The organism is Sphingomonas sp., from assembly GCF_965200105.1.
Lineage (GTDB): Bacteria > Pseudomonadota > Alphaproteobacteria > Sphingomonadales > Sphingomonadaceae > Solisphingomonas.
The window spans coordinates 494,826-603,406 of record NZ_CBDATN010000003.1 but is presented as its reverse complement, the minus strand read 5'-3'; the positions used below and the strand labels follow the sequence as shown (position 1 = coordinate 603,406).

Below are 108,581 nucleotides of genomic sequence, written 5' to 3'. Positions count from 1 at the left end.
CTCCTCGCCGCTGAAGGCGATCCGCGCGCTGGTGCCTGGTGCGGACGTGACCTTCGTCGACGGGCATGATCCCGCCGCCGCGGCACGCGCCGCGAAGGCCGCCGACGTCGCGATCGTCTTCGCCTGGCAGTGGCAGACCGAATCCAGAGACGTCGCGACGCTGGCGCTGCCCGATCGGCAGGACGCCACCATCGCTGCCGTCGCCGCCGTCAACCGCCGCACCGTCGTCGTGCTGGAGACGGGCGGGCCGGTGCTGATGCCTTGGCTTGCCGCCGTCCCCGCGGTGATCGAGGCCTGGTACCCCGGCCAGCGTGGCGGTGAGGCGATCGCCGACGCGTTGTTCGGACGCACCAATCCCGCTGGCCGCCTGCCGATGACGTTCCCCGCTGCGGCGAGCCAAGCGCCGCGCCCGAGCCCGCCCGGCTTGGCGGCGCAGCAGGCGCACGACGACGCGCCGGCTTCGGTGCCGGCGCCCGAGAGCTTCACGGTCGAGTACCCGGAAGGCGCCAACGTTGGCTACCGCTGGTACGAGCACAGGCGCGAGACGCCACTCTTCCCGTTCGGCCATGGGCTCTCCTACACCCGTTTCCGCTACGCCGACCTCAGGGTCGACGGCGCCGTCGTCAGCTTCGCCGTCACCAACGTCGGCAAGGCGGCGGGCACCGACGTGCCGCAGGTCTACGTTCGCGCACCCGACGGCGCCGGGGTCGAGACTTATCGACTGGCCGGATGGAGCCGACTGACGCTGGCATCCGGCGCGACGCGGCGGGTGTCGGTGATCCTCGACGCGCGCGCTGCGGCGACGTGGCGGGACGGCGGATGGCGCATGCCTGCCCGTCCGCTCCCGCTCGCGGTCGGGCACGATGCGATGGATCGTGCGCTGACCGGCTCCGTCTCGCTGCCCGCCCCGTCAGTGGAGTAGCCGAGTGAAGCGCCTGCTTCCGATCGCCGCCCTTGCGATCGTCGCCGCCGCGCCGGCGACACAGCCGCCCGCGTCGATCGCACACCCCAAGCTCTGGCCGAAACTCGCCAGGCTCCCGCGGAATCCGAAGGTCGAGGCGCGGATCGCCAAGCTGCTGGCGGCGATGAGCGTGGAGGACAAGGTCGGCCAGCTCATCCAGGTGGATATCGCCAGCATCACGCCCGAGGACGTCGAGACGTACAAGATCGGCTCGGTGCTCAACGGCGGCAACTCCGGCCCGTACGGAGACGACTTCGCGCCACCCGCCAAATGGCTGCAGCTCGCAGACGAATATTATGACGCGTCGGTAAAGCGTGCGGACGGACGTCCGATCATCCCGCTGATCTGGGGAACGGACGCGGTTCACGGCAACAACAACATCATCGGCGCCACCCTCTTCCCGCACAATATCGGGCTCGGCGCCGCGCGCGATCCCGAACTCGTCCGTGAGATCGGGGCTGTGACGGTGCGCGAGACCGCGGCGGCCGGCCTCGACTGGACGTTCGCGCCGACGCTGGCAGTGGTGCAGGACGATCGCTGGGGTCGAACCTACGAGAGCTACTCCGAGAATCCGAAGGTGCAGCGCAGCTATGCCGGCGCGATGGTGGACGGCGTGCAGGGGAAGCCGGGTAGCGCCACCTTCCTCGGTCCCGATCACCTTATCGCCACCACCAAGCACTTCCTCGGCGACGGCGGCACCGGCGGCCGCGATCAAGGCGACACGCGCGTATCCGAGACGGTGCTGCGCGACGTCCATCTCGGCGGCTATCCGGCGGCGCTGGCGGCAGGCACGCAGTCGGTGATGGCGAGCTTCTCGAGCTGGAACGGCTGGAAGATGAGCGGCAACCGAAGCCTGCTCACCGACGTGCTGAAGAAACGAATGGGCTTCGACGGCTTCGTCGTCGGAGACTGGAACAGCCACGGCCAAGTGCCTGGCTGCACCAACGAGGATTGCCCGGCCGCGATCAACGCGGGACTGGATATGTTCATGTACTCGGGGCCGGACTTCAAGGCGCTTTACCGCAACACGCTTGCTGAAGTGCGATCGGGCACGATCCCCATGCGCCGGTTGGACGATGCGGTGACGCGCGTCCTCCGCGTCAAGGTTCGCGCGGGCACGCTCGACAAGGGCCGCCCGTCGTCGCGCCCGCTCGCCGGCCGCTTTGCGCTGCTCGGCTCGCCGGAGAACCGCGCGGTTGCACGCCGCGCGGTGCGCGAGACGCTGGTGCTGCTCAAGAACGAGGGCCTACTGCCGCTGAAGCCGCAGTCTAACATTCTCGTCGCCGGCCGCGCCGCCGATCTCGTCAGCGACCAAGCCGGTGGCTGGTCGATCACCTGGCAGGGCATAGGCCTTCCCAACAGTGCCTTCCCCCACGCGGAGACGATCTGGTCAGGCATCGAGCAGGCGGTGGAGGTCGGAGGAGGCCACGCGACCTACGCGCCCGACGGCCGGTTCACGGCCAAGCCCGATGTCGCGATCGTCGTCTTCGGCGAGGAGCCGTACGCTGAGTTCAAGGGCGACCGACCAAATCTGGAGTACAGCCCCGATGACAAGAGCGATCTTCAGGTCCTGCGCCGGTTGAAGGCGGCAGGCGTGCCAGTCGTCGCCATCTTCCTCTCCGGGCGGCCCCTGTGGGTCAATGCCGAGCTCAACGCCGCCGACGCGTTCGTTGCGGCTTTCTTGCCCGGCAGCGAGGGCGGCGGCGTCGCCGACCTGCTGTTTCGCAAGCCGGACGGGTCGATACCTTACGACTTCCGCGGTCGGCTGAGCTTCTCCTGGCCGAAACGACCAGATCAATATGTGCTGAACCGTCGCGATCCCGGCTACGATCCGCTGTTCGCTTACGGCTACGGGCTGAGCTACGCGCATCCCGGTCACGTCGGGCAACTGGACGAGCGGCGGCCTGCGGGCGTGCAGGCCGGCGTGATCACTCGCTTCTTCTCCCGCGGCGCGGTACCGCAGGGCTGGACGAGCACTCTCGACGGCGCCGTGATCGCACGGGCCGTCGATCGCCGCGCTCAGGAAGATAGCCGGAGGTTGACGTGGACGGGAGCCGGCGCATGGCGGATCGAGGCGCCCGAGCCGCTCGATTTCCAACGCGAAACCAACGGTGAAATCAGCCTCGTGGTCGGCTATCGCGCCACGACAAAGCCCGGAAGCGATGTCACGATCGGCGTGGCGGACGCCAAAGGCAGGACCGCGCGAGTACGCATTGGCGACCAGATCGGCGAACAGGATATGGGACAATGGACCTCACTTGCCGTTCCGCTCAAATGCTTCGCGGCGCGAGGCGTCGATATGGCGTCGGTCTCGCGTCCGTTTGAACTAGCGGCAACCGGGGGCGCGGACCTCGCTGTATCCGACGTACGGCTCGATTATGCGAGTGTACCGATGAACCGGTGCGGCGACTGAAGGAGGTTGGAAGGACGGTATGACGGTTTCGGTCAGCGGCGCAACGCCGAAGATGTCGGTTGAGGCCGCTGAACATGGCGTGGACGCGCCGGATCTGCGCTGGTTCGTGTTCGCTCTGTTCTTCATCTTCGGCGGGATCACCAGCCTCAACGACGTCATCATCCCGAAGCTCAAGGACCTGTTCACGCTCGGCTACGGCCGCGCGCTGCTCGTCCAGTCGGCGTTCTTCTTCGCCTACGCCGTGTTCTCCCTGCCCGGCGCGGCGATCGTGCGTCGCTTCGGCTACATGCGCTCGGCCTCGATCGGTCTGCTGATGATGATGGCCGGGTGCCTGCTGTTCGTGCCGGCGTCATCGTCCGCCAAGTTCGAGCTGTTCCTGGGCGCGCTGTTCGTGCTTGCGGCCGGCATCACCGTGGTACAGGTGGTCGCCAACCCGCTGATCTCGCTGCTCGGGCCGCCGGCCACCGCGCCGAGCCGGCTCACCTTCGCTCAGGCGTTCAACTCGCTCGGCACGACGATCTTCCCCTATGTCGGCTCGATCCTGATCCTCGGTTCGCTGGCGAAGGTCGACGGCTCCAAGCTCACCGGGGCGGCACTCGACGCGTACCGCGCGGCCGAGACGCGCGCGGTGGTGCATACCTATCTCGGGCTGGCGGCGGCGCTGCTCGTCGTCGCAGGCGTTGTATGGACGCGGCGCAACCGGCTGCACGTCGCGCGCGACCGGACGGGGTCGGTGCTCCACGCGCTCACGCTGCTCGCCCGACCGCGCTTCGCCTTAGGCACGCTGTGCATCTTTCTTTACGTCGGTGCCGAGGTTTCGATAGGCTCGCTGATCGTCGGCTACCTCGAACAGCCGGACGTCATGGCGCTGACACCCGAGGCGGCGGGCAAGCACGTGCCCTTCTACTGGGGCGGAGCACTTGTCGGGCGCTTCGTCGGCTCGGCGATCCTGCGCACGGCGCGGCCGGGAGCCGTGCTCGCGTTGTTCGCCGCCGCCGCCGCCGCACTGATCCTGATCTCGGCGAACGCGACAGGCACCCTCGCCGGCTGGACGCTGCTCGCGATCGGGCTCGCCAACTCCATCATGTTCCCCACGATCTTCAGCCTCGCGTCCGAGGGCCTGGGCACGCGCAGCGCGGAGGGCTCGGGCGTGCTCGCCACCGCGATCGTCGGCGGCGCGATCGTGCCGCCGCTCACCGGGATGCTCGCGGACGCCGTCGGCCTGCAGGCCGCGCTCGCGCTGCCCGCCGCCTGCTACGTCGCGATCGCACTCTACGGCCTGCTCGTCGCCGCGCACCGACTGCCCACGGGCTTGGGAGGCCGAGCGACGGCATGAGCGCCGCATCCGACCTGCTGCCGGCCCTGCTCGTCATCTACGCATTGCCCTATATCGGCTGGCGCATGCTGCGGATCGGGCGATCTGTTCCGCTCGTCGTGGTACAGATATTGACGGGCCTGCTGCTCGGCCCCGGCCTGCTGGGTGGTGTCGTACCCGATTGGTACCATGCGATCCTAACACCCGACGTGCTGGGCGCGATCGGCGCGATTGCCACGTTGGCGGTGGCGCTGTTCGTGTGGGCAGCGGGAGTCGAGCTGGATCTCCGCGGCGTGCGCGAGGCGGCGCGAGAGACGGCTGTCGCCGCAGCGCTGGCGATCGTCGCGCCGCTCGCTGCCGGCACTGCGGCAGCGCTGCTCCTCATCAGCCACGGCGGCTGGGTCGGTACGAGCGGCTCGACTTGGCAGGCCGCGCTCGGCATCGGCATGGCCTGCGCCGTCACCGCTTTGCCGATCCTGGTGCTGCTCCTGGACGAACTCGGGATGCTGCGCTCGCCGCTCGGCAGACGCGTGCTGCGGATCGCGAGCGTGGACGACGTGCTGATCTGGGCTGTGCTCGGCATCATCCTGCTCGATGCGGCTCGCCTAGAACGCCAATTTTCCTTCCTCATCCTGTTCGCGGGTGCAGCGCTGGCAATCCGCCGTCTGATGCCGCGGCTGGCGGAGAGGGAACGCTGGCCGATCGCGCTGATCTGGCTGCTCGCGAGCGCGTCCGCGGCGGACTGGGCAGGCCTGCACTTCATGGTCGGCGCCTTCCTCGCCGGCGTGGTGACCGATCGCGAGTGGCTCGTGGAAGCAAAGGTGGACGCGTTCAGGGAGGTGGTGCTTCTAACGCTTATGCCGGTCTTCTTCCTCAACACCGGGCTTCGAACCGACTGGGCGCTCGGGGGCGTCGCTATCGCCGGCGCTGCCGCGCTGCTGCTGCTCGCAACGGTCGGCGGCAAGCTCGCCGGAATGGCGATCGCAGGACGGCTGCTGCACTGGCCGCGCGGAACGGCGGCGATCGTCGGCCTGCTGCTTCAGACCAAAGCGCTGGTGATGATCATCTTCTCACGCATTCTCCTCGATCGGCATATCATTTCCGGCGCGAGCTTCACCGCCCTACTACTCATGGCCGTGGCCAGCACGGCGCTGACGATCCCGGCGGTCAAGTGTCTTATGCGCCTGAGCCGAGCTCCTCTGTAATTCCGTTTCACTTGGACGCGCAACTGGCAGAAACTAGCTTGGTGTACCTGTTCAAGGGTCAATGAAAGCGCGGTATTTGCGTATCTTTGCCGGCTTTACTGTAACGATTTCGGCTGACACGACGTCCTGGCTCGACTCATACGAGCCGCATTCACACACCGCAGATCTTCCCGGTTTGCCCGCGGATGCGGTAGATCAGGCAGTTCCGGTCGCGCCGGCGGCCGAGTGTCTCCTGCTCGACGCGACCCCGAATGGCGTTGAAACGACACCACGCACGTGCAGGTCCGGGGTGGTGGTACCGAGCCGGTAGCAGCTCCAGGCCGGCGGCGGCTTGCCGGATCGGCTCGACGTACCGGCGCTCGAGCCGCCCCGCCGCCGCTTGCACCTCGGCATCGGCATAGCCCTGCGCGTTGGCATTCGCGAGCGTCAGCCACGCGAATAGGTCGCGACGGTGCTCGCTCCGATCCAGCGTGGCGACGTAGCTCGCCGTCAAGTCGAACCCGCTGGCGAGATAGGCGAGCGTCACGATGGCAGTGGCCGGCGACGGGCTCCGCGTCGTGACGCTGAGCACCGGCTCGGCGGACAGGTCCGCGGGCACGCCGTCATAGCGGAGTTCTTTGCCGAGCCCTGAACAGCTCAGCCTCTCGATGCCGTTCGCGGTGCGCAGCACGACGCCGTTCGCCGGGCCCGCGACGATCGTCGCCTCCTCCTCACTCGTCCGGCCGCTGGCGCGATCGGTGCGCCGCAACGTCACGCGACAGCCGAGCGTGCCGTCGACTAGCGCCGCAGGCGACACTAGACTAGCCGCACATCACGGTTCTTCTCTATCGTGCCGCCGGCAGGCCAGTGACGATCGCGCTCACCGGCACGATGTAGTCCAAAACGCCTTCGAATGGCAGCACCGCGTCGCTAGCGGGCAGCGTCGCCGTCCGCGTCTCCGTCACCAGCGCGAAGTCGGACAGCCGGCGCAACGCCATGGCATTGCCCGGCGGTCGGTTGGGATCGCAGTAAACCGTCAGCGAGACGTGATCGGGTGCGGCCGAGACGATCGTCGGAGGCGGGGCCGGGATCGTCGCCGCCGCCATCAACGCGGCGAGCGCCAACATCAATCGCGCGTCTCGAACGTCGCGGTGACGACCGCATTGCCGTTGGCGGACAGCGGCATCGACCAGGCCACCGTGTCGGCATACCGCGCACGCTCTGCGGGCTCTGCTCGACGATGCGCGTGTCGGCGAACCACCAGACGACGCCGCTCTGCACGAGGTCGCCCGTCACCGGCTGCGCGCTCGCATTGCTGAGTTCGTAGCGCATCGCCGTCCGCCAGCGATCACCGGGCAAACGATCGCGCGAGACGACGATCGGCTTCACTTTTACGTCGGACGTATCGCCCGTCTCGATCGATAGCGACGAGCCCTGCGGCGTGTGGTCGATCCGGTTCTCGCCGATGAACTGCGGCTGGCCACGCGCGTCGCGCATGTAGACGCGCATCATGCTCGCCGGCAGCGCATCGCGAGCCCTCCCTTGGCGCGTTCGAGAAGAGCACCACGCTCGACGCGCTCTGCGGCTAACCGGCGCTCGCCAGCCAGTTGGTGCGATACCCGTAGCCGCTCGACGCTGGCGTACCCCTTATTATTAGACCGCCGTCACGCGGACGTGGCGTTAGGGCGGCAACGCTTCATCCGAGCGCAGTCGAGACAGCGATCGTCAAGCGCATGATCGAGAAACGGCGAGCGGCAGGCTCCGATCCGACCTCGGGTTATCATTGAAAAACAATCCCGCAGGGAGCGGCAACGGTGGTGTGGACGGCGATCGTCGCCGACCAACCGCGCAGATCTCTCGCTACCCCGTCGCCGCTCGTTCCGGAAAGCCTCACAAGGGCTTCATGGCCGCGATCGCCGACGTATCGACTGACGCGTCACCGGGCGGTGCGGCGGCGATCATGGCATCGACCAGCGCCGCGCATTCGGCTTTGCCTGTTGCCAACAGCTCCCGGAACGATCGGACGCGCGACATGGACCAGAGCACGACCGCGAGAACCGATGCCGGCGAGCGGTCGATCATCCGCTTGCTTCGAGGATAGATCGGTCGCCCTAGGCTCCTGATGAGCCCGAAGCCTGCGTGGACGCCGCGCGCGAGGGTGAGCGCCTCCCGCCATGACGCGCCGCCGCCGCGCCTGACGCCCGCTACTGCCACGCTCTCAAATGCGACGCACAACGGGACGTGGCAGCGGAGCCACGAAGTCATGTCGGGTTCAACCGCCGCCGGCAGCTTGGCGGCGTTGAACAGGTCCGCCCACCGCCGCTGATCCATCAAGGTCTTCTGCCCGCCCGCGCCGACGGCGGCTTTTAGCCGGCCGGCCGTGTCCAACGTCGCCTGGACGAAGTTCATGCCAAAGGCGCAGCGGTCGGGGCCGACCGCCTCACGCAGCCGTTCCGGATCAAAGGTGTTGAACATGAACTGAATGCATCGCGCCGCGCTTCGCTGCAGCATCGGCAGCACGGAATCCACCTGATGCGCCAGGAGCGTGACAATCACCAGGTCGAACGGTACGTGCTCATTGAGTTCATCAGCTACGTGAACATTCGCCCGTTCACCGTTGACGTCGACGATCGCCCCGTCCCGCCGCAGCTGCTCCAGCCGTACCGAGCCCGACCGCGCGATGACGGTTACGTCGTGGCCGCCGGCACGGGCCAGCTGAAACGCAAAGGTGCTGCCTATGTTGCCAACGCCGAGCACGGCGACACGAAGCTTCAGCGGGGCTACGAGAGTGGACAAGGGCAATCCTCAGATACGCTACCTACGAGTGGAATGTTGTGTCGCAAACGCCAAGTTGCAAACCGCGGTGCACAAGCTCGCGTCCCACCCCGGCGTCAGTGCTGGTCTCGCCTAATCGTACCGGGACCTCCCCGTTCGGCTTCGTCTTCGCAAAGGCTCGGTCGTGTAGAAGCGGCTTCCCATGCTACGGTCAAGCCGACGAACGGGTGATGAGCGAGGATAAGCGGTGCGACCTCGCTTATGTAGAAGGAGCGTTCTTCCGAGTCATGTGCGCGCGCGATGCGGGCCGGGTGCTGGGGGGAGCAGCCGCACCCCAGGGTCGTTACCAATACGACGGACAACCCGCGCCTATGTGTCGTCGAAGCCGGAGTGGGCATGGAAGGCTGTCGAAAGCTACATCAAATCCGGCGATCCATTCCGTGTCGTTCACAAGCTTCAGATCGGCATGGCGCGGGTCTTGGATATCAGGAACGAAAGCCATCGCGTTCGCTGGGGATTACCCGATCAGGTTCCGATACCCAGTGGCAACCGCAGCTAGCCGATGGTGTTCGTCCCTCACCTGGAACGTGTCGGATCGCGCTCGTAAGAGCGGCGCCGAAGGATTGATCTATACGGCGCAAACGGCACCGCAACGCTGGCACCCGGTCCTTTTCAGATGGACTGACCTTGGCGGCCCAGCCAGGCGTCGGGATTCGAGCCGGGAAGATGATCTAGCGACGGATCGGGGCTGCCAATGTTGTCGCCTGAATGACGCAGGCCCGTACGATCCGGATAGCCGCTGCCCTGATGGATGATGTGCAGGCCGATCGCTGCTGCAGCGAGGGAGAGGCCCCTTTCTCGCGCCCTTTGATCCGTTTTCCCGATAAACCATTCGTTCTTAGAGGCCGTATCAGAATACTGGCGTAACGGTGGGCGATCGGGTTCCGCTGTGGTTCCGGTCGGTTGCGAGACCAAACCTGGAAGACATCATGTGGGACCTGGCCGCCGGCGCCCGGCATAGCCGGGCGGGGCTACGCTATGGAAGCGATCTGACCGACGCGGAGTGGGCGGTCGTGGCGCCGCTCCTGCCCAAGCCTCGCGACCGGGGACGGCATCGTCGATGGCGATGGCGCGAAGTGCTGGACGCGATCTTCTACGTCCTGCGGGCGGGCTGCCCCTGGCGGCTGCCATCCGACAGCTTCCCGCCCTGGCGCACCGTCTACCGCTGGTTCGGGGCGCTGCGCGACGGCGGTGGATTGGAGGGGCTCAACCACCACCTCGTGCAGATGGATCGGGCCAGAACCGGACGCGAGCCGATGCCGTCGGCGGCCGTGATCGACAGCTAGAGCATCAGGACCATCGAGGCGGGCGGCCCACGCGGCTATGACGCCGGCAAGAAGGTGAAAGGCCGCATGCGGCGTGCCGACCGCCTCTTCCAGATCATCCAGATCCTGCGTCGTGCGACGCGGCCGGTCACGGCCGCGTCTCTGGGACGCGAGCTGGAGATCTCTCTTCGCACCGTTTACCGCGACATCGCCGACCTGATCGGGCGACGCGTTCCGATCGCGGGCGAGGCGGGCCTCGGCTCTGTTTTAGCCGAAGAGTACGACATGCCGCCGCTGATGCTGACCCCGGCCGAGCTGGAGGCGATCGTCTTGGGCGCGCAACGGGTCGCGCTGCGCGGCGACCGGCAGCTATCGCCCGCCGCCCGGGACGTGCTGGTGAAAATAGATGCCGTCGTGTCCAATCACCTACCTCCTGCGGCGTTGGGAGACATGGCGAGCGACGGAATTAGCGGAACGAGCCGCCGGGTAAGCGACGGGGATGACTAGCTTCGCGCTGCCGTTCGCGATGTCGGAGATAGCGGTGTCGATGCTCTGGCACCCTCGCCGCGACGCCGACCCGGCGCATCGCTGGCTACGCGAATGCTTGAAGGAGGTGTGCGCCGCACGGCGTGCAAGCTCAGCCGCCGCCAACTCTAGATGCGGACAGAATGAGTGAACAGATGCCCGCTTTCAGGCTTGTCTCCGAGCACGACCGGCCGAGCGTGGATCGCGCCCACCAGAAGGCGGTCTGAGGACCGTGAGATATACTCGATCAGGCGGAGAAACCGCCGTCGATCGTCTGCGTCGAACCCGTCACCATCGCCGCCTCGGCGCTGGCGAGCCAGGCGACCAGCGCCGCGACCTCGTCGGCGCGGACATGGCGCGGGATGGCCATGAAGCCGTGAAGCTTGGCCGCGAACGGGCCTTCCGCCGGGTTCGCGTCGGTGTCGACGGGGCCGGGCTGAACGACGTTGACGGTGATGCCGCGGCCGCCCAGGTCGCGGGCGAGCCCGCGGACCAGCCCCGCCAGCGCCGCCTTGGTCATGGCGTAGGCACCGCCTCCCAGCGTCGGCACCCGGTCCGCGTTGGCCGACCCGATCGCGATCAGTCGGCCGCCTTCCGCCATGTGCCGCGCCGCCTCGACGAAGGCGTGCCAGACCGCGCGGATGTTGATGTCGATCATCGCGTCCACCGCGTCCGGGTCCACCGCGAGCGGGTCGCCGAACACCGCCGTCGCGGCGTTCGCCACCAGGATGTCGAGAGGCCCCGCTTCGCTCACCGCCCGCACCAGCGCCGCCCGATCCGCGCTGTCGACCCGAAGCGCCTGGGCGCCTGTGCTCGACGCCAGCGCAACGGCGCGGTCCTCGGCCTGGACGTAGGTGAAGGTCACTGCCGCGCCCTCGGCGGCGAACCGCTGGACGATCGCCGCGCCGATCCCGCGGCTTCCACCCAGCACCATGGCTCTCTTGCCGGTCAGTCGGTTCATGGTTCGGGTGATCCTTGGTATAGGAGTGTAGGCGCTGTTCCAATACGCTACGGTAGCGTTGTGAAGATCATAGTCAAGCGGAGTGTGGGTGAGTGGTACATCCCAGTCGGTCGCCGGACAGGCGGGTGGAGCGATCCAGGGCAGCGGTTCTGGCCGAGACTCACCGGCAGATGACGCGCAGCGGCTTGGGCGGGGTCAGCATCGACGAGGTCGCGCGCGCCTCCGGCGTGGCGAAGACCACCATCTACCGCCATTGGCCGACGCGGGCGGCGCTGCTGATCGACGCCTGTTCCCAGCTAGGCGGCCCGCACGAGGCGCCCGACACGGGCAGCCTGCGCGGCGACCTGCACGCACTGGCGTCCGGTCTCGTCCATCAGCTGCGCACCGCAAACTGGAGCGCGGTGTACCCCTCGATCGTCGACACGGCGGAGCGCGATACTGATGTCGCCGCGATGCAGCGGGAATGGCACGGGCGGTTGATGGCGCCGTTCGCCGCCGTCATCAGCCGCGCGCGGGCAGGACGCGAGAACCAGGCCGCGGTCGCCACCGCCGACGTAGTCGCCGCGCTGGTGGGGCCGCTCTTTTACCGGCGCTGGATGTCTAAGGAGCCGCTGGACGAGGCGTTCGTTAGCACGATGGTCGATCAAGCGGTAGCGATGGCGGCGCGATAGCGTCGCGCCCATGCCGCTCGACGTCCGGCGAACCGCCCGATGTCGGCGCAAGTAGGCGCTCAGCATGACCTTCACTGTGGTTTTCATCCACTTGGCGTAGGGGCTGCTCGACACGGAGGCTATTTTGGCCGGATCGCAACTGATCACACGGCATGCCGTGCCCCTGCCCATGCTTGCCGAAAGCGTAATCGAACGAGCTGGGCTTGTTCAGCACGAGCCGTGCAAGGTCATAGCTTCAGACCACCATCGTCGTTCTAAGACGCGCGATACCCGCTAATGGTCATGGGCCAGCCGGGAAGACCGCAGCGGGCAGCTCAGGCGCCTAGTGTGAACCAACCGAGGTCCGAACGATTAATCCAGGTGCAGACGCGACATGGGTGACGAGAAAGTGCCGAGCGCGACCAGAAACGTTTCGTATAAAAGCGGCACCATCGAGATTTCTGCCGCGCTGCATCTGCCGGACGGATTTGACGAGATGCGGACCTACGCCGCCATCGTCATCGTCACGCCCGGCAGCAGTGTGAAGGAACAGATCGGCGCGGTCTGGGGAGGGAAGCTGGCCGACCGAGGCTTCATCGCGCTCGCCTATGACCCGTCCTACCAGGGGCAGAGCGGCGGAGAGCCCAGAGACTTAGAGGACCCGGCCGCCCGCGTCGAGGAGGTCCGCTACGCCGTCGACTACCTGATGACTCTCTCCTTTGTCGACGAGGAACGGGTTGGCCTGCTCGGCATCTGCGCAGGCGGCGGCTATGCCGTGAACGCCGCGCTGACCGAGCACCGCTTCAAGGCCGTCGGAACCGTGGTGGCGGTCAACATTGGCAGGGCGCGGCGACAAGAGTCGCTCTCGGCGGCCGCTGTCGCTGATACGTTGAAGGCAGTGGGGAAGCAGCGCACGGGCGAGGCGCGTGGCGGCGCGGCACGGCTTGATCCCTGGATTCCCGACAGCATGGAAGAGGCCGAGGCGGTCGGCATCATGGACCCGGATGTGCTCGACGCCGTCGCTTTTTACAGCGAGCGCCGCCCGGCGAAGACCCGGACGAACCGGCGCAACTTCCGCAGCCTCGGGCCGCTCATGAGCTTCGACGCCTTCCACCTCGTCGGGGAACTACTCACCCAACCTCTGCAGGTCATCGTAGGCGGCAGACTTGGGACGACCCTGCAGTTCGAGGATGGTAAGCTGCTGTTCGAGCGGGCGACGAACAAGAAGGACATGCTCGTCATAAAAGGCGCCGGCCATTACGAACTGTACGACAAGGACGAGTATGTCGATCAAGCCGTCGAATGCCTCGACGGATTTTACAGGGAGTATCTCGATCCTTGACGCGCGAAGGCTGGCACTCCCTTAAATAGCCAGCCTCTCACACTTGAACTCGGATGTCTGGGACGCAAGCGATCGATGACCACCCGCATCGCGGCCGAGAGCGTCCGGCGACTCGGATAATAGAGGAAGTCGCCGGCGAACGGCACCGACCAGTCCCTCAGAACCTCGACCAATGCGCCGGTTTTCAGTTGATCCGCAACCGACTCACGAAACAAGTAGCACCGACCTACCGCTTGCCTCGCCGCGCGCGCGGCAATGTTGGGGTCATCGACGATCAGGCACGGATCGATCGCCAATTCCAGCGCCTGATCACCTTGAGCGAACAACTACCGCTGGATGATCCTCGACGTGACGTGACGTGACGTGACGTGACGTGACGTGACGTGACGTGACGTGACGTGACGTGGCGGTAGGCGATGCAGCGATGAAGATGTAGGTTTTCGGGCACCTCGGGTGGTGACCGTTCCTCTAGGTATGACGGGACCGCGATCCCGGCGCTGTGATGCTCGCCGCTGAGCCGGACCGCGATCATGTCCTTGGCCAGTCTTTCGCTGTTGCGGATGCCTGGCGTCGTACCCTGCGGCCACGGTGTCGGCGATGCCATCGTCGAGCAACAGCTCGACCCCTGATCTCGGGATAGTCCCGTTGCAGATCGCGGAACTTCGGCAGGATCGGCAGACCCGCGGCGTCACGATGGACGTTGATCCGCACGTGGCCGGCAACGCGGCCGCTCCGTCCGGCAAGCTGCAGGAAGCCGCGATCGATCTCGTCGAACGCGGGCTTCAGTCGCTGCAGACGCTCCAATCCGGGATCGGTCGGTGCGATGCTTCGCGTGGTCCGCAGCAACAGCGCAGTCCCGTATTTGGCTTCCAGCCGGCTCATCGAATGGCTCAGCGCCGAGGGCGACACGCCGAGCTTCGTCGCTGCGCGCCGGAAGCTCCCTTCCTCGGCGAGGACCGAGAACGCCATCAGATCAATAAGGTCGACGCGATCCATTGCTGATCATCATTCATGTGACTGTGCCATTCAGCGGCTCTTATCATAAGACGGTCGCGCGCCACATCAGCTCTCATCGAGGCTGGAAGGTATGCAGTCATGAAATGTTGGCTAGTCAGAGCGGGCGCAACGTCGCTGGATGAATCTGGTGCAGCAAGACGTGCCGATGCCCAAGCCGGGTGCGGGCGAGCTGTGCGTCAAGGTTCACGCGGTGCCGTTGAACGCACGCGACCAGTTGCTGGTCGCCGGCACCTTGGGCGCGGCCGGGGCGGACTTCATCCCGATCTCCGGCGGCCCGGACGAGGTCGACGCGCTCGGCCCTGATGTCGATGGCTGGTAGGTCGGCGACAAGGTCACCGCCCTCTACTTTCGCGGCTGGGCCGATGCGCCGCCGGCGCCGGACCGAGGCTGGGGCGTGACGCCGTGCCTAGGACCTTGTCGTTCCGCGAAGCCGCAAGCTTTCCGCGCGCGGCTCTCGCCGCGTGGACCGCGCTGAACGACGACCGGCCGTACAGGAACCCGATCGGCAAAGGCGACAAGGTGCTCGTCACCGGCACTGGCTCGGTCGCGCTGTTCGCCTTGCCCGAGCGACGGACGTCGAGGTCGTTGCCACCACCAGCGATGCCGGCAGGGGCCGAGAGGGTTCGCGCCCTCGGCGCGTCCGACACGATCAACTACCGGGCGCAAGCGGATAGGGGTAAAATTGGCGCTCAGCGGACCGGCGGCTTCGATCGGGTGATGAATGCGGCTGGCGGCTCGGCGCTCGACCAGTCGATCATGGCGCTCGCGCCCGGTGGAGAGATCGCCTTCATGGGTCTGTTGACCACGCCGAGACGCCGCCTAATTTCGTCTTCCTGATGATGAAGGGTGGAGCGATCCGCGGCACGGCGGTGGGCAGCGCGTTCGCCTACAAGGACGTGGTCGAGTTCATCGACGCACACGGGATCAAGCCGGTCATCGCCAGGACCTTCGCACTCGCGGACACCAAGGCTGCGCACCAGGCCGCCGCATCGGGCGAGCTGTTGGGCAAGGTTTGTCATCGCCGTCGCGGGCTGAGGCGGCGCGTCGTTGCTCGAGCGAGCCGCAGCAAGCACGCTATTCGCCAAACGTGCGCAGGATGTGCGCGGCCACGGCTCCTGCATCCTCCTCGAGCGCGAAATGCCCGGTGTCCAGCATGTGGACCTCCGCTTTCGGCACGTCGTCCCTGTAGGCCTGGGCGCCAGCGGGCAGGAAGATCGGGTCGTTCTTGCCCCAGAGGATGAGGGTCTTGGGCTGACGTGCCTTGAGGTACGCGTGCCATGCCGGATACTGCCGAACGTTGTCGTAGTAGTCGACGATCAGGGCGCGCTGAACGCGGTGCTGCTGGGGAAGGGCCTGCACGAAGCTGTCGAGGCGGTAGCTCGTCGGATCGACGTTCGCCGGATCGCGGGCGCCGGTCAGGTACTGGAACTTCGTGCCGTCCGGCGAGAGCATCCCTTCCAGCGCAGCGGACGCCTTGGCGTCTAGCGGACCCGCGGCGCGCGTGCGCATGTCCTTTAGGACGTCGGGGGCGATGCCAGTTTCATAAGCGTTGGCGTTTTGGATGATGAGCCCGTCGATCATGTCCGGATGCGCGACCGCCAGGCGGAAACCGACCGGGCCGCCGAAATCCTGCATGTAGATGGTGAACCTGGTCAGCCCGACCGCCCGGACGAAGTGACCCATCACCGTCGCGAGGTTGGCGAAGGTCGGTGCGAAGCGGATTTCGCCCGGCGCGTCGCTGAAGCCGAAGCCGGGATAGTCGGGCGCGACGAGGTGGAAGCGGGCGCTGAGCAGCGGGATCAGCGTCCGGAATTCGTGCGATGACGCGGGGAAGCCGTGGAGCAGCAGGATGGTCGGCTTGGCGGGGTCGCCCGCCTCGCGGTAGAAGATGTTGATGCCGTCGACTGACACCGCTTTGTAGCGGATGCTGTCGGCTGGCGGGGAGCGTTCCTGCGCGATGGCGACGGACGGGCCGGTGGCTGCTGCAATCCCCAGACCGGTCGCGACGATCGCGCCCGTCAGGCGACGTGTCGGTCGTGTAAGGCGGTCAGGGGAGGTGACGTCGATAATGTTCATGGCGTGATGTCCTTTCAGAACATGCTGTTGCGATTGGCGGCGTGGTCCGGGATGGGCTGCTTCACGTCCCAGTGTTCGACGATCCTGCCGCGCTCCGGGCGGAAAATGTCGATGATGGCATTGCCGCGATCGCTCGGACACCGAGCAGGCCGTTCAGATACTCGTCGCCAAACCACTGGCCCGTGAGCGCGCCGATACGCGCGTCGCTCTGGCGGATGTAGGCCAGCTTGTCGCGAGCAAGCCTGGTCGGGGCATCCCACAGCCCGCCGCCGTGAAGCGACAGGACGATGCCGGCCGCCGCGGCCGCGTCCACCATCGGCGTCGCCGCGTAGCACCAGCCGCAGAGCGGGTCGTAGATGTAGTGCAACAAGGGGCCGGGCATCGCTGCCTCCTTATTCCTGGACAGGATCGGAGATAGGGGCTTCACGCTCGGCGGATTAGCGGGCCATTCCAGCTAACTCCCTGAAGCGGAGCTTATCGATGGAGGATCTTCGCCACTATGCGGTCTTCGCCGAGACCGTCTCGGCCGGCTCGATGAGCGCCGCCGCCCGGCGGCTCCGGATGACGCCGTCCGCGGTCAGCCAGACCATCCGCGCGCTGGAGGCGCGGACCGGCGTCGTGCTGTTGCATCGCTCGACGCGCAAGCTGACGCTGACGGAGGCGGGTGAACGTTGCCTGCCCTATTGCAAGCGCCTGCTTGAGGCGCGCAACGGGGCGGCCGCCTCGCTGGAGCAGGCGCGCGATGCCCCGACCGGCGAACTCCGGGTCGCGGCGCCGATCGGGTTCGCGGCGCACATCTCCCCCGCGCTCGCGCCGGTGCTCGCCGACTGGCCTTGCCTGCGGCTGAAGCTGATCCTTGACGACAAGCTGGTCGACCTGATCGACGCCCGGGTCGATCTGGCGGTGCGGGTCGGCGGGCTTCCGGACACGAATTGGATCGGTCGCAAGCTCTGCGATTTCGAGGGCATTCTCTGCGCATCGCCCGCCTATCTTGGCCGGCGCGGCGCTCCAGCGACGCCGGCTGACCTGCCGGAGCATGACTGGCTGGCGATGGAGGGGGAGGACGACGAGGCGGTCAGTGAGGACGGCGAGCGCGGCCCCGGAACAATGCTCGACCTCACAGATGGCAAGGGACGGCAGGAGCGCGTGCCGTTGGCGATCCGCATCGGCACCACGAGCCAGGTCGCCCTCCACCAGCTCTGCGAGGAAGGAATGGGGTTGGCGTCGCTTTTCTACCCCGATGCCCGCCCGGCGCTTGAACAGGGCAGGCTCGTCCGCCTGTTGCCCGACTGGCGACCTCCCTCGGTGCCCGTGACGATGGTCATGCCCAGAAGCGGGGGCGGGGTGGCCAAGGCCCGCGTCGCCGCCGATGCACTGCTGCGCTATTTCGCGGCGCTGACCGCCACCGGTTGAGTCAACAAGAAGTCGCTCGGCAGTTGTGAGAAGGCCAATCGCGACTCAGCGCAGCGTGAGGGCGTCGACGTGCAGTGCCTCCACCGCCGCGCCGATGGACCGGCTTCGTCACCCGCCGCCCGGCGGCACGCGATCAAGGTGGTAAGGTCCGCCGGCATCGCTTCCCAGCCCGCCATCTGCACCACCTGCACACCGGCGCGCTTCGCCGGCTCGTCGAACCGGTCGATCACACGGCGCAGCAGTGGGATTTCCCCGCTCAGGTCGACGTAAGACGTGCCCGCCTCGATACAGGCGGCGATCAGGTTCGGCGCCTTCTGCGTGTAAGGACCCGCTAGGTTCAGCACCACCGCCGTTCGCAGCGCCAGCGCCTGCAACGATGCCGCATCGTCGAGATCGATGGGAAAGATCAAGATCGCCGACCCGGTCCTTAAGGATCGCAAGCCGACGCCGGCCACCTCGCCGGTGCACTTCGCGCTGCTGAAACGGCAGCAGACGGGAGTGGGCGACGGATGGCTGGTTGGTTCGGCCGCGATCACCGGTATCGACGCCGCGGCCGCGATGTCGCCGATCCTCGCAGTGCAGTTCTATCGGCGCGTCTGCGACAAGCTGTGCCAGCCGGATATTGGCCGAACGTCCAAGTTTGCTGCGCAGATCGCGGAGATCGTTGACCTCGACGACTGCACGATCACAGGATGACGAGGACGCCGTCCTTGGTCGCGACGAGATCGGGCTGATGATCTCTGCGCCGTCTTCCACCCCCTTGGCGTAGAGGTGAGCTTGTGTTCGGGCCTGAGCGTGGAGACGCCGCGGTGGCCGAGCACGAGCGGGCGCTCCCCTGCAGCAGGGAAAGCACCTCGTGTCGCGGCCGCGCCTCTTACGGCGAGAGCCATTCCCATTGCCTTCTGTCGAAATGCCGCAACGGCATCAGGGAGCCGGGATCGGCGCGTCAAAGCCCGACGCGGTGCTGCGCGAAGCGCGGCGTAGCTCCGATGGGTAGAATCGGCCTATCAATGACTTCCCCCGCTTGCCGCAGCCGATGATGGGGAATTCTCGTGGTCCTTGAACCGCTAGTCGGAAGAACGGCGATCGTCGGCGGCTACGCCTTACTACCGCCGAGGCCGGGATAGCGCCGGACGACCTGGCGTGGCAGTCGTTGATGCGCTGCTGGTACAAATAGGCCTTTGAGAGGCTCCGGCCGAGCCGTGAAAAAGGGGAACTCTCCGGTCAGCTTCTCGCCCGTTCGACCGAGATGCGGGAAAGCCGGTTGCCGCGAATCATTTCCGCTCGAAGCCTAGCCCGGCTCCTGCGCGGGTTCCGCGTCGGCGAACGTCGGCGTGTCGGCCTGCCCGGCGGCGGGCGCCATGCCGATATGGACGTGGACGCCGGCGACGCCAACCTCCAACGCGTCCGGGTTGCCATGGTGCACGACCACGCCGGCGACCGTCGTCGCGCCGCGGTGGACCGACACGGTGAGTCCCTCGGCCATGATGAAGCGCGCGACCTTCGCGGTAAGCGCCGCGTCGCTCTGGACCTCGAGCGCACGAGGCTCGGCACCGGCATAGGCTTGGCGGAAATCGAGCTTGCGATTGGCGCCGTGACCGAGCTGGTAGAAGATATGCGCGCCGATCGTGGCGATCCGCGTCATCCGCGTGGCCCACCAGGGTGCAACGGCGGTGGTATGATAGAAGAGGGCGCTGCCGGCGGGTGCGTAGACCGCGCCCCCGAGGGCTTCCGTCGCGATCCGGCGGGCGCGCTCCCACGCGGCCTCCTCGCGTCGCATCAGCATCGCGCCGTCGCAGAAGAAGGTGAACTGGCAGCCGCCGCTCTCGGCCGAGCGCTGGTGGACGACGCCGCAGACGCTGGCGGGGAAGGCGGGATTGCGGACGCGGTTCAGCACCACCTGCGCCACGGCACGCTGCCCGTCCGCAGGTTCGGAGCGGGCCTCGTAGTAGATCGCCTCGGTCAGGCACTCCGCGGCTCGCGCGGTGTCGGCGGGATCGGCGTCGTTCATGGCGAACGCCGGTGCGACGCTCGCCGCCGCCGGCTCGCCGGATATATCGTCGCCGGATACGGCGAGGAGCGCCGGCAGCGGGTCCGCGACCGTCGCCGTGCGCGCTGGCGCATTCGAGACGGGAGTGCTGGCGGAGTTCACGGCACGTGCGGCGCCGTGCCTGCCCGCCTCGGGCATGCAGGATGCGCTCGCGAGCAGGATCGCGACGCATGCGCCGGCACGGCGGCTGTTCAATGTGCCCATCATCGGATTCGGGCTAGCATCCGCCGCTTGCGTCGAGGTTAAGGCCAGACATCCGGTGGCGACTGCGGCCTACCGGTCGGCGGACGTCAGCATCTCGCGAACGCGGTCGAGCAGCGGCCGTTGGCTCGTCAGCATCATCGGCTCCGCTTCCTCAAGGCGCCACCAGCGGGCACGATCGACCTCCGGGAAGCGCGCAACGCGTCCGCTGCGCGGCGGCCACTCCATCTCGAACTCTACGCTGCGGATCGCGTCGGCGTCGATCTCCGCCTCCACGGCGAAGGCGTGGACGATCTTGCCCGCCTTCTGCCGGATCGTGCCCAGCGGGATCAGCGTGCCCGCGATGGGCTGGCCAAGCTCCTCCGCCGCCTCGCGCAGGGCGGCTGCGGCCGGGTCCTCTCCGGGCTCGATCAGCCCCTTGACGATCTGCCAAGCACCGGCGTCCTTTCGGGCCCAGAACGGCCCGCCGGGATGGACCAGCAGCACCTCGATCGCCCCCGCCCGATAGCGGAAGGGCAGGAGGCCCGCGCTTGTCGCCGCCACGCTCAGGCTCCGCGCAGCGCCTGCGCCGGCCGCAGGCGGAGCAGCGGGAGCGTTGCCAGCGTGCCGATCGCCACCACCGTCGCGATCGCCGCGCCGAGCACCAGCGCGATGCCGCCGCCGTCGATCACGAGCGGCAGGTGGAAGGCCCGGGCGACCACCATCCACCCCGCCACGCCCCCGACGACGAGCGCCACCGCCGCCAGAGTCAGGCTGAGCAGCGCGAATTCGATCAGCTGCGCCGTGAGCACCTGTCGCCGCGTCGCGCCGAGCAGCTTCAGCAGGACGGCATCCCTGCCACGTTCGCGCATCGAGGCGGCGATCGCGCCCGCCAGCACGACGATGCCTGCCGCTATCGTCACCGCCGCGCTGGCACGGATCGCAACGCCGATCTGGCCGACCAGGTCGCCGATCTGCGCGATGACGTCCCCGACGCGCACGAGCGTCACCGAGGGCAGCCGGTCGGCGACGGCGTGCGCGATGGCACCGTCGCGGCCGGGTGCCGCGTAGACGGCGGCGAGGAGCGCGTGCGGCGCCTCCTCGACATAGCCGGGCGAGAAGACGATGGCGAAGTTGAGTCCGAGCCCACCCCAGTCGATCGAGCGCAGCGCCGCGATGCGGGCGGGTACCTCCACGCCGAGCACCGCCACGGTAATCGTGTCGCCGACGCGCAGTCCGAGCAACCGCGCCGCCTCGTCGCCCAGCGAGACGAGCGGCGGCCCGCGATAGCCCGCAGGCCACCAGCGGCCCGCGACGACGCGGTTGCGCGGCGGCACCGTCGCGGACCAGGTGACGGTGCGATCGCCGCGCAGGATCCAGGCGTCGGCGGGAAGGCGCTTCATGTCGGCAACACGTCGGCCGTTCAGCGCCACCACCGTGCCGCGCAGCGATGGCACCGCCTCGATCCGCGCGGCCGGTGCGGCGCGGGACACGGCGGCGCGAAAGGCGGTCTCGTCGGAGGGCTGGAGATCGATCGCGAAGAAGCGCGGCGCCTTGGCGGGCGCGGCGCCGCTCAGCTCGGCCGTGAGCGCGCCGTTCACGACCGCCAGCGCGACGAACAGCGAGAAGCCGAGGCCGAGAGCCACCACCAGTCGATCGGTCTGCGCGCCGGGGCGATGCAGGTTGGCGATCGCCAGCCGGACCAGCGGGCGGCGTGGGCGCGGCAGCCGCGCGGCACTGGCGCGCAATCCGGCGCCGAGCAGCGCGAGCAGCCCGGCAAGGATCGCCACGGCAAGCACGAAGCTTGCCGCCAGCCGCCGGTCCCCCGCCGTCAGCACGGCGAGCGCCGCGCCGCCTCCGCCAAGCAGCGCCATCGCGAGCAGGGTAAGCGGCGTGAGGCCGCCGCGCGCCAACGGCCCGCGCAGCAGCGTCGCGGCCGGCACGACGCGTGCCCGCGCCATCGCCGGCAGCGCCGCCACCAGCCCCGCGACCGCCGCGAGGATGGCGGCCACCGCAAGCGGCGCAGGGTAGAGCGCGACCTCGGGCGTGACCGGAAGCGCGTCGCGCGCGATCGCCGCCACCGCGGCCGGCAGCGCCGACCCGGCGATCAGCCCCGCGCCGATCCCCGCGAGCGCCACCACGCCGAGCTCGATCGCGAGCATCGCCGCGATGGTGCCCGACCGCGCGCCCAGTACCTTGAGCGTCGCGATCGCGCCCGTCCGCGCCGCGAGCCGCGCCTGCACGCCGCTCGCGACGCCGACGCAGGCGATGCCTAGCGCCGACAGCGCGACGAGCGCGAGGAACTGGCCGAGCTCCGCGATGCCGCGCCGCAGCGACCGGGTCGCGTCGGCGGCGGTGCGTGCCGTCCAGCCGGCGGACGGGAAGCGCCGCCGGAACGCCGCGCCGGCGGCCGCCGCGTCGCGGCCGGGTGGCAGCAGGATGTGATAGCGCGCCTCGTAGAGACTGCCGGGCTGGACGAGGCCGCTCGTGTCGAGCGTCTCCAGCGGGACGATCGCCGGTGGCCCGAGCCGGAAGCCCTGGCCCAGCCGGTCGGGCTCGTCGGCGATCAGCCCGGCGACGCGCAGCCTCATCGCGCCGAGCCGCACCATGGCGCCGACGCGGGTGCCGAGCCGCTCGGCCAGCGCCTGTGCGAGCAGGATGCCGCGTGAGTTCGGGCGCAAGGCGATTGCGCCCGGGCTCACGGCCAGTTGTCCTACGAGCGGCCACCGCGCGTCGACGGCGCGCAGGTCGACGAGGGCAGGCCCGTCGCCGCCATCCACCATCGTGCGCATCGACACCGTCGAGGAGACGCGGCCGAGCGCGGCCATCCAGGCCTCCTCCTCGACGCTCGCGCGGCGCTGCGAGACGGCGAGTTCCAGATCACCGCCGAGTGCTTGGCGGCCCTGGTGCGCGAGCGCCGCCTCGATGCTCGCCGACAGGCTGCCGATGCCCGATAGCGCCGCGGTGCCGAGGAACAGGCAGGCGAACAGCAGCCACAGGCCGCGCGGCCGTCCCCGCAGCTCGCGGAGCGCGAGGCGAAACACGATCACGCGCGCCGATCGCGTACGATGCGTCCGTCGGCGAGTTCGATGACGCGGCCGCAGCGCGCCGCGAGCCGCGCGTCGTGGGTAACGATGAACAGCGTCGCGCCGTCATCGGCCGCGCGCGCGAACAGCAGGTCCATGATCGTGTCGCCGGTCGCCGCATCGAGGTTGCCGGTGGGCTCGTCGGCGAAGACGAGCGCGGGGCGCGGCGCGAGTGCGCGGGCGATCGCGACGCGCTGCTGCTCCCCGCCCGAGAGTTCGGCGGGATAGTGGCCGGTACGGTGACCGAGCCCGACGGCGGCGAGCTCCGCCTCGGCGCGCGCGAAGGCTCGGACCTCGCCGGCGAGCTCCAGCGGCACCGCGACATTCTCCAGCGCAGTCATTGTCGCCAGCAGGTGGAAGGCCTGGAGGACGATGCCGATCCGCCCGCGCCGTGCCACCGCCAGCGCATCCTCGTCGAGCGCGTCGAACGCCAGCCCGGAGACGCGAACCGTGCCACCCGTCGGTCGCTCCAGCCCGGACAGCACCGCCATCAGCGAGGACTTGCCCGAGCCCGAGGGACCGAGCAGCGCCACCGTCTCGCCCGCTGCCACGTGGAGGTCGATGCCGCGCAGGATCGCGACGGCGGCGTCGCCCCGGCCCAACGTCAGCACGACATTGCGCGCGGCGATCAGAGCACTACCATCAGGCGATGGAACGTAAGACGATGTGGGGGACGACACGAGGACGCCGATACGGCGGCGGGAGGTGGCTTGTCCACGTCGCCTGCGCGCTGATGGTCGGGCTGTTGGCCGCGCCGGCCGCCGCCGGGCCGCTGATCTGGGCGCTGGGCGACAGCCTGACCGCGGGCTATGGCCTGCCGCCCGCGCAGGGCTTCACCGCCCGCTTGCAGGAGGCGCTGCGCGCCGGCGGGATCGACGCGACGGTGGCGAACGGCGGGGTGTCGGGCGACACCACCGCGCAGGGGCGGGCGCGGCTGCTGTGGGGGCTCCGCGGGCTCGGCCGCGTGCCTGACCTCGCGATCGTCGAGCTCGGGGCCAACGACATGCTGCGCGGGCTGCCCGTCGCGCAGGCGCGCGCCAATATTGACGCGATCCTGACGGAGTTCGACCGCCGCCGCGTGCCCGTGCTGATCGCGGGAATGCGGGCGGCGCCCAATCTCGGCTCGGCCTACGCCACCGCCTTCGATGCGATGTATCCGGCGCTGGCGCGCGCGCACCGGGCGCGTCTGTATTCCTTCTTCCTGGCGGGCGTCGCTGGTCGCCGAGAGTTGATCCAGGCTGACGGGCTGCACCCTAACGCGCGCGGCGTGGCGATCATCGTCGCCGGGATCGCGCCGGCCGTCCGAGGCGCCCTGCCAAGGCCGGCGACGGCTCGCGCGCGCCGCTGAGCTTCAGCCGAGCAGGCCCGCGAGCGTAACGGGCGCGAAGCCGCGCGCGTCCACGCCGACGTCGAACTGACGCGGCAGCGGCTTCAGCTTGCCATGGCTGTGTCCGTGCAGGTTCAGCGCGCCCTTGTGCTGCCCGTTCCACGAGCGGAAGGGATAGTGGCACAGCACGAGCGCGCGCCCGTCGACCTCGATCTCGGCATAGGCGGAGACGCTTTCCCATCCCGCGGCCGCTAGGGTCGCGTCGGCGTCGTTGTTGCCTCGGATCAGGTGCTTGCGGCCGTTGAGGCGCGCGAGCAGCGCCGGCACGTCGGCGGTGCGGCGCGCCACGTCGCCCAGGTGCCAAATCGTGTCGTCGAGGCCGACGGCCGCGTTCCAGGCGGCGATCAGCGCGGCGTCCATCGCGGCCACATCGGCAAACGGGCGGCGATGGATGTTGATCGTGCGGTGGTCGCCGAAATGCGTATCCGCGGTAAATTGAATGTCCGGCATCAAAAGATCCCGAGGAACTTCTTGCGCGGCTTTGCGGCGGTGGACGGCGTGCCCGTGCCGACGTCGCTCCGCGCGTCGCCGCCCTTCGTCGTCTGCGCGGCGGCGTGAGCCCCGGCCAGCACCGGCCCGCACGCCGCCGACTTCGCGAGCCCCGGATCGACGAAGGCGAGCAGTGCCGCCGGCGGCGCCAAGATGCCGAGCGCCAGCCCCGCGCCCGCGCGAAGCGCGAGCGGGCGGCTGACGAGCACCATACGCGGCGCGCCGAGATAGCCCTTGAGGCCGATCGGCGACTGGCCGGAGAACAGGCTGAACTTCTTGCCCTCGCCCCGGAACAGCAGGTCGAGCGATTCGTCGCGAAAGCGGAAGCCGCCGCGTCCGACGATCACGTTCTTGGTGGTATCGATCAGGATCGGATCGGCCGCCGCCACGCCGTCGCGGACGGTGAACGCCACCAGTCCGCAATTGACGCGCACCGGCTCCTTCAGCTTGCCCTGGAGCAGGCGCTGGAGGAACACGCCGACGTCGAGCTCGGCGAGCTGGACGTTACGCATCCAGAAGGTGCCCTGCGGCACGATCAGCGCCATGCGTCCGTCCGCCGCCGCCAGCCAGCGGTGCAGGCTGTCGCCGTCGCCTTCGAGGTGGAGGCGGCCGTGGACGGTGCCCGTCGTCCCCGCCTCGATCACGCCGAAGCCGGAGAGGAGCCTACCGACCGGCGTGGGTGCCAGTCGCACGTCGGCGACGGCGTGCACGGGGTGCCGCCGCGCGTCGATCGTCACGTCCGACGCGACGCGCCCGCGCGACATGGAGAAGGTGAGCGGCGACAGCCGGAGCCGGCTGTCCTTCAGCGCGAGCGTAAGCGCGATGTCCGACAGCGGGACGTTGCGCGATCGCACCACGCCGACGCGCCAGCGCACGTCCGCGTCGAACGCGCGCAGCGCCTCGATTCGCAGCGGCGTGTCGGGCAGCAGGCGCGGCACGCCGCCCACCTTCGGCACCGCGCCCGCCGCCACGACGTCGGGATTGTAGCCGATAAAGGGCGCGGCGTCCTCGATCGCCAGGCGGCGCGTCGCAAGATCGGCGGCGATGTGCGTGCGCTCGGCGGCGCGGACGGTGAAGGCGCCGGCCAGATCGCTGTCGCCGAAGGTCCCGCGAAGGCGCGTAAAGCGATAGTCGATGCCGTCGACGACGAGTTGGGCGGTCAGCGCGTAGCGGCGCGTGTCCGGCACGACGACGCCGATCACGTCGAGCAGTTCTGCCAGGTTGCGCCCCCGCGCCGCGACCGCCAGCGGCACGTGCTCGATCTCGGCGAGCGAGGGCAGCGTGGCGCGCAGGTCGACGACGTCGTGGCGGGTTCGCGCGCGCAGCTCCAGCCGGTTTCGGCCGCGCGCGACGGTGGCGTCGGGCGAGAGCAGCGCGCCTTGAAGCGTGAAACCGGTATCGCGGATGCGGCCGCCGCCCGTCAGCCGAATGGCGCGCCCGATCCGCGCGTCGCGCGAGCGGATCGTCTCGAACCGCGCGTCCACGGCCAGCCGCATTCGCGGATCGCGATAGTGGAGGATCGTGCCCGACACCGTCGCCTGGTCGATCACGGGGAAGCGGAACGGCTTGCCGCTCTTCTTCGTGCTGAACGTCCAACTGTTGGCGGAGTGATCGGGCGTCCATTCCAGATCGCCCACGCCGTCGACGAGTTCGAGCGTCCGCATCCGCCGGTTGCCGAACAGCAGCGGCAGCGTGGCGATGCGTGTGTCGATCCGGCGTGCGGTGAACAGCGCCCGTCCGCCCGCCCAGGCCGGGTTCGAGATGGCCAGCCGCTCGGCGACGAGACGGATGTCGAGCGGCGCGAAGTAGAGCTGGAAGTCGCCGCCCACCGTCACGCTGCGGTGGAGCGCGGCGCCCGCCAGCCGCTCGAACGGGTGGCGCAGGAAGCGACCCCTGGTGAGGAAGAGGATGAGCCAGGCGAGCACGACGATGCCGAGCAGCGCCGCCAAGATGCGCAGCAGCGGGCGCAGCGGCCGGGCGCGCTGCCGCCGCGTTTCGACCGCTCCGGGCTCGGCGCTCATCGCAGCGCCCGCCCGATCTCCGCCGGGCAGTTCACCGGCGCGGCGGCGTGCGCGTCGCCCTGTCCGCGCACGCGCAGCTTGCCCAGGAAAAAGCCGACGCGAGAGAGGATGTCGTCACGCTTCTCGTCCTTCGCGCGCGGCGGGCGAATGTCGATACGCGGGTGCGACAGCGTGCCGAACAGCCGTACCGGCGCGGTGGAAAGCAGCGGGCCGGGTCGCGTCGGCCGGCCCGTGATACGGATGCCGATCGTCTCCGGACCCAGCACGATCGCGCCCGCGCCGTCGCCGCGCGCGATCGGCGTGGAGAGGAGCAGCGGCTGCGGCGTCATGCGCCCGCGCGACACCGCGAAGCTCGCGACGAGGCAGTCGAGCGGCGCGCGGGGCTGCTTGCCCTCCGCCGCCGCGCCGATGCTCTTGAGGACGTCGCCGCCGAGGAAGGTCGCATAGTCGCGCCGCACGCTGCCGCCCGCCACCGCGAAGCCGATCCTGCCGTCGCCGTCGGCCAGCGCATCGCGGACGGTGGCGCCGGAGCCCGCCATCCGCAGCCGCGCGCGAAGCGGGCCCGTCACCACCTGCTGGTCGGGGAAGAAGCCCCGAACGGTCGCGCCCTCGACGCGAAGATCGGCGGTGAGGCGCGGCGTGGCGCCGCGATCGTCGACCGTCGCGCGGCCGGTCACACGCCCTTGCGGCAGGCCGACCGTCAGCGGCGCGGCCGTGAGCCGCCGGTGATCGAGCGTCGCCGTGCCGTCGAGGCTGCGGAAGGGCGACGCCCCCGATGCGAGAAGACGCGCGGCATGGATCTTGAGCGTGCCGTCGAGCTTCACCTTGTCGAGCACGATTCGCGTGTCCGGCACCACCCGCGGCCCGATCCGGGCCTGCTTCGCCGCCGCGCGCGCGCGCTGCTCGTCCGAGGCGAAATCGTCGAAGTCGAGCGTGCGCGCGTCGATCCGGCCGTTCAGGCGCGTGCGCCCGTTGGGTTTGGTGAAGTCCAGGCTCGCCGTGAAAACCGAGCGGCCGATCGTCGCCTCCACGCGGGGCAGGCGCCAGTCCTGCCCGTCGTGCCGCACCTCGCCGCGCAGGTGGAAGGCCCGGGTGCGGAACAGCCCCGCCTGGATGATGTCGTCGAGGTAGACGAGATCACGGCCGGATGTGTCGATCCGCGCGGCAAAGTGGCTGGTGTCGAGCGGATGATCCATGCGCAGACGGGCCGTGAGCGAGACGAGCGGTGATCGCAGCGACAGGGTGGCGGGATAGGCGCGCGCCGGGTCCGCCGCCGCGATCGCAGGCGATGCCAGCGACACGCGAAGCGGCGCGCCGCGCAAGGTGCCCGATCCGTCTACGCGCAGCCCGTGCCGGTCCGACGCGAGCGTGGCGTCTAGCGCGACGTGCCGCCCGGCATCGTCGAGACGGACGCGGCCTCCTGCGATCGTCAGGTCGGCGAGGCGCAGGCCCTCGCCCTGTCGGCGATCCTTGCGGTCGCTCGACCAGTTCTCGCGCCCGTTCGCGTCGCGCACGAGGTGCAGCATCACGCCCTCGGCCTGGATCGCGCGCGGCCGGACATGGCCGAGCAGCAGCGGTAGAGTAGGCAGGCGCAGCCTCAGCGAGCGGACATGCGCCATGTCGCCCGGCCCGGCCCAGCCAGGCTGGGCGACGCGTAGGTCGCGAAGCTCGATGGCGGGAACGAAGGAGAACCAGTCGGTGCGCCGTGCGGCGCCGATCGTCACCGGCCGCTCCAGTGCCTTGGACAGGGGGCCGGCGGCGTGGCGCGCCACCAGGCCCCACGGGAATGCCGCGAGCAGGACGAGCAGCAGGACGACGATAGAGGCGAACCACGCCGCGACGTGCACGCTCCGTCGCTCGCCCACGCTTATCGCCATGCCACGCCCCTGCTCCTGCGCGCACAACCCGCGTGAGCGCTATCGGTTACCACCGGCGCGGGAAGAGAGATCGGGGCTCAACCCGCCTGGGGTGTCGCGCTACGCGTCCGTCTGGCTTAGCGCTTCGTGGCCGAGGCGTCAGGCGGATGTCGGCCGCCCGGGCACCGCCGCGTCGGCGTGGAGGATGTTCCCGGCGCGCAGGTCCGCCCAAAACTCCCCCGGGATCCTAGCGCGAAGCGCGGCGTGGTCCGCGAGGATGTGGTCGGGGTTGGCGGTGCCGACGATCAACGACGCGGCTACGTCGGGCGCCAGGCTGAACTGCAGCGCTGCCGCGACGAGGTCGACGCCGTGCCGATCGGCGGTGGCGCGCAGCGTCGCGAGCTTTTCGCGCTTGTCGGCCGGGATCAGCATGTTCTCCTCGCCGTAATTGTAGCGCGGTTCGCCGCCGAGGAAGCCAGCGTTGAGCGCGGAGCCGACGACGAAGCTCACGCCGGCCTCGCGCGCCCGGGGGAAGAGGGCCTCCACCGCGTTGGCGTGATCGATCAGCGAATATTGGCTGGCGAGCAGGTGGACGTCGCTGTCCGCCTCGTCGAGGCAGCGCAGGATCGGCTCGGGCCGGTTCACGCCCATTCCCCAGCCGTCGATGATGCCCTCCTCGCGCATCCGGGAGAGGGTGGGGAAGGCGCCCTCGCGCGCGATCGGCCACAACGCCTCCCAATCCGTGGGCAGGTAGGGATTGTCGGGCGAGAGATCGTGAACGAACACGATGTCCAGCCGATCGAGCCCCAAGCGCTGCAGGCTGTCCTCGATCGAGCGGCGGACGCCGTCGGCCGAATAGTCGAAGTGCGGCGTGTTGGGCGAGGTGGTGAACGGGAAATAGCGCTTCGCCTCGTTGTCGCGGCCGGCGCGGAGGAGCTTGCCCACCTTAGACGAGATCACGAACTCGGCTCGCGGCTTGCGTGCCAGGAAGCGGCCGAAGCGGCGCTCTGCGAGCCCGAGGCCATACCAGGGCGATACGTCGAAATAGCGTATGCCCGCGTCCCAGGCGGCGGCGAGCGTCGCCTCCGCCTGCTCGTCGGTGGCAAAGCGAAACTCATTGCCGATCGCCACGCCACCCAGGCCGAAATTTACGGGCGGACGATATCGTTGCGGTGCCATGACGCTGCCTTCGAGGGTGAGTGACGGCAGGCAAACGCGGCGAGCGATGCGACGTTGCCGACGTCTCCGCGTTCTGCTCTGCGAGGTCGAGGCAAGGCGATCTCGTTTTCGTCGGCCGGCACCGGCGCAAGGAGGCAGCGATGATCTACAACCTGGACGAGCGTGCGACGCTGTCGAGCGACGGCGCCGAGGCGGCGCAGGGCACGCTTGGCGACATGGTGGCGCTGGCGCTGACCTGGGACGCGGGCCGCCTCGCCGGCGCGCGTATCGAGACCGTGACGCAGGAGGTCTACGCGCCCGACATGATCGAGACGATCGCGCGCGAGGCAGGCATCGAGGCGGGCGGCGACGAAGGCCATCCGAGCTGAGGGGAGGACGCCGATGTCGCTCGACGACACCATCATCGACACGCCCGACGGCCCGATGCGCTGGGCGGATTGGAAGAAGCGCAACCCCGTCCAGGTGCCGTCGCGCCGCACCAGGGGCAAGGATCTGCCGAACCGGGTGAAGGCGCGGACGGACGAGAGCTAGGGGAGCGCCGGACGAGGCGACGTCGATGAGGCGGGGATCGAGAGCGACACGCGGGAGCCTTCCTGCTCGTCGCAGCCGACCTCCATCCTGGCGTCGCGTTCGAACGCCAGGAACAACCGCTCGCGCCGACCTGATCCGCGTTCACCGCGCCGACCTCGTGCGGCCCTTCAAGGTCGCCGAAGTCGTCAGCAGCGCATGACGACGTTGGTGGTGGCGGACGGGACGGTCGTGCAGGTCGGCCCGAGCTACGTCGACGCGGTGGAGGCGGCGCTCGGGATCGGAGCGTGACGGCTCACCCCGGCTCGCGCGCCATGAGGTCGTCGATCCGAAGATCCAGCCGTTCGATCGTCGCGCGGACGCGCGGCCAAGTCTCGCGCAGAAATGTGTCCCGCTCGACGGCGCGCAGGCGCGCGCGTGCGCCATTGGCGACGAACATGCCGACGCCGCGCCTGACGGTCACCAGCCGCTCGTCCTGGAAGCTCTGATATGCCTTCGCGACGGTCAGCGGGTTGGCGCCCTGCTCGGCGGCGAAGGCGCGGACCGAGGGCAGCGGATCGCCGTCGCGGTAGCGCCCGTCGAGTATGGCTTCGGCGATGATGTCGCGCAGCCTGAGGTAGACCGGCCGGTCGTCGCTCGTCATGCCGTCCTACTGTACTAATACGGCGGCACGCGCAAGGATCAGGCGATCGCGTCGCCGTCCCACTCGGTGACGATCGCGTCATAGTCGGGACGCGGCCGCTCCTCGGGCTCTCTCGGTGTGGTGCCGAGGAAGACGAAGCCGGCGATCCTCGCCTCCGGGTGGCCGAGCGCCGCCGCGACGCGGGGCGAGTAGGCGGCCCAGCCGGTCAGCCAGCCGCCGACCAGCCCCTCGGCATGCGCGGCGACGAGCAGCGCCATGCAGGCGGCGCCCGCCGACAGCTCCTGCTCCCAGTCCGGAATATGGCTGTCGCGCGGCGTCGACAGCACGACGACGAGGCCCACTGCCTGGCGGGCGAACTGGTCGACCGCATCGAGCTCCAGCCGACCCGCTTCGGACTTCTCGGCGAGGTAGGCGTCGCGCAGCATGGCCGCGAAGGCGTCGCGTCGCGCCTCGGGCACCACCACGAAGCGCCAGGGCGCGAGCTTGCCGTGATCGGGCACGCGCATCGCCGCCGTGAGGATGCGGCGCCACTGCTCGGGCGTGGGGCCCGGCGCCGTCATGTCGCGCGGCTTGCCCGAGCGGCGGGTCGCGATCAGCGTGGCGGGAGAGGAGAGGTCGTTGAGCATGGCGAGGGGGTAGGGAGCGAGCGGCGCTTTCTCAAGTCGCAGGGAGCGCGATCCCGCCGGCTTCCCCGTCCGCATCGCCGCCGCTATCGTCGCGTCGCCGCGCAGCCTCGCGACGGCCCGGGAGCGTACATGGTCCTACCGCAAGCCGACGCCACCACCGCACCGCTCGCCCGCGACGTCAGTCGCAGCGACGGCGACACCTGGCTCGGCCACCCGCGCCAACTCGCGCGGCTGTTCACCGTGGAGATGTGGGAGCGGTTCGGCTTCTACGGGCTGCGCGCGCTGCTCGTGCTCTATCTCACCCAGCATTTCCTGCTCTCGGATCACGAGGCGAACGGCGTCGTCGGCGGCTATCTCAGCCTCGCCTACCTGACGCCGGTGGTCGGCGGCTGGGTGGCGGATCGTTATCTCGGCTCCAAACGGTCGGTGAAGCTCGGCGCGATCCTGATGTCCCTGGGATATCTCGTGCTCTGCTTCGGCGGCCCGGCGGCCACGCCCTATGCCGAGTATGACGGGCAGCGCCACGTCGTGACGATGGCGTCTGCGGGCAACAACTTCGATCCCGGCACGCGGCAATATGTCGACGCCGGCGGCGGGCGCCGGCTGATAATCTCGGGCAATGCGGACGGATCGGTAGACCTCAAGGCGATCGACGGCAGCGTCGTCCGCCATTTCGGCAAGGGCGGCTTCTCGGCGGGTGGCGAGCGATCGCGGGGCTTCGTGCTGGTGATGCTGCTGGCGCTGTCGATCGTCGCGGTCGGCATGGGGCTGTTCAAGCCCAACATCTCGACGGTCGTCGGCGCGCTGTACCCGGCGGGCGACCAGCGCCGCGACGCGGGCTTCACCATTTTCTACTGGGGCATCAACCTGGGCTCGGTGGGGAGCCAGACGCTGTGCCCGCTGTTCGTCGGCTGGTTCGGATGGTGGGCGGGCTTCCTGATCGTCGCGGTGGGGATGATGATCGCCTACCTGCTGATGCGCTTCGACGGCGGACGGCTGGCGGGCTATGGCGAGCCGCCGCCGCAGGAGAAGGATCGCTTCGGCTACGTGCTGCTCGGCGCGGCGGTGGCGGTACCGATCATCATGGCGGTGCTGTGGAACGTGATGCAGACGCCGGAGGCCGCGCCCGGCGCCGGCTTCGTCGGCTATCTCGCGGCGCTGCCGGTGCTGGGCAAGGTGTTGATGGCGGTGTTCCTGGCCGCCGTGATCGGCATACCCGTTTGGTCGTTCCGCGCCGGCGGGCGCGACGAGGCGCAGATGATGCTGGCGGCGATCATCCTCGTCGTCTTCAACGTCACCTTCTGGACGCTGTTCGAGCAGGCGGCCTCCTCGCTCACCCTGTTCGCCGACCGTTCGACCGACCTGACGCTGTTCGGCGTGATCCACATGTCGGCGCCGCAGACGCAGAACTTCAATCCGATCACGATCGTCGTGTTCGCGCCGATCATGAGCTGGCTGTGGACGGTGCTGGCGCGGTTCGGGCGGGAGCCGTCGATCCCCGTCAAGTTCGGGCTGGCGCTGGTGATCGTGGGGCTGGGCTTCGTCGTTCTCGCGGCGAGCGGGCATTTCGCGGGCGCGGATTTCAAGGTGGGGCTGTGGTGGCTGGCGCTCACCTATTTCCTGCACTCGATCGCCGAGCTGCTGATCTCGCCGGTTGGCCTGTCGATGATCACCAAGCTGGCGATGGCGCGCGTCGTCGGCATGATGATGGGCGTGTGGTTCCTGTCGATATCGGTCGCCGAGTATCTGGCGGGCGCGATCGCGCAGGGCGCGTCGGTGCAGACGGTGGGCGGGCAGGTGACCAACGCCGAGCTTGCGCTTCATACCTATCTTGCGAGCTTCCAGACGGGTGGCATGTGGACGATCGGCGCGGGCGTGCTGCTGCTGGTGCTGACGCCGCTGCTCAAGCGCCTGATGCACGGGGTGCAGTAGCGGGCGCGCAGGGCGCTCCTCCTCCTGCTGCTCGCGCTGCTCGGCGCGACGGACGCATTGCTCCGCGCGCTCGCCGCCGTCTATCTGCGCGTGGCGACGATCGCTTACCGGCTTTAGACGGCGGCCGCATTCCGGTGCCGCAACGGCGCACGGCTCTCCGACATGGTCGTGCAGGACGCCTCCCGATATCGTGCCGACCTGCGCCCGGCGGTGGCGCGCCTGTTCGGGCTCGGGCGGATGGCGGGCCTGATCGGCGTGGTGCCCGGCTCTCCTGCCGATCGCGCCGGGCTGCGGCCGGGCGACGCGATCGCCGCGATCGATCGCGTGCCCGTCGTGACCGGAGCGAGGTCTGGTCCGCGGGCGGCGAACGGCGGTCGTCACCGTCGTCAGCGCCCGCCTCTCCGCCGCTCTGGCGCGCGGGCCGGTGCGGCTCGCGATCGACCGCAGCGGCCGACGCCGCGTCCTTGTCCTGGAGGGAGTGCCGGCGTGCGCGGCGCTGGTCCAGCTCGGCTTCGGCGCGAAGCGTAACGCGGGCGCGGACAGTCGCACCGTCACCGTCTCGCAGGGGCTGGTCGAGTTCGTCGTCTCGGACGACGAACCCGCCTTCGTGATCGCGCACGAGCTCGCGCACAACATACTGGGCCAGCCGCGCGAGCGGGTCGCCGCCGGCCTGGCGACGATCGCGGCATGGGAGGGGCAGGCGGATCCTCTCGGTCTTTATCTGGTCGCGTGGGCCGGCTGCGACGTCACGGCGGCGCCGCCTTCTGGCAGCGGCTGGCGGCGTCCGGATCGTTCCCCGACGAGACCCACCCGCCGACCGCCGACCGCATCCGGGCGCTGGCGGACGACGCGCACGACATCGAGGCGCAACGCGCCGTCGGCCGGCGGCCGATGCCCGACTAGGTTCGCTCCGCGGGCGCGGGCTGAGGACGCGGCGCCGCCGCCCTCGCCAGCCGGTCGGCGACGGCGACGCCAAGGCCGTCCGCAGACACCGGCGCCACCGCGATTGCCGCGCGGCCGGAGGCGTCGGCGCGGTGCAGCGCGTCGAACAGCCGCGCAGCCGCCTCGACCGGGTCGCCCACCGTCGACAGCGTGTCGTCGCCCGCGACGGCACCGAAGCCGATCAGCCACTCGTCGCCGCGCCTTTCCGTCGCGTCGAGCCGGAGCGGCAGGCGCGGCGCGTAGTGGCTGGCGAGCTGCCCGGGCGCCTCGATCACGCCGCCTGCCGTCGCGAGGATCGGCAGCCCGGCCGTGTCCGCCAATGCTTCGGGCGCGATCGGTCCCGGGCGGAGCAGCCGGAGCCCGTTCGGCGCGACCGCGGCGATCGTCGACTCGACACCGTGCGTGGTCGCGCCGCCGTCGAGGACGAGGCCGATGCGTCCGTCGAGCGAGGCGGCGACGTGCGCCGCGCGCGTCGCGCTGATCGCGCCGCTGGCGTTGGCGGATGGGGCCGCGAGCGGGCGCGCCACCGCCGCGATGACGGCGCGCATCACCGGGTGCGCGGGCACGCGGAGCGCGATCGTCGGCAGCCCGGCGGTCACGATGCCGGCGATGCCGTTGCCCTCGCGCGCCGGCAGCACCAGCGTCAGCGGGCCGGGCCAGAAGGCGTCGGCAAGCGCCGCCGCCGCCTGCCCGATCGGCGCGATGCGATCGGCCGCGTGCTTGTCCGCGACGTGGACGATCAGCGGGTTGAAGGCGGGCCGTCCCTTGGCGGCGTAGACGCGCGCCACCGCCTCGCCGCAGGTCGCGTCGGCGGCAAGGCCGTAGACCGTCTCGGTAGGCAGCGCGACCGGCTCGCCGCCGAGGATCGCGGTGGCGGCGGCGGCGATGCCGGCGTCGTCGGCGGGCAGGATCCTCGTCGCCATCCTCGTCACCGGAAAGCCGGTACGCGCCTGCGCCCGCCCGATCAAACCGCGCGCGGCCATTCACCCTTTCGCCAGCGTTCGGCGTTATAGGCGCGCGCGAGGAGACGGGCATGCCACGACGCTATTTCGGAACGGACGGGATCAGGGGCCGCACCAACGAGGCGCCGATGACGGCCGAGCTCGCGATGCGGGTGGGGCAGGCGGCGGGCGCGCACTTCCTGCGCGGCGAGCACCGCCATCGCGTGGTGATCGGCAAGGACACGCGGCTCTCCGGCTACATGATGGAATCGGCGCTCACCGCCGGATTCACCTCGGTTGGCATGGATGTCATCATGTTCGGGCCGCTGCCCACGCCGGCGGTGGCTATGCTGACCCGCGCGATGCGCGCCGACCTCGGCGTGATGATCTCGGCCAGCCACAACCCTTATCAGGACAACGGCATCAAGCTGTTCGGGCCGGACGGCTACAAGCTCTCCGACGAGGACGAGGCCGCGATCGAGGCGGCGCTGGAGCATCCGCCGCAACTCGCGCCCGCCGAGGCGATCGGCCGCGCCCAACGCATCGAGGACGCGCGCGGGCGCTACATCCATGCGGTGAAATCCACCTTTCCCGAGGATCTCCGGCTCGACCGGCTGCGCGTCGTCGTCGATTGCGCCAACGGTGCCGCCTACTCCGTAGCGCCCCAGGCATTGTGGGAGCTGGGCGCCGAGGTGGTGGCGATCGGCGTCTCGCCCGACGGCACCAACGTCAACGATCGCTGCGGATCGACCGCGCCGGAAGCGTTGCAGGCCAAGGTGCTGGAGACGCGCGCCGACATCGGCATCGCGCTCGACGGCGATGCCGACCGGCTGATCGTGGTCGACGAGCGCGGGCGGCTGGTGGACGGCGATCAGATCATGGCGCTGCTCGCCTGCTCGTGGAAGCGGCGCGGGCTACTCAAGGGCGGCGGCATCGTCGCCACGGTCATGTCCAACCTCGGCCTCGAACGCTATCTGGCGGGCGAGGGGCTGAGCCTGCACCGCACGGCGGTGGGCGATCGTTACGTGCTGGAGGCGATGCGCCGCGATGGTTTCAACGTCGGCGGCGAGCAATCCGGCCACATCATCCTGTCGGATTACGCCACCACCGGCGACGGGCTGGTGGCGGCGTTGCAGGTGCTGGCGGAGCTCGTGCACTCGGGCAAGCCGGCCTCCGAGCTGCTGCGCCGCTTCGATCCGCTGCCCCAGCGCCTCCAGAACGTGCGCTTCAAGAGCGGCGCGCCGCTGGAGACCGACGGCGTGCGCGCCTCGATCGCGGCGGCCGAGGCGCGCCTGGCGGGCACCGGCCGGCTCGTCATCCGCAAGTCGGGCACCGAGCCGCTGATCCGCGTGATGGCGGAGGGCGAGGATCCCACGCTGGTGCGCGAGGTGGTGGACGAGGTGTGCGAGGCGGTACGGCGGGCGGCATGATCCCGCGCGTCCTCGTCATCGCCGGATCGGACTCCGGCGGCGGCGCGGGCATCCAGGCCGACATCAAGACGATCACGATGCTCGGCGGCTACGTCGCCACCGCGATCACCGCCGTCACCGCGCAGAATACGCTGGGCGTCACGCGGGTAGACGTGCTGCCGCCGGACGCGGTGGTGGCGCAGATCGACGCGGTGCTGGCGGACATCGGCGCCGGCGCGATCAAGATCGGGATGCTGGGATCGGCCGCAATCGCGCACGCGGTGGCGGATCGGCTGATCGACGACCGGCCATGCGACCACGTCATCCTCGATCCCGTGATGGTCGCGACCAGCGGCGCGACGCTCGCCGATGATCGTACCGTCGCCGCGCTGGAGCGGCTGATCGGCGTCGCGACGCTGGTCACGCCCAATCTGCCCGAACTCGCCGCCTTGTCAGGCGTCGCGGAATCGGAGCTTGCCAATCGGGATCGGCAGGTCGCTGCCGCCGTGCCGATCGTCCGGCGGTTCGGCGCGGCCGTGCTGGTCAAGGGCGGACACGCGCCCGGCACGATGCTGGTGGATCGCCTCGTCGGCCGGGATGGCATCGTCGCCGAGTGGCGATCCGACCGGATCGAGACGCGACACACCCACGGCACCGGCTGCACCCTGGCGAGCGCGATCGCCACGGGGCTGGCGGTCGGGATGGCGCTACCCGACGCGATCGAGCGCGCGCGCGGCTATGTCCGGGCCGCGTTGCTCGCGGCGCCCGGCCTCGGCGGCGGGTACGGGCCGATCGGACATGCGTTGGGCCAGAGTTACTCCTCTGCCGGGTTTTACCCGCAAGGAGCGGGACCCCGGATCAGGTCCGGGGTGACGAGAGAAGAAGGTTAACGTAAACGCCCGTCCATGCCGCGCTGCACCTTCGCGCTCGAACGTCCGCATCCCGATCCCGTCGCCGGTGTCGACGAGGCGGGGAGGGGACCGCTGGCGGGGCCGGTGGTCGCCGCCGCCGTCATCCTCGATCGCGGCCGCCATCCCCGCGGCATGAACGATTCCAAGCTGCTCTGCCCCGAACGCCGCCGCGATCTCGCCGGCGAGCTTCGCCTCCGCGCGCGCGTCGGCGTCGGGATCGCATCGGTGGAGGAGATCGACACGATCAACATCTACTGGGCGACGATGCTGGCGATGACGCGTGCGGTGGACGCATTGTGCGCGACCGGGCCGTGCGAGCCCGCTATGGTGCTGGTAGACGGCAACCGGCTGCCGCGCTGGCGCTACGCGGCGAAGGCGATCGTCGACGGCGACGCGCTGTGCCTGTCGATCGCCGCCGCCTCGATCGTCGCCAAGCACGAGCGCGACGAGATGATGCGCGCGGCGGATGCCGAGCATCCGGGCTATGGCTGGGCCTCCAACAAGGGCTATGGCACGCGCGACCATCGCGACGCGCTGGCGCGGCTCGGCCCCAGCCCGCTCCACCGCCGCAGCTTCGCGCCGGTGGCGCAGCTCTGCACTGAGATGTGAGGCGACTCGCCAGAATCCGCCATTTTGCAGTTGACCCGGAGTCCGGCCGGACTCATCACCGGCGCAGGACGGGCGGGAGTGCGTATGGGCAGGCTGGATCGGGTGGGGGCGACGCGCGTGCCCGACGCCCTGCTGCCGCTGAACCGCATCCTGCGCGACGACTGCATCCGCGCGATGCGGCTGCTGCCCGACAAGTCGATCGACTGCGTGTTCGCCGATCCGCCCTACAACCTGCAACTGGGCGGCGATCTCCACCGGCCCGACGGCAGCATGGTCGACGCGGTCGACGACGACTGGGACAAGTTCGACAGCCTCGCCGACTATGATCGATTCACCCACGCCTGGCTGCGCGAGGCGCGGCGGCTGCTGAAGGACGACGGCACGCTGTGGGTGATCGGCAGCTACCACAACATCTTCCGCGTCGGCGCGGCGTTGCAGGATCTCGGCTTGTGGATCCTGAACGATATCGTCTGGCGCAAGGCCAATCCGATGCCCAATTTTCGCGGTACCCGCTTCACCAACGCACACGAGACGCTGATCTGGGCGGCGAAGTCGGACAAGGCGCGCTACACCTTCAACTACCGCGCGATGAAGGGGCTCAACGACGACGTGCAGATGCGCTCCGATTGGAGCTTCCCGCTGTGCGGCGGCGCGGAGCGGCTGAAGGACGAGGCGGGCGGCAAGGCGCATCCCACGCAGAAGCCCGAGGCGCTGCTCTACCGCCTGCTGCTCGCCACCACGCGGCCGGGCGACGTGGTGCTCGATCCCTTCTTCGGCACGGGCACGACGGGTGCGGTGGCCAAGCGGCTCGGCCGGCACTGGATCGGGATCGAGCGCGAGCCGCGCTACGTCCGGCTGGCGCGCGAGCGGATCGCGGCCGCGCTGCCGCTCGACGAGAGCGCGATGGAGGTGATGCCGTCCCGGCGTTCCGCGCCGCGCGTCGCGTTCGGCGCGCTCGTCGAGGCGGGGATGATCGCTCCGGGCACGCTGCTTACCGACGTGCGGCGGCGCTGGCAGGCGTGCGTGCGTGCCGATGCCTCGCTGGTGGCGGGCAGCGAGACGGGCTCGATCCACAAGCTCGGCGCGACGCTGCAGGGCGCGCCGTCGTGCAACGGCTGGACCTTCTGGCACACCGAGGGCGAGGCGGGCCGGCTCCAGCCGATCGACGCGCTGCGGCAGGTGCTGATCGCCGCAAGCCCGCCGCAATGATCGTCGCGGAGCTGGCGCGGCGCGGATCGGCGGCCAAGCTCTACCTCCGCCCCACCGGTTTCGTCGACGCGCCGTTCGGTTTCGACGGGCAGGTGATGCGGCTGGCCGGCGGTCTCGTCTGGTTCTCGGGGGTGGAGGCGATCGCCGCAGACGCGGACGGCCGCTTCGGGCAGGTGCTCGTGCCCGTCGAGCGGATCGAGGATTTTCTCGGCGGCCTGCCCGAGCCACACCGCACGGCGGGAGAGCGGGCGTTCGCGCGGCTGCGCGAGCCGAGAGCGCCGCTGCGGCTCGGGTCGCGCCAGGTGCGGCTCGACCAGCCGCACGCCATGGGCATCCTCAACGTCACGCCCGACAGTTTCTCGGATGGGGGCGGCCTCGCGGACGATCCTGCCGCCGCGACGCGAGCCGGAGTCCGCATGGCGGAGGCCGGCGCCGCGATCGTCGATGTCGGTGGGGAATCGACGCGGCCGGGCGCCAAGCCGGTGTGGGAGGGCGACGAGATCGCCCGCGTGCGTCCCGCGATAGAGCGGCTGGCGGCGGCGGGTGTCGCCGTCTCGATCGACACGCGCAAGGGTGCCGTGATGGAGGCGGCGCTGACGGCGGGCGCGGCGATGGTCAACGACGTCTCCGCGCTGACCTACGATCCGCGCGCGACCGGGATCCTGTCGGGCGGCACGTGCCCGGTCGTGCTGATGCACCATCAGGGCACGCCCGAGACGATGCAGAAGGATCCGCGCTATCGCGACGCGCTGCTCGACGTCTACGATTGGCTGGAAGCCCGCGTGGAGGCGGCGGTCGCGGCCGGCATCGCGCGCGAGCGGCTGTTGATCGATCCCGGCATCGGCTTCGGCAAGGCGCTGCGCCATAATCTCCAGGTGCTGAACGGCCTGTCGATGCTCCAGGGGCTGGGGCTGCCGATCGTGCTCGGCGCCAGCCGAAAGCGCACGGTCGCCGCGCTGACCGGGGAGGTGCCGGTCGGGCAGCGGCTGGGCGGCTCGCTGGCATTGGCGCTGGCGGGTGCGCACCAGGGGGTGCAGCTGCTGCGCGTCCACGATGTGTTCGAGACGGTGCAGGCCTTGCGCGTCTGGCGGGGCCTGCGCGACGAGGCGCTGACGCCGGCGTAGTCCGATCGCCTGGAGCGCACAGCCGCCGTCGGCGGCGAGCACGGCCCCGGTGATGGAGGCGGCCGTCGCGAGGCCGATGCCCGAAGCCGCTCCGGTGACGAGCGCCCGCTTTCCCTGGAACCGCATCGCGCCCGCCTGGCCCCGGCTGGCCGGCGGGCCAGCCCGTCACGCCGCGCTGTCGATGCCGAGATCGCCGAGCTTGCGGTAGAGCGTCGAGCGGCCGATGCCGAGCCGGCGTGCGACCTCGCTCATGCGGCCGCGATAATGGCCGATGGCGAGGCGGATCACGTCCGCCTCGATCTCGTCGAGCGGGCGGAGATGGCCTTCGGCGGTATAGAGCTGGACCCCACCCCCGAGGGCCACGCCGGCGCGGCGATGATCCGCCACCTGGCGGCCCTGTCGCCGGCGCGAGAAGCTCTCCTGCGCGATCTGCGGGAAATCGGCGGTGGTCAGTGCGTCGGCGTCGGAGAGCACGGCGGCGCGGAACAGTGCGTTCTGGAGCTGGCGGACATTGCCCGGCCAGTCATAGGTGGCGAGCAGCGCCAGCGCCTCGTCGGTGATGTCGAGCTCGCGCAGGCCGGGCTGGCGCGCGATGCGGGCGAGCAGGTGGCGGACGAGCGCGGGCAGGTCGTCCGCACGCTCGCGGAGGGGAGGCAGCGCCACGAAGGTGCCGGCGAGCCGATAGAGCAGGTCCTCGCGGAAGCGGCCGGCGGCGACTTCCTCGGCGAGCGGCACGCGGCTGGCGGCGACGATTCGCACGTCGACGTCGCGCCCCGTCCTCGCGCCGAGCGGGAAGATGCGGCCGCTGTCGATGGCGTTCATCAGCCGCGCCTGCGTGTCCGCCGGAAGCGCGCCGATATCGTCGAGGAACAGCGTGCCGCCGTCGGCGTCGACGATGCAGCCGGGCTTGCGCTCGAACGCGCCGGCGAAGGCGCCGCGCTCGTGCCCGAACAATTCCGAATCGACGACGTTGGCGGGCACCGCGCCGCAGTCGACGACGACGAGCGGTCGCTGCGCGCGCGGGCTCGCGGCGTGCATGGCCTCCGCGACCATCTCGCGGCCGGTGCCACGCTCACCCTCGATCAGCGCGGGGCCGCGTGCGGCGGCGGCTTTGGCGGCGACGCCCAGCGCGGCGCGGAACGCGGGGGCGTCGCCCACCACCTCCTCCAGCGTCAGCGGCTGCCACAGTTTCTCGGCCATCGGCCTCAGCTCGCCGTCAACCGCCGGGCGATTCGCCGCCGCGCCGAGCGCGGTGAGCAGCCGGTCGGGCGCCAGCGGCTTGACGAGATAGTCGGTGGCACCGGCGCGCATCGCCTCGATGGCGAGGCCGATGCCGTCCAGGGTGGTGAGCGTGTAGACCGCCTTCTCCGGGTGCGCGGCGCGGATGGCCTCCACCAGCGCGGGCGAGCGCCCGATCGCCTGCTGGTCGATCAGCACCGCCTCGATGGTGGCGCCGCCGGGCGCGCGGAGCGCGTCGAGCGGATCGCCGCCTGGTTCGGCGCCGGCCGTGCGCCACCCGGCGCGCGCCGCGATCGCCGTCACGAGACGGCGCAGGCCCGGCTCCTCGCCGACCAGCAACAGGCTTCTGATCGTCTCGCGCGCCATGCCCATTCCCTCGGAAACGGAGCGTGTGTAGCCGCGCGGGGGTAAAGACCCGCTTAAGCCCAGATCCCCTCATAGGAAGAGGTTTGCACCGCTCCAAGAGCCGGTTAGAAGGCGGGCCGAGCAATCAGGCGGGGAAACGACGGATGGCCGACAACGGGCGCGCTCAGTTTAAGGCGCACGAGCAGACCTATGGCGGCTTCCTCGGGCTCCTCAAGTACGGCGCGATCGCGGCCTTCGTCGTGGCGGCCATCGTCGTCTTCATCGTCGCCAGCTAGGCCGCGCCGATGCGGATCGCGGTCCTCAGGGAGCAGGCGGAAGGCGAGCGGCGGGTCGCGGCGACGCCCGAGACGGTGAAGAAGCTGACGGCACTCGGCGCGACGCTGGCGGTGGAGTCGGGCGCGGGCGTCGGCGCCTCGATCTCCGATCAGGCCTATGCCGATGCTGGTGCCGGGGTGGGCGATCGGTTGGCGGTGCTGGCCGGGGCGGAGCTGATTCTTGGCGTTCAGGGTCCGGATCCGGCCTCGCTCGCGGGTGCCCGGCCGGGTGCGTGGCTGGCGGCCGGTCTCAACCCTTTCGGCGCCGGTCCCGAGGGCGGGCGTGCGAAGGTCGACGGCTATGCGGCGGCGGGCATCGAGGCGCTGGCGATGGAGTTCATGCCGCGCATCACGCGCGCGCAGTCGATGGACATTCTCTCCTCGCAGTCGAACCTGGCGGGCTACAAGGCGGTGCTCGACGCGGCGGCCGAATATGGCCGCGCCTTCCCGATGATGATGACGGCGGCGGGCACGATCTCGGCCGCGCGCGTGTTCGTGATGGGCGTGGGCGTCGCGGGCCTGCAGGCGATCGCCACCGCGCGCAGGCTGGGCGCGCAGGTATCGGCCACCGACGTGCGATCGGCCACCAGGGAGCAGATCCAGTCCTTGGGCGCCAAGCCGATCTTCGTCGAGAACGTGGCGGGCATCGAGGGCGAGGGATCGGGCGGCTACGCGACCGAGATGAGCCCCGAGTATCAGCGCGCGCAGGCCGAGCTCGTCTCGGGCCACATCGCCAAGCAGGACATCGTGATCACCACCGCGCTGATCCCCGGCCGCGCCGCGCCGCGGCTGATCTCGGACGCGCAGATCGCCTCGATGCGGCCGGGCAGCGTGATCGTCGATCTCGCGGTGGAGAGCGGCGGCAATGTCGAGGGCGCGGTGCCGGGCGAGGTGGTGGAGCGGCACGGTGTGAAGATCGTCGGGCACAGGAACGTGCCGTCGCGGCTGGCGGCGGATGCGTCGGCGCTGTTCGCGCGCAACCTGTTCAACTTCCTCGCCGCCTTCTGGGACAAGGAGCAGGGTCGCCCCGTGCTCGACGCCGAGATCGGCGACGCGATCCGGCTGACCCGAGGCGGCAAGGTGGTGCACCCGAGACTGTTCCAGTAACCGATCTGGTAAAAGTCGTTGACATGAGCGGCGCGCCGGGTTAGCGCGATCCTGCCGGGGAGGGCTGAGCGCCGTGGACTTCATCTCGATCCTGTCGATCTTCGTGATGGCCTGCTTCGTGGGCTATTACGTCGTCTGGTCGGTGACGCCGGCGCTGCACACGCCGTTGATGGCCGTGACCAACGCGATCTCGTCGGTGATCGTCGTCGGCGCGCTGATCGCGGGGGCGGCGCCGGCCTTCGTCGGCGCGGGTGCCGCGTCGGCCACGTCGAAGTGGCTGGGGCTGCTCGCGGTGGTGCTCGCCTCGGTCAACATCTTCGGCGGCTTCGCGGTCACCGAGCGGATGCTCGCCATGTACAAGAAGAAGGAGCGGCCGGCGGCGAAGTGAGCCGCACGCCGGTGCCGACGACGCGTTCGAGGGGGTAGGAATGCACGAAGCAGTCGCGACGCCGGCCTGGGCGATGCTGGCCTACCTGATCTCCGGCATCTGCTTCATCCTGGCGCTGCGCGGGCTGTCGAGCCCGGAGACCAGCCAGAAGGGCAACCGCTACGGCATCTGGGGCATGGGCATAGCGGTGGTGACGACGCTCGTCACCCACGTGCCCGTGCTCGCCACGTTGGCGGTCGTGCAGACGCCGGCCGGCGACTACACCGCGCTCCTCGCGCGCATCGACTGGGTGACGGCGCTGGAGATCCTCGCCGCGATCGGCCTCGGCGCGGCGATCGGCCTCGTCACCGCCAGGCGCATCAAGATGACGGACATGCCGCAGCTCGTCGCGGCGTTCCACAGCCTCGTCGGCCTGGCGGCGGTGCTGGTGGCGGTGGCGGCCTACGCCAACCCGGCGGCGTTCGGCATCCTCGATCTCGTCACCGGCCACATCCACCAGGTCTCGCGCATCGAGATGGGGCTGGGCATCGCGATCGGCGCGATCACCTTCTCGGGCTCGGTCATCGCCTTCCTGAAGCTCAACGGCAACATGGGCGGCAAGCCGATCCTGCTGCCCGCGCGCCACGTCATCAACCTGGGCACGCTGGCGGCGATCCTGCTGCTCATCGCCTATTTCGTCACCGACGACGCGCTGCCGGTGTTCGCGGCGATCACGGTGCTGAGCTTCGCGATCGGCTTCCTGCTGATCGTGCCGATCGGCGGCGCGGACATGCCGGTCGTCGTCTCGATGCTCAACAGCTACTCGGGCTGGGCGGCGGCCGCGATGGGCTTCACGCTGCACAACTCGGCGATGATCATCACCGGCGCGCTGGTCGGCTCGTCGGGCGCGATCCTGTCCTACATCATGTGCCGCGCGATGAACCGAAGCTTCATCAGCGTCATCGCGGGCGGCTTCGGCGCGGTGTCCGACGGGGGCGCCGGCGGTGATGCCAGGGAGCAGCGGCCGTGGAAGCGCGGCTCGGCGGAGGACGCCGCCTTCCTGATGAGCCAGGCCGAGCAGGTCATCATCGTGCCGGGCTACGGCATGGCGGTGGCGCAGGCGCAGCACGCGCTACGCGAGATGGGCGACGTGCTCAAGAAGGAGGGCGTGCGCGTGAAATACGCCATCCACCCCGTCGCGGGACGGATGCCGGGGCACATGAACGTGCTGCTCGCCGAGGCCAACGTGCCCTATGACGAGGTGTTCGAGCTGGAGGACATCAACGGCGAGTTCGCGCAGACCGACGTCGCCTTCGTGATCGGCGCCAATGACGTCACCAACCCCGCCGCCAAGACCGACAAGAGCTCGCCGATCTACGGAATGCCCGTGCTCGACGTCGAAAAGGCCAAGACCGTGCTGTTCGTCAAGCGATCGATGGGCGGCGTGGGCTATGCCGGCGTCGACAACGACGTCTTCTACATGGACAACACCATGATGCTGCTCGCCGACGCCAAGAAGATGGTCGACGATATCGTCAAAGCCATGGGTTGAGGAGCGGGCGCCGCGCCGAGACGCCGATCCGGGAGTTCGAGGCCTTGGCGGTGAGAGCCGACGGCGGGACGGGTGACTGGCGCAGCAGCATGCTCGGCCGCCTCCGCCTGCTCATCATGCAGGCCGATCCCGAGATCGTCGAGGAGGTCAAGTGGCGCAAGCCCACCAACCCCGATGGCGTGCCGGCCTGGTCGCACCACGGCCTCGTCTGCACGGGAGAGACCTACCGCGACAAGATCAAGCTGACCTTCGCGAGCGGAGCCGCGCTCGCCGATCCCGCCGGCCTGTTCAACGCCAGCCTGGACGGCAATGCGAGGCGCGCGATCGACCTGCGCGAGGGCGAAATGTTCGACGAGGCCGCTTTCCAGGCGTTGATCCGAGAGGCGGTCGCGCTAAACCTCGCGAAGTAGCGACGGCGCACGCGGCGACTCGCTACGGGTGGATAAATCCCCGCCGCTCCTCGGGATCGCCCGGCTCCGCGTCATGGTTCGCCTCGCCGCCCGCCACCTTGTCCGCCATCGCCCTCGCGTCGGTCGCATCGGCGCCGCCCTGCGTCCAGGCCAGCGTGATCGACATGCGGCGATTTCGCGGATCGGCGGGATCGGAGCCCTGGTACGGCTCGCGATCGGCGACGCCTTCGATGCGGACGAAGCGGGCGTTGGCGACGCCGCCCGCGGATAGCCGCGCGCGCGTCGCCTCGGCGCGCGCCGACGACAGCGTCCAGTTGTTGACGTTGCGGCCCGCCGCGTAGGGCAGGCCATCGGTGTGGCCGCGCACGATGACGCCGTTGGGCACGCCCGCGATCGCCGCCGCCACCTCGCCGATCAGCGTCGCGGCGCGCGGCGCGAGGCTGTCGCCGCCTAACGCGAACATCGAGAAGTCGGCGCCGTCGACGAGGTCGATGCGCAGCCCCTCGGGCGTCTCGGTGAAGCGGATGTGCTGGGCGAGGCCGCTGAGCTTGCGGTCGGCGGCGATCTGCTTGGCGATCATCTGCCTGAGTTGCTGGAAGCGGATGCGGTCGCGCGAGCGGATTGCGGCGGCGCCGTCCTTCTTGCCGCCGCTGGTATCCTTGGGAATGGTCAGCGACTTGGAGCCGGTCTGCGCCGCGCGGTGCGGGTAATTGTCCTTGGCGACGATGCTGTCGCCGCCGAACGGGCCGTTCGATCCGGCCGACTTCTCGCGCATCTCGACCAGCGTGGGCGTGAAATAGTCGGCGATGCCCTTCCTCTGCTTCTCGGTGGTGGCGCCGAGGATCCAGAGCAGCAGGAAGAAGGCCATCATCGCGGTGACGAAGTCGGCGTAGGCGACCTTCCAGGCGCCGCCGTGGTGGCCGCCATGGCCGTCGCCGACGATTTTCTTGACGATGATGATGGGCCTGGGCTCGGGCTCGTTGCGCCCGCGCTTGGCGCCCGCGGCGGCCACCTAGCGCCCCCTCATCCCGTCGAACACCTCGGCGAAGGCCGGCTGGTTCGAGTGGGTGATGCCCGAGCGCGCCGCCTCGATGACGAGCGGCAGCGGGTGGCCGTGGAGCGAGGCGACGATGATCTGCTTGACGACGTGGTAGATGGCGTCGTCGCCCTCCACCACCTGCTTGCAGCGCGACGCGAACGGGCCGACGATGCCGTAGGCGAGCAGCACGCCCATGAAGGTGCCGACCAGCGCCGATCCGATCATCGCGCCCAGGATCGCGGGGGGCTTGTCGATCGAGCCCATCGTCTTCACGACGCCGAGCACGGCCGCCACGATGCCCAGCGCGGGCAGCGCGTCGGCAAGGCTTTGCAGCATGTCCGCCGGGCGGATGGCGTCGTGATGGTGGGTCTTGAGACCATTGTCCATCACCTCCTCCACCGCGTGCGGGTCGAGCGTGCCCGACGACACCACGACGAGGCGCAGCGTATCGCAGATCAGGTGGACGAGCGTGCCGTCCTTGAGCAGCTTGGGATAGTTGGCGAAGATGGTCGAGGCTTTGGGATCCTCGATGTGCGGCTCGACGGCGACGGGGCCGTCGGTGCGCAGCATCTTCATCAGCGAGGAGACGAGGAAGATCGCGTCGAGATAATCCTGCTTCTTGTATTTCGGCCCCTTGAAGATCTTGCCGATGCCGCCGCCGAACTGCTTCAGCTCCTTCATCGAGTTGCCCGCGATGATCGCGCCGACGGCGGCGCCGCCGATGATGATCATCTCGTGCGGGATCGATTCGAGCACCGGGTGGAGGTCGCCGCCGGTGAAGGCGAAGCCGCCGAACACCATGACGAGCAGGACGACGAGGCCGATCGCAGCGAACATGTCGGAGATCCACCCCTTCTCACCAGCAACCCGATCTTCGGGGATGCCTTGGGATTAACCATCAATCCCCAACGAATTGCTAAGCCGCGCGCGCCTCACCGCGGCGCCGATGCGCCTAGCTGAGCTTGTCGAACAGCGTGCTGCGCGAGAGCTGGGCCAGGATCGCCTGCGCGGCGTCGAGCTGCGTCTTCTTCTGGATGAGGTCGGCGGCCGCCGCCGTGACGTCGGTGCTCTCCAGCGAGGAGCGCTCGTCGGCGAGGCTGATCTTCGCGGTGGCGAGCCGATCCTCCGCGGCGGTGATCCGCTGCGTGCGGACGCCGGCGTCCGTGGTCACAACGGAGATGTGCGCCTGCGCGGCGTCGATGCCGGCGGCGGCCTTCGTCATCCCGGCATCGTCGTTCCCCCGCAGCGCCGTGATCGCGCCCGTCAGGATGGTCTTGATGTCGGTGGTCGTGCCGTCGGCGAGCGTCACCTGGCCGAACACGCGATCATAGCTGTCGGACGCCGCGATGGCGAGATCGGGCCCGACCGGGATGGCGGCGGGGCTGGTGCCCGTCCTGGCGTAGAGCGGGGTGCCGGTGAAATCGGTGGAGGCGCCGACCGTGTCGAGCTCGGCCATGATGCCCTGGAGCTCGGTGGCCACGGAGTCGCGGTCGGCCGCGCCCGCGGTGTCGGTGTTGCCCTTGAGCATCAGCTCCTTGGCGCGGACCAGCGCGGTGGTGACGCTGCCGAGACTGTCCTCGAGCTGCGAGGAGACCTGCTTGGCGACGGTGATGTTGCTCGTCCACTGCGTCTGGCTGGACTGCGTCGCCTGGATCTGCGCGATGCGCCGCGCGGCGATGGGGTCGTCCGACGCGGTGTGGATCTTGATGCCGCTGGAGATGTCCGTTTGGATCTGCGCGATATCGGCCGACAGCCGCTGCTGCCGCGCGACTTCGGTGGTGATCGAGTATCTGGTGCCGGAGATCATGGGCGTACCCTCAGATGACGTCGAGAATGGCTTGCATCGTCTCGCGCGCGGCCTGGATGACCTTGGCGGCGCCGGCATAGGCCTGCTGGAAACGGATGAGGTCCGCCGCCTCGGTGTCGAGGTCGACGCTGGACAGGTCGGCGAGCGAGGCGGCGGTCGCGTCGGCGCGCGAGGCGGCGGCGGTGCTGCTCGTCTTGGCGGCGTCGACGGCGCGCGCGTGATCGGTGACGAGCGTGCCCCAGCTCTTCTCGATGCCGCCGTCGCCGCGCAGCGAGGAGAGGGCGAGGAGATTGCCGTTGGTCGCCGCCGGCGCCGTGCCGGCCGCGGGCGACGCGGCGGGCACCTTGGCGGGGTCGGTAGTGGCGAGCGCCAGCGAAGCGGCGGTGGTGCCCGAGACGAGCGTGCCGCCCGCGGCGCCGTTCGCGTCCAGCCCCTTGGCCGACCAGCTGTTGATCTGGGTGGCGAACTGCGTGGCCAGCGTGTCCATGGCCACGCGCCGCGTCGCGATCGTGTCGGCGCTCTTGACGAGGCCCCCGAGCGACCCGCCGACATCGGCGACCGGCGTCTCGTTCGTGGTGCCGATGGCGGTGATCGAGATGCGCCCGGCGTTGGTGCCGGTGCCGAGCGCCAGTGACAGGCGCGCGCCCGGGCCGCCAGACTCGGCGAGCGTCGCGCCGCCGCCGGCGAGCTTCACGTTCGCGCTGCCGTCGCTGGCGAGCGTGACGTCGATGCCGATGGAGGAGGACAGGCTGTCGAGCAGCTTGTCGCGCTGGTCGAGCAGGTTGGCCTGGCCCGCCGTGCCCGCGCGCGCGGCGTGGAGCGCGCTGTTGACGTTGTCGAGGTTGTCCAGCGTGGCGTTCACCGCCTCGACACTGGAGGTGGCGGTGACGCCGACGTCGTCCGACGCGCTCTTGAGCGAGCTGGCGGTCGCGTTGAAGGCGTTGGTGGTGGTCTGGATCGCGGCGAGGAAAGCCTTGCGGCCGCTCGTGTCGCCGGGATTGGCGGCGAGCGCGTCGCCGCTGGTGAAGATGCCGGTCGCGCTCCGGCCGATGCCAGCGGCATCGTCCGACATCGCGCTCTCGACCTTGCCCATCCAGTCGTAATAGGTCGACGCGCTCGCGGCATCGCTGGCGGCGTCGCGCTTGGCGGCCGCCTTGTAGTCGTCCCAGGAGCGATTGATCGACTGGACGACCACGCCGCCCGCGCCGGCCGCCGTCGTGATCGTGCGGCGCGCGTAGCCGGGAGTGGACATGTTGGAGACGTTCTCGCCGATCGTCGCCAGCGCGGTGTTGAACGCCCGGGCGCCGGATGCGCCGATCTGGAGGAGGTCGCTCACAGCTTCAGCCGCGAGACGAGGTCGCCGGCGACGTGCGCGACGCGGCTGCCCGCCTCGACCGCGGCGCCGGCGGCGGCGACCTGCGGAACCATCGGCGAGAGCTGCTTCACCAGCATCTCGGCGACGCCGAGTACGCCCTTGCCGGACATCGAGTCGGCGGTCTTGCTGTCCGCCATGTCCTGGAACTGCTGGGTCGCCTGGCTGTCGAACATGCCGTCTCCAAGGCCTGCCTGGCGCATCGATCCGATCATCTGGCGGAGGAACACCGCCTCGAACGCCTGCGCGGCGGACTTGAGCTTCTCGCCCGCCGCATCGCTGTTCGACGACGAGACGAGTGAGGGCGTCGTGGTGGTGGAGGAAACGCCGGTAATCATAGCACGATCAGCTCCGCCTTCATCGCGCCCGCCTGCTTGAGCGCTTCCAGTATGGCGACGAGATCGGCGGGCGAGGCCCCGATCGCGTTCACCGCCTTGACGATGTCGGCGAGGCTGGCTCCCGCCGTGAGGAACATCGGCGAATGCTTCTCGTCGACCGCGATCGCGCTGTTGGGCGTGACCACCGTCTGTCCTTGCGAGAAGGGCGCGGGCTGCGACACCTGCGGCTTCTCGTCCACCTTCACGGTCAGCTTGCCGTGGCTCACCGCCGCCGGCGCGATCCTGACCGCACCGTTGATAACGACCGTACCCGTGCGAGCATTAACAACTACTCTCGCGGCGGCGTCGGCGGGATCGATATCGAGGTTCTCGATCGACGCCATCAGCGCGGTGCGGAGCTCCGCACCGGGCGCGGCGGTGATCGCCACCGTCTCGGCGTCGATCGCCTGCGCGCGGCCGGGGCCGAGGCGCGCGTTGATCGCCTGCGCCACGCGCTGCACGGTGGTGAGATCGGCCTCCGCCAGGTTGAAGTTGATCGTCGGCGTGGTGGCGAAGCCCGCGTCCACCGCGCGCTCCACCGTCGCGCCGCTGGGGATGCGGCCGGCGGTGGGCACGTTGATGACGACGTTCGATCCGTCCGCCGCCGAGACGCCGAGGCCGCCGACCGCGAGGTTGCCCTGCGCCATCGCGTAGATCTGCCCGTCCGCGCCGACCATCGGCGACATCAGCAGCGTGCCGCCGCGCAGCGACTTGGCCTTGCCGAGCGCGGACACGGTGATGTCGAGCGTCTGGCCGGGCTTGGCGAAGGCGGGCAGTTCGGCGGTGATGATGACGGCGGCGGCGTTCTTGGTCGCCGGATTGATGCCGGCGGGGATCTGGAGGCCGAGCCTGGAGGCGACGCCCTTCATCGCCTGCGTGGCATATTCCAGGCTGTCGTCGCCGGTGCCGGCGAGACCCACCACGATGCCGTAGCCGGTGAGCTGGTTGGTGCGCAGCCCCTGGAACTGGCCGAGATCCTTGATCCGCGCGGCGGATGCGGGGGCGGCCGCGCCAGACAGGGCGGCGAGCACGAGCAGCAGGCGCTTCACCATGGCGGACCTCATCAGAACGGGCTCACGCGGCTGAAGAAGCGGCCGAGCCAGCCCTGCGAGGAGGCGCGCGCGATCTCGCCCTTGCCCGAATAGGTGATCTTGGCGTCGGCGACGCGGGTCGACAGCACCGAATTATCCGAGCCGATGTCGACGGGCCGCACGATGCCGGCGATCTGCACGAACTCGTCGCCGCGGTTGAGCGTCAGGTGCTTCTCGCCGCGCACGGCGAAATTGCCGTTGGGCAGGATCTGCGCGATCGTCACGGTGACGGCGCCCGAGAGCTGGTTGGATTGGGCGGCGCCGCCGGTGCCCTTGAAGGTGCCATTGCCGCCGAGCGAGGCGTCGGACGACTTGAAGAAGGACAGCGGGCCCGTCGTCGGCGGGGTGAGGCCGATATTGCCGGAGCGATCGGTGCTGGCCGAGTTGGTCTTGGTCGCGGCCGTCTTCTCCACGAGCACGATCGTCAGCGTGTCGCCCACCATCGCGGCGCGCGCGCCGCTCGTCAGCGGCGCGTAGCCCATCGAGGCGTGGAAGATCGCGCCGTCGGCCGGGGGCGCCAGCGGCAGGATCGGCGCGGACGGCGCGTATTCGTTGATCTTGGGCTCCTTGTGCCGCGCCTCGGCGGGCTGGGGGAAGCCGAGCGTCGCGGCGACGATCGCCAGCCCGAGGGCGGCGACCGGCACGCGCAGCGACGGCGGGCGCCGACGCGACGAGGGGGAGCGGGGGAGGGTACGCGACATCGCGGATCGGGCCTTCGTCAGATCTGCTGGTTGGCGAACTGGAGCATCTCGTCCGTCGCCTTGATCATCTTGGAGTTGACCTCGTAGGCGCGCTGCGTCTCGATCATGTCGACGAGCTCCTCGACGACGTTGACGTTGGAGGCCTCAAGCGAACCCTGCTCGATCGAGCCGCGCCCCTCGGTGCCGGCATCGCCGACCTGCGGCGCGCCGGACGCCTGCGTCTCGGTGAGCAGGTTGTCGCCGACCGACTTCAGGCCGGTGGGGTTGGTGAAGCTCGCGAGCTGGATTTTGCCGAGCTGCGTCGCCTCGGTGGAGCCGGCGGCGGTGGCCGAAACGGTGCCGTCGGCGCCGATCGTGATGTTGGTCACGCCCTGCGGCACCTGGATGTTGGGCACCAGCGCGCGGCCGTCGGCGGTGGTGATCTGGCCTTCCGACGACAGCGAGAAATTGCCGTCGCGGGTGTAGGCGGTGGTGCCGTCGGGCTGCTGGACCTGGAAGAAGCCGTTACCCTGGATCGCGACGTCGAGCGCGTTGCCGGTCTGGTTGAGCGACCCTTGCGTGTCGGACCGCGAGGTGCCCGTCATCTTGACGCCGGTTCCGAGTGCGGCGCCCTGCGTATACTTGTCGTCGCCCGACGAGGTGGCGCCTGGCTCCTTCATATACTGGTAGGCCAGCGTCTGGAAATTGGCGCGATCGCGCTTGAACCCGGTGGTGTTCACGTTCGCGATGTTGTTCGCGATCACCTGCATGCGCTCCTGCTGAGCGTCGAGGCCGGTGCGGGCGACGTGGAGGGCGGCGTTCGTCATCGTCTTGTCCTCAGTTCGGCAGGTTCATGAGATCGGCGGCGGAGCTGTCCATCTCCTTGGCGCCGGCGAGCATCTTGACCTGGGTCTCCCAGGCGCGGCTCGCGTCGATCATGTCGGTGAGCGTCTTGGTGACGGAGACGTTCGATCCTTCCAGCGCGCCGGGGGCGACGCGGGCATCGGGGTCGGAGGGCAGCGTGCCCCCGCCCGCGACGCGGAACAGCCCGTCCTCGCCCTTGGTGATCTTGGATCCGGCGGCGGAGACGAGCTTGAGCTGCTCCACCTGTTGCGGCTGCGCGGGATCGCCGCCCTGCGGCACGATCCACACCGCGCCCGTCTTGTCGATCGACACCTTGTCGGCGGGCGGCAGCGTGATCGGGCCGCCGTCGCCCAGCACGGGCGAGCCGTCGCCGGTGGTGAGCAGCCCGCTGTCGGAGACGGTGAGATCGCCGCGCCGCGTATAGGCCTCGCCCCCGCCCGGCGCCTGCACGCCGAGCAACGCGTCGCCGTCGAGCGCGACGTCGAGGTCGCGCCCGGTGGCGACGACCGCGCCCGCCTTGGTGTCGGCGCGCTGGACCGACTGCTCGGTCTGCGCGCGGGTGGCGACGGACCCGTCGCCCGGCGCCACGTACACCGACGTCGCGTCCGCCATGTCGCCGCGGAAGCCGGTGGTGTTGGCGTTGGCGAGGTTCGCCGCCGTCACCGTCTGCCGCGCCATGAGCGCGCGCATCGCCGACAGCGAGGTGTAGATCAGCCGGTCCATCGGTCAGCCTCTCGACGATAAGGGTTTACTGGAGGTTGATGATCGACTGGAGCATCTGCTTGTCGGTATCGATCGCCTTGGCGTTGGCCTGGAAGTTGCGCTGCGCCGAGATCAGGCTGACGAGCTCCGCCGTCAGGTCCACGTTGGAGAGTTCGAGCGCGCCCGAGTTGATCTGGCCGCGCCCGTCGACATTGGCCTCGCCGACCTGCGCGTCGCCGCTCTTGCCGGTGACGGTCCACGACGTGCTGCCCGCCTGGTGGAGACCGCCGGGATTGGCGAAGGTCGATACCGCCACCTTGCCCAGCGCCTGCGTCGTGCCGTCCGAATAGCCCGCCGCGATGAGGCCGTCCTCTCCGACGGTGAGGCCGTTGAGCTTGCCCGTCGTCTTGCCGTCCTGCGCCGACTTGACGGTGGTGAACGAGTAGTTGCCCTGCTTCGTCGACGCGCCGTAGGTCAGCGACAGGCTCATCGGGGCGGCGGCGCCGGTGGGCTGCACCGCGTCGTAGGTGGTCTTGGTCGTCGGCGACTTGAGCGAGCCGTCCGAGTTGAACACCACTTTCTGCGGATCGGTGGTTCCGGTCGGAAAGACTTCCTTGTCGCCGACATAGGTGTGCACGGTCCAGGTGCTCGTTCCGTCATCGCTGCCGTTGGCGGCGGGCTTGGTGTCGCGGATATAGTAGGAGGTCATCGGCAGCGCGCTGCCGACCTGATCGTACACCGTCGTCGACGTCGCATAGTTGTAGCTGTTCGCGTCGCTCTTGCTGAAGGCGTAGGGATTGGACGTGCCGTAGGTCGAGCGCGCTGCCGGCAGGTCGGCGTCGGCCGGGAAGGTCAGCGTCGACTCGATCGAGCTCGTCGCCTTGGGCGTGCCGCTCGTCGGCGGGACGTGCAGCCCCTGCATCGCGTCGAGGCCGGTGGCGATCGTGTTGCCGAGGCTGTCGACCGGCAGCACCTGAAGCACCGAGCCGCCCGAATCCACGACGTCGTTGTTGCCATTGACGGTGAAGGCGCCGTTACGGGTGAACTTGGTCTGGTTGCCGGTGCCCGTCGAGCGCGTGACGAAGAAGCCCTCGCCGCCGACCATCAGGTCGAGCGCGCGGCTGGTCGTCTGCGTCGAACCCTGCGTGAAGTCCTGGCTGATGCTCTTGAGGCGCGTGCCCTGGCCTACCGACGACGACTGCGACTGCATTGCCGACGACGAGATGAGGTCGCCGAACTCGGCGCGGCTCGACTTGAAGCCGCTGGTGCCGACGTTCGCGATGTTGTTCGACGTCGTGTTGAGATCGAGCTGCGCGGCGTTCAGGCCGGAGAGCGAGGTGTAGAAGGACATGGGGGACGCTCCTCTTACGAAAGGCTGAGCACGTCGGCAGGCGCGACGGTGCCGTTGGCGGTGGTGATCTGCGCGGAGGCGCCGCCGGCCGGCGACTGCACGCCGGTGACGGTCGCCCAGGTGGCGACGCTGGGTGTGATCGCGCCGGCCGCGCCCGAGGCGGAGACGACGACCTTGAGCGGGCCGGTGACGCTGGTGCCGTCCGGCTTCTTGCCGTCGAACGAGAAGTCGAGCGTGCCCGCCTTCTGCGCTGTGAGCGACTGCGAGTAGACGGAGGCGCCCGTCGCGTCCTGAAGCTCGACGCTGACCGCCGAGGCGTCGGACGGCAGCGTCACCTCGCCCTGGTAGCTGCCGTCTGCGAGCGGTTGCGCGCTGGACGAGGTGGTGAGCGCCGCCTTGCCGATCCAGCTCGCCGCGTCGCCGACGCGGTTGCCGGTGATCTCCGACAGCAGCGACTTCAGCGACGAGTTCATCTCGGTGATGCCCGAGGTCTGCGTCATCTGGCTGAGCTGCTGCGTCATGGTGTTCGAATCCATCGGCGACGTCGGATCCTGGCTGGTCATCTGCGTGGTGAGCAGCTTCAGGAAACCGGCCTGGTCGATCGATTGCGAACCCGTCGTCTTCTTCGTCGCGGTCGACGACGTCTTCAGGCTGTCGAGGTAGCTGTTGGTGGATGTGGCGGTGGTGGTCGTCATGATTACTGCCCGAGCTTGAGGGTATCGAGGGTCAGCGTCTTGGCGGTCTGGAGCACCTGGACGTTGTTCTGGTATTGGCGCTGCGTCTCGATCATCTCGACGAGCTCGGCGGCGCCATCCACGCCCGCGTCCCAGACGTTGCCGTCCTTGTCCGCCAGCGGATTGGTCGGATCGAAGCGCTTGGTCGGCTCGGTGGCGGACTGGACGACCTGATCGACCTTGACGGTGGACACGCCCGGCGCGTCCGACACCTGGGTGAAGACGGGCTTCAGCGCGCGATAGGCGCCTTCCTTGGTGGTGGCGACGGTGCCCGCGTTGGCGAGGTTCGACGCGATCGTGTTCAGCCGCACGAGCTGCGCCGACATGGCGCGGCCCGATATGGAGAAGAGGTTCATATGATCGGACATGGTTCTTATTCGCCCTTCAGCGCCTGCATGACCGTGCCGATGCGGCCTTGGAGGAAGGAGAGGGTGGCGCGGTAGGCGACCGCGTTCTCGGCGAACTGGGTCTGCTCGGTGGAAAGCTCGACGGTGTTGCCGTCGGGCGAGGCCTGGATCGGCACGCGATACTCGACATTCTCGTCGGCCGCCTGATCGACGCTGGCGCCGGTGGAGGCGGTGGCGGCGTCCAGCGCCTTGGCGAAATCGATGTCGCGCGCCTTGAAGCCCGGCGTCGCGGCGTTGGCGATGTTGGAGGCGAGCATCGCCATCCGCTGCGAGCGCAGCGCCAGCGCCTTGCCGTGGATGCCGAAGAGCGCGTCGTCCGCCATTTTCCTGTCCGGGCCTCTAAAGTTTCGCGTCGCGTCGCCGTTACCGGCTTCGGGATGGTCGGCGCGTCGCGGTGATGCGATCGCGTCGGCCAGACATGTGCAACCCGCGTGCCAACTGCGTGGCACGAGGGCGGCGGGGACGTGAGACGGGCTCCGGCGGCAGGCGACTGCCGGCGGGCGGCAATTTCTTGCCGGTCGGCTTGCCGCCGCCGGTGCAGCGGGGTGTATGCGTGGGGCTCGGTGGCATCTTCCTGGATCCGGTGGCGCCGCTGCTCGTGATCGGCGGCGCGGGCGCTATCGCGGCGATGCGATCGACCGCGGGCGACTGCGCGCGGGCGTTCGCGGCGCTTGGCCCACTGCTGCGCGCATCCCCCGAGCGGGATGCTCAGGCCGCGCGCGTCGCCGTCAACCGCATCGTCGAGCAGGCGCACGCCGCTTCGATCGCTAGCGTCGATCGCGCGCCGCTGGTCGAGCGCTTCCTCGCGCGCGCCTCGCGCGTGCTCGCCGACAGCGTAGATGCCGACGCGTTCCGCCGCTGGGGCGAGGAGGAGGTCGCGTCGCGGGCGTCGCGCCACGCCGCCGCCCACGCCTTCTGGAACGCGGCCGCCGATGCCGCGCCCGCGCTCGGCATGATCGGCACCGTCGTCGGGCTGATCGGGATGTTCGGCGCGATGGACGATCCGGCCCGGATCGGCCCGGGCATGGCGCTGGCGCTGACCACCACGCTGTGGGGCATCGTGATCGCCAACCTCGTCGCGGGGCCGATCGCCGCCCGACTCCAGCGGCTGTCGGCGTGCGAGATCGCGTGGCAGGAGAAGGCGCTCGGCCGGCTGGAGACGCTGGCGCGCGAGCAGCTTCGCGTCGGCCCGGCGCCCGTGGAGGCGCGCGTCACTTCGCTCGACGTACGGCGCCGCGCGGCATGAATGCTCCCGCCGCCCGTGCGCGCTGGACGCTGAGCTTCGCCGATCTCTGCCTGGTGCTGCTCGCCTTCCTGCTGATGCTCCAGGCCAACCGCGCCAGCCCGCAGGCGCTGGGCGCGGGCATCCGCACCGCCTTCGGCGCGTCGCCGCCGCTCGTCAGCGATCGCGTCGCCGCAAGCCTGTTCGAGCCGGGCGAGGCGATCCTGCGCGGCGATGCGCGTGCCGATCTCGTCGCGATCGGGCGCGGCGCGGCGGCGGCGCACGCCGTCGTGACGGTGGAGAGCCGGGGCAGCGACGGCGCCTCGCGTCGCTTCGACGGGTGGGAGCTCGCCGCCGCGCGCGCCGCCGCCGTCGCGCGCGCGATCGCGGAAGGCGGCCTCGACCCTGTGCGGATCGACGTCTCGGTGGCGGGGATGCGCGACGCCACGCGGCTGCGGGGGCAGCGGCTGAGGATAACGACCGTGCCGCGCGCCGCTTAAGCGCGTTAACGGATTTTTGGGAGGACATGCCGCTTAACGGCCCCCGAAACCTCGGGGATCGACCGTCATGGCGTGCCGTTCGCTGGCCTTTTTCCTGTGTATCGCCTGCTCCGGTGCGGCCTCCGCCGCCGCCGGCGCGGACGGGTTCGAAGACATGGCGAAACTCGAATCACGAGTCGTGGCGGCGCTCGACGTCGATGTCGGCCAGCCCGGCGGCCCCGTCGCGCACATCGACAAGCGGCTGAAGCTCGCCGCCTGCCCCGCACCCGTCACGATCGATCCGCCTGCGCTGGGCGCGCTGCCGCTGCGTTGCGAGCCGCTCGGCTGGCGGCTGCGCGTGCCGCTGGTCCGCGTGGCAGCCGCGCAGTCCACTCCCGGCTTCGCGCCGGCCGCCGCGCAGGCGCCGCCGATCATCAAGCGCGGCGATCCCGTGCAACTCGTGTCGGGCGCGGACGGCTTCAGCGTCTCGATGGCGGGCACCGCGCAGGAGGACGGCCGCGCCGGCGGGCGACTCCGCGTCAAGACGGAGGTCTCGGGTCCGGTGGTGATCGGCCAGGTGGTCGATGCCGGCATCGTGCGCGTGGGTACCTACTGATGCTGAACGGCATCGGCTCCTCCACCTCTTCGCCGATCGGCACGCAGCGCGGCGGCGACGCCAAGCGCGTCGACGTCGCGGGCACGCGGACCACCTCGTCGGGCGAGGGCGGCATCGCCACCACGGTCGGCCGCATCGCCGCCGAAGGGCCGCCCATCGAGACCGACCGCGTCGCCGCGCTCCGCGCCGCGATCCGCGGCGGCACCTACATGGCCGATCCCGATGCGATCGCCACCAAGATGATCGCGGGCGACCTGTTATGAGCGCGCTGGACGAGTTGATGGCGGGCGAGCGCGCGCTGATCGCGGCGCTCGATGCCGACGATGCGAACGCCATCGAGCGCGCCAGCGCCGAGGTCGCCGCCGCGCTGCCGCGCCTCGGCGAGGACGATGCCTCGCGCGATCAGGCGGAGGAGGCGATGCGCCTCGCGCACACCGCACGCGCGATGCTCAATCTGCTCTCCGATCGCACCGAGCGCCGCTTGGGCCGGCTGACCGCGGAGACGGGCATCGCCGGCCCCGCAACCTATGGCCGCAACGCCAGGCTGCGGCGCTGATGGCGCTCACCATCATCCCCGGCCCCCGCGAGCGGGGCGCGAGCGCGGCCGATCTCGCCGCCGCTCCCGCGAACTCCGTCGGCGGCCGCGTGCAGAATGCGATCGCGTCCGCCGCGTCCTCGACGGGCGTCGACTTCCATTATCTCTACCGCCAGGCCTCGATCGAGAGCGGGCTCAACCCGAACGCGCAGGCCAAGACGTCCAGCGCGTCGGGCCTCTACCAGTTCATCTCGCAGAGCTGGCTGGGCGTCGTGAAGAAGCATGGCGCCGAGCACGGGCTCGAATGGGCAGCGAACGCCATCACGCGCGGCTCGGACGGCCGCTTCTATGTTTCGGACGAAACCACCAAGCAGCAGATCCTGGCATTGCGACAGGACCCGTCGACCTCCGCCGTGATGGCGGGCGAATATGCGTCGGACAACAAGGACATCCTGCAGGCGAAGCTCGGCCGCGAAGTGGGCTCGGTCGATCTCTACCTCGCGCATTTCCTGGGGCCGGCGGGCGCGACGCGCTTCCTGAAGGCCAAGGACGGCGATCCCAGCCAGTCGGCCGCCAGCGTGATGCCCGCGGCCGCGCGCGCCAATCGCTGGGTGTTCTACGACAAGGCCGGCAACCCGCGCAGCGTCGCCCAGGTCTATGAACGCTTCGCCCAGCGTTTCGAGAAGGGCGGTTCGCCCGCCTCCGGCAGCACCGGCACCACCACTCCGGCGGTGAGCGGCGCGACCATGCTCGCTTCCGCCTCGCGCCCGGCCGACACCGCCGCCGAGATCGCGCGGATGCAGCTCGCCGCGATGAACGGCACCACCGATGACGGCATGACCAGCGTCGCCGCGTTCGGCACCGGCGGCGCAACCCAGCAGAGCCGGACGCTCGCCAACGCCGCGCTGATGAGCCCGAGCCCGAAGACGGCCAAGCTCGCCTACCTCATGCTCGCGGGCATGGGCCTGAGCTGATGGCCACGACGGCGATCAACAAGCGCGTCTGGCTGGACGCGGTGCGCGGCGGCATCCTGCCGATGGCGTCGCTGATGCTGATCGCGCTGATGGTCGTGCCGATGCCGGCGATCATGCTCGATCTCGGCTTCATCACCAACATCGTGATCAGCCTCGCGGTGCTGATGGTGGCGTTGAACGCTGCGCGCCCGCTCGATTTCTCCGCCTTTCCGACCGTGCTGCTGTTCGCGACGCTGCTGCGCCTCGCGTTGAACGTCGCCTCCACCCGCGTCGTTCTGGTGCATGGCCACGAGGGCGAGGCGGCCGCCGGCCACGTCATCGAGGCGTTCGGCAGCTTCCTGATCGGCGGCAATTACGCGGTCGGCATATTCGTGTTCGCTATCGTGATGATCATCAACCTGGTGGTCATCACCAAGGGCGCGGGCCGCGTGTCCGAAGTGTCGGCGCGCTTCACCCTCGATGCCATGCCCGGCAAGCAGATGGCGATCGACGCGGACCTGAACGCCGGGCTGCTCACGCCCGACGAGGCCAAGGTCCGCCGCCAGGAGGTCGCCACCGAGGCGGACTTCTACGGCTCGATGGACGGTGCGTCCAAGTTCGTGAAGGGCGACGCGATCGCCGGCGTGCTGGTGCTGGCGGTGAACGTGCTCGGCGGGCTCGTGCTCGGCGTCGTCAGCCACCAGATGGCGATCGGCGACGCCGCGCGCAATTACGTCCAGCTCGCGATCGGCGACGCGCTGGTGGCGCAGATCCCCGCGCTGCTGCTGTCGATCGCGGCGGCGTCGATCGTCACGCGCGTCAACTCGCCGCTGGATCTCGCCGGCCAGATCGGCAGCCAGTTCGGATCGGCCAAGGCTTGGACACCGGTGTCGGGCATCCTGATCGTGCTCGGCCTCATGCCGGGGATGCCGCACCTCATCATCCTGCCCGCCGCTGGCCTGTCCGGCTTCGTCGCGTGGCGGCTGCGCGGGGCGGACGCGCTCAAGAAGGCCGAGGCCGCGCTCGCCGCGCAGCCCGCCAAGGCCGAACCTGCCAATCCAAGCCAGATCGGCTGGGAGGAGGTCTCCGACGGCGCGCCGCTGGGCCTCGAGATCGGCTACGGCCTCGTCGGCCTCGTCGACGAGCGCAAAGGCGCGCCGTTGATGGGCCGCATTACCGGCATCCGCCGCCAGCTCTCCAAGGAACTCGGCTTCGTGCTGCCGATGGTGCGCGTGCGCGACAACATGAACCTGTCGCCCAACGCCTACCGCATCACCGTAGCGGGCGTGTGCGTGGGCGAGGACGAGTGCATGCCGAACGACCTGCTCGCGCTCGACAGCGGCGATCTCGCCGGCACCATCGAAGGCCGCGCCGTCAAGGACCCGACCTTCGGGCTCGACGCGGTGTGGATCCCGGCGGAGGAGCGCGCGCGCGCGGTGGTGCTGGGCTATACCGTCGTCGATCCCTCCACCGTCATCGCCACGCACCTGAACCAGCTCGTCGCGATGTCGGCCGCGGACCTGTTCGGCATGGACGAGGCGCAGAAGCTGCTCGACGCGCTGAAGGAAGCCGCGCCGCAGCTCGCCGGCGCGCTCACGCCGCAGCCGCTCAGCCTCGCGCAGATCGCCGCCGCGTGCCGCACGCTCTTGACCGAAGGCGTGCCGCTCAAGGATTTCCGCCGCATCGCCGAGGCCATGGCGGACGCCGCGCGCGAGGAGGGCGACGCCAACCAGTTCGTCGAGAATGTCCGCCGCCGCATCGGCGCGCTGATCGTCCAGACGCTGGTGCCGGTACGCGCGCCGCTCGCGGTCGTGACGCTCGACGCGAGCCTGGAGAGCCTGCTGACGCAGGCCGTGCGCACCGGCCCCAACGCCAGCCACCCGATCGAGCCCGCGCTCGCGCAGCGCATCGTCCAGGCGGTGGGCGAGGCGGCGCACCCGCTGATCGGGGAGGGGCGCCGCTTCGCCGTCGTCACCTCTCCGATCGCCCGCCGCGCGCTCGCCCGCCTGCTCCGCCCGCATCTGGCCGACGCGCCGGTGCTCTCCTTCCTTGAAATCCCCGACGGCAAGGCGGTCGAGGTCGTCGCCGTGGTCGGCGGCGCCCAGCCCCAGGTCGGCCACCGCAATCCGGAGCTCGCCGCGTGAACGCGCATTCTCCCATGACCTACGGCCGCAAGCCCGCGCGCGAGCGTCCGGCCGATCTCGTCCAGGCGCACATGCCGCTGGTGCGCAAAATCGCCTGGCACGTCCACGGCCGCGTCTCGAACGCCATCGACATCGAGGATCTCGTCCAGATCGGCATGGTCGCGCTCGTCGAGGCGGCGGGCGGCTACGAGGATCGCGGCCACGCCTTCGCCACCTACGCGGGCATGCGGGTGAGGGGGGCGATGATCGACCATCTCCGCCGCCACGCCAGCCAGTGTCGCTCCGGCATGGCCAAGCGCAAGGAGATCGCGCGCGCCCGCGCCGAGCTGGAGGCGAAGCTCGGCCGCGCCGCCGGCGAGGCCGAGATGGCGCAGGCCATGGGCCTGGACGCCGCCGGCTACCGCGAGCTCGCCGACGCCGCCGAGGCGGTGCGCCACGAGAGCATCGACGAGGTCTATTCCGATCAGTCGATGTGGTTCGCCGACCTGGCGGAGGGGGCCGACGAGGCGCTCGACCACGACAATCTCAAGCTCGCCCTGGCCGCCGCGATCAAGCAGCTACCGCAGCGCGAGGCGATGGTCCTCCAGCTTTACTTCGTGGAAGAGCTGAACCTGGAGGAGATCGGCCGCGTGCTCGATATCGGCGCGGCGCGCGTCTGCCAGATCAAGAAGGCCGCGCTGGATAAGGTGCGCGTGACGCTCGCCGACCTGGCGTAGCGCCGTCCAGCCGATCCTCGATCCGGTCGAGCCGGGTCGCCAGTTCGGACAATCCCTCCCGCGTCATGCCGGTCAGCGCGCCCATCCCGTCCGGCTGATGCCCGGCGAGCGACGCCCGGAAGCCGTCGAGCCCACGCCTGAACTCGTCCGCCGACAGGCCGTCGCCAGGCGCGGCGTGCGCGCTCGCCACCGCCAGCCGACGGGACGCGGCGTCGAGCGCGGCGATCGTGGCGGGCAGCTTCGCCAACGCCTCGTGCTCCGCGCGCGCCTCGGCGCGCTCCGCCTGCACCGCCGCCAGCGTGCGGCCGACGGTGACGACCGCGCCCAGCGAGGCGAGGCTCGCCACGCAGCTCAGCGTCGCCGCGCCGGCGACGAGATGGCGGCCGATGCCGCCCGACAGCAAGCCCTTGGCGCGGCCGGCCGGCGGCGTCTCGGGGGCGGAGAGCGCGTCGACGCCGGGCTCGACGGACGCAGCGTCGAAGAGCGGGACGTCCGACGGCTCGGCGGCCATCGCGTCCGGGAGCGCGGCCGGCGTCGACCCGGTTGCCGGCACATCGCCGAACAGCGCGTCGAGCGCCTCGTCGTCGCGCGCGGCGGATGCGGGGGCGATCTCGGCGATAACAACGGTCGCGGCGGGTGCCGCGCCGAGCATGTCCGGATCGAGGGGATCGGCAGCGCGGGCGGCGGGCTCCGCCTCGGCGGCCTTGGCGCGGCCCTTCCTGGCCGCGCGGGGCTTCGCAGGTGGTGGCGGCGGCGGTGGCGCGGCATCCTCGAAGGTCAGCTCGTCGTCGTCGCCGACGAAGGCGGAGGCATCGAAGGGCGCGTCGGTCATGGCTGCGGTCCCGCGGGGCTTGAGACACGAATGGCCCCCGGCGCGGGGGAGCGGTTGCGCCGGGGGCCATCCCTGGGCCTTCAGTGGAGGGTGATCAGACCCTTACTGGAGGAGCTTGAGCACGCCCTGCTGCGACTGGTTGGCCTGGGCGAGCATGGCGGTGGAGGCCTGCGAGAGGATCTGGGCCTTGGCGAGGTTGGTGGTCTCGGCCGAGAAGTCCGCGTCCGAGATGCGGCTGCGGGCGTCGGTGAGGTTGGTGACGTTGTTGGTGAGGTTGTTCACCGCCGAGTTGAGCTGGCTCTGCGCCGCGCCCAGCCCGGCCCGCACCGAGTTCACCGACTTCAGCAGGCTGTCGACGCTGGCGATCGTCACCTGCGCGTTGGCGACGCCGTTGCTGGTCGCACCGGTGTGCGCGGTGTTGGAGACGACGAGGTTGCCGGCGACCGCGGCGGTGCCGCTGGTGGTGCCGTCCGACTGGGCGTGCATCTTGCTGATGTCGATCTTGCCGACCGTCACGGTGATCTGGTCGGACGAGGTCGAGCCCGCACCGGCCTGGATCTTGACCGAGACGTCGGCGGTCGGCGCCGTGCCGTCCGCGATCGCGCCGGTGGTGGCCGTCGTCGAGCCGGCGTTGGTGCCGACCGAGAAGAGCGACACGCCGTTGAAGCTCGTGTTCTGCAGCACGCTCGAGATCTGCGAGGTGAGCTGGCCGACTTCCGTCTGCATGTTGGCGCGGTCGTCGTCGGAGTAGGTGCCCGAAGCCGCCTGCACGGCCAGCTCGCGGACCCGCTGGAGCATGTTGGTGACCTCGCCCAGCGCGCCGTCGGCGGTCTGGACCAGCGAGACGCCGTCGTTGGCGTTGCGGATCGCCTGGTTCATGCCCGAGATCTGCGAGGTCATCGAGTTGGAGATGGCGAGGCCGGCGGCGTCGTCGGACGCCGAGTTGATGCGCTTGCCCGAGGACAGGCGGGCCATCGCGGTCTGGAGCTGCATGTCGGCCATGCGGCTGCCGTTCTGCGCGCGCAGGGCGGAGGAGTTGGAGTTGATGACGGTCATGACGAGAACCTTTCCCTGGGGCCGGCCGGATCGAAGATCCTCGTCGGCTACATTCCAGGTAACGACCGTTCGGACGGCGACTTTAGGCTCGGGAGGCGCTTTTTTCTCGCGCTAACGGGCTGATCCGGACGCGACAAAACCGCCGCCGGCATGGGCCGGGGCGGTTTGACACGAATGGCCCCCGGCGCGGGGGAGCGGTTGCGCCGGGGGCCATCCCTGGGCCTTCAGTGGAGGGTGATCAGACCCTTACTGGAGGAGCTTGAGCACGCCCTGCTGCGACTGGTTGGCCTGGGCGAGCATGGCGGTGGAGGCCTGGCTTAGGATCTGGGCCTTGGCGAGGTTGGTGGTCTCGGCCGAGAAGTCCGCGTCCGAGATGCGGCTGCGGGCGTCCGTCAGGTTGGTGACGTTGTTGGTGAGGTTGTTCACCGCCGAGTTGAGCTGGCTCTGGGCGGCGCCCAGGCCGGCCCGCACCGAGTTCACGTTCTTCAGCATCGTGTCGACGAAGCCGATCGTCTGCTGGGAACTGGTCGCGGTGCCGACCTGGAACTCGCTGTCGACGGTGACGTCCTTGGCGACGCCGGCCGAGCCGCCGGTGTTCGCGACGAACCACTTGTCGCCGGCCACGACCGTCTTCGTCTTGCCGATGTCGGCCTCGGTGACGACGCTGCCGAACGTCGCGCCGGCGGCATAGTCGTCGATCGTCACCACCCGCGTCGTGCCGATCGCGGCACCGCTCGCGCCGGCGGTGAGGTCACCCTTCGGCGCCGTGTAGGAGAAGGTCGTCGCGAGATTGGACACGTTGATGGCCGTGGAGTCGCTGGCGCCCGCGCCCGACTGGATCACCGTCTTGGTGCCGTTGCCCGCCGTACCGGCCGTGGCGGCGGAGTTGTACTTCGCCGTATCGAACAGGGCGACGCCGTTGAACTTGGTGCCCGTCAGCGTCGTCTTGATCTGCGAGGTGAGCGAGCTCACCTCGGTCTGCATGTTGGCGCGGTCGTCGTCGGAGTAGGTGCCCGAGGCGGCCTGCACGCTCAGCTCGCGGACGCGCTGGAGCATGTTGGTGACCTCGCCCAGCGCGCCGTCGGCGGTCTGGACCAGCGAGACGCCGTCGTTGGCGTTGCGGATCGCCTGGCTCATGCCCCTGATCTGCGAAGTCATCGAGTTGGAGATGGCGAGGCCGGCGGCGTCGTCGGACGCCGAGTTGATGCGCTTGCCCGAGGACAGGCGGGCCATCGCGGTCTGGAGCTGCATGTCGGCCATGCGGCTGCCGTTCTGGGCGCGCAGGGCCGACGAGTTGGAATTGATGACGGTCATGTCAGAACCCTTTCCGGTTCACCGGGATATTACTGGAGGAGCTTGAGCACGCCCTGCTGCGACTGGTTGGCCTGGGCGAGCATGGCGGTGGAGGCCTGGCTCAGGATCTGGGCCTTGGCGAGGTTGGTCGTCTCGGCCGAGAAGTCCGCGTCCGAGATGCGGCTGCGGGCGTCCGTCAGGTTGGTGACGTTGTTGGTGAGGTTGTTCACCGCCGAGTTGAGCTGGCTCTGCGCCGCGCCCAGGCCGGCCCGCACCGAGTTCACCGACTTCAGCAGGCTGTCGACGCTGGTGATTGTCGTCTGCGCGTTGGCGACGCCGTTGCTGGCCGCCGAGTCGCTCGACGACACCATCAGGTTGCCCGCCGCGGCCGCCGCGCCACCGCTCGAGATCGCGGCGGCGTGCATCTTGCTGAGGTCGAGCTTGCCGATCGACACCGCGATCTGGTCGGACGAGGTCGAGCCCGCGCCGGCCTGGATCGTGACGGAGACGCCGGCCGCCGGTGCCGTGCCGTCGGCGGTGCCCGCGGGCAGCGTGCCGACGGAGAACAGCGAGACGCCGTTGAACTGGGTGTTCTTCAGCACGCTGCCGATCTGCGACGTCAGCTGGCTGACCTCGGTCTGCATGTTGGTGCGGTCGTCGTCGGAGTAGGTGCCCGAGGCGGACTGCACCGCGAGCTCGCGGACCCGCTGGAGCATGTTGGTGACCTCGCCCAGCGCGCCGTCGGCGGTCTGGACCAGCGAGACCCCGTCGTTGGCGTTGCGGATCGCCTGGTTCATGCCCGAGATCTGCGAGGTCATCGAGTTGGAGATGGCGAGGCCGGCGGCGTCGTCGGACGCCGAGTTGATGCGCTTGCCCGAGGACAGGCGGGCCATCGCGGTCTGAAGCTGCATGTCGGCCATGCGGCTGCCGTTCTGCGCGCGCAGGGCCGACGAGTTGGAATTGATGACGGTCATGAGGATTACCTTTCCCGCTCGATTGCCGGCCGGAGCGACAATCCCTTGCCGGCCACGATGCAGGTAACGGTGGATCGGCGATGGGCTTTAGGCGGAAGATCGCCTTTTCTGTCGCTAACGCGATGTTAACCATGAAATCGCCTCGCGCGCGCGAGAAAGACCGAATCCGGGTGCGCGCGTTATCTGTTTGTTAGGGCCGATCGGCGAGATTCCGGGCTGGACGATGGTCAGGTCGTCCGAGGAGCGCGGGCATGGTTTCGATCGGGATCAGCGAGGCAGCGCAGGCGGAGTGTCCGGCGCTGGGAGCCTGGCTGGCCGGTGTCGGCATCACGGTCGCGCCTGCTCGTGCCGGCACGTCGCAGGGTGGCGTCCGCATCTTCGCCGCCACCGAACAGTCGCTCTCTGGGCCGGGCGACGTCGTGGTGGAGGTGGCGGAGGGTGCGCCCCTGCTGGTGCGTGAAGCGGGGTCGGCGGCGCGCGTGCGCTTCGGCTTCGCCGACATGGCGTTCGGGCTGGCGATGATCGCCGAGCTTGTCCGCCCCGCCGGGCGCCCCGCCGTGGGCGAGCCCGACAGCGCGATGTACCTGAAGCTCGCCGAGCGGGTCGCGGGATCGGACGCGACCGTGCTCGTGCTCGGCGAAACCGGTACGGGCAAGGAGGGCATCGCCCGCCTGATCCACGATCTCTCGCCGCGCGCTCGCGGCCCGTTCGTCGCGGTGAACTGCGCCGCGCTGCCCGAGACGATGCTGGAGGCGATGCTGTTCGGCCACGTGAAAGGCGCGTTCACCGGCGCGGGCGCCGCGTCGGACGGCCTGTTCCGTGCGGCGGACGGCGGCACGCTGCTGCTCGACGAGGTCGCCGAGATGCCGCTCGCGCTCCAGGCCAAGCTGCTGCGCGCCATCCAGGAGCGCGAGGTGCTGCCCGTCGGCGCCACCGTGCCCGTGAAGGTCGACGTCCGCATCGTCGCCGCCGCCAACCGCGAGCTGGCGATCGAGGTGTCCCAGAGCCGCTTCCGCGCCGATCTCTACTGGCGGCTCAACGTCATGCCGCTGGCGCTGAAGCCGCTGCGCGCGCGCCGGCTCGACATCCGCGCGATCGCGGCTCATCTCATCCTCCGCCATACGCCGCTCGGCACCGCCGTGACGTGGCCGACGGCGAATGCGCTCGACCGACTGATGGCGCACGATTGGCCGGGCAACGTCCGCGAACTCGACAACGTGATCCAGCGTGCGCTGCTGCTGCGCGCCGGCGACCGCATCGAGGCCGACGATCTCGCGATCGAGGTGACGCGCGCGACCGCCGCGCCGACGCTCGCGCCCGTGGCTGCCAATGACGGCACGCTGGCCGACGCGTCGCGCGCCTCCGAGCATGACGCGATCCGCGCGGCGCTCGCCGCGACCGGCGGCCGCAAGATCGCCGCCGCCGCGCGGCTCGGCATCTCCGAACGTACGCTGCGCTATCGGCTCGCCGAGATGCGCGCGCTCGCCGCCTGAGGCCTCAAGCCATGACGACGATCACCGCTTCCAGCCTGCTCCAGATGCGGGCGCAGATCCTGCAGCAGAACGCCGCGCTCCAGAAGGCGCAAGTACCCGCGACGACGGCGCCCGCCGCCGCGCCGGGCATCGCCGACGCCACCGCCGCGCCCAAGGCCGATTTCGGCGACGCGCTGAAGTCCGCGCTGGGCCAGGTCAACTCGCTCCAGGCGAAGTCGGAGGATGTGTCGGCTAGCTACGAGCGCGGCGACAGCACCGACATCGCCGCCGTCATGCTGGCGCGCGAGCAGGCCTCGGTCGGCTTCCAGGCGACGCTGCAGGTCCGCAACAAACTCCTGTCCGCGTACAAGGATATCATGAGCATGCCGGTCTGACATGGCTGACGCGAGCGCACCTTCGACGGCCCTCGTCCCCGCCGCGTCCGGCGGGCTTCCCGCATTGGGCGCGGGCGGCGTGGGCGGCATCCTGACGCGCATCCGCACGATCGCGGCGCAGCCGGCGGTGGCCAAGAGCTTGCCGATGATGGGGCTGCTCGGCCTCTTGGGCGCCGCCGCGCTGATCTGGGCGGTGCTCCACCAGCCGGCGCAGCGCGACCTGTTCTCGGGGTTGGGCGATGCCGACAAGGCGGCGGTGGCGCAGGCGCTCGATACGGCCGGAATCAAGTACACGCTCGATCGCGACACCGGATCGCTGACGGTGCCGGAGGACAGCTACTATCGCGCCAAGATGCTGCTCGCGCAGCAGGGCCTGCCCAAGGCAGCGCCCGACGGCGATTCGATGATCTCCTCGCTGCCGATGGGCGCGAGCCGCGCCGTCGAGGGCGAGCGGCTGCGCGAGGCGCGCGAGATGGATCTCGCGCGCACCATCGAGGCGATCGACGCGGTGGAGACCGCCAAGGTCCACCTGGCGGTCGAGGCGCCGAGCGTGTTCCTGCGCGACGCCACCAAGCCGCAGGCGTCCGTCATGCTCCGCCTGCGCGCCGGCCGCACGCTGGGCGACGGACAGGTGCAGGCGATCGTCCACCTCGTCGCCGCCTCGGTATCGGGCCTGGCGCCCGAGGACGTCTCGGTGGTCGACCAGTCCGGCCGGCTGCTGTCCAAGGGCGGCGGCACCGCCGACGACGACGCGCAGGACCGCCAGGTGGCGCTCCAGACGCGGATCGAGGACGGCTATCGTCAGGCGCTCTCCAGCCTGCTGACCCCGATCGTGGGAGAGGGCAATTTCACCGCCAACGTCCACGCCGATCTCGACTTCGCCGAAGTCGCCTCGACGCGCGAGACCTATCCCAAGGACGGCTCGGTGGTCGCGCGCGAGCAGGGGAGCTGGGCCAATGACGGCCAAGGCGGCAACAAGCCCGCGAGCGGCATCCCCGGCGCGCTCTCCAACCAGCCGCCGGCGCCCGCCACGCCGTCCGCCACCGCCAACGGCCAGCCCGCCAACGGTCCCGCCGCGCCCGGGACCGCGCCGGGGCAGGCGTCGGCCGGCGCCGCCAGCAAGTCCAACGAGACCTACGATCGTAGCTATCAGCTCGGCCACGAGGTCTCGGTGACGCGCAACCCGGTGGGCACGGTGCGGCGCCTCTCGGTCGCGGTCGCGCTCCGCCAGGCGAAGGGCGCCAAGCCGCTCACCCCGCAACAGCAGCAGCAGATCGAGGCACTGGTGAAGGGCGCGGTCGGCTTCGACCAGCAGCGCGGCGATCTCGTCTCGGTGTCGCAGCAGAACTTCGTGGCGGATCCGGAGGCGGACAAGCCGGCCTGGTATCAGGCGAGCTGGATCGGCCCGGTGGCGCGCAACGTCACCGCCATCATCGTCGCCGCGATCCTGGTGTTCGGCATCGGCCGCCCGATGCTGAAGCGCCGCGCCAAGGCCGCCGAGGCCCAGGCGGCCGAGAGGGCGAAGGAGCGCGCCGCCGTCGGCCGCGAGATCGCCGGCGCCATTTCCGAGGCGGATCGCGAGACGACGCTCGACGGCACGAAGCCGGTGACGCTCGACATGATCGAGGCGGCGCCGAGCTACGCGGCGCGCGCCGCGCTCATCCGCAACTTCGTACGGCAGGATCCCGATCGCGCCGCGCTGGTGGTCCGCGACCTGATCCGCGCCGACATGCCCAAGGAAGCCGCCAATGGCTGAGGCGCTGCCCGCCCCCGTGCCCGACGCGGCGCCGCCCGCCGGCTCCAGCGCCGCCGCCATCCTGCTGATGCTGCTCGCCGAGGACGAGGCCGCGCAGGTGCTCGGCCGCCTCGATCCCGACGAGGTGCAGCAGCTCGGCACCGCGATGTTCGGCGTCGCCGATGTGTCCGAGGAAGAGGTCGACAACGTCCTCGACCAGTTCGTCGGCCGCGCGCGCGAGCGCACCACGATCGGCTTCGGCGCCGACGGCCAGATCCGCACCATGATGGAGCGCGCGCTGGGCGCCGAGCGCGCCGAGAACATGCTCGCCCGGATCACGCCGCCGACGCGCCAGTCCGCGCTCGACTCGCTCAAGTGGATGGATGCCAAGACGATCGCCGCGCTGGTGGAGACCGAGCATCCCCAGATCGCCGCGCTCGTCCTCGCGCATCTCGAGCCCGGCGTGGCCGCCGACGTGCTCCAGCTCCTTGAGGAGGATGTGCAGGCCGACGTCGTCTACCGCGTCGCGACGCTCGGACCCGTGAGCCACGAGGCGCTCGACGATCTCGAGCGGCTGCTGCTGCGTCAGGTCAACAAGAAGTCCAACGGCTCCGCGCCGGCGCGGGGCGGCGCGAGCGAGGCGGCCAAGATCGTCAACTCGACGCGCACCACCACCGAGCAGCGCGTGATTCGCCAGCTCGCGCGGCTCGACAAGAATCTCGCGCGGATGATCGAGGACGAGATGTTCGTCTTCGACAACCTGATGGCGGTCTCGGAAAAGGATCTCGGCACGCTGATGCGCGGCGTGGACAACGAGATCCTGATCGTGGCGTTGAAGGGCTGCGAGGAGAAGCTGCGGACGAAGATCTTCGGCTGCATGTCTAGCCGCGCCGCCCAGTCGATCCAGGACGAGATGAACGAGCGCGGCCCCATGCGCCTCGCCGAGGTGCAGGAGGCGCAGAAGGCGGTGCTGGCGATTGCCCGCAAGCTCGCCGAGGCCGGCACGATCAGCCTCGGCGGGAAGGGCGAGGACTATGTCTGAGCGCTTCGCGGCCGCCGAGCGCATCTCGATCTGGACCAAGCCGCCGCGTCCCGAAGGGCCGATGCCGTTCGTGGCGTGGGGGCAGGCGCTCCGCCAGGCGTTCGAGCCGCCGCGGGACGAGTTCCCGATCCCCGAAGAACTGACCGTCGATCCGGACGCGGTGCGCGAGGAGAGCATGGCCGAGGGCTTTGCCGCCGGCCTCGCCGCCGGGCGGGCCGAAGCGGACGCCGAGCGCGAGGCGCTCCACCGCCTCGCCGCCGGTCTGGGGGCGCTGCGCCCCGAGCCGACACGTGCGTTGGGCGGGATGATCGCGATGACGGTCGAGCGACTGCTCACCGAACTGATGGGAACGGTGGAGATCGACCGCGATCTGCTACTGGCGCGCGCCACCGCCGCCGCCGAGCTGATCGGCGAGGAGACGCGGCCCGCGTGCCTGAAGCTCCATCCCCACGATCTCGCGCGACTGGAGGGTGCGGCGCTGCCGCTTCCCGCGCATGCCGATCCGACGCTGCCGCCGGGCGGCGTGCGCGTCGAGACCGGGCAGGGCTGGATCGAGGATACGCCGGCGATGCGGCTGGAGACGCTACGCGCGGCGCTCGACCGCGTGACGGCGGCACGATGAGCGTCGTCGCGCGGGCCGAAGCGATGCTGGCGAGCCTCTCCGTCGGCGAGGTGACACCCCGCCGCGTCGGGCGGCTTGCCGCCTTCGACGGGCAGATGCTGGAGGCGACCGGGCTGTCGCTGCCGGTCGGATCGGGCGTGCGCGTGATCGACGCCGACGGCCACGCCACCCGTGCGGAAGTGGTCGGCTTCCGCGGCGAACGATCGCTGATGATGGCGCTGGACGGCGAGGCGCCGCACGCCAATGGCGGTCGCGTCGAGCCCGACGGGCGCGGCGGCGTCGCCGAGGTCGGAGAGGCGCTGCTCGGCCGGGTGGTGGACGCGACCGGCCGCCCGCTAGACGGGCTCGGCCCGATCGGCGAGACGACGACGTGGCCGCTCGCGGGCAAGCCCGCCAACCCGCTCGATCGCGCGCGCGTGACGCAATGCTTCGACATGGGGGTGCGCGCGATCAACGCGCTGCTCACCGCCGGCGTCGGCCAGCGCATCGCGATCTGCGCGGGATCGGGCGTCGGCAAATCGGTGCTGATGGGCCAGATGATCCAGGGCGCCGACGCCGACGTGATCGTCGTCGGGCTGATCGGCGAGCGTTCGCGCGAGGTGGCGGACTTCCTGGCGACCAAGCTGGTGCCCGGCGTGCGCGAGAAGTCGGTGGTGGTGGCGGTGCCCGCCGATCACCCGCCGGTGCTGCGCCTGCGCGCCGCGATGCGCGCCACCGCCATCGCCGAGTATTTGCGCGACAAGGGCAAGCGCGTGCTGCTGCTGATCGATTCGCTCACGCGCTGCGCGCACGCCCAGCGCGAGCTTGGCCTGTCGCTCGGCGAGCCGCCGACGATGAAGGGCTATCCGCCGTCCGCGCTCGCCATGGTGCCGCGCCTGATCGAGCGCGCCGGCGCCGACGCCCACAGTGGCGGCTCGATCACCGCACTCTACACCGTGCTCGCCGACGGCGACGACACCGACGATCCGATCGTCGACACCGCGCGCGCGATAGTCGACGGGCATATCATCCTGTCGCGCTCGCTGGCCGAGCAGGGCGTGTATCCCGCGATCGACGTCGGTAAGTCGCTCTCCCGCGTGATGGCCGACATCGTCGACGACGAGCATGGCATCGCCGCCGCGCGGCTGCGCCGGCTGTGGTCGGTCTATGAGGAAAATCGCGATCTCATCCTGATGGGCGCCTACAAGCCCGGATCGGACGCCACGATCGACGAGGCCGTCATGCGCCGCGAGGAGATCCTCGCGTTCCTGAAGCAGCGGCCCAAGGATCGGGTCGACCTCGCCCACGCCTCCATCGAGCTCATCGATCGGTTCGCGGCGTGAACGCGGTCGTCAAGCGTCGCGAGCGGATCGCCCGAGTGCGCCGGGTGCAGCACGCGCAGGCCGCGGCGATGGCGACGGCGGCCGAGCTTCACCTGAGTTCGCTTGAACATAGCGAGGGGCGGCTGACCGAGCTGCGCGCCAGCCTGTCGTCGGCGACGGGCACCTTCGCCGCCGAGACGCTGGCATCGCGCGCCGAGCTGGCGCTGCGCCTCGACGAGGCACGCTTCGGGCTCATCCCGACGATCGATGGCGCACGCGCCACCGCAGAACTGCGCGCCGCCGAGCGGATGGAGGCGCGACGGCTTCAGGAGAGCGCAGATCGGCTGACGGAGCGCGCCGCCGACGCCGCCAACCGGCTCGCGGAACGCCGCGCGTCGGCGAGTCCGCGCGTCGAACGCAAGAGGGGGGGATGATGGACGCTTTGGGACTGGGGCTCGCGCCCGCGCTGTCTGCCGGATCGGCGACGCCGGCCGCGAACGACGCCGGCGGCGACGCGGGCACGGATTTCTCCGCCCTGCTTGGCGGGATCGTGGTGGCGCCGGCTGCGGCCGGCGCGGCGGGCGCGGCCAGGGCCGCCGACGCCTCCGGCATGGACGGGGCTAATGCCTTGCCGGCGCTTGACCCCGCGATACCGGGCGCAGCTGGCGACGCCGAACTCGCTCCCGCGCTGGCGGCGCTGTGCTCGCTTCCTGCGCCTGCCGACGATGCGTCCGGCGTGCCGACGATGGCGACCGACGACGTGAACCCGCGCCCGGCAAGTGGACCCGCGGTCGCGTCGGCGGGCGCCTCGGCGGACGAAGACGACTCGTCCACGCCTTCGACCGGCCGACACCGGCGCCGGGGAGACGATGATGTCGCGTCGCCTTTCGCGCCTCTCGCCTTCATTCCCGTCCTGCCCGCCGATGCCGAGACCGCGTCGTCGGCCGCTAGGCAGGAGAAGCCGAAGGTGGCGGCATCCACTACCGCCGCCGCCCTGCCGATCGCTTCCGAGCAGCCGGCCGATCTCGCGCTGTCCGTCGGTGCCGGCCGACCGGCCGCTCTCGAGCAGTCGGTCGATTTGTCGCTCACGCCGGCCGAGGCGCGGGCCGCCATCGCGCTCGCCGCCGCCGACGACGACAGGACGGCTGCCGCCACCGCCGTCGCGCCCGACACGAGCGGCGAGGCTTCGATCGTCGCTGCCGGTATGAGCCGACCGGACACGGCCGCGTCCGCCCAGGCCGCGAAGGCGCAGGAGGCACGCGCGGGAGAGGCGCGGGTCGGGGAGGTTCCGCCCGGGCGCGAGACGGTGACGACGGTGGACATGCTCTCCGTCCGATCCACGCCGGCGCGTGTCGCCGTGACGGCGGCGACACCTGTCCCGCTCCGGCCGGAGCCGGAAGCGACGAAGATGGTGGCCGCCGCGGTCGTCGGCGGGTCAGGGGCCGAGCGGCGCGGCGGCAAGCGTGGCACGGCCGCGGTCGAGGCGGCGCCCTCTCCTGTGACGGCCGACGTCACGGGCTCGGCCGTCGCCGCGCCGACGCTGTCGGCGTCCCTCGCGTCGCCCGCGTCGACGATGTCCGCGCCCGACGCGGCGTCCGCCTCGACGATGACGACGGCCGGCACCGTGCTCGCTGCGTCGGGCGCCGATCGTCGGATCGAGGTCGCCAGGACCGCGATCTGGGCGGACGGCATCGCCCGCGACATCGCGTCGGCTTCGGCAACGAGCGGCACCGCGCACTTCACCGTGTCGCCTCAGAGTCTCGGCCAGGTCACGGTCGCGATCAGCCGCGACGGCGCGTCCGCCGACGTCGCGATCACCGCCGCCACCGCCGACGCGCGCGCGCTGATCGCCGACGCGCAGCCGCAGCTCGTCGCCGAGGCGCGCTCGCACGGGCTCGATATCCGCCACACGCGCTTCGACGTCGCGCCCGCCGACGCCGGCAACACGAGCCAGACCGCGACGCAGACGCCATCGGGGATGGTGGCGGGTTCGTTAACCGATCGCGGCTATGCCGGCGGGGCGGGGACCGGCGCGGGTAGCGGCGGCGCCGCCGGCCGACAGCCGCAGCAGCCCCGTCCCGAGCCGCAGCAGCGTGCCCCGGTGCGGACCGCGGCGGCCGCGACGGCGAGGCCGGCCGAGGCCGACCTCTACGCGTGAGCGGGCCATCATGCCTGAGCGGGGATGTGATCGATGAGTGACGACGCGAAGCCCGAGCCCAAGAAGGGCGGCAAGAAGAAGCTGATCCTGATGATCGTCGGCGGCCTGGTGCTCGCCGGCGGCGGTGTGGCGGGCGGCATGTTCGCGGCGGGCATGGGGCTGGGCGGCGCGCACGCCGCCGAGCACGACGATCCCGAGAAGCCGAAGCTGGTGGCGCGCGAGCACGAGACGATCGATCCTTCGGATGCGCGCAAGGAAGTCGGCAGCTTCGAGCCCGATCCCAAGCGCTACAAGCCGAGCTACTACGACATGACCCAGGCCTTCACCTCCAACCTGCGCGACACCGACGGCATCGCGCAGATGGGCCTCAGCGTCTCGACCTTCTACGACGCCAAGGTGCTGGACGGCTTCAAGGACAACGAGACGCCGATCCGATCGGCGGTGCTGGAGACGATCGCCAATCAGGACGCCTTCGTGCTCCAGACGCCGGAGGGCAAGGAGCAGCTCCGTGCCCGCCTGAAGAACGCGATGAATCAGGTGCTCCTCCAGAAAACCGGTTACGGCGGCATCGACAACGTCTACTTCACGAGCTTCATCATCCAGTAGGGCTCGGACGGGCGTGGCGAAGGACGCGAAGACGGGAGCGGGACAGAAACGGCTTCAGGCGGCGTTCGCGACGGCCGATATCGAGCCGTTCGCGCTCGGCGCGGAGTCGCTCCGGCCCGGCGCGCGGCTCGCCGGGCTCGACCGGCTGGGCGAGCGGCTGGCGCGGCGGCTGCGCGACGTGTTCGAACCGTTCGTCAAGGTGAAGCCCAAGGTGGAGGCGGCGTCGTCGCTCACCTCGCGCTTCGACACCTGGCGCGATGCGCTGCCCGAGTTCACCAGCGTCAGCCTTTATCGTATGCGCCCGATGAAGGGCGGAATGCTCATCGCGATCGCGCCCGATTACGTGGCGCGGCTGGTCGACGCTTTCTACGGCGGGACCGGCGCGGCGCTCGGCGCCTCGACCAAGCGCGAGTTCACCGCCGCCGAGGAGCGGCTGCTCGGTCGCGTGACCGAGGGCATCGCCGCCGCCGTCGCCGAGATCTGGACCGAGATCGTCGCGATCGAGCCGCAGCTCGCCGCGCGCGAGATCAACGCCGGCTACGCGACGCTGGTGCGCGGCGACGAGTCGGTGGTCGTCCAGCGTTTCGCGATCGCCGGCGGCGGATCGGGCGAGACCAGCATCGATCTCGTCTTCCCGCTCGCCGCGATGCGCGCCTACGAGGCGCAGCTCTCCGCCAAGGTCCATGCCGAGGCGACGTCGGTGGACAGCGAGTTCCGCTGGCGGCTGGCGCGCGCGCTGGAAGGCGTGAGCTTTCCTGTCCGCTCGGTCGTCGCGCGGCCGACGCTGTCGGTGCAGGAGTTGCTGGCGCTCAAGATCGGTGACGTGATCCCGATCACGCTGGCGCCGCGCGTGCCGCTGCTCGTCGGCAACAGACGGCTTGCGGAAGGCACGATCGGCGAGCAGGAAGGACGCGCGGCGTTCCAGATCGAGACAGTGGGCTCGGATCGGGTCCTGACCGACCGGAGTGGCGCGGATCGCGGGGGGCTGAAGGCGTGAGCGAGATGGGCGAGGCGGCCTTTCCGGGCATCGACGATCCCGACGGCGTGGCCGCGCGCAACTTCCGCCTGCTCGCCGACATCCCGCTCCGTCTCTCGGTGGAGGTCGGCTCCACCTCGCTCAAGCTCTCCGAACTGCTCGATCTCAACGAAGGCTCGGTGGTGGAGCTCGATAGGCAGGCCAACGAGCTGCTCGACATCCTGGTCAACGGCACGCTCGTCGCGAAAGGCGAGGTGGTGACGGTGAACGGCCGCTTCGGCATCCGCGTCGTCGACGTCGTCGCCTCCGAGGCGCGGCTGGCGGGGATCGAACGCCGGGCATGACGCTCGCCTACTTCGTCAACGTGTTCCTGATGCTGGCGCTGGTCGCCGGCATGGCGGTGGGCACGCTGTGGCTGGTGCGACGCTTCCAGCCCGGCCTCGCGACGGGTGCGCGCGAACGCTCCGTCAAGGTGGTCGACGCGGTCACGATGGGGGCGCTGGGCGCGCGGCTGGTCGTGGTCGAGTTCGAGGGCCGGCGGCTGCTCGTCGGCGTCACGCGCACCGGCATGAACCTCATCGCCGAGGCCGGCGCGGACAGCGAGTTCCAGCAGTATATCGACGACGGCGTGCCGCTCGCCGGCGGCCCGCGCGGCGCGGCGCGGCGCTGATCGTGCGTGCCGCGCTCGGGCGCTGGCTGGCGATGCTCGCCGCCGCGCTGCTGCTGACGGTGTCGATGCCGGCCGCCGCGCAGGTGACGGCACCCGCCGCGCCGGCGGCGAACGCGGCACCAGCCCGCGCACCCGGCACCGGCGTGCCCGTGCCGCCCGCGGGCGCCGCGCAGACGGGCGCGCTCAACCGCGCGCTGGGAACGATCTCGGGAGACGGCAAGCCGCTGTCGCTGTCGCTCCAGATCCTCGTCCTGATGAGCCTGCTGACGGTGCTGCCGTCGCTGATCCTGATGATGACGAGCTTCACCCGCATCATTATCGTCCTGTCGATCCTGCGCCAGGCGCTCGGCCTCCAGCAGACGCCGCCCAACCAGGTGCTGGTCGGGCTGTCGCTGTTCCTGACGCTGTTCGTGATGCGGCCGACGATCGACCAGATCAACCAGACCGCTATTACGCCGTACGGGCAAGGTCGCGTGCCGATCGAGCAGGCGATCTCCAGGTCGGGCGATGTGCTGCGCGGATTCATGCTGCGGCAGGTGCGGCAGACCGACGTCCAACTCTTCGCCAATATCGCCAAGGTGCCGAAGTTCGCGACGCCGAACGAGATCCCCTTCTCGATCCTGCTGCCCGCCTTCGTCACCTCCGAGCTCAAGACGGCGTTCCAGATCGGTTTCCTGATCTTCCTGCCCTTCCTCGTCATCGATCTCGTTGTCGCCACGACGCTGATGGCGCTGGGCATGATGATGCTGAGCCCGCAGATCATCTCGATGCCGTTCAAGCTCCTCCTGTTCGTGCTGGTCGACGGCTGGGCGCTGACGATGGGCAGCCTGGCGTCGAGCTTCGGGTGAACCTATCCGGTTCATTGTTGCTTGATAAACACTGTGATCCAGGTTAGGGGCGCGACATGGATTCGACCGTCGGCACCGACTATTTCATCGGCGTGGCGCAACACGCGCTGTGGGTGCTGGCGCTCGCCTCGGTGCCGATCCTCGTGCCCGCGCTCGTGGCGGGACTCGTGCTCGGCATGGTGCAGGCGGCGACCTCGATCCAGGAGCAGACGCTCGCCTTCGTGCCCAAGTTGATCGTGGTCGGCGTGTGCTTGGCGCTGTTCGGCGGGGCGATCATCACGCTCCTCGCCGACTTCATGCGCGAAATGTACGCGCGCATCCCGGATCTGGTGCAGTAGCCATGTTCCCGATGGGCTTCGCCGGGCTGGAGGCGCAGCTCTGGCTCTACCTGGTGGCGATGGTGCGGCCGGGCGCGGCGCTCCTCACGGCGCCCGTGTTCGGCGCGTCCAACGTGCCCGTGCAGGTGCGGCTGATCCTCGCGCTGGCGATCGGCATCCCGGCGATCGGCGGCACCGCCATCGACCTGCCCGACGGCGGGCTCGCCACGGTGGAGGGCTTCCTGCTGGTGGCGGGCGAGGTGCTGGCGGGGCTCGCACTCGGCTTCGCGGTGCAGCTCGGCTACGCCGCCGCGATGATGGCGGGCGAGGTGGTGGGCAACGCCATGGGGCTGGGCTTCGCGCAGATGATCGATCCGTCGAGCGAGGGTTCGAGCACCGCGCTCGCCTCCTTCCTGTCGATCATCGCCACCTTCCTGTTCCTCTCGATCGGCGGCCATCTCGCGCTCGCCTCGATCATTGTCGACAGCTACCGCGCGCTGCCGCCGGGCCAGGCGTGGCTCGGGCAGGGGAGCGTCCACTCGATCGTCCTGTTCGGCGGCGACATGATGGCGGCGGCGATGACGATCGCGCTGCCGATCGGCTTCGCGCTGGTGCTGGTGCAGGTGGTGATGGCGATGCTGGCGAGGAGCGCGCCGCAGATGAACCTGTTCTCCGTCGGTTTGCCCGCCACGCTTCTCGCCGGCATCGTGCTGCTGGCGATCGCCGCCCCCGCGATCGGCGCGGGCATCGAGACCTCGATCCTGCGCGGTATCGAGCTGGCGCGCGGGCTGGCGGCGGGCGCCGCCTGATGGCCGAGGAAGGCGGCGGCGAGAAGAGCGAGGCACCGACCGCCAAGCGCCGCAAGGACGCCGTCGAGAAGGGCGACGTCCTCCAGTCCAAGGAACTGGGCACCGCCATGGTGGTGCTGGCGGGCGCGGCGTGGCTGGCCATCGGCGGCCCGCTGCTCGTCCAGGCCTGCGCCGAACTCATCCGCAGCTCGCTCGCCTTCGATCGCTCGGCCGTGGCGGATTTCGAGCCGGGCACGACGCTCGTCTCGATGCTGGCGCGCGTGGCGCTGCCGCTCGCCACGCTGTTCGCGGCCACGCTGCTCGCCGCCGTGGGCACGCCCGCGGTGCTCGGCGCGCTCGGCTTCCGTTGGCAGGCGGTGGCGTTCAAGGGCGAGCGGCTGAACCCGCTGGCGGGCATGAAGCGCATCTTCGGGCCGCAAGGTGTGATCGAACTCGGCAAGGCGCTCGCCAAGATCGTTGTGCTGGGCGCGCTCGGTTGGTGGCTGCTCTCGAAGCGGCTGGCGGGGCTGACCGCGATGGGGCGGGGCGACGTGTCCTCGGCGATGGCGCAGCTCGGGCAGAGCTTCGTCTTCGCGGTACTGACGATGGCGTTGGGTCTGTTCGCGATCGCGGGCGTGGACGTGCCCGCGCAGATCATCCGTCGCACCGGCCGCCTGCGCATGACCAAGCAGGAGGTGAAGGACGAGAACAAGGAGAGCGAGGGCTCGCCCGAGCTCAAGGGCGCGATCCGCCGCCGCCAGATGGAGACGGCGCGTCGCAGCTCGCGCGCCGCCGTGCAGACTGCCAGCGTGGTGCTCACCAACCCTACGCATTTCGCGGTGGCATTGCGTTACCGCCCCGGCCAGGACGCGGCGCCCACCGTGGTGGCGCGCGGGCGCGGCGCGACGGCGGATGCGATCCGCGCGCTCGCCACCGAGGCCAAGGTGCCGATGCTGCGTTACCCCGAACTCAGTCGCGCGCTCTACTTCACCACGCGTTCGGGGCAGATGATCCGCGAGGATCTCTACATCGCGGTGGCGACGGTTCTGGCGTTCGTGTTCAACCTCGATCGGGCGATGGCGGAAGGGACGCCGCAGCCGGCGGTCGAGGTGCCGGCGCCGGTCCGCTTCGACGAACATGGTCGGGCAATTACGGATTAGTGGAGCGATCGCCGGTTAAGAGCGCTCTTACTCGCCGATCGTAGTTCCGCGTCATGTTCTCCGGTGTGCTATCGACGGCGAGGGGACGCCCCCGGCGCGCGACGCGGCGCGACCGGCGGCGGGCGTGGCTCGCCGCGGTCGGCGCGGCGCTAGCGGAGGCCGACACGATCCTCGACGAGCTGTCAGGCGAGGAGGGTGACGCCGCCGAGGTGCGCGCCCGCGTCGCCGCCGCGCGAGAGGTCGCCGCCGCGCTCGGCGCGGGGCTGAGATGCGGTTCGGTCGCGAGGCGGCGCGCTCCGGCTCGCGACGGGTCGCCGGACCCGGCGGACGGATGAACCAGCTATAAAGATTCGCGCGCCATGGTCGTCATCCTGAGCGGAGACCGACATGACGACGACGAGCACCACCAGCAGCACCACGAGTGCCACGACGACGACCTCGTCGAAGTCGAACAGCTCGCTCGGCGCCAGCATCGTCAGCTCGCTGAACGCGGGTTCGGGCGTCGACACCGATACGCTCGTCACCAACCTCGTCGCCGCGCAGAAGGCGTCGCTTGAGGACGCGATCACCACCAAGCAGACGGCGAACACCGCGCAGCTCTCCGCCGCCGCGACATTGTCCGCCGACATTACGGCCTTCTCCGGCTCGCTCGACACGCTGATCTCGGGCGGCACGCTGATGACGCAGCCGACGTCCTCCAACACCGCCGTCGCGACCGCCAGCGCGGTCGCCGGCAGCCGCATCGGCAGCCTGTCGGCGACGCTCAACGTGACGCAGCTCGCCAAGGCGCAGACGGTGGAGTCGCAGCCGGTCTCGACCTCCGCCTCCTACGCGTCCGGCGGCATGACTATCGCGACTACCGGCGGCGCTTCGGTGACGCTGGCGGCGGGGACGGACTTCACCAGCCTGCCGACGCTCGTCGCCGCGATCAACGCCAAGACCGCCGCCACCGGCGTCGCCGCCAGCATCGTCAAGGACGGCAACGGCTCGCACTTGGTGATGAAGGGGACAACGGGCGCTTCGCAGGGTTTCTCGGTGACGGCGAACGGCGACGTCGCGGGCTTCGCCTACGCCCCCGTCGACGGCGACACCGCCGCGCCGGACGTCGTGACGGGCGCGGGCATGCAGCGGCTGCAGGCGGCGCAGGACGCGGCGTTCACCGTCGACGGCGTCAGCTACACGCGTTCGTCCAACACCGTCGGCGACGCGATCCCCGGCGTGAAGCTCACCCTCGCCGCCACCGGCACCACCGGGCTGACGGCGACGCGGCCGACCGACGCGATCGCGCAGGCGGTGACGGACTTCGTCTCCGCCTACAACACGCTCAAGACCGAGATCGACAGCGCCACCGCCGCGTCGACATCGTCGAGCGACGCGGGCGCGCTGCGCGGCAACGCCACGATCCGCGACATGCAGCAGCGGCTCGCCAAGCTCACCACCACGCCGCTGATCGCCAGCGGCTCGATCACCACGCTCGCCCAGCTCGGCGTGCAGACGGGACGCGACGGGACGCTGTCGGTGAGCGCGTCGACGCTGAACTCGGTGATCGTCCAGTATCCCGACGACGTCGAGGCGATGTTCAACCCGACGCAGAGCGCCTCCTCGGGCGCGGTCACGATCCGCAGCAAGGTCGGCGTCGTGGCGGCGGGCACCTACCGGCTCACCGACCTCGTCGCCTCCAGCGGTGCGACGGCGGCGTCGGGCAAGGTCAACGGTGTCGCGGCGAGCGGCAGCGGTTCGCTGCTGACCGCGGCGACGGGCAACGGCGTCGACGGGCTGATGTTCAGCGTCGGCGCCGGCGCTCCGTCCAGCGCGACGCTGTCGATCGATCTCGGGCTCGGCGGCGCGCTCTCGCTCATCAAGACGGCGCTCGCGGGCACCGGGGGCACGCTCACCGCGCTCACGTCGACGCTGAAGACGCAGGCCTCCACCTTCGCCGACCAGATCACGGCGGCGGAGGCGAAGCTGACCGTGTACCACGATCGGCTGGTCTCGCAATTCTCGACCATGAACACCCGCGTCTCCGGCTACAAGGCGACGCAGAGCTACCTCACCCAGCAGATCGACCTCTGGACAAAATCCGACAACTGACAGCCACGGAGCGTAAACCATGTTCGGCACATCCGGCGCCTATGGCGCGCCCGGCGCGGCGCGCGCGCGCTACCGCGACATCGACCTCACCAGCCGGATCGAGGGCGCCAGCCCGCACGCGCTGATCGCGATCCTGTTCGACGAGCTCGGCCGCACGCTCGATACCATGGCGGCCGCCTTGTCGGCGGGCAGCGGCGCGACCCGCGCGGGCATGCCCGAGCGGCGCGCGCGCGCGACCTCCATCCTGCTCGGTCTCGAAGGCAGTCTCGACCACGCGACCGGCGGCGAGCTGGCGAGCGGCCTTGCCGCCGTCTATCGCGAGGCACGGCGGCTGATCGGCGACGCGCTGGTCCGCAATGATCCGAAACCGCTAGTCGAGGCTCGCCGGATGATCGGCGAGATCGCGGATGCCTGGACGAACATCGGCTGACTGATCCGTTCCCGATATAATTACGGATCGACCTTGCTCCGTTCTGGTGGCATGCCGGAACGGATGTCGAACGCCATCGTTCGATCCGCCGGTTGGGAGACGGGCATGAACGGCGAGAGGGCGTGCTTCCTGCCCGACGCGAAGGTCGATCCCGCGTCCATACGATATGACGATGCGAGGCCTTCGGCGCTGGTCTTTGCCGACGATGAGGAGAGGCGCGAGCGGCTCACGGCGATCGCGGCCGGGCGAGGCCTGCGTGCCGTCGCCAAGCTCCCGATCGCGGAGGCCGCGGCGCGGCTCGCCTATCAGGTGTCGGGGCTGGTCATCCTCGAAGTCGCGGCCGACGGTGGCGTCGCGTTCGACCGGCTGCTCGATCATGTCGAGGACGCTGCCGGGACCGGCGCGGGAACGATCGTGATCGCGAGCGAGGGCATGATTGACCTCGTCGCACGCGGGCTGGGCATCGCGTCGACCGCGCTGCTGATCGCCCCGGAGGACGAGGAGATCGGCGCCGCCATCGACGAGCTGCTCGCACCCCGTGAGGCGGTGCTGGCCGACAGCGCGTCCGACGCGGCGAACGGGCGGCGTCTGCGCGAGCTCAGCGAGGAGGTCGGCCGCATCGCGCGCACGCTCGCCAGCCTCTCGGCGGGGGCCGACGCGATGCCTGGCATGACGGTCGAGCCGCGCAGCGTCGCGAACCGCCTGCAGATCGCCCGCGCGGAAATCCGAGTGCGGCGCCTGCGCGACCAGTTCTTCGACCCGTCGCTGTTCGCCGATCCGGCCTGGGACATGCTGCTCGATCTCGCCGCCGCCGACCTCGAGCGCCGCCGCGTCGCCGTCTCCAGCCTGTGCATCGCCGCCGCCGTACCCGCGACCACCGCTTTGCGCTGGATCGCGCAGATGACCGAGCAGGGCCTGCTCGCGCGCTACCCCGATCCCGACGACGGCCGGCGCGTCTTCATCACGCTGACCGAGGCCGCGCGATCCGGCATGAGCCGCTACCTGGACGCTTGCGCCACGCTCCGCGGCTGACGGCCGCGTTGAATTAGCGGGTCGTAAACGCTTCGGCGATAGCAGCCGCCACAGGGAGTGATCGCATGAGGATTTTCAGGTCTGTGCGTCGTGACGCGCGGGGCGCCACGGCCATCGAGTACGGGCTGATCGCGGCGCTGATCGCGGTCGCGGCGATCACGGCGATGGGAAAGGTCGGCAGCAAGCTGCAGAACACGTTCAACAACGTGTCCAATCGCGTGTGAGGTCACGCGCGCCCGCTCCCGTCATGCCGGGCGTATCATCCGCGGGCGGAGCGGCTCGACCTGCCTGCGCGCGGCCGCCGATCAGTGCCGCCCACCCGGGCCAGCTCGCCGCCGCCAGCTGCGCGAGGAAGATCGCGTTCTCCGCCAGCGCCATGGCGCGATAGTCGATCCGCCCGCGCGCGAAAGCGAGATCGATGGCGACGTCCGCCGCGTAGAGCAGCGCGAGCGCCGCCGCCCACCGCCGCCGGCTGGCGAGGAACAGGCCGATGGCGAGCGCGGTGAACAGCAGGTCGGTAACAAGCGAGGACGCGCCGAAGCTGCCGCTCAGCCAAGTCGCGGTGTTGACCGCCCAGAAGACGAGCATGGTGCCCGTGCTCGCCACCGACAGCCGCTAATCGCTCTCGTCGGAGAAGAGCGATATGACGAACGCCAGCGAGGTCGCGATCGCGAACAAGGCGATCTGCAGGCCTTCGCTCATGTCCGCACTACTGCTGGTGTGGACCGGGCGTGATCGGGATGCCGCCCCCGTTCGGTTGCATCACGGGGGGGCCGGCGGAGGAGGCCTGCGCGTCGGCCGGTTGCGCGAGGAGCGCGAGCACGTAAGCGAGAAGATCCATGACGATCCCCCTTCGCGGCACCATCGCCGCACTCCAATCATACTGCGCGTGCCGGGATCGTGCCAGGGCGGCCAGCGTACGAACCGCGGCTTGGCCGCAATAGCGGCGAGCACGCGCCGGCGTTCGCTGCCTTCGCGAGACGAGCCCGTCAGCTCCGCGAGGGGGCTATTCCGCACGCGCCGGTTTCCGCTAGACGGCGTCGATGCGGCTGCTGTGGGGATGGCTCGCGAGGTGGTGGACGCGGCGCCGGACGCAGCGCGAGTTCACGCGGCTGCGCGGCGAGCTCACGGATCTGCGGCGACGCGTCGGCGAGCAGCCGTGGTGGGGCGAGCTACCGCCCGACAGGACTGGGGCCGAGGCACGCCGTGAGCGGGCGCGCCGCTAGCCGACACGGCAGGACGCGCTGCGCGCTTCCGCTTCCCCTGATGCCGCAACCCGACTGCGCGCATCGAGGTGGCGCCTAGTTAGACGCCAGCCCGATCAGCGCGATCTGCCGGCCATAGCCGGTCTCCCCCCGGTGCGTGGCGCGGCGGAAGCTGAAGAAGCGCGCCTCGTCGGCGTAGGTGTCGAGGTGAAGCGGGTCGATCACCGTCACGCCCGCCTCGGCCAGCCGGCGGCCGACGAACCGCTCGATGTCGAACTGGTGGCGGCCGGGGCGCCCGGGTACGAGCAAGTCCGCGCGCGCTGGATCGCCGGCGACGAGGCGGTCGCGAAAGGCGTCGTCCACCTCATAGCTCGGCTGCGCGATGCACGGGCCGATGGTGGCGGCGATGCGCGCGCGATCCGCTCCGAGCGCGACCATCGCGTCGACCACCGAAGCGACGACGCCGCCGAGCGCGCCTTTCCAGCCGGCGTGCGCGGCGCCGACGACGCCTGCCCGCGCATCCGCCAGCAGCACCGGCACGCAGTCCGCGGTCAGGATACCGATCAGCAGGCCGGCTCGGTCCGTGACCAGCGCGTCGGCGTGCGGCCGCTCGTCGTCGCCACCCGGCTCGGCCACCACGGTCGTGGCACCGTGGACCTGGTGCACGGTCACCAGCGTGGCGCCGGGCATGACGGCTTCCACCGCTCGCCTGCGATTCTCCGCGATCGCCGCCCGGACATCGTCCGAGCCGAGCCCGACGTTCAGCCCGGCGTAGGCGCCCGTCGAGACGCCGCCGCGCCGCCCGAGGAAGCCGTGCGGAAGGCCCGCCAGCACCCTGCTGTGGATCGCCTCGACTCCCGCGCTGATCGTCGCGTCAATCGTCGCGCTGATCGTCACAGGGCCAGCCGCATGATGTCGTCCTCGTCCTCGTGCGCGCCGACCTTGAACGCGTAGGTGCCGACGCGCTCGAACCCGTAGCGCCGGTAGAAGCGCCGCGCACGCTCGTTGTCGACGAAAACCGAGAGGGCGAGGTCGGCGGCGCCGCGTGCGCGCGCCGTGGCGATCGCCCAATCCATCGCCGCGTGCGCGGCGCCGCCGCCTTGCCATGGCCTCAGCACGTAGAGTTGGCGCAGTTCGATCGTCGGGCGCGGCCGCTCGACGGGCAAGATCGGCGGGCCGAGTTTGCAGTAGGCGATCACCCGGCCGTCCGCCTCGCCCAGCCGCACGGCGTAGGCGGCGTCGGCGATCTCGGCGCGCCAGCGTTCGACGGTGTGCGTCGCCAGGAAGGCCGCGAGATCGGCGGGCGCGTAAAGATGCCCGAACGTCTCGGCGAAGCTCTCCCGGCCGAGCGCCGCCAGCGCGGCGGCATCACCCGGCGTGGCGTCGCGCCAGGTGACCGCTCCCGGCTTCGCGCGCGCGCCGCTCACGTGAAGCCCGCCGGCGTGGGCCAGCCGCGGGCCGTGACGGCCAGCACCTTGAAGAGCATCCCCATCTCCTCGCGATCGACCAGCCGCCGCCGCGCCGCCGCGATCATGGCGTCCTGCCCCGAGGCGCGCGCCAGCGCGGACGCCCTCGCATCGATGCCGAGAGCGACCAGCCACGCACCCTGCGGGAGCGGGCCGTGGACGGCGCAGCCCTCCGCGCGCGCCGCGTCCGCCAGCGCGGCGAGGTCGACATGCGCGGTGAGGTCCTGCTCCCCGGGCCGGTCGAGCGGATCGGCGAAACGGTGGCCACGGACGGCTTGAAGCGTGTCGCCGGTGAGCGGGCCCTCATAGCCATAGTCGATCAGCAAGGCGGCGCCGCCCTGCCGCGCGATTTGCGTTGCGAGCGTGCGCAGGATGGTGACGCCGGTTGGACAGGACTCGGTCACCGCGCCGCCGGCGGCGGGCTCAAAGGCCAGACGGTCTCCGTCGAGCGTCACTGCGCGCTCGCGTCCGGCGACGGTCTGCCGGATCGGCAGCGCATCGAAGAATTCGTTGGCGACCACCAGCAGCGCGTCGGCGTCGGGCAGATCGTCCACCGCCTCGTGATGGACGGCGCCGGGCAGGCGGCCCGCCTGCGCGGCGCGCAGCACCGGGCTCGTCTCGACAAGGTGAACGGCAGGCGTGAAGCCGGCAACGGCCATCGCGCGCGTCGCATCGGCGGCCAGCGTGCCGCGTCCGGGGCCGAGCTCGACGTAACGCGCCGCCGGCCGGCCGGCGCGATCCCACAGGTCGGCGAGCGCGAGCCCGACCAGCTCGCCGAACATCTGGCTGATCTCGGGCGCGGTGGTGAAGTCGCCCGCCGCGCCCAAGGGGTCGCGCGTGGCGTAGTATTGTGCGTTGCAGCGAGCCATGTAGTCGGCGAGCGGGATCGGCCCGCAATGTCGGATTTGCCGCTTCAGCTCGTCGGCGAGATCAGGCGACGCTCGCGCTCCCGGCGATCGGCTCCACGCGCTGGCGGCGTCCCGGCGCGGTCGCGATCAGGTAGAGGCCCAGCAGCAGCATCGGCACGCAGAGCCACTGGCCCATGTGAAGGCCCGTTTCCCGCGCGAACTCGACGAGTTGCTCGTCGGGCTCGCGTACGAACTCGACCAGGAAGCGGAACAGGGAGTAGCAGACGAGGAACACGCCGGTGATGAAGCCCGGCTTGTAGCGCGCGGTCGCGCTTCGCCAGAAGGTCACGCTCAGGATAGCGAAGAGGATGATGCCCTCCAGCGCCGCCTCGTAAAGCTGGCTCGGGTGACGCGGCACGTCGCCGCCGCCGGGGAAGACGATCGCCCACGGCACGTCGGTCGCCTTGCCCCACAGCTCGCCGTTCACGAAGTTGGCGATACGGCCGAAGAGCAACCCGATCGGCACCAGGACCGAGATATAGTCGCACACCCGCAGGAAGGAGAGCGCCTGTCGACGACAGAAGATCAGGATGGCCAGCGTGACGCCGATCGCGCCGCCGTGGAACGACATGCCGCCCTCCCACAGCCGCAGGACCTCGCCCGGATGCTGGAGATAATAGTCCGGCCGGTAGAACAGCACGTAGCCGAGCCGGCCGCCGAGCAGCACGCCCAGCGTCGCGTAGAACACGAAATCGTCGGCGTGGCGCCGCGCCATCGGCGCCCCGGGCTGCGCGATGAGCTTCAGCAGGTACCACCAGCCGACGAGGATCCCGGTGATGTAGGCCAGCGAATACCAGCGGATCGCCAGCGGCCCGAGCTGCACGGCGACCGGCGAAAGCCCGAGATCGGCGAAGTGGGTAAAGTGGGCGGGATCGACCGGCGGCATGGCGGTGCTGTAGCGGCGGCGGCGGCGTGCGCAACATGATGATCCGGCCGGAGCGGCGCCTTCGGGAGTGGATTCGGGGTGCGTCCTCCGCCTAGGGTCTCGGTCATGGCGGGCGGGATCACGCGGCGGCGGGTGCTGACGGGCGGCGGTGCAGGCGTCGGTCTCCTCGTCGCGTGGACGCTTTGGCCGCGCCGCTGGGGCGCGAACGTCGCGCGCGCTCCGGGCGAGACGGTGCTCGGTCCGTTCCTCAGGATCGGCGAGAATGGCCGCGTCGTCGTGCTGGTGCCGCAGGCCGAGACGGGGCAGGGGATCTGGACCGCGCTCGCGCAGGTCGCGGCCGACGAGCTCGGCGCGGACTGGCGGACGGTGGCGGTCGAGCCGGCGCCGGCCAGCCCCGCCACCGCCAACCTGCTGCTCGCGGGCGAACTCGCCGAGCACGCGCTGCCCGATGCCGCCGCGCCGATCCTGACCGGCTATGCCCGCAGGCGGGCGCACGAGGAGGGCTTCGCGGTCACCGCGCTGTCGACGTCGCTGCGTGGGTTCGAGCGGCCGATGCGGACGGCCGCCGCGACCGCGCGCGCGCTGCTCTGCATGGCGGCGGCGGAGCGCTGGGGCATCGATTGGCGGGCGTGCGACGTCGAGGCGGGCTTCGTGGTGCGCGGCCGCGATCGGCTGCGCTTCGCCGAACTGGCGGCGGAGGCGGCGGGGTTCCAGCCGCCCGAGCAGCCGCCGCTCCGCAGCATCGGCGACGGCGGCCTCTCCGGGCGCGCGGTCCCGCCGCTCGACGCCGCCGCCAAGCTCGACGGCTCGACGCGCTTCGCGGGCGACGTGCGGCTGCCCGGCATGGTGTTCGCGGCGGTCCGGCAGGCGCCGCTCGGCAATAGTCGGCTCGTCCACCTCGACAAGGTGGCGGTGCGCGACGTGCCGGACCTCGTCGCGATCGTCGACACGCCCGGCTGGGTCGCGGCGGTGGCTGACAATTGGTGGGCGGCGAACCGCGCGCTTGATCGGCTGGCACCTCGCTTCGAGACGCGCGGAGGTCTGCCGGACGACGCCTCGATCGCACGCGCGCTCGCCGACGCGCTCGGCCCGGAGTCACCGCCCGCCTCGGGCGAGATCCGCGCCGACTACATCAGCGGACCGGTCGCGCTCGCCGCGATCGAGACGCCCGCCGCCACCGCGCGTCTAACCGGCGATCGGCTGGAGATCTGGGCGGCGACGCAGGCGCCGGGCGACGCGCGCGCGGCGGCGGCGAGCGCGATCGGGTGGGGCGAGGATCGCGTCGCGCTCTATCCGATGCCGGTCGGCGGTGGCTTCGGCCAGGGGCTCGATCACGCCGCCGTCGCGCAGGCCGCGCGGATCGCCGCCACCGTGCGGCGGCCGGTGCAGCTCATGTGGTCGCGCGTCGAGGCGTCCCTCCACGATCGCTTCGGCCCGCCCGCGCGCGCGCGCCTGACGGCGACGGTGGCATCCGGTCGGATCGCCTCCTGGCGTGCCGAGATCGCGAGCCACGACGCGGTCGAGGCGACGTTCGCGCCGATGCTGCCGCACGTGCCGACCGGTGGCGCCCGGCCGGGCCCACCGCCTTACGCGATCCCGAAGGTGGAGGTCGCGCATCACGCCGCCGACCTCCGCCTGCCAACGGGTGTCGTACGCGGCGAGGCGGGCGTCGCCGCCTGCTTCTTCGCCGAGAGCTTCGTCGACGAGCTCGCCGCCCAGGCCGGCGTCGATCCGCTGTCGTTCCGCATCGCCATGCTGGGCGACGAGCCGCGCCTCGCCGATTGCCTGTCGCGCGTGGCGGTAATGGGCGAGTGGCAGGGCGGCATCGCCGGCGTGGGGCAGGGCCTCGCCGTTCACGCCGCCTATGGCAGCTTCGCCGCCGTCCTCGCGCAGGTGCGAGTCGAGGGCGGGGCGATCGTCGTCGAGCGGCTCACCTGCGCGGCCGACTGCGGGCGGATGGTCAATCCCGATCTCGTGCGGCGGCAGGTTGCGGGCGGGCTGCTGTTCGCATTGCCGCACGCGCTCGGCCCCGGGGTGACGGTGACGGCGGGTCTGCCGGCGCGGCGACGGATCGGCGAGATCGGCATCCCGACGGTGGCCACGGCACCGGAGCTGCGCGTCCGGTTGGTGCCGAGCCTCGCCGATCCTGGCGGCGTGTCGGGGCTGACGGTTCCCCCCGTCGCGGCCGCGCTCGCCAACGCGCTCGCCGCGCTTACCGGGCACCGATCGCGATCGCTGCCGTTGAGCCTGCCGTGAGCCACCGTCCGCCCGATCATCCGCCGATCCCGTCGCCGCGCGTCGGCGTCCTCCTCGTCAACCTCGGCACGCCCGACGCGGCGGAGGCGGGCGCGGTGCGCCGCTATCTCGCCGAGTTCCTGTCGGATCGCCGCGTCGTCGAGATCCCGCGCGTCGCCTGGCTGCCGATCCTGCACGGCATGATCCTGAGGACGCGGCCGGCGAAGTCGGCGCACGCCTACCGGCAGGTGTGGAGCGAGGCGGGCTCGCCGCTCGCCGCGATCACCGCCGCGCAGGCGCGCGCGCTCCGCGACGCCTTCGGCCCGGACGTGATCGTCGATCATGCCATGCGCTACGGGAACCCGGCGATCGGTGACCGGCTCGCCGACCTGAAGGCGCGGGGTTGCGAGCGCATCCTCGTGGCGCCGCTCTACCCGCAATATTGCGCCGCGACGACCGCCACCGCCAACGACGCCGCCTACGCCGCGCTGGCGACGATGCGCTGGCAACCGGCGCTGCGCACGCTGCCGCCCTACCACGACGATCCCGCCTACATCGCCGCGCTCGCCGCCTCGATCGAGCGCGAAGTGGCGGCGCTGCCCTTCGTGCCGGACGCGATCATGGCGAGCTTCCACGGCATGCCGCAGCGGACGCTGACGCTGGGCGATCCCTACCACTGCCATTGCCGCAAGACCGCGCGGCTGCTCTCCGACGCGCTCGGCCGCGAACTGGTCGTGTGCTTCCAGTCGCGGTTCGGGCGTGCGAAGTGGCTGGAGCCCGCGACCGACGCGACGCTCGCGGAGCTGCCCGCGCGCGGCATCCACAAGCTGGCGATCGTCGCGCCGGGCTTCTCGGCCGATTGCGTCGAGACGCTGGAGGAGCTGGCGATCCGCGGCCGCGAGACCTTCCTCGCGGCGGGCGGGGAGGAGTTCGCGTGCCTGCCCTGCCTCAACGCCTCGGACGAAGGCGTCGCCATGCTCCGGACGATCCTCTCGCGCGAGCTTGAAGGCTGGACGTCCCGCACCTAGGCTCCGATGCAAACAAAGGAGAGGTCCATGGCACGAACGGCAATCGTGACGGGCGGTACGCGCGGCATAGGCGAGGCGATCAGCTTGATGCTGAAGGCGGACGGCGTCACCGTCGCGGCCAATTACGGTGGCGACGACGCCAAGGCCGCCGCCTTCACCGAGCGCACCGGCATCGCCGCCTACAAGTGGGACGTCTCCGATCCCGAAGCGTGCGCGGCCGGCGTCGGCAAGGTGCGCGACGAGCTCGGCGAGGTCGACATCGTCGTCAACAATGCCGGCATCACGCGCGACTCGACGATCCTGAAGCAGAGCTACGAGCAGTGGAAGGCGGTGATCGACACCAATCTGGGCGGCTGCTTCAACATGGTGAAAGCGACCTTTCCCGGCATGCGGGAGCGCAGATGGGGCCGCGTCGTCAACATCGGCTCGATCAATGGCCAGGCGGGCCAGTACGGCCAGGTCAACTACGCCGCCGCCAAGTCGGGCATCCACGGCTTCACCAAGGCGCTAGCGCAGGAGGGCGCCAAGTTCGGCGTCACCGTGAACGCGATCGCGCCGGGCTATATCGACACCGACATGGTCGCCGCCGTTCCCGACGACGTGCTGGAGAAGATCGTCGCGCGCATCCCGGTCGGCCGGCTCGGCCAGGCGAGCGAGATCGCGCGCGGCGTCTGCTTCCTGTGCGCGGAGGATGCCGGCTTCATCACCGGCTCGACGCTGTCGATCAACGGCGGGCAGCACATGTACTGACGGGAGCGCGCGTGTCTGGCCCGATCAAGCGCTCGGTCGCGATCGCCGGCCACGCGACCTCGATCAGTCTCGAGCCGGTGTTCTGGGAGGCGCTCGTCGCCGCGGCGGCGCGCGAGGGCGTGCCGCTCTCGGCGCTGGTCGCGCGGATCGACGCGGAACGGGTGGGCGCGTCCGATCCGCCGAACCTCGCCAGCGCGATCCGCGTCTGGCTTTTCGAACGCGCGACGGGAGCGGGCGCCGCGTAGCCCGACGCCCTGATCGAAGCCGGTTTGCCGCGCCTCGTCCGCCACGCTATCGGCGCGCGCCATGGCCGACACCCTCTACGCCCGCTTCACCGCCGAGATCGGACGCCTCCTCGACGCGATGGAGGCGGACTGCGCGCTGCCGGCGGGGCTCGCGCGGCGTGCAGTGGCGATCGAGCCGCCGCGCGATCCCGCGCACGGCGATCTCGCCACCAACGCCGCGATGGTGCTCGCCAAGCCCGCCGGCACTAACCCGCGCGCGCTCGCCGCGCTGCTCGCGCCGCGGCTGGAGGCGGTGGACGGCGTGACCGGGGTCGAGGTGGCGGGCCCGGGCTTCCTCAACCTCCGCCTCTCGTCGCAGGTCTGGCGGGACGAACTGGCGGCGATCCACGCGGCGGGGGGCGACTATGGCCGCTCGCGGACGGGCGAGGGCCGGCGCGTGAACATCGAATATGTCTCGGCCAATCCCACCGGGCCGATGCACATGGGCCATTGCCGGGGCGCGGTGGTGGGCGACGCGCTCGCCAGCCTGCTCGCCTTTGCCGGCCATCCCGTCACGCGCGAATATTACGTCAACGATGCGGGCGCGCAGGTCCAGACGCTCGCGCGCTCGGCGCACGTCCGCTATCGCGAGGCGTTGGGAGAGGAGGTCGGCCCGATCCCGGAGGGGCTTTACCCGGGCGACTATCTGATCCCCGTCGGCGTCGCGCTCGCCGCCGAGCATGGCACCCGCTACGCCGCCGCGCCCGAAGGCGAGTGGCTGGCGCTGTTCCGCCGCAGGGCGGTCGCGGCGATGATGGACATGATCCGCGCCGATCTCGCGCTGCTCGGCATCCACCATGACGTCTTCGCCTCGGAGGCGGAGGTGCAGGACGCGGGCAAGGTGGAAGCCGCCTTTGCCCGACTGACGGCGGACGGCCTCCTGTACGAGGGCACGCTGGAGCCGCCTAAGGGGGAGGTACCCGACGACTGGGCGCCCGAACCGATGACGCTGTTCCGCGCATCGCGCTTCGGCGACGATCAGGATCGCCCCGTCAGGAAGGCGGACGGCGGGCTCACCTACTTCGGCACCGACCTCGCCTACCACGCGCAGAAGGCGGAGGATGCGGACCAGCTTATCGACATCTGGGGCGCGGACCATGCCGGCACGGTGAAGCGCATCCAGGCGGCGGTCGCGGCGCTCACCGCCAATGAACCGGGGGGCGCCAAGCCGTTCGACGTCAAGCTCGTGCAGATGGTCCGCCTGCTGCGCGACGGCGAGCCGGTGAAGATGTCCAAGCGCTCGGGCAACTTCGTCACGCTCGCCGAGGTGGTGGAGGAGGTGGGCCGCGACGTCGTCCGCTTCACCATGCTGACGCGCAAGGCCGACGCGCAGATGGACTTCGATTTCGCCAAGGTCGTGGAAGCCTCGAAGGACAATCCGGTCTTCTACGTCCAGTACGCCCACGCCCGCATTCGCTCGCTGCAGCGCAAGGCGGCAGAGCTTGGCATTACGGGCGAGGCGGAGCTGTCGCTGCTCGACGAGGACGAGCTGGCGCTGGTGGCGCTGGCCGCGCAGTTCCCGCGCGTGGTGGAGCAGGCGGCGGGGACGCGGGAACCGCACCGCATCGCCTTCTACCTCTACGATCTCGCGGCGGCGTTCCACGCGCAGTGGAACCGTGGCAACGACGTGCCCGCGCGCCGTTTCCTGGTGCAGGAACGCGCGGACTTGACGCTCGCGCGACTTTCCCTCGCGGGCGCGATCGGGCAGATTGTGCGAAACGGTCTGTCCATCATGGGCGTGGCGGCGGCCGAGGAGATGTGACTATGTCCGATGTGGGGCGTGACGGTTTGGGTGCGGCGGACGAGGAGCGGCTGCCCTGGCTGGAGCCGGTGGATGAGGAGCCGGTCGAGGAGGGCGTGTCCGTCGGCCGCCTGATCGCCGGTCTCGTCGTGGCGCTGATCGTGCTCGGCCTCGTCGTCGGCGGCATCTACTGGCTGCGCCAACGCGCGGTCGGCGGCGACGGCACCGGCCTTCCCACCGAGATCGCGGCGCAGCCCGGGCCCTACAAGGTGAAGCCGGCGGAGCCCGGCGGGATGCGCCCGCAAGGCCAGGGTGATTCGAGTTACGCCGCGAGCGAGGGCGCCGACGTGAACGGCCAGATCGATCTCGCCGCGACGCCCGAGACGCCGATCGAGAAGAGGAAGCCTGTCGCGCCGACGCCACCAGTGCCGCCGCCCGCGCAGGTCGCCAAGGCGCCGGTCCCCGCGCCGGCGGCGAAGCCCGCCACGCAGGTCGCGCAGGCGCAGCCGGCGCCGGCGAAGCCCGCCACGCCCGCGCCGGTCGCCGCGCCGAAGCCCACCGCGAACGCGCCGACGGAGACGGCCGCCACCACGGGGGGCAGGAGCGGCTCGCAGGTACAGCTCGGCGCCTTCTCCAGCCAAGCCAAGGCGGAAGCGGCGTGGAAGTCGCTGTCCGGTCGCTTCGCCACGCTGGCGCCGCTTCCCCACTCGGTCGCCGCGAGCGAGGTCAACGGCAAGACCGTCTATCGCCTGCGTGCCGTCGCCGGCGGGCAGGCCGGCACGGTCTGCGCCAAGCTCAAGGTCTCGGGAGACACCTGCCTCGTCGTGGGGTGAGCGTCAGCTCGTCCGCCGTCCGCCTTGTCGCGGGCGGCGGCGGGCCGTAACGCGGAAGCATGATCCCCGCCATCCTCGGTCTCGCCGGCCCGGCGCTCACCGCCGACGAGCGCGCCTTCTTCCGCGACGCGGAACCCGCCGGCTACATCCTGTTCAAGCGCAACTGCGTCGATCCCACGCAGCTCCGCGCGCTCACCGACGACCTTCGCGCACTCTCCGGCCGCGACGATCTGCCGATCCTGATCGATCAGGAAGGCGGCCGTGTGCAGCGCATGGGCCCGCCATGCTGGCCGGCGCTGCCCGCCGCCGCGCGCTTCGCCGAACTCTACGCGCGCGATCCGGCGGGTGCGGTCGAGGCGGCGCGGCTCAACGCCATGCTGATCGGCGCGAGCCTGCGCGAGAGCGGGATCACGGTCGATTGCCTGCCGCTACTGGACGTCGCGCGGCCCGGCGCCGACGCGATCATCGGCGACCGCGCGCTCGGCAGCGATGCCGCGCAGGTCGCGACGCTCGGGCGCGCGGTCCTCGCGGGCCTGCGCGAGGGCGGCGTCGCCGGCGTCGTCAAGCACATGCCCGGCCACGGCCGCGCCACCGCCGACAGCCACCTCTCGCTTCCCGTCGTCGAGGCGGACGAAGCGGCGCTCGAGGAGGATCTCGCACCCTTCGCCGCGCTGGCCGACGCCGGCTTCGGGATGACCGCGCACATCGTCTACACCGCCTGGGATCGGGAGCGCTGCGCCAGCCTCTCGCCGGTGGTGATCGGCGAGGTGATCCGGCGCCGCATCGGCTTCGACGGACTGTTGATGTCCGATGATATCGGCATGAAGGCTCTGGCGGGCGGCTTCGGCGAACGCGCGGCGGGAGCTGTCGCCGCCGGCTGCGACGTCGCGCTGCACTGTTCGGGCGAGATGGCCGAGATGATGGTGGTCGCATCCGCGCTGGATCCGGTTGGCGCGACGGCCCGCGCGCGGCTGGATCGCGCGACCGTGCTCGTGCCGCGCACGCCGCCGGCCGTGGACGTGGCGCAGATCACGGCCCGTCGCGACGCGTTGCTTCGAGGATGATGCCACCGATAGCCGCTTCGTTCTAGGCTCGAGTGATGGACGACGCGCCCGGCACGCTGACCATCGATATCGACGGGTGGGAGGGGCCGCTCGACCTTCTGCTGACGCTCGCGCGCGCGCAGAAGGTCGATCTTCGTGAGATTTCGATCCTCGCGCTCGTCGAGCAGTATCTTGCCTTCCTTGCCGACGCGCGCGCCTTCCGGCTCGAGCTTGCCGCCGACTATCTGGTGATGGCAGCCTGGCTCGCCTATCTGAAGTCCGCGCTGCTGCTGCCGCGCGATCCCGAGATCGAGCCCAGCGCGGAGGAGCTCGCGCTGAGGCTCCAGCTCCGTCTCCAGCAGCTCGACGCGATGCGTGAGGCGGGCGCGCGGCTGATGGCGCGCGACAGGCTCGGCCGCGACGTCTTCGCGCGTGGCGCACCGGAGGGATTGAAGGTGGTGCGCCAGCCGCGCTGGCAAGCCTCGCTCTATGATCTGATCGCCGCCTATGGCGAGGTGACGGTGCGCAACCGGCCGGTGCTCCACGTCGTGCGCGCCCGTGCGGTGATGACGCTCGACGAGGCGATCCGGCGGGTCGAGGCGATGCTTGGCGTGGCGATCGGCTGGACATCGCTGGAGCGTTTCCTGCCGCCGGGCGCGGAGCCCGCGCTCGGGCGCTCGGCGCGAGCGTCGAGCTTCGTCGCCATGCTTGAGCTGGCGCGGCTCGGCCGGATCGATCTGCGGCAGGAGGAGGCGTTCGGCACGTTGTGGGTGCGCGCCGCGTGATCGGGCAGGACGAGCGCGTCGTCGAGGCGGTGCTGTTCGCCGCCGAGCGGCCGCTGTCCCGCGCCGAAATCGCGGAGGCGGCGGGCGAAGGCACCGACGTCGCAGCCGGGCTCGCCGCGCTGGAGGCGAGCTACGCGACGCGCGGGGTCCGCCTCGTCGAGCGCGGCGGCCGTTTCCACGTCGAGACCGCGCCCGATCTCGCGCACATCCTTCGCCGCACGCGCGAGGAGCCACGCAAGCTCAGCCGCGCAGGGGTCGAGACGCTGGCGATCATCGCCTATCACGAGCCCGTCAGTCGCGCCGAGATCGAGGCGATCCGCGGCGTACACATCTCCAAGGGCACGCTGGACGCGTTGATCGAAGCGGCGTGGATCCGTCCGGCGGGGCGGCGCGAGGCGCCTGGGCGGCCGCTCACCTACGCAACGACATCCGCCTTCCTCGCGCATTTCGGCCTCGGCAGCCGGCGTGACCTGCCGGGCCTCGACGATCTGCGCGCGGCGGGCCTGCTCGATCCCGTCGATGAGGCGATGTTCGCCACGGAGGTGGTAAGCGGCGCGCAAGAGGACTAGATAGGCCTTGCGCCAAGGAGACACGTCATGGGCAGCTTCAGCATCGTACACCTGCTCGTCCTCGCCGTCGTGGCGGTATTGCTGCTCGGCGGCGGCCGCTTTTCCGCGATGATGGGCGACGTCGCCAAGGGCGTGAAGCAATTCAAGAAGGGCATGGCCGAGGAGGAGGAGGCGTCGGCGCGTCCGCCCGCGCGGCTGCGCGCGCAACCGCCCGTCGAGCCGGCGCCGGAGCGTGACCTCCAGCCGATGCGCGACGATCGGCCGCGCGACTGAGCTGGACCGTCACGCTCCTGCCGGATCGCTGAATGTTCGACATCGCGCCGTCGGAGATGATGGTGGTGGCGCTCGTCGCCATCGTCTTCATCGGCCCCAAGGACCTGCCGCGCGCAATGCGCTTCGTGGGTCAGTGGGTCGGCAAGGGTCGCACGATGGCACGCCACTTCCGCTCGGCGATGGACGAGATGGTCCGCGAGGCCGAACTCGCCGAGATGGAGCAGAAGTGGAAGGCGGAGAATGAGCGCATCATGCGCGAGCACGCCTCGCTGATCCACGATACGCCGCCGCCTGTCGCCGAGTTGCCGGCGCCCGTTCCCGTCGCCGGGGAGGAACACTCCGCCGCGGCGCGCCGCGCCGCGGAGCTGCCTTGACCGACATGTCGCCGGAGTTCGGCGACGACGGCCTCGACGCGTCGCGCGCGCCGCTGCTCGACCACCTCATCGAGCTCCGGCGACGTTTGATCTGGAGCTTCGCGTCCCTCTTCCTCGCCTTCCTCGCCTGCTATTATTTCGCTGAGCAGATCTTCGCGTTCCTCGTTCAGCCGTTGCTCCGCGCGGGGCAGGGTAAGCTCATCTACACCGATGTGTTCGAGGCATTCTTCGCCAAGGTGAAGGTCGCTTTCTTCGCAGCCTGCATGCTGAGCTTCCCGATCGTCGCCAACCAGGTTTGGCGATTCGTGGCGCCGGGCCTCTACGCCAAGGAGAAGCGCGCGCTTAGGCCCTTCCTAGTGCTGACGCCCGTGCTGTTCCTGTCGGGCGCGGCGCTCGCCTACTTCATTGCGATGCCGTTGGCGCTCAAGTTCCTGCTCGGCTTCCAAGGCAATGTCGGCGGCATCCAGCAGGAGGCGCTGCCGGCGATCGGAAACTATCTGAGCTTCGTCACCAAGTTCCTGTTCGGCTTCGGCGTCGCCTTCCTGCTGCCCGTCCTGCTGATGCTGATGGAGCGTGCCGGTATCGTCACGCGCGCGCAGCTCGTGAAGAGCCGCCGCTATGCGATCGTCGGCGTGACCGCGATCGCGGCAGTTCTGAGCCCGCCGGATCTCGTGTCGATGATGCTGCTCGCGGTGCCGCTGGTGCTGCTCTACGAACTCGCGCTGATCGCGATCTGGTTCACCGAGCGCGGCCGGGCGCGCGAGGCGGCGGTATAAAAGAGGGCGCCGCGACGATCGCCGCGACGCCCCTGATTGAGCCCGAAGGCGAAGATCACTTATCCTTGTTGGCTTCCTTGGAAGCCGCGTGGCCGACGGAGGAGACATCCTTGCCGGCGCCGGCGACGGTGTTGCAGGCGGCGGTGGCGAGCGCGCCGACGACGAGGCCGGCGGTGAGGATCTTGCGGACCATCGGTCATTTCCCTTTCTGGACGTGCTATGTGCACTGGCGGTCAGGGAAATGACGCGTCGCGCCTTTGGTTCCGTCTCTATCCGTAACGCTCCGACGCGGTCGGAGAGACGTGACGCCAACGGTATGCCAAGGCTCTATGCAAATCGGGCCCGGAGCGCCGCCGGGGGGAGGCAGCATCTCCGGGCCCATATTCTAAACAGCGAGAGCGGGGGGGCAAAATCTCGCTGTTCGAAGACCATAACGGAGGACGGGCGCGCGAGGTTCCCTCCGGCGGCGACTGCGACATTAATAGATGAACATTCTTCCACATCGGCCCGTTGTCCGGCTCGACCTACAGGAGCATTGCCATGGCCAAGCCCCCAGCCACACCGCCGTCCAAGGATCGTGGCAGCGAGCAGGAGCAGCCGGCCGCCAAGGACGGCTCGGGAGCTGCCGAGCAGGAGGAGGTCACGCGACGCGGGTCCACCGGCCGTCCGCCTGCGGCGAAGCGCTAGGTTCGAGACGGATCGAGAGGTAGGATCGGGAAGACGATCGTGACGGCGCCGCGCTCGTCGTCCCGATCCAGCGGCGATCGCAATTGCCGCGCGAGGCCGGTGACGATACGCTCTCCGCGCTCAAATACTTCGTCGACGGGCGCGGCGTCTTGCCTCAGCGCGCTGGAGGTCACCGACAGCCTTGCTCGCTGGCCCTCCTGCTCGGCATGGAGCGCGATGGTGACGACGGCGCCCGCCGCCCGCATCATCGCCAGCTCGAGAAGCTCGGTGATCAGGAAAGCCACCGACACCGCTACGTCCTGATTGACCTGTGCCGGCTCCACGTCGAGCAGTATCGATGGCGCGCGCACGTCGCGGCCGGCGGAGCCGCGCAGGTTCGCGCACAGCTCGCCGACCAGCGGCCGCAGCGCCAGTCCGCGATTCACCTCCAGCTCCGCGTAATGGGAGCGGTGGACCAGCGCCAGCGCATCCACGCGGCGCTGGATTGCGGCGTAGGCGGCGGTGGCCTCCGGCGTCGTGGCGCCCCGCGCGTGGATGTTCAGCAGGCTGGCGATCACCTGGAGATTGTTCTTGACGCGGTGGTGCACCTCGCGCGTCAGCTTCGTCTGGCGAGCGAGGCCGTCCTCGAGTTCGGTCTCGTGCCGCGCGATGGTCGCGCTCGCGGCGATCAGCGCATCGCCCAAGCTGCGAATTTCGTGCGCGGGCGTGGTGGAGACGGGAACCACCAGCCGTCCGCCGCGCGTACGCGAGTGATCGATGGCACGTTCGAGTTGACCTAGCGGACGGATCAGCAGCCGGTCGACTACCAGCCAGCCGATCGCGGCGCCCGCCACCCACATCAGCATCGGCAGGATCACGAGCAGGATCTCGGTAGCGCCGAGCGGCGCCGACTCGATCGTCATGGCGAGCCGTAGCTGCCCCCCCGCGACTGGTGCCACGGTGGCGATGTCACGCCCGATCACCACAGCGCGCATCGCGGCCAGACGAAGCGTCGCACCGTCCGGGGCGATGAGCCTCAGGTCATAGCTGCCGTCGACGGCATTAGGGTGGCTCGCCTGCGTCAGCGCCCGTCTCGGGATCTCGGCCATCGCCATCCCGCCTGCCGCCGCGGTCTCCACCAGCAAGGCGTCGCCGTTCGCCGTGAGCGCGACCAGCGGCGGTGCGTCGAGCGCCAGCATGGCGGGCGGCGACGCCTCGAAGCCGACGGTGTGGCAGATGGTGCGGCCCGCGGCGTCGAACATGGCCACCGACACCCGCTGGACCTCGAGTACGTCCGCTGCGTGCCGACAGCCGGAGGCGCCGCGCCCGTGCAATCCGCGCAACGCGGCGGCGCTGCGATCGACGAAGAGGCTGAGCCGGTCGGCGCTGTTGCCGGCGAGGAGCTGCGCGGCGAGCACGCGGTTGCGATGCGCCGCCCGCGATGCCTCGATCGACGCAAGCGAAGAGATCACGCCCAGCGGCAACAACGCCAGCGTGAGGATGATGAGCATCTTGATGCTGGTCGACAGCCGCGCGAATGCTCGCGCCACCGATGGCGGCGGCGTGGTGCCGGGCGGCGCCCCCGGGATCGGGGCGGTCGCCGCCATCCCCTCCTCAGTCGAGCTTGCCGAGGAGATCGAGCAGCTCCATGGGAACCTCCTCGTTCACGGTCTCGACGTAGACCGAGCGGAGCGCGTGGCCGACGTCACGACTGACCGGCTTGGCCTCACCGGGCTGCTTGGCGGGCTCTCGCGCGTCCCGTGCCTTGTCGTCGCGCACCACCACCTTGCTTCGTCCCCCGTCGATGCGGCGCCGCCTTCGCGATCACCGTCCGTGAAGCTGACTCGAAACATCGGCCGCGCGGCCGATGCGCCTCGCGCGAGTAAATCGCGGAGTTCGCGGGAAACAAAAATCAGCACCGATTGTTCCCACGTCTTAGTCCGCGTTCGCGCGGATGCTGCCGCGTGGGGGGAAGCGGACGAAGCGACGTCGATGCCGTCGCTCCGGACCCCGCGATCATTAGGCCAGGTCAACTGGCAAGGAGTCTGGAACGCTTTATGTCGCTCGGTCAGGAACTCGCGCCGCATCTTCCTTTCTTGCGCCGCTACGCGCGTGCGCTCACGGGCAGCCAGAAGGAGGGCGACACCTATGTCCGCGCGACGCTGGAGGCGATCATCGCGGCGCCTGGCGACTTTCCGCGCGACGTCGATCCCCGTCTCGGGCTCTACCGGACCTTTCAGGCGATCTGGCAATCCTCGTCGGTGGATACCGGCATCGACGGCGGGCAGGAGGCGTCGGGTGGCGGCGAGGCGATCGCGCAAGCCCGCCTCGCGCGAATTACGCCGCGCTCGCGCCAGGCGTTGCTGCTCACCGCCATGGAGGGCTTCACCACCGAGGACACCGCCTACCTGATGGACTCGGACGTCGACGAGGTCGACACGCTCGTCGCCGACGCGCTCGCGGAGATCGAGCGGCAGACGCGTGCCGAGGTGCTCATCATAGAGGACGAGCCGATCATCGCGATGGACCTGGAGACGATCGTGCGCGATCTCGGCCACGGCGTCACGGGCGTCGCGGTGACGCGCGACGAGGCGGTCAGCCAGGCGATGGCGCGCCGCCCTGGGCTGGTGCTCGCCGACATACAGCTTGCGGACGACAGTTCGGGTATCGATGCGGTGAAGGACATCCTCGCCCAATTCGAGGTGCCGGTGATCTTCATCACCGCCTTCCCCGAGCGGCTGCTGACCGGCGAGCGGCCCGAGCCGACCTTCCTCATCACGAAGCCGTTCCAGCGCTCCACGGTCAAGGCCGCGATCGCGCAGGCCCTGTTCTTCGACGGAGCCACGGTGCCGGCATGATCGACGGCGGGAACCGCCACCCGCCCGTCACGTTGGCCGCGAAACGATCTCGGAGCATGTCATGGTCAACGAACGCAGGCCGGTGAAATCGACGGACGAGGTTCGTGGCGGCGAGACGCCGGGTATCGGCCGCTACGTGCTCGCGATCTCGACGCTGCTCATCATCATCGTATTCGCCGCGATCCTTCTCTACTATCGTTGATTCCCGCGCACCGACGGGGCCACTGGCGTAGCGCCCTGCGCGCGCCTATCTCGATGCGGGCGCTGTCGCCCGAGCAATGGAGCGTGGAGATTCGATGACGATGTCCGATCCGCCGGCGGCGGACGAGGACGCGGACGAAGCCGCGCCCATTCCTCATACGCCCCTGCCTGACGACGAGTTCAAGGTCCAGCTCGCGCAGGTCATTCCGCACCTGCGCGCCTTCGGCCGATCGCTGTCCGGCAATCGCGATCTCGCCGATGATCTCGTGCAGGAAACTCTCCTCAAGGCCTGGGCGGCGCGCCAGCGTTTTCAGGCCGGCACCAACATGCGGGCCTGGACCTTCATCATCCTCAGGAACCTGTTCCTGAGCCAGATGCGCCGCGCCCGCTTCAAGGGCGAATGGGACGAGATCACCGCGTCCAAGCTGCTCGCAGCGCCCGCCAGCCAGGATCGCCACGTCGAGCTCGGCGACATGCAGCGCGCGCTCCTTCACCTCCCGCAACCGCAGCGCGAGGCGCTGATCCTCGTCGGTGCGGGCGGCTTCGCTTACGAGGAGGCGGCGGAGATCTGCGGGTGCGCGGTGGGCACGATCAAGAGCCGCGTCGCCCGCGGCCGCGTCGCACTCGAAGGGCTACTGTCCGACGGCAAGCTGCCTTCGCGTCGCGACCACAAGACCGATACGAGCACCACGGTGCTCCAGAAGATCATGGATCAGGTGGACGAGCTCAGCCGCGAGCGTTGATCAGCGCAGGCGCGCGAGCGTCCGTTTCATGTCGTCGGGAAGCGCCTCGACTTCGAACGCATGTCCTAGTGAGTTCACCACGCCCTGATCCCTCGGAGGCGACGCGACGGCTTCGTACCGCCTGACGGGCGTGTCGTAGGTTTGGTTCGGAGCTGGGGTTCGCATGGCGCTATCAACGTGCCGTTTTAACCTGAGTTGCTATCGTTACGCCTCGGAGCCGATTGGATAGCGTGAGTGTCCCTGCCGTAACGTCTTGCCGGGACGCGATCGCGCGTGCGGAGGCGCACGCGCCGTTCCTGCGCCGCTTGCTGGCGCGGGAGGATCGTATTGCCGGTTTGCTCCACGAAGGTGAGGTGGAGGCGGCGCTCGCCGCCGCGGCAGAGCCGGTGGAAGCTCCCCCCGGGGTGGCCCTCCGCCGCGAGCGTCGCCGCCTCGCCCTGGCGCTCGCGATCGGCGACATCGCGGGCCTGCTGCCGCTGGAACGGGTGACGGCGCTGCTCTCCGCCTTCGCAGACCGCGCGCTCGACCGTGCGATCGCGACCGCCATAGAAGAACGGACGCCGGGTGAGACGCCGCGCGGCTTCGTGGGCCTTGCGCTCGGCAAGCATGGCAGCCGCGAACTCAACTATTCGTCGGACATCGACCCGATCCTCCTGTTCGATCCCGCGACGCTCCCGCGCCGCGTGCGCGACGAGCCGGGCGAGGCGGCGGCGCGGATCGCGCGTCGTGTCGTCGAGCTGCTCCAGGCGCCCGACGCCGAGGGCTACGTCTTCCGCATCGACCTGCGGCTCAGGCCTTCGCCCGAGGCCACTCCGCCGGCGCTGCCCGTGTCGGCGGCGCTCAGCTACTATGAGTCGATGGCGCTGCAGTGGGAACGCGCCGCTTTCATCCGCGCGCGCGCGGCGGCAGGCGATGTCGCGCTCGGCGAGCGCTTCCTTACGGCGGTGCAGCCCTTCGTCTGGCGCCGGTCGATCGATTTCGGCGCGGTGGGCGAGCTGCGCGCGATCTCGCGCCGTATCCGGTCACACCATCATGCCGGTCAGCGCTTCGGCCCCGGTTACGACCTGAAGCGCGGGCATGGCGGCATTCGCGAAATCGAGTTCTTCGCGCAGATCCACCAGCTCATCCATGGCGGCCGAGAGCCGGCGCTGCGCGCGCCCGCCACGCTGGACGCGCTGAGTGCGCTGGCGGCGGCGGGCCGGATCGGCGACACCGAGGCGGCGGCGCTGGCGGATGCATATCGGTTGCATCGCACCGTCGAGCACCGCCTCCAGATGGTGGAGGATCGCCAGACGCACAGCTTGCCCCGCGATGCTCAGGCGCTGGACGGCGTCGCACGCCTGGGCGGATGGAGCGGAGGCGCGGCCCTGCTCGAAACCCTGGCGCCGCACGTCGAGCGTGTGGGGTATATCTACGACGCGCTCGAACCCGAGCCCGCCACCGGCTTGCCCGATGCGCGAGAGCCGCTCGAGGCCGCACTGGCGGCGGCCGGTTTTGCCGAGCACGCCGCCGCCGCCGACCGCATCGCGGGGCTGCGCGGCGGTGGTGCGCGCGCGCTCCGTTCCGCAGCCGCGCGCGAGGCGCTGGAGGCGGTGCTGCCTGCTCTGGTCTCGGCGCTGGGCCGCGCGCCCGATCCGATGGCAGCGCTCAACCGCTTCGACGCGCTCGTCCGCGGACTGCCAAGCGCGGTCAACCTGTTCCGCCTGATCGCCGCACGGCCGCCGCTCGCGCGGCTGCTGGGCGACGTGCTGAGCCTCGCGCCGGCGCTCGCCGACATGCTCGGCCGGCGACCGGAGCTGATCGACGGGCTGATCGACGCGCGCGCGCTGGAGCCGCCGCCCGACGTCGAGACGCTCGCCGCGACATTGGTCGCCGGCGGGCAGGGGGAGGATTATCAGGCGCTGCTCGATCGCGTGCGCGCGGCGGTGGGCGAGCTTCGCTTCGCACAGGGGGTGCAGCTCGTCTCCGGCTCGCGCGATCCGCTCGCGGTGGCGGCAGGCTATTCGCGCATTGCCGAGGCCGCGCTCCGGACGCTGGCGGGGGCGACGGTCGCCGAGTTCGAGGGCGCGCACGGCCGCATCCTGGGTGGCGAACTCGTCATCCTCGCCTTCGGCCGCTTCGGTGGCGAGGCGCTGACCCACGCCTCCGATCTCGACCTGGTCTTCCTGTTCACGGGCGATCACCTCGCCGAGTCCGACGGCCGGCGGCCACTCGGCGCCACGCATTATTTCAACCGGCTCGCGCAACGGGTGACGGCGGGGCTATCGGTGCCGACGGCGGCCGGCCCGCTCTACGAGGTCGACACGCGGCTCCGCCCGTCCGGCGCGCAGGGCCTCGTCGCGGTGACGATCGACAGCTTCCGGCGCTACCAGCGCGAGAGCGCCTGGACGTGGGAGCATATGGCGCTGACGCGCGCGCGGCCGGTGTTCGGGTCGCCCGCCGCGCGCGCGGCGGCGTGCGAGGCGATCGCCGAGGCGCTGGAGCGGCCGCGCGATACCGCGACGCTCTGTGCCGACGCCGCGAAGATGCGCGCCGATTTGCATGCCCACAAGCCGCCCCAAGGCGCGCTCGACGTCAAGCTGGCCGTCGGCGGGCTGGTCGATCTGGAGTTCGCCGTGCAGGTCGCACAGCTCCGCGAGCGCGTCGGCCTCGATCCGCATCTGCCAGTCGCGATCGACGCGCTCGCCGCGGCGGGGCGGTTGCCGCCCGCGCTCGCCCTCGCGCATGATCTGCTGACGCGTATGCTGGTCGCGGTACGGCTGGTGGCACCGCAGGCGGTGGAACCCACAGAGCCCGTGCGCGCGTTGCTGGCGCGGGCCTGCGGTCAGGCGGACTGGGCGATGCTCGTCTCCGCGCTGGACGAGGCGAAGGCGACGGTGCGCGCGGCGTGGGCGAAACAGACGGGAGAGGCATGATGACCGAGTTGAAGGCCGGCGATCCGGCGCCCGACGTGACGCTGGCGACGGGTGATGGCGGTACGCTCGCGCTGTCGCAGATGCGCGGGCACGCTATCGTCCTCTACTTCTATCCCAAGGACGATACGCCGGGCTGCACGACGGAGGCGATGGACTTCACCGCTCGAAAGGCCGCGTTCGAGATGGCGGGCGCGTACGTGATCGGCGTCTCGAAGGACGATGCGGCGAGCCACGCCAAGTTCACCGGCAAGCACGCGATCACGATCACGCTGGCGAGCGACGCCGACGGATCGGTCAGCGACGCGTTCGGCGTTTGGAAGGAGAAGTCGAACTACGGCCGCAAATATATGGGCATCGAGCGATCGACCTTCCTCATCGACGCCGAGGGTCGGGTCGCGGAGATCTGGCGGGGCGTTCGCGTACCCGGCCACGCCGACAAGGTGTTGGCTGCGGCCGAGGCGCTCGGCCACGCGGAGACGAACCCGCTGGTCAGTTGAGACGGAGACGGCCGGTGGACGCGATCAGGCGACCGCAGCCGTCGTCTGCTCCTGCGGGTCGCGCAGCACATAGCCGCGGCCCCACACCGTCTCGATATAGTTGTCGCCGTCGCAGGCGAGGCTGAGCTTCTTGCGCAGCTTGCAGATGAACACGTCGATGATCTTGAGCTCGGGCTCGTCCATGCCGCCGTAGAGATGGTTCAGGAACATCTCCTTGGTGAGCG

At 70.3% G+C, this 108,581-nt stretch carries 123 protein-coding genes and 3 pseudogenes (2 of these 126 cut by a window edge); 78 read left to right on the top strand and 48 right to left on the bottom strand.

All coding sequences use genetic code 11. From position 1 onward, the window contains the following. The 4 genes in view from ACOFKX_RS15865 to ACOFKX_RS15850 are tightly spaced (at most 19 nt apart) and all read left to right on the top strand, a layout consistent with a single transcriptional unit that may run on beyond the window. Window positions 1-922 carry the final stretch of a beta-glucosidase gene (locus tag ACOFKX_RS15865; protein ID WP_419828027.1) on the top strand. 1,280 nt of this gene lie to the left of the window's left edge, so 922 of the gene's 2,202 nt are visible here — the last part of the coding sequence; its start codon lies beyond the left edge, outside the window; its stop codon occupies window positions 920-922. Between the two features lie 13 nt (window positions 923-935). After that, window positions 936-3,374 carry a glycoside hydrolase family 3 N-terminal domain-containing protein gene (locus tag ACOFKX_RS15860; RefSeq protein WP_419828291.1) on the top strand — a complete coding sequence of 813 codons (2,439 nt, stop codon included), beginning with the start codon at window positions 936-938 and terminating at the stop codon, window positions 3,372-3,374. 19 nt (window positions 3,375-3,393) lie between these two features. Beyond that, window positions 3,394-4,710: a sugar MFS transporter gene (locus ACOFKX_RS15855; protein WP_419828026.1), complete on the top strand. Its 1,317-nt coding sequence runs from the start codon at window positions 3,394-3,396 to the stop codon at window positions 4,708-4,710. Further along, the gene (locus ACOFKX_RS15850; RefSeq protein WP_419828025.1) at window positions 4,707-5,894 is read left to right on the top strand and encodes a cation:proton antiporter; all 1,188 of its coding nucleotides are present in this window, start codon (window positions 4,707-4,709) and stop codon (window positions 5,892-5,894) included. The genes ACOFKX_RS15855 and ACOFKX_RS15850 overlap by 4 nt, the downstream gene beginning before the upstream one ends. Before the next feature lie 151 nt (window positions 5,895-6,045). Here the strand turns inward: ACOFKX_RS15850 and ACOFKX_RS15845 are convergent, their stop codons facing one another. The 3 genes from ACOFKX_RS15845 to ACOFKX_RS15835 all read right to left on the bottom strand — a co-directional run bounded on the left by ACOFKX_RS15845 (window position 6,046) and on the right by ACOFKX_RS15835 (window position 8,669). Beyond that, complete coding sequence (locus ACOFKX_RS15845; protein ID WP_419828024.1) at window positions 6,046-6,690, bottom strand: hypothetical protein; 645 nt, start codon at window positions 6,688-6,690, stop codon at window positions 6,046-6,048. A 28-nt stretch (window positions 6,691-6,718) separates the two neighbouring features. Further along, on the bottom strand, window positions 6,719-7,000 hold the full coding sequence (locus ACOFKX_RS15840; RefSeq protein ID WP_419828023.1) for a hypothetical protein: 282 nt from the start codon (window positions 6,998-7,000) through the stop codon (window positions 6,719-6,721). Between the two features lie 763 nt (window positions 7,001-7,763). Continuing rightward, window positions 7,764-8,669: a ketopantoate reductase family protein gene (locus ACOFKX_RS15835; RefSeq protein WP_419828022.1), complete on the bottom strand. Its 906-nt coding sequence runs from the start codon at window positions 8,667-8,669 to the stop codon at window positions 7,764-7,766. Window positions 8,670-9,637: 968 nt separating this feature from the next. On the opposite strand from ACOFKX_RS15835, the pseudogene ACOFKX_RS15830 reads away from it, so the two are divergent. Continuing rightward, window positions 9,638-10,072 (top strand): annotated as a pseudogene (locus tag ACOFKX_RS15830) (transposase); the annotation flags it as partial. Beyond that, window positions 10,061-10,480 (top strand): helix-turn-helix transcriptional regulator, encoded by a 420-nt coding sequence (locus ACOFKX_RS15825; protein WP_419828290.1) that lies wholly within the window; start codon window positions 10,061-10,063, stop codon window positions 10,478-10,480. The pseudogene ACOFKX_RS15830 and the gene ACOFKX_RS15825, both read left to right, overlap by 12 nt. Window positions 10,481-10,745: 265 nt before the next feature. On the opposite strand, the gene bdcA is transcribed toward ACOFKX_RS15825, so the two are convergent. After that, the gene (gene bdcA / locus ACOFKX_RS15820; protein ID WP_419828021.1) at window positions 10,746-11,459 is read right to left on the bottom strand and encodes an SDR family oxidoreductase; all 714 of its coding nucleotides are present in this window, start codon (window positions 11,457-11,459) and stop codon (window positions 10,746-10,748) included. Between the two features lie 92 nt (window positions 11,460-11,551). On the opposite strand from bdcA, the gene ACOFKX_RS15815 reads away from it, so the two are divergent. Together ACOFKX_RS15815 and ACOFKX_RS15810 are read left to right on the top strand one after the other, a co-directional pair. Beyond that, window positions 11,552-12,130: a TetR/AcrR family transcriptional regulator gene (locus tag ACOFKX_RS15815; protein ID WP_419828020.1), complete on the top strand. Its 579-nt coding sequence runs from the start codon at window positions 11,552-11,554 to the stop codon at window positions 12,128-12,130. Window positions 12,131-12,503: 373 nt separating this feature from the next. After that, window positions 12,504-13,451, top strand: coding sequence for an alpha/beta hydrolase (locus ACOFKX_RS15810; RefSeq protein ID WP_419828019.1), 948 nt, complete (start codon window positions 12,504-12,506; stop codon window positions 13,449-13,451). Here ACOFKX_RS15810 and ACOFKX_RS15805 read toward each other — a convergent pair. Then, a complete protein-coding gene (locus ACOFKX_RS15805) occupies window positions 13,427-13,708 on the bottom strand; it encodes a hypothetical protein (RefSeq protein WP_419828289.1) in 282 nt (93 codons plus the stop codon). The genes ACOFKX_RS15810 and ACOFKX_RS15805 overlap by 25 nt on opposite strands. Between ACOFKX_RS15805 and ACOFKX_RS15800 the strand changes: the two genes are divergently transcribed. Beyond that, window positions 13,640-13,813 (top strand): hypothetical protein, encoded by a 174-nt coding sequence (locus ACOFKX_RS15800; RefSeq protein WP_419828306.1) that lies wholly within the window; start codon window positions 13,640-13,642, stop codon window positions 13,811-13,813. The two genes, ACOFKX_RS15805 and ACOFKX_RS15800, sit on opposite strands and share 69 nt — an antisense overlap. 166 nt (window positions 13,814-13,979) lie before the next feature. Here the strand turns inward: ACOFKX_RS15800 and ACOFKX_RS15795 are convergent, their stop codons facing one another. Then, entirely contained in the window at window positions 13,980-14,447 is a 468-nt protein-coding gene (locus ACOFKX_RS15795; RefSeq protein ID WP_419828018.1) for a LysR family transcriptional regulator, read from the bottom strand. 139 nt (window positions 14,448-14,586) lie between these two features. On the opposite strand from ACOFKX_RS15795, the gene ACOFKX_RS15790 reads away from it, so the two are divergent. The 3 genes and pseudogenes from ACOFKX_RS15790 to ACOFKX_RS15780 form a co-directional block, all read left to right on the top strand. After that, window positions 14,587-14,787, top strand: a complete 201-nt coding sequence (locus tag ACOFKX_RS15790) for a hypothetical protein (RefSeq protein WP_419828017.1) — start codon at window positions 14,587-14,589, stop codon at window positions 14,785-14,787. Between the two features lie 200 nt (window positions 14,788-14,987). After that, window positions 14,988-15,305 carry a zinc-binding dehydrogenase gene (locus tag ACOFKX_RS15785; protein WP_419828016.1) on the top strand — a complete coding sequence of 106 codons (318 nt, stop codon included), beginning with the start codon at window positions 14,988-14,990 and terminating at the stop codon, window positions 15,303-15,305. Further along, window positions 15,305-15,469, top strand: a pseudogene (locus tag ACOFKX_RS15780) (NAD(P)-dependent alcohol dehydrogenase); the annotation flags it as partial. The gene ACOFKX_RS15785 and the pseudogene ACOFKX_RS15780, both read left to right, overlap by 1 nt. Before the next feature lie 73 nt (window positions 15,470-15,542). Here ACOFKX_RS15780 and ACOFKX_RS15775 read toward each other — a convergent pair. Both ACOFKX_RS15775 and ACOFKX_RS15770 read right to left on the bottom strand, forming a co-directional pair. After that, on the bottom strand, window positions 15,543-16,685 hold the full coding sequence (locus tag ACOFKX_RS15775) for an alpha/beta fold hydrolase (RefSeq protein WP_419828015.1): 1,143 nt from the start codon (window positions 16,683-16,685) through the stop codon (window positions 15,543-15,545). Next, window positions 16,606-16,926, bottom strand: coding sequence for a hypothetical protein (locus ACOFKX_RS15770; protein ID WP_419828014.1), 321 nt, complete (start codon window positions 16,924-16,926; stop codon window positions 16,606-16,608). Before ACOFKX_RS15770 ends, ACOFKX_RS15775 begins: the two co-directional genes overlap by 80 nt. Window positions 16,927-17,024: 98 nt before the next feature. On the opposite strand from ACOFKX_RS15770, the gene ACOFKX_RS15765 reads away from it, so the two are divergent. Beyond that, complete coding sequence (locus ACOFKX_RS15765; RefSeq protein WP_419828013.1) at window positions 17,025-17,957, top strand: LysR family transcriptional regulator; 933 nt, start codon at window positions 17,025-17,027, stop codon at window positions 17,955-17,957. Here ACOFKX_RS15765 and ACOFKX_RS15760 read toward each other — a convergent pair. Then, window positions 17,927-18,367: a saccharopine dehydrogenase NADP-binding domain-containing protein gene (locus ACOFKX_RS15760; protein ID WP_419828012.1), complete on the bottom strand. Its 441-nt coding sequence runs from the start codon at window positions 18,365-18,367 to the stop codon at window positions 17,927-17,929. The two genes, ACOFKX_RS15765 and ACOFKX_RS15760, sit on opposite strands and share 31 nt — an antisense overlap. Here ACOFKX_RS15760 and ACOFKX_RS15755 point away from each other — a divergent pair. Continuing rightward, the gene (locus ACOFKX_RS15755; protein ID WP_419828011.1) at window positions 18,354-18,653 is read left to right on the top strand and encodes a hypothetical protein; all 300 of its coding nucleotides are present in this window, start codon (window positions 18,354-18,356) and stop codon (window positions 18,651-18,653) included. The genes ACOFKX_RS15760 and ACOFKX_RS15755 overlap by 14 nt on opposite strands. A gap of 595 nt (window positions 18,654-19,248) precedes the next feature. Here the strand turns inward: ACOFKX_RS15755 and ACOFKX_RS15750 are convergent. The 4 genes from ACOFKX_RS15750 to ACOFKX_RS15735 form a co-directional block, all read right to left on the bottom strand. Further along, on the bottom strand, window positions 19,249-20,202 hold the full coding sequence (locus ACOFKX_RS15750) for a cell wall hydrolase (RefSeq protein ID WP_419828010.1): 954 nt from the start codon (window positions 20,200-20,202) through the stop codon (window positions 19,249-19,251). A gap of 78 nt (window positions 20,203-20,280) precedes the next feature. Beyond that, window positions 20,281-20,751, bottom strand: coding sequence for an NUDIX domain-containing protein (locus tag ACOFKX_RS15745; RefSeq protein WP_419828009.1), 471 nt, complete (start codon window positions 20,749-20,751; stop codon window positions 20,281-20,283). 2 nt (window positions 20,752-20,753) lie between these two features. Further along, the gene (locus ACOFKX_RS15740) at window positions 20,754-23,237 is read right to left on the bottom strand and encodes an ABC transporter permease (protein ID WP_419828008.1); all 2,484 of its coding nucleotides are present in this window, start codon (window positions 23,235-23,237) and stop codon (window positions 20,754-20,756) included. Next, the gene (locus tag ACOFKX_RS15735) at window positions 23,234-23,905 is read right to left on the bottom strand and encodes an ABC transporter ATP-binding protein (RefSeq protein WP_419828288.1); all 672 of its coding nucleotides are present in this window, start codon (window positions 23,903-23,905) and stop codon (window positions 23,234-23,236) included. Before ACOFKX_RS15735 ends, ACOFKX_RS15740 begins: the two co-directional genes overlap by 4 nt. A gap of 101 nt (window positions 23,906-24,006) precedes the next feature. On the opposite strand from ACOFKX_RS15735, the gene ACOFKX_RS15730 reads away from it, so the two are divergent. Further along, entirely contained in the window at window positions 24,007-24,621 is a 615-nt protein-coding gene (locus ACOFKX_RS15730) for an arylesterase (protein WP_419828287.1), read from the top strand. A 3-nt stretch (window positions 24,622-24,624) separates the two neighbouring features. Here ACOFKX_RS15730 and ACOFKX_RS15725 read toward each other — a convergent pair whose 3' ends face one another. From ACOFKX_RS15725 to ACOFKX_RS15710, 4 genes are all read right to left on the bottom strand, one after another. Then, the gene (locus tag ACOFKX_RS15725; RefSeq protein WP_419828007.1) at window positions 24,625-25,110 is read right to left on the bottom strand and encodes a metallophosphoesterase family protein; all 486 of its coding nucleotides are present in this window, start codon (window positions 25,108-25,110) and stop codon (window positions 24,625-24,627) included. Beyond that, window positions 25,110-27,170, bottom strand: a complete 2,061-nt coding sequence (locus ACOFKX_RS15720; protein ID WP_419828006.1) for an AsmA family protein — start codon at window positions 27,168-27,170, stop codon at window positions 25,110-25,112. The genes ACOFKX_RS15725 and ACOFKX_RS15720 overlap by 1 nt, the downstream gene beginning before the upstream one ends. Further along, window positions 27,167-29,047, bottom strand: coding sequence for an AsmA family protein (locus ACOFKX_RS15715; protein WP_419828005.1), 1,881 nt, complete (start codon window positions 29,045-29,047; stop codon window positions 27,167-27,169). The genes ACOFKX_RS15720 and ACOFKX_RS15715 overlap by 4 nt, the downstream gene beginning before the upstream one ends. 138 nt (window positions 29,048-29,185) lie before the next feature. Continuing rightward, window positions 29,186-30,205: an aldo/keto reductase gene (locus ACOFKX_RS15710; protein WP_419828004.1), complete on the bottom strand. Its 1,020-nt coding sequence runs from the start codon at window positions 30,203-30,205 to the stop codon at window positions 29,186-29,188. Between the two features lie 140 nt (window positions 30,206-30,345). Between ACOFKX_RS15710 and ACOFKX_RS15705 the strand changes: the two genes are divergently transcribed. Then, window positions 30,346-30,573: a hypothetical protein gene (locus ACOFKX_RS15705; protein ID WP_419828003.1), complete on the top strand. Its 228-nt coding sequence runs from the start codon at window positions 30,346-30,348 to the stop codon at window positions 30,571-30,573. A gap of 13 nt (window positions 30,574-30,586) precedes the next feature. Beyond that, complete coding sequence (locus tag ACOFKX_RS15700; protein WP_419828002.1) at window positions 30,587-30,736, top strand: hypothetical protein; 150 nt, start codon at window positions 30,587-30,589, stop codon at window positions 30,734-30,736. A 292-nt stretch (window positions 30,737-31,028) separates the two neighbouring features. Here the strand turns inward: ACOFKX_RS15700 and ACOFKX_RS15695 are convergent, their stop codons facing one another. Next, the gene (locus ACOFKX_RS15695; RefSeq protein ID WP_419828001.1) at window positions 31,029-31,376 is read right to left on the bottom strand and encodes a GntR family transcriptional regulator; all 348 of its coding nucleotides are present in this window, start codon (window positions 31,374-31,376) and stop codon (window positions 31,029-31,031) included. Between the two features lie 38 nt (window positions 31,377-31,414). Further along, window positions 31,415-32,002: a nitroreductase family protein gene (locus ACOFKX_RS15690; protein ID WP_419828286.1), complete on the bottom strand. Its 588-nt coding sequence runs from the start codon at window positions 32,000-32,002 to the stop codon at window positions 31,415-31,417. A 129-nt stretch (window positions 32,003-32,131) separates the two neighbouring features. Between ACOFKX_RS15690 and ACOFKX_RS15685 the strand changes: the two genes are divergently transcribed. From ACOFKX_RS15685 to ACOFKX_RS15670, 4 genes and pseudogenes are all read left to right on the top strand, one after another. Beyond that, window positions 32,132-33,934: a peptide MFS transporter gene (locus tag ACOFKX_RS15685; RefSeq protein WP_419828000.1), complete on the top strand. Its 1,803-nt coding sequence runs from the start codon at window positions 32,132-32,134 to the stop codon at window positions 33,932-33,934. A gap of 162 nt (window positions 33,935-34,096) precedes the next feature. After that, window positions 34,097-34,462, top strand: a complete 366-nt coding sequence (locus ACOFKX_RS15680; protein ID WP_419827999.1) for a PDZ domain-containing protein — start codon at window positions 34,097-34,099, stop codon at window positions 34,460-34,462. After that, a pseudogene (locus ACOFKX_RS15675) lies at window positions 34,359-34,598 on the top strand (M48 family metalloprotease); the annotation flags it as partial. The gene ACOFKX_RS15680 and the pseudogene ACOFKX_RS15675, both read left to right, overlap by 104 nt. A 65-nt stretch (window positions 34,599-34,663) precedes the next feature. Further along, on the top strand, window positions 34,664-34,837 hold the full coding sequence (locus ACOFKX_RS15670) for a hypothetical protein (RefSeq protein ID WP_419827998.1): 174 nt from the start codon (window positions 34,664-34,666) through the stop codon (window positions 34,835-34,837). Here ACOFKX_RS15670 and ACOFKX_RS15665 read toward each other — a convergent pair. Further along, a complete protein-coding gene (locus ACOFKX_RS15665) occupies window positions 34,834-35,799 on the bottom strand; it encodes an L-threonylcarbamoyladenylate synthase (RefSeq protein WP_419828285.1) in 966 nt (321 codons plus the stop codon). The two genes, ACOFKX_RS15670 and ACOFKX_RS15665, sit on opposite strands and share 4 nt — an antisense overlap. Before the next feature lie 110 nt (window positions 35,800-35,909). Between ACOFKX_RS15665 and glmM the strand changes: the two genes are divergently transcribed. From glmM to folP, 5 genes are all read left to right on the top strand, one after another. Continuing rightward, complete coding sequence (glmM, locus tag ACOFKX_RS15660) at window positions 35,910-37,247, top strand: phosphoglucosamine mutase (RefSeq protein ID WP_419827997.1); 1,338 nt, start codon at window positions 35,910-35,912, stop codon at window positions 37,245-37,247. After that, the gene (gene thiD, locus ACOFKX_RS15655; protein ID WP_419827996.1) at window positions 37,244-38,116 is read left to right on the top strand and encodes a bifunctional hydroxymethylpyrimidine kinase/phosphomethylpyrimidine kinase; all 873 of its coding nucleotides are present in this window, start codon (window positions 37,244-37,246) and stop codon (window positions 38,114-38,116) included. The genes glmM and thiD overlap by 4 nt, the downstream gene beginning before the upstream one ends. Before the next feature lie 15 nt (window positions 38,117-38,131). Then, entirely contained in the window at window positions 38,132-38,746 is a 615-nt protein-coding gene (locus ACOFKX_RS15650; RefSeq protein ID WP_419827995.1) for a ribonuclease HII, read from the top strand. Window positions 38,747-38,830: 84 nt separating this feature from the next. Then, entirely contained in the window at window positions 38,831-39,955 is a 1,125-nt protein-coding gene (locus ACOFKX_RS15645; protein ID WP_419827994.1) for a site-specific DNA-methyltransferase, read from the top strand. Next, on the top strand, window positions 39,952-41,079 hold the full coding sequence (gene folP, locus ACOFKX_RS15640) for a dihydropteroate synthase (RefSeq protein WP_419827993.1): 1,128 nt from the start codon (window positions 39,952-39,954) through the stop codon (window positions 41,077-41,079). The genes ACOFKX_RS15645 and folP overlap by 4 nt, the downstream gene beginning before the upstream one ends. A 165-nt stretch (window positions 41,080-41,244) precedes the next feature. Here the strand turns inward: folP and ACOFKX_RS15635 are convergent, their stop codons facing one another. Next, the gene (locus ACOFKX_RS15635) at window positions 41,245-42,684 is read right to left on the bottom strand and encodes a sigma-54-dependent transcriptional regulator (protein ID WP_419827992.1); all 1,440 of its coding nucleotides are present in this window, start codon (window positions 42,682-42,684) and stop codon (window positions 41,245-41,247) included. Window positions 42,685-42,827: 143 nt separating this feature from the next. Between ACOFKX_RS15635 and ACOFKX_RS15630 the strand changes: the two genes are divergently transcribed. The 5 genes from ACOFKX_RS15630 (at window position 42,828) to ACOFKX_RS15610 (ending at window position 46,434) form a co-directional block, all read left to right on the top strand. Next, a complete protein-coding gene (locus tag ACOFKX_RS15630; RefSeq protein ID WP_419827991.1) occupies window positions 42,828-42,959 on the top strand; it encodes an aa3-type cytochrome c oxidase subunit IV in 132 nt (43 codons plus the stop codon). 9 nt (window positions 42,960-42,968) lie between these two features. Beyond that, window positions 42,969-44,105: an NAD(P) transhydrogenase subunit alpha gene (locus ACOFKX_RS15625; RefSeq protein ID WP_419827990.1), complete on the top strand. Its 1,137-nt coding sequence runs from the start codon at window positions 42,969-42,971 to the stop codon at window positions 44,103-44,105. 73 nt (window positions 44,106-44,178) lie between these two features. Next, window positions 44,179-44,493 carry an NAD(P) transhydrogenase subunit alpha gene (locus ACOFKX_RS15620; protein WP_419827197.1) on the top strand — a complete coding sequence of 105 codons (315 nt, stop codon included), beginning with the start codon at window positions 44,179-44,181 and terminating at the stop codon, window positions 44,491-44,493. A gap of 40 nt (window positions 44,494-44,533) precedes the next feature. After that, on the top strand, window positions 44,534-46,024 hold the full coding sequence (locus ACOFKX_RS15615; RefSeq protein WP_419827198.1) for an NAD(P)(+) transhydrogenase (Re/Si-specific) subunit beta: 1,491 nt from the start codon (window positions 44,534-44,536) through the stop codon (window positions 46,022-46,024). Then, the gene (locus ACOFKX_RS15610; protein ID WP_419827989.1) at window positions 46,021-46,434 is read left to right on the top strand and encodes a DUF1801 domain-containing protein; all 414 of its coding nucleotides are present in this window, start codon (window positions 46,021-46,023) and stop codon (window positions 46,432-46,434) included. Before ACOFKX_RS15615 ends, ACOFKX_RS15610 begins: the two co-directional genes overlap by 4 nt. 22 nt (window positions 46,435-46,456) lie before the next feature. Here the strand turns inward: ACOFKX_RS15610 and ACOFKX_RS15605 are convergent, their stop codons facing one another. From ACOFKX_RS15605 to flgB, 13 genes are all read right to left on the bottom strand, one after another. Then, the gene (locus ACOFKX_RS15605) at window positions 46,457-47,446 is read right to left on the bottom strand and encodes a flagellar motor protein MotB (RefSeq protein ID WP_419827988.1); all 990 of its coding nucleotides are present in this window, start codon (window positions 47,444-47,446) and stop codon (window positions 46,457-46,459) included. Beyond that, window positions 47,447-48,310: a flagellar motor stator protein MotA gene (gene motA / locus ACOFKX_RS15600; protein WP_419827987.1), complete on the bottom strand. Its 864-nt coding sequence runs from the start codon at window positions 48,308-48,310 to the stop codon at window positions 47,447-47,449. It lies immediately after the preceding gene. Window positions 48,311-48,425: 115 nt separating this feature from the next. Continuing rightward, a complete protein-coding gene (locus ACOFKX_RS15595) occupies window positions 48,426-49,280 on the bottom strand; it encodes a flagellin (protein ID WP_419827986.1) in 855 nt (284 codons plus the stop codon). Window positions 49,281-49,290: 10 nt separating this feature from the next. Further along, window positions 49,291-50,616 (bottom strand): flagellar hook-associated protein FlgK, encoded by a 1,326-nt coding sequence (flgK, locus tag ACOFKX_RS15590; RefSeq protein WP_419827985.1) that lies wholly within the window; start codon window positions 50,614-50,616, stop codon window positions 49,291-49,293. Further along, entirely contained in the window at window positions 50,613-50,990 is a 378-nt protein-coding gene (locus ACOFKX_RS15585) for a rod-binding protein (RefSeq protein WP_419827984.1), read from the bottom strand. The genes flgK and ACOFKX_RS15585 overlap by 4 nt, the downstream gene beginning before the upstream one ends. Further along, window positions 50,987-52,081, bottom strand: coding sequence for a flagellar basal body P-ring protein FlgI (locus ACOFKX_RS15580; RefSeq protein ID WP_419827983.1), 1,095 nt, complete (start codon window positions 52,079-52,081; stop codon window positions 50,987-50,989). Before ACOFKX_RS15580 ends, ACOFKX_RS15585 begins: the two co-directional genes overlap by 4 nt. Before the next feature lie 11 nt (window positions 52,082-52,092). Continuing rightward, on the bottom strand, window positions 52,093-52,821 hold the full coding sequence (locus tag ACOFKX_RS15575; protein WP_419827982.1) for a flagellar basal body L-ring protein FlgH: 729 nt from the start codon (window positions 52,819-52,821) through the stop codon (window positions 52,093-52,095). Window positions 52,822-52,838: 17 nt separating this feature from the next. After that, a complete protein-coding gene (gene flgG / locus ACOFKX_RS15570) occupies window positions 52,839-53,627 on the bottom strand; it encodes a flagellar basal-body rod protein FlgG (protein WP_419827981.1) in 789 nt (262 codons plus the stop codon). 10 nt (window positions 53,628-53,637) lie between these two features. Further along, window positions 53,638-54,387 carry a flagellar basal body rod protein FlgF gene (locus ACOFKX_RS15565; protein ID WP_419827980.1) on the bottom strand — a complete coding sequence of 250 codons (750 nt, stop codon included), beginning with the start codon at window positions 54,385-54,387 and terminating at the stop codon, window positions 53,638-53,640. 25 nt (window positions 54,388-54,412) lie between these two features. Beyond that, window positions 54,413-55,717 carry a flagellar hook protein FlgE gene (locus ACOFKX_RS15560; protein WP_419827979.1) on the bottom strand — a complete coding sequence of 435 codons (1,305 nt, stop codon included), beginning with the start codon at window positions 55,715-55,717 and terminating at the stop codon, window positions 54,413-54,415. A gap of 14 nt (window positions 55,718-55,731) precedes the next feature. Then, entirely contained in the window at window positions 55,732-56,412 is a 681-nt protein-coding gene (locus ACOFKX_RS15555; protein WP_419827978.1) for a flagellar hook assembly protein FlgD, read from the bottom strand. 2 nt (window positions 56,413-56,414) lie between these two features. Next, window positions 56,415-56,819 (bottom strand): flagellar basal body rod protein FlgC, encoded by a 405-nt coding sequence (gene flgC / locus ACOFKX_RS15550; RefSeq protein WP_419827977.1) that lies wholly within the window; start codon window positions 56,817-56,819, stop codon window positions 56,415-56,417. 5 nt (window positions 56,820-56,824) lie between these two features. Continuing rightward, entirely contained in the window at window positions 56,825-57,181 is a 357-nt protein-coding gene (flgB, locus tag ACOFKX_RS15545; protein ID WP_419827976.1) for a flagellar basal body rod protein FlgB, read from the bottom strand. Between the two features lie 230 nt (window positions 57,182-57,411). On the opposite strand from flgB, the gene ACOFKX_RS15540 reads away from it, so the two are divergent. From ACOFKX_RS15540 to ACOFKX_RS15505, 8 genes are all read left to right on the top strand, one after another. Next, window positions 57,412-58,104, top strand: a complete 693-nt coding sequence (locus ACOFKX_RS15540) for a MotA/TolQ/ExbB proton channel family protein (protein ID WP_419827975.1) — start codon at window positions 57,412-57,414, stop codon at window positions 58,102-58,104. Then, complete coding sequence (locus ACOFKX_RS15535) at window positions 58,101-58,580, top strand: OmpA family protein (protein ID WP_419827974.1); 480 nt, start codon at window positions 58,101-58,103, stop codon at window positions 58,578-58,580. Before ACOFKX_RS15540 ends, ACOFKX_RS15535 begins: the two co-directional genes overlap by 4 nt. A gap of 67 nt (window positions 58,581-58,647) precedes the next feature. Further along, window positions 58,648-59,175, top strand: coding sequence for a flagella basal body P-ring formation protein FlgA (locus ACOFKX_RS15530; RefSeq protein WP_419827973.1), 528 nt, complete (start codon window positions 58,648-58,650; stop codon window positions 59,173-59,175). Continuing rightward, window positions 59,175-59,438, top strand: a complete 264-nt coding sequence (flgM, locus tag ACOFKX_RS15525) for a flagellar biosynthesis anti-sigma factor FlgM (RefSeq protein WP_419827972.1) — start codon at window positions 59,175-59,177, stop codon at window positions 59,436-59,438. Before ACOFKX_RS15530 ends, flgM begins: the two co-directional genes overlap by 1 nt. Next, a complete protein-coding gene (locus tag ACOFKX_RS15520) occupies window positions 59,435-59,731 on the top strand; it encodes a hypothetical protein (protein ID WP_419827971.1) in 297 nt (98 codons plus the stop codon). The genes flgM and ACOFKX_RS15520 overlap by 4 nt, the downstream gene beginning before the upstream one ends. After that, window positions 59,731-60,684: a lytic transglycosylase domain-containing protein gene (locus ACOFKX_RS15515; protein WP_419827970.1), complete on the top strand. Its 954-nt coding sequence runs from the start codon at window positions 59,731-59,733 to the stop codon at window positions 60,682-60,684. Before ACOFKX_RS15520 ends, ACOFKX_RS15515 begins: the two co-directional genes overlap by 1 nt. Further along, window positions 60,684-62,807 (top strand): flagellar biosynthesis protein FlhA, encoded by a 2,124-nt coding sequence (gene flhA, locus ACOFKX_RS15510; protein ID WP_419827969.1) that lies wholly within the window; start codon window positions 60,684-60,686, stop codon window positions 62,805-62,807. Before ACOFKX_RS15515 ends, flhA begins: the two co-directional genes overlap by 1 nt. A gap of 14 nt (window positions 62,808-62,821) precedes the next feature. Continuing rightward, window positions 62,822-63,523, top strand: a complete 702-nt coding sequence (locus ACOFKX_RS15505; RefSeq protein ID WP_419828284.1) for a sigma-70 family RNA polymerase sigma factor — start codon at window positions 62,822-62,824, stop codon at window positions 63,521-63,523. Here the strand turns inward: ACOFKX_RS15505 and ACOFKX_RS15500 are convergent. From ACOFKX_RS15500 to ACOFKX_RS15485, 4 genes are all read right to left on the bottom strand, one after another. After that, entirely contained in the window at window positions 63,471-64,355 is an 885-nt protein-coding gene (locus ACOFKX_RS15500; protein WP_419827968.1) for a hypothetical protein, read from the bottom strand. The genes ACOFKX_RS15505 and ACOFKX_RS15500 overlap by 53 nt on opposite strands. 102 nt (window positions 64,356-64,457) lie before the next feature. Continuing rightward, window positions 64,458-65,411: a flagellin gene (locus ACOFKX_RS15495; protein ID WP_419827967.1), complete on the bottom strand. Its 954-nt coding sequence runs from the start codon at window positions 65,409-65,411 to the stop codon at window positions 64,458-64,460. 246 nt (window positions 65,412-65,657) lie between these two features. Continuing rightward, on the bottom strand, window positions 65,658-66,725 hold the full coding sequence (locus ACOFKX_RS15490; RefSeq protein ID WP_419827966.1) for a flagellin: 1,068 nt from the start codon (window positions 66,723-66,725) through the stop codon (window positions 65,658-65,660). Between the two features lie 29 nt (window positions 66,726-66,754). Next, window positions 66,755-67,678: a flagellin gene (locus ACOFKX_RS15485; protein WP_419827965.1), complete on the bottom strand. Its 924-nt coding sequence runs from the start codon at window positions 67,676-67,678 to the stop codon at window positions 66,755-66,757. A 251-nt stretch (window positions 67,679-67,929) separates the two neighbouring features. Here ACOFKX_RS15485 and ACOFKX_RS15480 point away from each other — a divergent pair, with 251 nt between their 5' ends. The 21 genes from ACOFKX_RS15480 to ACOFKX_RS15380 all read left to right on the top strand — a co-directional run bounded on the left by ACOFKX_RS15480 (window position 67,930) and on the right by ACOFKX_RS15380 (window position 85,545). Continuing rightward, entirely contained in the window at window positions 67,930-69,171 is a 1,242-nt protein-coding gene (locus ACOFKX_RS15480; protein ID WP_419827964.1) for a sigma-54 interaction domain-containing protein, read from the top strand. Between the two features lie 11 nt (window positions 69,172-69,182). Beyond that, window positions 69,183-69,545, top strand: a complete 363-nt coding sequence (gene fliE / locus ACOFKX_RS15475; protein WP_419827963.1) for a flagellar hook-basal body complex protein FliE — start codon at window positions 69,183-69,185, stop codon at window positions 69,543-69,545. Between the two features lies 1 nt (window position 69,546). Beyond that, on the top strand, window positions 69,547-71,301 hold the full coding sequence (gene fliF, locus ACOFKX_RS15470) for a flagellar basal-body MS-ring/collar protein FliF (RefSeq protein WP_419827962.1): 1,755 nt from the start codon (window positions 69,547-69,549) through the stop codon (window positions 71,299-71,301). Further along, window positions 71,294-72,322, top strand: coding sequence for a flagellar motor switch protein FliG (gene fliG, locus ACOFKX_RS15465; RefSeq protein WP_419827961.1), 1,029 nt, complete (start codon window positions 71,294-71,296; stop codon window positions 72,320-72,322). The genes fliF and fliG overlap by 8 nt, the downstream gene beginning before the upstream one ends. Then, a complete protein-coding gene (locus tag ACOFKX_RS15460) occupies window positions 72,315-72,944 on the top strand; it encodes a FliH/SctL family protein (RefSeq protein ID WP_419827960.1) in 630 nt (209 codons plus the stop codon). The genes fliG and ACOFKX_RS15460 overlap by 8 nt, the downstream gene beginning before the upstream one ends. After that, a complete protein-coding gene (locus tag ACOFKX_RS15455; protein WP_419827959.1) occupies window positions 72,941-74,266 on the top strand; it encodes a FliI/YscN family ATPase in 1,326 nt (441 codons plus the stop codon). The genes ACOFKX_RS15460 and ACOFKX_RS15455 overlap by 4 nt, the downstream gene beginning before the upstream one ends. Further along, complete coding sequence (locus tag ACOFKX_RS15450; RefSeq protein ID WP_419827958.1) at window positions 74,263-74,679, top strand: hypothetical protein; 417 nt, start codon at window positions 74,263-74,265, stop codon at window positions 74,677-74,679. Before ACOFKX_RS15455 ends, ACOFKX_RS15450 begins: the two co-directional genes overlap by 4 nt. Then, a complete protein-coding gene (locus tag ACOFKX_RS15445) occupies window positions 74,676-76,403 on the top strand; it encodes a flagellar hook-length control protein FliK (protein ID WP_419827957.1) in 1,728 nt (575 codons plus the stop codon). The genes ACOFKX_RS15450 and ACOFKX_RS15445 overlap by 4 nt, the downstream gene beginning before the upstream one ends. A 33-nt stretch (window positions 76,404-76,436) precedes the next feature. Continuing rightward, window positions 76,437-77,009 carry a flagellar basal body-associated FliL family protein gene (locus tag ACOFKX_RS15440; protein WP_419827956.1) on the top strand — a complete coding sequence of 191 codons (573 nt, stop codon included), beginning with the start codon at window positions 76,437-76,439 and terminating at the stop codon, window positions 77,007-77,009. Window positions 77,010-77,022: 13 nt separating this feature from the next. Next, on the top strand, window positions 77,023-78,006 hold the full coding sequence (locus ACOFKX_RS15435) for a flagellar motor switch protein FliM (protein ID WP_419827955.1): 984 nt from the start codon (window positions 77,023-77,025) through the stop codon (window positions 78,004-78,006). 5 nt (window positions 78,007-78,011) lie between these two features. Next, a complete protein-coding gene (gene fliN, locus ACOFKX_RS15430) occupies window positions 78,012-78,329 on the top strand; it encodes a flagellar motor switch protein FliN (protein ID WP_419828283.1) in 318 nt (105 codons plus the stop codon). After that, window positions 78,326-78,655 (top strand): FliO/MopB family protein, encoded by a 330-nt coding sequence (locus ACOFKX_RS15425; RefSeq protein ID WP_419827954.1) that lies wholly within the window; start codon window positions 78,326-78,328, stop codon window positions 78,653-78,655. The genes fliN and ACOFKX_RS15425 overlap by 4 nt, the downstream gene beginning before the upstream one ends. A 32-nt stretch (window positions 78,656-78,687) precedes the next feature. Then, window positions 78,688-79,503 carry a flagellar type III secretion system pore protein FliP gene (fliP, locus tag ACOFKX_RS15420; protein ID WP_419828282.1) on the top strand — a complete coding sequence of 272 codons (816 nt, stop codon included), beginning with the start codon at window positions 78,688-78,690 and terminating at the stop codon, window positions 79,501-79,503. Window positions 79,504-79,559: 56 nt separating this feature from the next. Beyond that, a complete protein-coding gene (locus ACOFKX_RS15415; RefSeq protein ID WP_419827953.1) occupies window positions 79,560-79,841 on the top strand; it encodes a flagellar biosynthetic protein FliQ in 282 nt (93 codons plus the stop codon). Between the two features lie 2 nt (window positions 79,842-79,843). After that, the gene (gene fliR, locus ACOFKX_RS15410) at window positions 79,844-80,629 is read left to right on the top strand and encodes a flagellar biosynthetic protein FliR (protein ID WP_419827952.1); all 786 of its coding nucleotides are present in this window, start codon (window positions 79,844-79,846) and stop codon (window positions 80,627-80,629) included. Further along, entirely contained in the window at window positions 80,629-81,768 is a 1,140-nt protein-coding gene (locus ACOFKX_RS15405; RefSeq protein ID WP_419827951.1) for an EscU/YscU/HrcU family type III secretion system export apparatus switch protein, read from the top strand. The genes fliR and ACOFKX_RS15405 overlap by 1 nt, the downstream gene beginning before the upstream one ends. Window positions 81,769-81,821: 53 nt before the next feature. Further along, window positions 81,822-82,103: a hypothetical protein gene (locus ACOFKX_RS15400; protein WP_419827950.1), complete on the top strand. Its 282-nt coding sequence runs from the start codon at window positions 81,822-81,824 to the stop codon at window positions 82,101-82,103. Between the two features lie 52 nt (window positions 82,104-82,155). Continuing rightward, the gene (gene fliD / locus ACOFKX_RS15395; protein WP_419827949.1) at window positions 82,156-83,859 is read left to right on the top strand and encodes a flagellar filament capping protein FliD; all 1,704 of its coding nucleotides are present in this window, start codon (window positions 82,156-82,158) and stop codon (window positions 83,857-83,859) included. Between the two features lie 19 nt (window positions 83,860-83,878). Then, window positions 83,879-84,289, top strand: coding sequence for a flagellar export chaperone FliS (gene fliS, locus ACOFKX_RS15390; RefSeq protein ID WP_419827948.1), 411 nt, complete (start codon window positions 83,879-83,881; stop codon window positions 84,287-84,289). Window positions 84,290-84,394: 105 nt separating this feature from the next. Continuing rightward, entirely contained in the window at window positions 84,395-85,321 is a 927-nt protein-coding gene (locus tag ACOFKX_RS15385) for a winged helix DNA-binding protein (protein ID WP_419827947.1), read from the top strand. Between the two features lie 65 nt (window positions 85,322-85,386). Then, the gene (locus tag ACOFKX_RS15380) at window positions 85,387-85,545 is read left to right on the top strand and encodes a Flp family type IVb pilin (protein ID WP_419827946.1); all 159 of its coding nucleotides are present in this window, start codon (window positions 85,387-85,389) and stop codon (window positions 85,543-85,545) included. Here the strand turns inward: ACOFKX_RS15380 and ACOFKX_RS15375 are convergent. From ACOFKX_RS15375 to lgt, 6 genes are all read right to left on the bottom strand, one after another. After that, window positions 85,520-85,927 carry a hypothetical protein gene (locus tag ACOFKX_RS15375; protein ID WP_419827945.1) on the bottom strand — a complete coding sequence of 136 codons (408 nt, stop codon included), beginning with the start codon at window positions 85,925-85,927 and terminating at the stop codon, window positions 85,520-85,522. The two genes, ACOFKX_RS15380 and ACOFKX_RS15375, sit on opposite strands and share 26 nt — an antisense overlap. Before the next feature lie 103 nt (window positions 85,928-86,030). After that, entirely contained in the window at window positions 86,031-86,162 is a 132-nt protein-coding gene (locus tag ACOFKX_RS15370; protein WP_419827944.1) for a hypothetical protein, read from the bottom strand. 460 nt (window positions 86,163-86,622) lie between these two features. Beyond that, the gene (pgeF, locus tag ACOFKX_RS15365) at window positions 86,623-87,393 is read right to left on the bottom strand and encodes a peptidoglycan editing factor PgeF (RefSeq protein ID WP_419828281.1); all 771 of its coding nucleotides are present in this window, start codon (window positions 87,391-87,393) and stop codon (window positions 86,623-86,625) included. A gap of 26 nt (window positions 87,394-87,419) precedes the next feature. Continuing rightward, a complete protein-coding gene (locus ACOFKX_RS15360) occupies window positions 87,420-87,953 on the bottom strand; it encodes a GNAT family N-acetyltransferase (protein WP_419827943.1) in 534 nt (177 codons plus the stop codon). Next, window positions 87,950-88,861, bottom strand: coding sequence for a class I SAM-dependent methyltransferase (locus tag ACOFKX_RS15355; protein WP_419827942.1), 912 nt, complete (start codon window positions 88,859-88,861; stop codon window positions 87,950-87,952). The genes ACOFKX_RS15360 and ACOFKX_RS15355 overlap by 4 nt, the downstream gene beginning before the upstream one ends. Window positions 88,862-88,922: 61 nt before the next feature. Continuing rightward, a complete protein-coding gene (lgt, locus tag ACOFKX_RS15350; protein WP_419827941.1) occupies window positions 88,923-89,786 on the bottom strand; it encodes a prolipoprotein diacylglyceryl transferase in 864 nt (287 codons plus the stop codon). Between the two features lie 105 nt (window positions 89,787-89,891). On the opposite strand from lgt, the gene ACOFKX_RS15345 reads away from it, so the two are divergent. From ACOFKX_RS15345 to tatC, 12 genes are all read left to right on the top strand, one after another. After that, window positions 89,892-92,042, top strand: a complete 2,151-nt coding sequence (locus ACOFKX_RS15345; RefSeq protein ID WP_419827940.1) for a molybdopterin cofactor-binding domain-containing protein — start codon at window positions 89,892-89,894, stop codon at window positions 92,040-92,042. Next, complete coding sequence (gene hemH / locus ACOFKX_RS15340; RefSeq protein WP_419827939.1) at window positions 92,039-93,049, top strand: ferrochelatase; 1,011 nt, start codon at window positions 92,039-92,041, stop codon at window positions 93,047-93,049. The genes ACOFKX_RS15345 and hemH overlap by 4 nt, the downstream gene beginning before the upstream one ends. A 27-nt stretch (window positions 93,050-93,076) precedes the next feature. After that, the gene (gene phbB, locus ACOFKX_RS15335) at window positions 93,077-93,799 is read left to right on the top strand and encodes an acetoacetyl-CoA reductase (RefSeq protein ID WP_419827938.1); all 723 of its coding nucleotides are present in this window, start codon (window positions 93,077-93,079) and stop codon (window positions 93,797-93,799) included. Window positions 93,800-93,810: 11 nt separating this feature from the next. Then, entirely contained in the window at window positions 93,811-94,044 is a 234-nt protein-coding gene (locus tag ACOFKX_RS15330; RefSeq protein ID WP_419827937.1) for a ribbon-helix-helix domain-containing protein, read from the top strand. A 61-nt stretch (window positions 94,045-94,105) separates the two neighbouring features. Beyond that, the gene (gene argS / locus ACOFKX_RS15325; protein WP_419827936.1) at window positions 94,106-95,845 is read left to right on the top strand and encodes an arginine--tRNA ligase; all 1,740 of its coding nucleotides are present in this window, start codon (window positions 94,106-94,108) and stop codon (window positions 95,843-95,845) included. Between the two features lie 2 nt (window positions 95,846-95,847). After that, a complete protein-coding gene (locus ACOFKX_RS15320; RefSeq protein ID WP_419827935.1) occupies window positions 95,848-96,657 on the top strand; it encodes an SPOR domain-containing protein in 810 nt (269 codons plus the stop codon). A 59-nt stretch (window positions 96,658-96,716) separates the two neighbouring features. Next, the gene (gene nagZ / locus ACOFKX_RS15315; RefSeq protein WP_419827934.1) at window positions 96,717-97,721 is read left to right on the top strand and encodes a beta-N-acetylhexosaminidase; all 1,005 of its coding nucleotides are present in this window, start codon (window positions 96,717-96,719) and stop codon (window positions 97,719-97,721) included. Window positions 97,722-97,756: 35 nt separating this feature from the next. Then, complete coding sequence (locus ACOFKX_RS15310) at window positions 97,757-98,485, top strand: segregation and condensation protein A (RefSeq protein ID WP_419827933.1); 729 nt, start codon at window positions 97,757-97,759, stop codon at window positions 98,483-98,485. After that, window positions 98,467-99,054, top strand: a complete 588-nt coding sequence (gene scpB / locus ACOFKX_RS15305; RefSeq protein WP_419827932.1) for an SMC-Scp complex subunit ScpB — start codon at window positions 98,467-98,469, stop codon at window positions 99,052-99,054. Before ACOFKX_RS15310 ends, scpB begins: the two co-directional genes overlap by 19 nt. 27 nt (window positions 99,055-99,081) lie before the next feature. Then, on the top strand, window positions 99,082-99,327 hold the full coding sequence (locus ACOFKX_RS15300; RefSeq protein ID WP_419827931.1) for a Sec-independent protein translocase TatA: 246 nt from the start codon (window positions 99,082-99,084) through the stop codon (window positions 99,325-99,327). A 32-nt stretch (window positions 99,328-99,359) separates the two neighbouring features. Then, the gene (tatB, locus tag ACOFKX_RS15295) at window positions 99,360-99,701 is read left to right on the top strand and encodes a Sec-independent protein translocase protein TatB (protein WP_419827930.1); all 342 of its coding nucleotides are present in this window, start codon (window positions 99,360-99,362) and stop codon (window positions 99,699-99,701) included. Between the two features lie 5 nt (window positions 99,702-99,706). Continuing rightward, window positions 99,707-100,477 (top strand): twin-arginine translocase subunit TatC, encoded by a 771-nt coding sequence (tatC, locus tag ACOFKX_RS15290; protein WP_419828280.1) that lies wholly within the window; start codon window positions 99,707-99,709, stop codon window positions 100,475-100,477. A gap of 55 nt (window positions 100,478-100,532) precedes the next feature. On the opposite strand, the gene ACOFKX_RS15285 is transcribed toward tatC, so the two are convergent. Beyond that, window positions 100,533-100,670 (bottom strand): entericidin A/B family lipoprotein, encoded by a 138-nt coding sequence (locus tag ACOFKX_RS15285; protein WP_419827929.1) that lies wholly within the window; start codon window positions 100,668-100,670, stop codon window positions 100,533-100,535. Between the two features lie 347 nt (window positions 100,671-101,017). On the opposite strand from ACOFKX_RS15285, the gene ACOFKX_RS15280 reads away from it, so the two are divergent. After that, window positions 101,018-101,164, top strand: coding sequence for a hypothetical protein (locus tag ACOFKX_RS15280; protein WP_419827928.1), 147 nt, complete (start codon window positions 101,018-101,020; stop codon window positions 101,162-101,164). Here the strand turns inward: ACOFKX_RS15280 and ACOFKX_RS15275 are convergent. Beyond that, window positions 101,161-102,750: a sensor histidine kinase gene (locus tag ACOFKX_RS15275; protein ID WP_419827927.1), complete on the bottom strand. Its 1,590-nt coding sequence runs from the start codon at window positions 102,748-102,750 to the stop codon at window positions 101,161-101,163. The two genes, ACOFKX_RS15280 and ACOFKX_RS15275, sit on opposite strands and share 4 nt — an antisense overlap. A gap of 7 nt (window positions 102,751-102,757) precedes the next feature. Further along, the gene (locus ACOFKX_RS15270) at window positions 102,758-102,922 is read right to left on the bottom strand and encodes a NepR family anti-sigma factor (protein WP_419827926.1); all 165 of its coding nucleotides are present in this window, start codon (window positions 102,920-102,922) and stop codon (window positions 102,758-102,760) included. Window positions 102,923-103,200: 278 nt separating this feature from the next. Between ACOFKX_RS15270 and ACOFKX_RS15265 the strand changes: the two genes are divergently transcribed. From ACOFKX_RS15265 to ACOFKX_RS15245, 5 genes are all read left to right on the top strand, one after another. Then, on the top strand, window positions 103,201-104,001 hold the full coding sequence (locus ACOFKX_RS15265) for a response regulator (protein ID WP_419827925.1): 801 nt from the start codon (window positions 103,201-103,203) through the stop codon (window positions 103,999-104,001). Between the two features lie 61 nt (window positions 104,002-104,062). Further along, window positions 104,063-104,203 (top strand): hypothetical protein, encoded by a 141-nt coding sequence (locus ACOFKX_RS15260; protein WP_419827924.1) that lies wholly within the window; start codon window positions 104,063-104,065, stop codon window positions 104,201-104,203. Window positions 104,204-104,303: 100 nt separating this feature from the next. Further along, on the top strand, window positions 104,304-104,945 hold the full coding sequence (locus ACOFKX_RS15255) for a sigma-70 family RNA polymerase sigma factor (protein WP_419828279.1): 642 nt from the start codon (window positions 104,304-104,306) through the stop codon (window positions 104,943-104,945). A 230-nt stretch (window positions 104,946-105,175) separates the two neighbouring features. Beyond that, on the top strand, window positions 105,176-107,860 hold the full coding sequence (locus ACOFKX_RS15250; protein ID WP_419827923.1) for a bifunctional [glutamine synthetase] adenylyltransferase/[glutamine synthetase]-adenylyl-L-tyrosine phosphorylase: 2,685 nt from the start codon (window positions 105,176-105,178) through the stop codon (window positions 107,858-107,860). Next, on the top strand, window positions 107,860-108,357 hold the full coding sequence (locus ACOFKX_RS15245) for a peroxiredoxin (protein WP_419827922.1): 498 nt from the start codon (window positions 107,860-107,862) through the stop codon (window positions 108,355-108,357). The genes ACOFKX_RS15250 and ACOFKX_RS15245 overlap by 1 nt, the downstream gene beginning before the upstream one ends. Window positions 108,358-108,381: 24 nt before the next feature. Here ACOFKX_RS15245 and ctrA read toward each other — a convergent pair whose 3' ends face one another. Beyond that, window positions 108,382-108,581: the final stretch of a response regulator transcription factor CtrA gene (gene ctrA, locus ACOFKX_RS15240; protein WP_419827921.1), read on the bottom strand. The gene runs 502 nt beyond the window's last position; only the last 200 of its 702 coding nucleotides appear in the window; the start codon falls outside the window, past its right edge; it ends in the stop codon at window positions 108,382-108,384.

Coding starts and splice junctions, on each gene's coding strand:
- ACOFKX_RS15765 (WP_419828013.1), top strand. CDS start 17,025: ATGGAGGATCTTCGCCACTATGCGGTCTTCGCCGAGACCGTCTCGGCC.
- ACOFKX_RS15355 (WP_419827942.1), bottom strand. CDS start 88,861: ATGGCTCGCTGCAACGCACAATACTACGCCACGCGCGACCCCTTGGGC.
- ACOFKX_RS15720 (WP_419828006.1), bottom strand. CDS start 27,170: ATGAGCGCCGAGCCCGGAGCGGTCGAAACGCGGCGGCAGCGCGCCCGG.
- ACOFKX_RS15310 (WP_419827933.1), top strand. CDS start 97,757: ATGGACGACGCGCCCGGCACGCTGACCATCGATATCGACGGGTGGGAG.
- ACOFKX_RS15400 (WP_419827950.1), top strand. CDS start 81,822: ATGTTCTCCGGTGTGCTATCGACGGCGAGGGGACGCCCCCGGCGCGCG.
- flgB (WP_419827976.1), bottom strand. CDS start 57,181: ATGGCGGACGACGCGCTCTTCGGCATCCACGGCAAGGCGCTGGCGCTG.
- ACOFKX_RS15385 (WP_419827947.1), top strand. CDS start 84,395: ATGAACGGCGAGAGGGCGTGCTTCCTGCCCGACGCGAAGGTCGATCCC.
- tatB (WP_419827930.1), top strand. CDS start 99,360: ATGTTCGACATCGCGCCGTCGGAGATGATGGTGGTGGCGCTCGTCGCC.
- ACOFKX_RS15730 (WP_419828287.1), top strand. CDS start 24,007: ATGGTCGGGCTGTTGGCCGCGCCGGCCGCCGCCGGGCCGCTGATCTGG.
- ACOFKX_RS15520 (WP_419827971.1), top strand. CDS start 59,435: ATGAGCGCGCTGGACGAGTTGATGGCGGGCGAGCGCGCGCTGATCGCG.
- nagZ (WP_419827934.1), top strand. CDS start 96,717: ATGATCCCCGCCATCCTCGGTCTCGCCGGCCCGGCGCTCACCGCCGAC.
- fliP (WP_419828282.1), top strand. CDS start 78,688: ATGCTCGCCGCCGCGCTGCTGCTGACGGTGTCGATGCCGGCCGCCGCG.
- ACOFKX_RS15275 (WP_419827927.1), bottom strand. CDS start 102,750: ATGGCGGCGACCGCCCCGATCCCGGGGGCGCCGCCCGGCACCACGCCG.
- ACOFKX_RS15850 (WP_419828025.1), top strand. CDS start 4,707: ATGAGCGCCGCATCCGACCTGCTGCCGGCCCTGCTCGTCATCTACGCA.
- folP (WP_419827993.1), top strand. CDS start 39,952: ATGATCGTCGCGGAGCTGGCGCGGCGCGGATCGGCGGCCAAGCTCTAC.
- ACOFKX_RS15530 (WP_419827973.1), top strand. CDS start 58,648: ATGGCGTGCCGTTCGCTGGCCTTTTTCCTGTGTATCGCCTGCTCCGGT.
- ACOFKX_RS15255 (WP_419828279.1), top strand. CDS start 104,304: ATGTCCGATCCGCCGGCGGCGGACGAGGACGCGGACGAAGCCGCGCCC.
- fliD (WP_419827949.1), top strand. CDS start 82,156: ATGACGACGACGAGCACCACCAGCAGCACCACGAGTGCCACGACGACG.
- flgG (WP_419827981.1), bottom strand. CDS start 53,627: ATGACGAACGCCGCCCTCCACGTCGCCCGCACCGGCCTCGACGCTCAG.
- ACOFKX_RS15480 (WP_419827964.1), top strand. CDS start 67,930: ATGGTTTCGATCGGGATCAGCGAGGCAGCGCAGGCGGAGTGTCCGGCG.
- ACOFKX_RS15560 (WP_419827979.1), bottom strand. CDS start 55,717: ATGTCCTTCTACACCTCGCTCTCCGGCCTGAACGCCGCGCAGCTCGAT.
- ACOFKX_RS15725 (WP_419828007.1), bottom strand. CDS start 25,110: ATGCCGGACATTCAATTTACCGCGGATACGCATTTCGGCGACCACCGC.
- ACOFKX_RS15595 (WP_419827986.1), bottom strand. CDS start 49,280: ATGATCTCCGGCACCAGATACTCGATCACCACCGAAGTCGCGCGGCAG.
- ACOFKX_RS15405 (WP_419827951.1), top strand. CDS start 80,629: ATGGCCGAGGAAGGCGGCGGCGAGAAGAGCGAGGCACCGACCGCCAAG.
- ACOFKX_RS15685 (WP_419828000.1), top strand. CDS start 32,132: ATGGTCCTACCGCAAGCCGACGCCACCACCGCACCGCTCGCCCGCGAC.
- ACOFKX_RS15755 (WP_419828011.1), top strand. CDS start 18,354: ATGGGAAAGATCAAGATCGCCGACCCGGTCCTTAAGGATCGCAAGCCG.
- ACOFKX_RS15680 (WP_419827999.1), top strand. CDS start 34,097: ATGGTCGTGCAGGACGCCTCCCGATATCGTGCCGACCTGCGCCCGGCG.
- ACOFKX_RS15485 (WP_419827965.1), bottom strand. CDS start 67,678: ATGACCGTCATCAATTCCAACTCGTCGGCCCTGCGCGCGCAGAACGGC.
- ACOFKX_RS15770 (WP_419828014.1), bottom strand. CDS start 16,926: ATGCCCGGCCCCTTGTTGCACTACATCTACGACCCGCTCTGCGGCTGG.
- ACOFKX_RS15810 (WP_419828019.1), top strand. CDS start 12,504: ATGGGTGACGAGAAAGTGCCGAGCGCGACCAGAAACGTTTCGTATAAA.
- ACOFKX_RS15535 (WP_419827974.1), top strand. CDS start 58,101: ATGAATGCTCCCGCCGCCCGTGCGCGCTGGACGCTGAGCTTCGCCGAT.
- ACOFKX_RS15790 (WP_419828017.1), top strand. CDS start 14,587: ATGAATCTGGTGCAGCAAGACGTGCCGATGCCCAAGCCGGGTGCGGGC.
- ACOFKX_RS15645 (WP_419827994.1), top strand. CDS start 38,831: ATGGGCAGGCTGGATCGGGTGGGGGCGACGCGCGTGCCCGACGCCCTG.
- flgM (WP_419827972.1), top strand. CDS start 59,175: ATGCTGAACGGCATCGGCTCCTCCACCTCTTCGCCGATCGGCACGCAG.
- fliG (WP_419827961.1), top strand. CDS start 71,294: ATGGCTGAGGCGCTGCCCGCCCCCGTGCCCGACGCGGCGCCGCCCGCC.
- ACOFKX_RS15575 (WP_419827982.1), bottom strand. CDS start 52,821: ATGTCGCGTACCCTCCCCCGCTCCCCCTCGTCGCGTCGGCGCCCGCCG.
- ACOFKX_RS15665 (WP_419828285.1), bottom strand. CDS start 35,799: ATGGCGACGAGGATCCTGCCCGCCGACGACGCCGGCATCGCCGCCGCC.
- ACOFKX_RS15425 (WP_419827954.1), top strand. CDS start 78,326: ATGACGCTCGCCTACTTCGTCAACGTGTTCCTGATGCTGGCGCTGGTC.
- ACOFKX_RS15260 (WP_419827924.1), top strand. CDS start 104,063: ATGGTCAACGAACGCAGGCCGGTGAAATCGACGGACGAGGTTCGTGGC.
- ACOFKX_RS15825 (WP_419828290.1), top strand. CDS start 10,061: ATGCGGCGTGCCGACCGCCTCTTCCAGATCATCCAGATCCTGCGTCGT.
- ACOFKX_RS15625 (WP_419827990.1), top strand. CDS start 42,969: ATGCGGATCGCGGTCCTCAGGGAGCAGGCGGAAGGCGAGCGGCGGGTC.
- ACOFKX_RS15630 (WP_419827991.1), top strand. CDS start 42,828: ATGGCCGACAACGGGCGCGCTCAGTTTAAGGCGCACGAGCAGACCTAT.
- fliN (WP_419828283.1), top strand. CDS start 78,012: ATGGGCGAGGCGGCCTTTCCGGGCATCGACGATCCCGACGGCGTGGCC.
- ACOFKX_RS15705 (WP_419828003.1), top strand. CDS start 30,346: ATGATCTACAACCTGGACGAGCGTGCGACGCTGTCGAGCGACGGCGCC.
- ACOFKX_RS15515 (WP_419827970.1), top strand. CDS start 59,731: ATGGCGCTCACCATCATCCCCGGCCCCCGCGAGCGGGGCGCGAGCGCG.
- ACOFKX_RS15460 (WP_419827960.1), top strand. CDS start 72,315: ATGTCTGAGCGCTTCGCGGCCGCCGAGCGCATCTCGATCTGGACCAAG.
- glmM (WP_419827997.1), top strand. CDS start 35,910: ATGCCACGACGCTATTTCGGAACGGACGGGATCAGGGGCCGCACCAAC.
- ACOFKX_RS15580 (WP_419827983.1), bottom strand. CDS start 52,081: ATGGTGAAGCGCCTGCTGCTCGTGCTCGCCGCCCTGTCTGGCGCGGCC.
- fliR (WP_419827952.1), top strand. CDS start 79,844: ATGTTCCCGATGGGCTTCGCCGGGCTGGAGGCGCAGCTCTGGCTCTAC.
- ACOFKX_RS15300 (WP_419827931.1), top strand. CDS start 99,082: ATGGGCAGCTTCAGCATCGTACACCTGCTCGTCCTCGCCGTCGTGGCG.
- ACOFKX_RS15635 (WP_419827992.1), bottom strand. CDS start 42,684: ATGGCGCGCGAGACGATCAGAAGCCTGTTGCTGGTCGGCGAGGAGCCG.
- ACOFKX_RS15345 (WP_419827940.1), top strand. CDS start 89,892: ATGGCGGGCGGGATCACGCGGCGGCGGGTGCTGACGGGCGGCGGTGCA.
- ACOFKX_RS15695 (WP_419828001.1), bottom strand. CDS start 31,376: ATGACGAGCGACGACCGGCCGGTCTACCTCAGGCTGCGCGACATCATC.
- ACOFKX_RS15490 (WP_419827966.1), bottom strand. CDS start 66,725: ATGACCGTCATCAATTCCAACTCGTCGGCCCTGCGCGCCCAGAACGGC.
- ACOFKX_RS15615 (WP_419827198.1), top strand. CDS start 44,534: ATGCACGAAGCAGTCGCGACGCCGGCCTGGGCGATGCTGGCCTACCTG.
- ACOFKX_RS15285 (WP_419827929.1), bottom strand. CDS start 100,670: ATGGTCCGCAAGATCCTCACCGCCGGCCTCGTCGTCGGCGCGCTCGCC.
- ACOFKX_RS15700 (WP_419828002.1), top strand. CDS start 30,587: ATGTCGCTCGACGACACCATCATCGACACGCCCGACGGCCCGATGCGC.
- ACOFKX_RS15505 (WP_419828284.1), top strand. CDS start 62,822: ATGACCTACGGCCGCAAGCCCGCGCGCGAGCGTCCGGCCGATCTCGTC.
- ACOFKX_RS15380 (WP_419827946.1), top strand. CDS start 85,387: ATGAGGATTTTCAGGTCTGTGCGTCGTGACGCGCGGGGCGCCACGGCC.
- fliS (WP_419827948.1), top strand. CDS start 83,879: ATGTTCGGCACATCCGGCGCCTATGGCGCGCCCGGCGCGGCGCGCGCG.
- flhA (WP_419827969.1), top strand. CDS start 60,684: ATGGCCACGACGGCGATCAACAAGCGCGTCTGGCTGGACGCGGTGCGC.
- tatC (WP_419828280.1), top strand. CDS start 99,707: ATGTCGCCGGAGTTCGGCGACGACGGCCTCGACGCGTCGCGCGCGCCG.
- ACOFKX_RS15280 (WP_419827928.1), top strand. CDS start 101,018: ATGGCCAAGCCCCCAGCCACACCGCCGTCCAAGGATCGTGGCAGCGAG.
- phbB (WP_419827938.1), top strand. CDS start 93,077: ATGGCACGAACGGCAATCGTGACGGGCGGTACGCGCGGCATAGGCGAG.
- ACOFKX_RS15650 (WP_419827995.1), top strand. CDS start 38,132: ATGCCGCGCTGCACCTTCGCGCTCGAACGTCCGCATCCCGATCCCGTC.
- lgt (WP_419827941.1), bottom strand. CDS start 89,786: ATGCCGCCGGTCGATCCCGCCCACTTTACCCACTTCGCCGATCTCGGG.
- ACOFKX_RS15840 (WP_419828023.1), bottom strand. CDS start 7,000: ATGTTGGCGCTCGCCGCGTTGATGGCGGCGGCGACGATCCCGGCCCCG.
- ACOFKX_RS15795 (WP_419828018.1), bottom strand. CDS start 14,447: ATGGATCGCGTCGACCTTATTGATCTGATGGCGTTCTCGGTCCTCGCC.
- ACOFKX_RS15455 (WP_419827959.1), top strand. CDS start 72,941: ATGAGCGTCGTCGCGCGGGCCGAAGCGATGCTGGCGAGCCTCTCCGTC.
- thiD (WP_419827996.1), top strand. CDS start 37,244: ATGATCCCGCGCGTCCTCGTCATCGCCGGATCGGACTCCGGCGGCGGC.
- argS (WP_419827936.1), top strand. CDS start 94,106: ATGGCCGACACCCTCTACGCCCGCTTCACCGCCGAGATCGGACGCCTC.
- ACOFKX_RS15710 (WP_419828004.1), bottom strand. CDS start 30,205: ATGGCACCGCAACGATATCGTCCGCCCGTAAATTTCGGCCTGGGTGGC.
- ACOFKX_RS15715 (WP_419828005.1), bottom strand. CDS start 29,047: ATGGCGATAAGCGTGGGCGAGCGACGGAGCGTGCACGTCGCGGCGTGG.
- ACOFKX_RS15445 (WP_419827957.1), top strand. CDS start 74,676: ATGATGGACGCTTTGGGACTGGGGCTCGCGCCCGCGCTGTCTGCCGGA.
- ACOFKX_RS15855 (WP_419828026.1), top strand. CDS start 3,394: ATGACGGTTTCGGTCAGCGGCGCAACGCCGAAGATGTCGGTTGAGGCC.
- motA (WP_419827987.1), bottom strand. CDS start 48,310: ATGTTCGCTGCGATCGGCCTCGTCGTCCTGCTCGTCATGGTGTTCGGC.
- ACOFKX_RS15495 (WP_419827967.1), bottom strand. CDS start 65,411: ATGACCGTCATCAACTCCAACTCCTCCGCCCTGCGCGCGCAGAACGGC.
- ACOFKX_RS15245 (WP_419827922.1), top strand. CDS start 107,860: ATGACCGAGTTGAAGGCCGGCGATCCGGCGCCCGACGTGACGCTGGCG.
- bdcA (WP_419828021.1), bottom strand. CDS start 11,459: ATGAACCGACTGACCGGCAAGAGAGCCATGGTGCTGGGTGGAAGCCGC.
- ACOFKX_RS15265 (WP_419827925.1), top strand. CDS start 103,201: ATGTCGCTCGGTCAGGAACTCGCGCCGCATCTTCCTTTCTTGCGCCGC.
- ACOFKX_RS15690 (WP_419828286.1), bottom strand. CDS start 32,002: ATGCTCAACGACCTCTCCTCTCCCGCCACGCTGATCGCGACCCGCCGC.
- ACOFKX_RS15370 (WP_419827944.1), bottom strand. CDS start 86,162: ATGGATCTTCTCGCTTACGTGCTCGCGCTCCTCGCGCAACCGGCCGAC.
- ACOFKX_RS15415 (WP_419827953.1), top strand. CDS start 79,560: ATGGATTCGACCGTCGGCACCGACTATTTCATCGGCGTGGCGCAACAC.
- ACOFKX_RS15320 (WP_419827935.1), top strand. CDS start 95,848: ATGTCCGATGTGGGGCGTGACGGTTTGGGTGCGGCGGACGAGGAGCGG.
- ACOFKX_RS15440 (WP_419827956.1), top strand. CDS start 76,437: ATGAGTGACGACGCGAAGCCCGAGCCCAAGAAGGGCGGCAAGAAGAAG.
- fliE (WP_419827963.1), top strand. CDS start 69,183: ATGACGACGATCACCGCTTCCAGCCTGCTCCAGATGCGGGCGCAGATC.
- fliF (WP_419827962.1), top strand. CDS start 69,547: ATGGCTGACGCGAGCGCACCTTCGACGGCCCTCGTCCCCGCCGCGTCC.
- ACOFKX_RS15585 (WP_419827984.1), bottom strand. CDS start 50,990: ATGATTACCGGCGTTTCCTCCACCACCACGACGCCCTCACTCGTCTCG.
- ACOFKX_RS15500 (WP_419827968.1), bottom strand. CDS start 64,355: ATGACCGACGCGCCCTTCGATGCCTCCGCCTTCGTCGGCGACGACGAC.
- flgC (WP_419827977.1), bottom strand. CDS start 56,819: ATGTCCGATCATATGAACCTCTTCTCCATATCGGGCCGCGCCATGTCG.
- ACOFKX_RS15565 (WP_419827980.1), bottom strand. CDS start 54,387: ATGGACCGGCTGATCTACACCTCGCTGTCGGCGATGCGCGCGCTCATG.
- ACOFKX_RS15555 (WP_419827978.1), bottom strand. CDS start 56,412: ATGACGACCACCACCGCCACATCCACCAACAGCTACCTCGACAGCCTG.